Source organism: Paenibacillus sp. sg306046, assembly GCF_059821225.1.
Map to the genome: position 1 here is coordinate 1 of NZ_JCAMRT010000014.1, position 115,343 is coordinate 115,343.

Annotated in this window: 105 protein-coding genes, 1 other RNA gene, 1 pseudogene and 1 riboswitch (1 of these 108 running past the window's edge); of the genes and pseudogenes, 35 read left to right on the forward strand and 72 right to left on the reverse strand. The window is 56.9% G+C overall.

Annotated features, from left to right (window positions below):
* Positions 1-305 precede the first annotated feature (305 nt).
* The 16 genes from AC6ROY_RS15245 to rpoE all read right to left on the reverse strand — a co-directional run bounded on the left by AC6ROY_RS15245 (position 306) and on the right by rpoE (position 14,584).
* Positions 306-575 carry a pro-sigmaK processing inhibitor BofA family protein gene (locus tag AC6ROY_RS15245; protein WP_500101430.1) on the reverse strand — a complete coding sequence of 90 codons (270 nt, stop codon included), beginning with the start codon at positions 573-575 and terminating at the stop codon, positions 306-308.
* On the reverse strand, positions 572-850 hold the full coding sequence (locus tag AC6ROY_RS15250; RefSeq protein ID WP_500101431.1) for a DUF2508 family protein: 279 nt from the start codon (positions 848-850) through the stop codon (positions 572-574). The genes AC6ROY_RS15245 and AC6ROY_RS15250 overlap by 4 nt, the downstream gene beginning before the upstream one ends.
* Positions 851-992: 142 nt before the next feature.
* Positions 993-1,589 carry a recombination mediator RecR gene (gene recR, locus AC6ROY_RS15255; RefSeq protein WP_500101432.1) on the reverse strand — a complete coding sequence of 199 codons (597 nt, stop codon included), beginning with the start codon at positions 1,587-1,589 and terminating at the stop codon, positions 993-995.
* Positions 1,590-1,712: 123 nt separating this feature from the next.
* Entirely contained in the window at positions 1,713-2,024 is a 312-nt protein-coding gene (locus AC6ROY_RS15260) for a YbaB/EbfC family nucleoid-associated protein (RefSeq protein ID WP_500101433.1), read from the reverse strand.
* Positions 2,025-2,079: 55 nt separating this feature from the next.
* Positions 2,080-3,861: a DNA polymerase III subunit gamma/tau gene (gene dnaX / locus AC6ROY_RS15265; protein WP_500101434.1), complete on the reverse strand. Its 1,782-nt coding sequence runs from the start codon at positions 3,859-3,861 to the stop codon at positions 2,080-2,082.
* An 85-nt stretch (positions 3,862-3,946) separates the two neighbouring features.
* Complete coding sequence (locus AC6ROY_RS15270) at positions 3,947-5,008, reverse strand: ATP-binding protein (RefSeq protein WP_500101435.1); 1,062 nt, start codon at positions 5,006-5,008, stop codon at positions 3,947-3,949.
* A gap of 199 nt (positions 5,009-5,207) precedes the next feature.
* Positions 5,208-5,471, reverse strand: an RNA gene (ffs, locus tag AC6ROY_RS15275) — signal recognition particle sRNA large type.
* Positions 5,472-5,564: 93 nt separating this feature from the next.
* Complete coding sequence (locus AC6ROY_RS15280; protein WP_500101436.1) at positions 5,565-5,957, reverse strand: hypothetical protein; 393 nt, start codon at positions 5,955-5,957, stop codon at positions 5,565-5,567.
* Between the two features lie 89 nt (positions 5,958-6,046).
* On the reverse strand, positions 6,047-6,244 hold the full coding sequence (gene rpmE / locus AC6ROY_RS15285; RefSeq protein WP_341417940.1) for a 50S ribosomal protein L31: 198 nt from the start codon (positions 6,242-6,244) through the stop codon (positions 6,047-6,049).
* Between the two features lie 154 nt (positions 6,245-6,398).
* Entirely contained in the window at positions 6,399-7,673 is a 1,275-nt protein-coding gene (locus AC6ROY_RS15290; RefSeq protein WP_500101437.1) for a radical SAM family protein, read from the reverse strand.
* 13 nt (positions 7,674-7,686) lie between these two features.
* The gene (gene rho, locus AC6ROY_RS15295; RefSeq protein ID WP_500101563.1) at positions 7,687-8,991 is read right to left on the reverse strand and encodes a transcription termination factor Rho; all 1,305 of its coding nucleotides are present in this window, start codon (positions 8,989-8,991) and stop codon (positions 7,687-7,689) included.
* Between the two features lie 111 nt (positions 8,992-9,102).
* Positions 9,103-10,356, reverse strand: coding sequence for a UDP-N-acetylglucosamine 1-carboxyvinyltransferase (gene murA, locus AC6ROY_RS15300; protein WP_500101438.1), 1,254 nt, complete (start codon positions 10,354-10,356; stop codon positions 9,103-9,105).
* A gap of 205 nt (positions 10,357-10,561) precedes the next feature.
* Complete coding sequence (gene fba / locus AC6ROY_RS15305) at positions 10,562-11,416, reverse strand: class II fructose-1,6-bisphosphate aldolase (RefSeq protein ID WP_500101439.1); 855 nt, start codon at positions 11,414-11,416, stop codon at positions 10,562-10,564.
* Between the two features lie 166 nt (positions 11,417-11,582).
* Positions 11,583-11,975, reverse strand: coding sequence for a response regulator (locus AC6ROY_RS15310; protein WP_500101440.1), 393 nt, complete (start codon positions 11,973-11,975; stop codon positions 11,583-11,585).
* Positions 11,976-12,197: 222 nt separating this feature from the next.
* Entirely contained in the window at positions 12,198-13,799 is a 1,602-nt protein-coding gene (gene pyrG, locus AC6ROY_RS15315) for a CTP synthase (protein ID WP_500101441.1), read from the reverse strand.
* A gap of 203 nt (positions 13,800-14,002) precedes the next feature.
* Positions 14,003-14,584, reverse strand: a complete 582-nt coding sequence (gene rpoE, locus AC6ROY_RS15320) for a DNA-directed RNA polymerase subunit delta (RefSeq protein WP_500101442.1) — start codon at positions 14,582-14,584, stop codon at positions 14,003-14,005.
* A gap of 452 nt (positions 14,585-15,036) precedes the next feature.
* On the opposite strand from rpoE, the gene AC6ROY_RS15325 reads away from it, so the two are divergent.
* On the forward strand, positions 15,037-16,215 hold the full coding sequence (locus AC6ROY_RS15325; protein WP_500101443.1) for a S8 family peptidase: 1,179 nt from the start codon (positions 15,037-15,039) through the stop codon (positions 16,213-16,215).
* A gap of 42 nt (positions 16,216-16,257) precedes the next feature.
* Here the strand turns inward: AC6ROY_RS15325 and AC6ROY_RS15330 are convergent, their stop codons facing one another.
* Complete coding sequence (locus tag AC6ROY_RS15330) at positions 16,258-16,728, reverse strand: YwiB family protein (RefSeq protein WP_500101444.1); 471 nt, start codon at positions 16,726-16,728, stop codon at positions 16,258-16,260.
* 155 nt (positions 16,729-16,883) lie between these two features.
* On the opposite strand from AC6ROY_RS15330, the gene AC6ROY_RS15335 reads away from it, so the two are divergent.
* Positions 16,884-17,783: a metallophosphoesterase gene (locus tag AC6ROY_RS15335; RefSeq protein ID WP_500101445.1), complete on the forward strand. Its 900-nt coding sequence runs from the start codon at positions 16,884-16,886 to the stop codon at positions 17,781-17,783.
* Here the strand turns inward: AC6ROY_RS15335 and AC6ROY_RS15340 are convergent.
* A complete protein-coding gene (locus AC6ROY_RS15340; protein ID WP_500101564.1) occupies positions 17,764-18,018 on the reverse strand; it encodes a DUF2238 domain-containing protein in 255 nt (84 codons plus the stop codon). The genes AC6ROY_RS15335 and AC6ROY_RS15340 overlap by 20 nt on opposite strands.
* A 37-nt stretch (positions 18,019-18,055) precedes the next feature.
* Positions 18,056-18,883: a polyamine aminopropyltransferase gene (gene speE / locus AC6ROY_RS15345; protein ID WP_500101446.1), complete on the reverse strand. Its 828-nt coding sequence runs from the start codon at positions 18,881-18,883 to the stop codon at positions 18,056-18,058.
* A 230-nt stretch (positions 18,884-19,113) separates the two neighbouring features.
* Here speE and AC6ROY_RS15350 point away from each other — a divergent pair, with 230 nt between their 5' ends.
* Positions 19,114-21,174: a transglycosylase domain-containing protein gene (locus tag AC6ROY_RS15350; protein ID WP_500101447.1), complete on the forward strand. Its 2,061-nt coding sequence runs from the start codon at positions 19,114-19,116 to the stop codon at positions 21,172-21,174.
* A gap of 350 nt (positions 21,175-21,524) precedes the next feature.
* On the opposite strand, the gene AC6ROY_RS15355 is transcribed toward AC6ROY_RS15350, so the two are convergent.
* Entirely contained in the window at positions 21,525-22,058 is a 534-nt protein-coding gene (locus AC6ROY_RS15355; RefSeq protein ID WP_500101448.1) for a YwhD family protein, read from the reverse strand.
* A gap of 170 nt (positions 22,059-22,228) precedes the next feature.
* Here AC6ROY_RS15355 and AC6ROY_RS15360 point away from each other — a divergent pair, with 170 nt between their 5' ends.
* Both AC6ROY_RS15360 and AC6ROY_RS15365 read left to right on the forward strand, forming a co-directional pair.
* Positions 22,229-24,451: a M1 family metallopeptidase gene (locus AC6ROY_RS15360; RefSeq protein ID WP_500101449.1), complete on the forward strand. Its 2,223-nt coding sequence runs from the start codon at positions 22,229-22,231 to the stop codon at positions 24,449-24,451.
* Positions 24,452-24,461: 10 nt separating this feature from the next.
* Entirely contained in the window at positions 24,462-25,271 is an 810-nt protein-coding gene (locus tag AC6ROY_RS15365; protein ID WP_500101450.1) for a hypothetical protein, read from the forward strand.
* Positions 25,272-25,426: 155 nt separating this feature from the next.
* On the opposite strand, the gene AC6ROY_RS15370 is transcribed toward AC6ROY_RS15365, so the two are convergent.
* The 3 genes from AC6ROY_RS15370 to AC6ROY_RS15380 are packed head-to-tail and all read right to left on the reverse strand — an operon-like array spanning position 25,427 to position 27,480.
* A complete protein-coding gene (locus tag AC6ROY_RS15370) occupies positions 25,427-26,152 on the reverse strand; it encodes a YceI family protein (RefSeq protein ID WP_500101451.1) in 726 nt (241 codons plus the stop codon).
* 56 nt (positions 26,153-26,208) lie between these two features.
* On the reverse strand, positions 26,209-27,060 hold the full coding sequence (locus AC6ROY_RS15375) for a M56 family metallopeptidase (protein WP_500101452.1): 852 nt from the start codon (positions 27,058-27,060) through the stop codon (positions 26,209-26,211).
* A 3-nt stretch (positions 27,061-27,063) separates the two neighbouring features.
* The gene (locus AC6ROY_RS15380; protein ID WP_500101453.1) at positions 27,064-27,480 is read right to left on the reverse strand and encodes a BlaI/MecI/CopY family transcriptional regulator; all 417 of its coding nucleotides are present in this window, start codon (positions 27,478-27,480) and stop codon (positions 27,064-27,066) included.
* 313 nt (positions 27,481-27,793) lie between these two features.
* A riboswitch (cyclic di-AMP (ydaO/yuaA leader) is annotated at positions 27,794-27,929 on the forward strand.
* Between the two features lie 3 nt (positions 27,930-27,932).
* Here AC6ROY_RS15380 and AC6ROY_RS15385 point away from each other — a divergent pair.
* Both AC6ROY_RS15385 and AC6ROY_RS15390 read left to right on the forward strand, forming a co-directional pair.
* Positions 27,933-28,406, forward strand: a complete 474-nt coding sequence (locus AC6ROY_RS15385) for a C40 family peptidase (RefSeq protein WP_500101454.1) — start codon at positions 27,933-27,935, stop codon at positions 28,404-28,406.
* Positions 28,407-28,563: 157 nt separating this feature from the next.
* Positions 28,564-29,940 (forward strand): cryptochrome/photolyase family protein, encoded by a 1,377-nt coding sequence (locus tag AC6ROY_RS15390; protein ID WP_500101455.1) that lies wholly within the window; start codon positions 28,564-28,566, stop codon positions 29,938-29,940.
* Positions 29,941-30,047: 107 nt separating this feature from the next.
* On the opposite strand, the gene AC6ROY_RS15395 is transcribed toward AC6ROY_RS15390, so the two are convergent.
* Together AC6ROY_RS15395 and AC6ROY_RS15400 are read right to left on the reverse strand one after the other, a co-directional pair.
* Entirely contained in the window at positions 30,048-31,589 is a 1,542-nt protein-coding gene (locus AC6ROY_RS15395; protein ID WP_500101456.1) for a diguanylate cyclase domain-containing protein, read from the reverse strand.
* Between the two features lie 248 nt (positions 31,590-31,837).
* Positions 31,838-32,197 carry a response regulator gene (locus AC6ROY_RS15400; protein ID WP_500101457.1) on the reverse strand — a complete coding sequence of 120 codons (360 nt, stop codon included), beginning with the start codon at positions 32,195-32,197 and terminating at the stop codon, positions 31,838-31,840.
* A gap of 220 nt (positions 32,198-32,417) precedes the next feature.
* On the opposite strand from AC6ROY_RS15400, the gene AC6ROY_RS15405 reads away from it, so the two are divergent.
* Entirely contained in the window at positions 32,418-33,140 is a 723-nt protein-coding gene (locus tag AC6ROY_RS15405) for a response regulator transcription factor (protein ID WP_500101458.1), read from the forward strand.
* Positions 33,141-33,202: 62 nt separating this feature from the next.
* Positions 33,203-33,913, forward strand: a complete 711-nt coding sequence (locus AC6ROY_RS15410) for a response regulator transcription factor (RefSeq protein WP_500101459.1) — start codon at positions 33,203-33,205, stop codon at positions 33,911-33,913.
* 204 nt (positions 33,914-34,117) lie between these two features.
* Here the strand turns inward: AC6ROY_RS15410 and AC6ROY_RS15415 are convergent, their stop codons facing one another.
* From AC6ROY_RS15415 to AC6ROY_RS15455, 9 genes are all read right to left on the reverse strand, one after another.
* Entirely contained in the window at positions 34,118-35,920 is a 1,803-nt protein-coding gene (locus AC6ROY_RS15415; RefSeq protein ID WP_500101460.1) for a SpoIIE family protein phosphatase, read from the reverse strand.
* 5 nt (positions 35,921-35,925) lie between these two features.
* On the reverse strand, positions 35,926-36,324 hold the full coding sequence (locus tag AC6ROY_RS15420) for a DUF1987 domain-containing protein (RefSeq protein ID WP_500101461.1): 399 nt from the start codon (positions 36,322-36,324) through the stop codon (positions 35,926-35,928).
* A gap of 1 nt (position 36,325) precedes the next feature.
* Positions 36,326-36,871: a SiaB family protein kinase gene (locus tag AC6ROY_RS15425; RefSeq protein WP_500101462.1), complete on the reverse strand. Its 546-nt coding sequence runs from the start codon at positions 36,869-36,871 to the stop codon at positions 36,326-36,328.
* Positions 36,868-37,899 (reverse strand): sensor histidine kinase, encoded by a 1,032-nt coding sequence (locus AC6ROY_RS15430; protein ID WP_500101463.1) that lies wholly within the window; start codon positions 37,897-37,899, stop codon positions 36,868-36,870. The genes AC6ROY_RS15425 and AC6ROY_RS15430 overlap by 4 nt, the downstream gene beginning before the upstream one ends.
* Before the next feature lie 151 nt (positions 37,900-38,050).
* Positions 38,051-38,638 (reverse strand): glycerol-3-phosphate acyltransferase, encoded by a 588-nt coding sequence (locus AC6ROY_RS15435; RefSeq protein ID WP_500101464.1) that lies wholly within the window; start codon positions 38,636-38,638, stop codon positions 38,051-38,053.
* Positions 38,639-38,974: 336 nt separating this feature from the next.
* A complete protein-coding gene (locus AC6ROY_RS15440; RefSeq protein ID WP_500101465.1) occupies positions 38,975-40,114 on the reverse strand; it encodes a response regulator in 1,140 nt (379 codons plus the stop codon).
* Positions 40,089-43,148: a hybrid sensor histidine kinase/response regulator gene (locus AC6ROY_RS15445; protein WP_500101466.1), complete on the reverse strand. Its 3,060-nt coding sequence runs from the start codon at positions 43,146-43,148 to the stop codon at positions 40,089-40,091. The genes AC6ROY_RS15440 and AC6ROY_RS15445 overlap by 26 nt, the downstream gene beginning before the upstream one ends.
* Before the next feature lie 323 nt (positions 43,149-43,471).
* Positions 43,472-43,972 (reverse strand): DUF4183 domain-containing protein, encoded by a 501-nt coding sequence (locus tag AC6ROY_RS15450; protein ID WP_500101467.1) that lies wholly within the window; start codon positions 43,970-43,972, stop codon positions 43,472-43,474.
* 17 nt (positions 43,973-43,989) lie between these two features.
* Entirely contained in the window at positions 43,990-44,373 is a 384-nt protein-coding gene (locus AC6ROY_RS15455; protein WP_500101468.1) for a hypothetical protein, read from the reverse strand.
* Positions 44,374-44,654: 281 nt separating this feature from the next.
* On the opposite strand from AC6ROY_RS15455, the gene AC6ROY_RS15460 reads away from it, so the two are divergent.
* The 3 genes from AC6ROY_RS15460 (at position 44,655) to AC6ROY_RS15470 (ending at position 46,967) form a co-directional block, all read left to right on the forward strand.
* Entirely contained in the window at positions 44,655-45,068 is a 414-nt protein-coding gene (locus AC6ROY_RS15460) for a DUF4183 domain-containing protein (protein WP_500101469.1), read from the forward strand.
* Positions 45,069-45,217: 149 nt separating this feature from the next.
* Positions 45,218-46,186, forward strand: coding sequence for a 3'-5' exonuclease (locus tag AC6ROY_RS15465; RefSeq protein WP_500101470.1), 969 nt, complete (start codon positions 45,218-45,220; stop codon positions 46,184-46,186).
* Between the two features lie 13 nt (positions 46,187-46,199).
* Positions 46,200-46,967 (forward strand): exodeoxyribonuclease III, encoded by a 768-nt coding sequence (locus tag AC6ROY_RS15470; protein ID WP_500101565.1) that lies wholly within the window; start codon positions 46,200-46,202, stop codon positions 46,965-46,967.
* 167 nt (positions 46,968-47,134) lie between these two features.
* Here the strand turns inward: AC6ROY_RS15470 and AC6ROY_RS15475 are convergent, their stop codons facing one another.
* From AC6ROY_RS15475 to AC6ROY_RS15490, 4 genes are all read right to left on the reverse strand, one after another.
* Positions 47,135-48,673, reverse strand: coding sequence for an extracellular solute-binding protein (locus AC6ROY_RS15475; RefSeq protein WP_500101471.1), 1,539 nt, complete (start codon positions 48,671-48,673; stop codon positions 47,135-47,137).
* Positions 48,674-48,713: 40 nt separating this feature from the next.
* Entirely contained in the window at positions 48,714-49,586 is an 873-nt protein-coding gene (locus AC6ROY_RS15480; RefSeq protein ID WP_500101472.1) for a carbohydrate ABC transporter permease, read from the reverse strand.
* Positions 49,587-49,622: 36 nt separating this feature from the next.
* Complete coding sequence (locus AC6ROY_RS15485) at positions 49,623-50,579, reverse strand: ABC transporter permease (RefSeq protein ID WP_500101473.1); 957 nt, start codon at positions 50,577-50,579, stop codon at positions 49,623-49,625.
* A 348-nt stretch (positions 50,580-50,927) separates the two neighbouring features.
* Positions 50,928-53,285 carry a helix-turn-helix domain-containing protein gene (locus AC6ROY_RS15490; protein WP_500101474.1) on the reverse strand — a complete coding sequence of 786 codons (2,358 nt, stop codon included), beginning with the start codon at positions 53,283-53,285 and terminating at the stop codon, positions 50,928-50,930.
* A gap of 152 nt (positions 53,286-53,437) precedes the next feature.
* Here AC6ROY_RS15490 and AC6ROY_RS15495 point away from each other — a divergent pair, with 152 nt between their 5' ends.
* A complete protein-coding gene (locus AC6ROY_RS15495) occupies positions 53,438-54,157 on the forward strand; it encodes a YebC/PmpR family DNA-binding transcriptional regulator (RefSeq protein ID WP_500101475.1) in 720 nt (239 codons plus the stop codon).
* Between the two features lie 275 nt (positions 54,158-54,432).
* On the opposite strand, the gene AC6ROY_RS15500 is transcribed toward AC6ROY_RS15495, so the two are convergent.
* Positions 54,433-55,191 carry an MBL fold metallo-hydrolase gene (locus tag AC6ROY_RS15500; protein ID WP_500101476.1) on the reverse strand — a complete coding sequence of 253 codons (759 nt, stop codon included), beginning with the start codon at positions 55,189-55,191 and terminating at the stop codon, positions 54,433-54,435.
* A gap of 120 nt (positions 55,192-55,311) precedes the next feature.
* Between AC6ROY_RS15500 and AC6ROY_RS15505 the strand changes: the two genes are divergently transcribed.
* A complete protein-coding gene (locus AC6ROY_RS15505) occupies positions 55,312-55,725 on the forward strand; it encodes an Lrp/AsnC family transcriptional regulator (protein ID WP_500101477.1) in 414 nt (137 codons plus the stop codon).
* 90 nt (positions 55,726-55,815) lie between these two features.
* Here the strand turns inward: AC6ROY_RS15505 and AC6ROY_RS15510 are convergent, their stop codons facing one another.
* Together AC6ROY_RS15510 and AC6ROY_RS15515 are read right to left on the reverse strand one after the other, a co-directional pair.
* The gene (locus tag AC6ROY_RS15510) at positions 55,816-56,391 is read right to left on the reverse strand and encodes a Crp/Fnr family transcriptional regulator (RefSeq protein WP_500101478.1); all 576 of its coding nucleotides are present in this window, start codon (positions 56,389-56,391) and stop codon (positions 55,816-55,818) included.
* Positions 56,392-56,535: 144 nt separating this feature from the next.
* Complete coding sequence (locus tag AC6ROY_RS15515) at positions 56,536-57,051, reverse strand: GNAT family N-acetyltransferase (RefSeq protein WP_500101479.1); 516 nt, start codon at positions 57,049-57,051, stop codon at positions 56,536-56,538.
* Positions 57,052-57,359: 308 nt separating this feature from the next.
* On the opposite strand from AC6ROY_RS15515, the gene AC6ROY_RS15520 reads away from it, so the two are divergent.
* Both AC6ROY_RS15520 and AC6ROY_RS15525 read left to right on the forward strand, forming a co-directional pair.
* Complete coding sequence (locus AC6ROY_RS15520; protein WP_500101480.1) at positions 57,360-58,514, forward strand: GNAT family N-acetyltransferase; 1,155 nt, start codon at positions 57,360-57,362, stop codon at positions 58,512-58,514.
* A 244-nt stretch (positions 58,515-58,758) separates the two neighbouring features.
* A complete protein-coding gene (locus tag AC6ROY_RS15525; RefSeq protein ID WP_500101566.1) occupies positions 58,759-58,899 on the forward strand; it encodes a hypothetical protein in 141 nt (46 codons plus the stop codon).
* Positions 58,900-58,918: 19 nt separating this feature from the next.
* On the opposite strand, the gene AC6ROY_RS15530 is transcribed toward AC6ROY_RS15525, so the two are convergent.
* Positions 58,919-59,818, reverse strand: a complete 900-nt coding sequence (locus AC6ROY_RS15530; RefSeq protein ID WP_500101481.1) for an AraC family transcriptional regulator — start codon at positions 59,816-59,818, stop codon at positions 58,919-58,921.
* A 134-nt stretch (positions 59,819-59,952) separates the two neighbouring features.
* Here AC6ROY_RS15530 and AC6ROY_RS15535 point away from each other — a divergent pair, with 134 nt between their 5' ends.
* Positions 59,953-60,315 carry a hypothetical protein gene (locus AC6ROY_RS15535; protein ID WP_500101482.1) on the forward strand — a complete coding sequence of 121 codons (363 nt, stop codon included), beginning with the start codon at positions 59,953-59,955 and terminating at the stop codon, positions 60,313-60,315.
* A 126-nt stretch (positions 60,316-60,441) separates the two neighbouring features.
* On the opposite strand, the gene AC6ROY_RS15540 is transcribed toward AC6ROY_RS15535, so the two are convergent.
* From AC6ROY_RS15540 to AC6ROY_RS15565, 6 genes and pseudogenes are all read right to left on the reverse strand, one after another.
* Entirely contained in the window at positions 60,442-62,502 is a 2,061-nt protein-coding gene (locus tag AC6ROY_RS15540) for a methyl-accepting chemotaxis protein (RefSeq protein WP_500101483.1), read from the reverse strand.
* A gap of 186 nt (positions 62,503-62,688) precedes the next feature.
* On the reverse strand, positions 62,689-63,159 hold the full coding sequence (locus tag AC6ROY_RS15545) for a methionine ABC transporter permease (protein WP_500101484.1): 471 nt from the start codon (positions 63,157-63,159) through the stop codon (positions 62,689-62,691).
* 50 nt (positions 63,160-63,209) lie between these two features.
* Positions 63,210-63,896, reverse strand: a pseudogene (locus tag AC6ROY_RS15550) (methionine ABC transporter ATP-binding protein); the annotation flags it as partial.
* Positions 63,897-64,280: 384 nt separating this feature from the next.
* Complete coding sequence (locus tag AC6ROY_RS15555) at positions 64,281-64,574, reverse strand: DUF2325 domain-containing protein (RefSeq protein WP_500101485.1); 294 nt, start codon at positions 64,572-64,574, stop codon at positions 64,281-64,283.
* A gap of 175 nt (positions 64,575-64,749) precedes the next feature.
* Entirely contained in the window at positions 64,750-65,469 is a 720-nt protein-coding gene (locus tag AC6ROY_RS15560) for an SDR family NAD(P)-dependent oxidoreductase (protein ID WP_500101486.1), read from the reverse strand.
* Positions 65,470-66,034: 565 nt separating this feature from the next.
* Complete coding sequence (locus AC6ROY_RS15565; protein WP_500101487.1) at positions 66,035-66,541, reverse strand: MerR family transcriptional regulator; 507 nt, start codon at positions 66,539-66,541, stop codon at positions 66,035-66,037.
* 181 nt (positions 66,542-66,722) lie between these two features.
* Between AC6ROY_RS15565 and AC6ROY_RS15570 the strand changes: the two genes are divergently transcribed.
* On the forward strand, positions 66,723-67,580 hold the full coding sequence (locus AC6ROY_RS15570) for an SDR family NAD(P)-dependent oxidoreductase (protein ID WP_500101488.1): 858 nt from the start codon (positions 66,723-66,725) through the stop codon (positions 67,578-67,580).
* Between the two features lie 208 nt (positions 67,581-67,788).
* Here the strand turns inward: AC6ROY_RS15570 and AC6ROY_RS15575 are convergent, their stop codons facing one another.
* Positions 67,789-68,631, reverse strand: coding sequence for a sulfurtransferase (locus AC6ROY_RS15575; RefSeq protein ID WP_500101489.1), 843 nt, complete (start codon positions 68,629-68,631; stop codon positions 67,789-67,791).
* 103 nt (positions 68,632-68,734) lie between these two features.
* Here AC6ROY_RS15575 and AC6ROY_RS15580 point away from each other — a divergent pair, with 103 nt between their 5' ends.
* Both AC6ROY_RS15580 and AC6ROY_RS15585 read left to right on the forward strand, forming a co-directional pair.
* Positions 68,735-69,268 carry a GNAT family N-acetyltransferase gene (locus tag AC6ROY_RS15580; protein ID WP_500101490.1) on the forward strand — a complete coding sequence of 178 codons (534 nt, stop codon included), beginning with the start codon at positions 68,735-68,737 and terminating at the stop codon, positions 69,266-69,268.
* Between the two features lie 23 nt (positions 69,269-69,291).
* Positions 69,292-69,888 carry a nucleotidyltransferase family protein gene (locus tag AC6ROY_RS15585; protein ID WP_500101491.1) on the forward strand — a complete coding sequence of 199 codons (597 nt, stop codon included), beginning with the start codon at positions 69,292-69,294 and terminating at the stop codon, positions 69,886-69,888.
* Positions 69,889-70,175: 287 nt separating this feature from the next.
* Here AC6ROY_RS15585 and AC6ROY_RS15590 read toward each other — a convergent pair whose 3' ends face one another.
* Both AC6ROY_RS15590 and AC6ROY_RS15595 read right to left on the reverse strand, forming a co-directional pair.
* Complete coding sequence (locus AC6ROY_RS15590) at positions 70,176-71,417, reverse strand: molybdopterin-dependent oxidoreductase (RefSeq protein WP_500101492.1); 1,242 nt, start codon at positions 71,415-71,417, stop codon at positions 70,176-70,178.
* A gap of 45 nt (positions 71,418-71,462) precedes the next feature.
* On the reverse strand, positions 71,463-71,756 hold the full coding sequence (locus AC6ROY_RS15595; protein ID WP_500101493.1) for a hypothetical protein: 294 nt from the start codon (positions 71,754-71,756) through the stop codon (positions 71,463-71,465).
* A gap of 181 nt (positions 71,757-71,937) precedes the next feature.
* Here AC6ROY_RS15595 and AC6ROY_RS15600 point away from each other — a divergent pair, with 181 nt between their 5' ends.
* Complete coding sequence (locus tag AC6ROY_RS15600) at positions 71,938-73,539, forward strand: SWIM zinc finger family protein (protein ID WP_500101494.1); 1,602 nt, start codon at positions 71,938-71,940, stop codon at positions 73,537-73,539.
* Positions 73,527-76,646, forward strand: a complete 3,120-nt coding sequence (locus tag AC6ROY_RS15605; RefSeq protein WP_500101495.1) for a DEAD/DEAH box helicase — start codon at positions 73,527-73,529, stop codon at positions 76,644-76,646. Before AC6ROY_RS15600 ends, AC6ROY_RS15605 begins: the two co-directional genes overlap by 13 nt.
* Positions 76,647-76,804: 158 nt before the next feature.
* Here the strand turns inward: AC6ROY_RS15605 and AC6ROY_RS15610 are convergent, their stop codons facing one another.
* Positions 76,805-78,004 (reverse strand): EAL domain-containing protein, encoded by a 1,200-nt coding sequence (locus AC6ROY_RS15610; protein WP_500101496.1) that lies wholly within the window; start codon positions 78,002-78,004, stop codon positions 76,805-76,807.
* A 193-nt stretch (positions 78,005-78,197) separates the two neighbouring features.
* Here AC6ROY_RS15610 and AC6ROY_RS15615 point away from each other — a divergent pair, with 193 nt between their 5' ends.
* Positions 78,198-81,143 carry an ATP-binding protein gene (locus AC6ROY_RS15615; RefSeq protein WP_500101497.1) on the forward strand — a complete coding sequence of 982 codons (2,946 nt, stop codon included), beginning with the start codon at positions 78,198-78,200 and terminating at the stop codon, positions 81,141-81,143.
* A gap of 131 nt (positions 81,144-81,274) precedes the next feature.
* Here the strand turns inward: AC6ROY_RS15615 and AC6ROY_RS15620 are convergent, their stop codons facing one another.
* The 5 genes from AC6ROY_RS15620 to AC6ROY_RS15640 form a co-directional block, all read right to left on the reverse strand.
* Positions 81,275-83,509: a methyl-accepting chemotaxis protein gene (locus tag AC6ROY_RS15620; protein ID WP_500101567.1), complete on the reverse strand. Its 2,235-nt coding sequence runs from the start codon at positions 83,507-83,509 to the stop codon at positions 81,275-81,277.
* Positions 83,509-83,673, reverse strand: a complete 165-nt coding sequence (locus AC6ROY_RS15625) for a hypothetical protein (protein WP_500101498.1) — start codon at positions 83,671-83,673, stop codon at positions 83,509-83,511. Before AC6ROY_RS15625 ends, AC6ROY_RS15620 begins: the two co-directional genes overlap by 1 nt.
* A 212-nt stretch (positions 83,674-83,885) precedes the next feature.
* On the reverse strand, positions 83,886-85,472 hold the full coding sequence (locus AC6ROY_RS15630; RefSeq protein WP_500101499.1) for a UDP-glucose--hexose-1-phosphate uridylyltransferase: 1,587 nt from the start codon (positions 85,470-85,472) through the stop codon (positions 83,886-83,888).
* A 170-nt stretch (positions 85,473-85,642) separates the two neighbouring features.
* Positions 85,643-86,635 carry a UDP-glucose 4-epimerase GalE gene (galE, locus tag AC6ROY_RS15635; protein WP_500101500.1) on the reverse strand — a complete coding sequence of 331 codons (993 nt, stop codon included), beginning with the start codon at positions 86,633-86,635 and terminating at the stop codon, positions 85,643-85,645.
* A gap of 75 nt (positions 86,636-86,710) precedes the next feature.
* Positions 86,711-87,880 carry a galactokinase gene (locus AC6ROY_RS15640; RefSeq protein ID WP_500101501.1) on the reverse strand — a complete coding sequence of 390 codons (1,170 nt, stop codon included), beginning with the start codon at positions 87,878-87,880 and terminating at the stop codon, positions 86,711-86,713.
* Between the two features lie 178 nt (positions 87,881-88,058).
* Here AC6ROY_RS15640 and AC6ROY_RS15645 point away from each other — a divergent pair, with 178 nt between their 5' ends.
* Positions 88,059-88,955: an AraC family transcriptional regulator gene (locus tag AC6ROY_RS15645; protein WP_500101502.1), complete on the forward strand. Its 897-nt coding sequence runs from the start codon at positions 88,059-88,061 to the stop codon at positions 88,953-88,955.
* A gap of 5 nt (positions 88,956-88,960) precedes the next feature.
* Here the strand turns inward: AC6ROY_RS15645 and AC6ROY_RS15650 are convergent, their stop codons facing one another.
* The gene (locus AC6ROY_RS15650) at positions 88,961-91,003 is read right to left on the reverse strand and encodes a sensor histidine kinase (protein ID WP_500101503.1); all 2,043 of its coding nucleotides are present in this window, start codon (positions 91,001-91,003) and stop codon (positions 88,961-88,963) included.
* A gap of 134 nt (positions 91,004-91,137) precedes the next feature.
* On the opposite strand from AC6ROY_RS15650, the gene AC6ROY_RS15655 reads away from it, so the two are divergent.
* Positions 91,138-91,830, forward strand: a complete 693-nt coding sequence (locus tag AC6ROY_RS15655) for a response regulator (RefSeq protein WP_500101504.1) — start codon at positions 91,138-91,140, stop codon at positions 91,828-91,830.
* Between the two features lie 120 nt (positions 91,831-91,950).
* On the opposite strand, the gene rluF is transcribed toward AC6ROY_RS15655, so the two are convergent.
* Positions 91,951-92,655 carry a 23S rRNA pseudouridine(2604) synthase RluF gene (gene rluF, locus AC6ROY_RS15660; protein WP_500101505.1) on the reverse strand — a complete coding sequence of 235 codons (705 nt, stop codon included), beginning with the start codon at positions 92,653-92,655 and terminating at the stop codon, positions 91,951-91,953.
* A 64-nt stretch (positions 92,656-92,719) separates the two neighbouring features.
* On the opposite strand from rluF, the gene AC6ROY_RS15665 reads away from it, so the two are divergent.
* The 4 genes from AC6ROY_RS15665 to AC6ROY_RS15680 all read left to right on the forward strand — a co-directional run bounded on the left by AC6ROY_RS15665 (position 92,720) and on the right by AC6ROY_RS15680 (position 96,818).
* A complete protein-coding gene (locus AC6ROY_RS15665; protein ID WP_500101506.1) occupies positions 92,720-93,091 on the forward strand; it encodes a hypothetical protein in 372 nt (123 codons plus the stop codon).
* A gap of 201 nt (positions 93,092-93,292) precedes the next feature.
* The gene (locus tag AC6ROY_RS15670; RefSeq protein ID WP_500101507.1) at positions 93,293-93,751 is read left to right on the forward strand and encodes a hypothetical protein; all 459 of its coding nucleotides are present in this window, start codon (positions 93,293-93,295) and stop codon (positions 93,749-93,751) included.
* 375 nt (positions 93,752-94,126) lie between these two features.
* Entirely contained in the window at positions 94,127-96,394 is a 2,268-nt protein-coding gene (locus tag AC6ROY_RS15675) for a transglycosylase domain-containing protein (protein WP_500101508.1), read from the forward strand.
* Between the two features lie 253 nt (positions 96,395-96,647).
* Positions 96,648-96,818 (forward strand): hypothetical protein, encoded by a 171-nt coding sequence (locus tag AC6ROY_RS15680; RefSeq protein ID WP_500101509.1) that lies wholly within the window; start codon positions 96,648-96,650, stop codon positions 96,816-96,818.
* Between the two features lie 325 nt (positions 96,819-97,143).
* Here AC6ROY_RS15680 and AC6ROY_RS15685 read toward each other — a convergent pair whose 3' ends face one another.
* Positions 97,144-97,677, reverse strand: a complete 534-nt coding sequence (locus tag AC6ROY_RS15685; protein WP_500101510.1) for a hypothetical protein — start codon at positions 97,675-97,677, stop codon at positions 97,144-97,146.
* Positions 97,678-97,914: 237 nt separating this feature from the next.
* Between AC6ROY_RS15685 and AC6ROY_RS15690 the strand changes: the two genes are divergently transcribed.
* Positions 97,915-98,064, forward strand: coding sequence for a hypothetical protein (locus AC6ROY_RS15690; RefSeq protein WP_500101511.1), 150 nt, complete (start codon positions 97,915-97,917; stop codon positions 98,062-98,064).
* A gap of 189 nt (positions 98,065-98,253) precedes the next feature.
* On the opposite strand, the gene AC6ROY_RS15695 is transcribed toward AC6ROY_RS15690, so the two are convergent.
* The 4 genes from AC6ROY_RS15695 to AC6ROY_RS15710 all read right to left on the reverse strand — a co-directional run bounded on the left by AC6ROY_RS15695 (position 98,254) and on the right by AC6ROY_RS15710 (position 101,984).
* Complete coding sequence (locus AC6ROY_RS15695) at positions 98,254-98,841, reverse strand: DNA-deoxyinosine glycosylase (RefSeq protein ID WP_500101568.1); 588 nt, start codon at positions 98,839-98,841, stop codon at positions 98,254-98,256.
* Positions 98,842-99,024: 183 nt separating this feature from the next.
* Complete coding sequence (locus AC6ROY_RS15700) at positions 99,025-100,230, reverse strand: class I SAM-dependent methyltransferase (RefSeq protein WP_500101512.1); 1,206 nt, start codon at positions 100,228-100,230, stop codon at positions 99,025-99,027.
* 120 nt (positions 100,231-100,350) lie between these two features.
* A complete protein-coding gene (locus AC6ROY_RS15705) occupies positions 100,351-101,127 on the reverse strand; it encodes a sporulation protein (protein WP_500101513.1) in 777 nt (258 codons plus the stop codon).
* Positions 101,128-101,294: 167 nt separating this feature from the next.
* Complete coding sequence (locus AC6ROY_RS15710; protein WP_500101514.1) at positions 101,295-101,984, reverse strand: serine/threonine protein kinase; 690 nt, start codon at positions 101,982-101,984, stop codon at positions 101,295-101,297.
* A 235-nt stretch (positions 101,985-102,219) separates the two neighbouring features.
* Here AC6ROY_RS15710 and AC6ROY_RS15715 point away from each other — a divergent pair, with 235 nt between their 5' ends.
* A complete protein-coding gene (locus AC6ROY_RS15715; RefSeq protein ID WP_500101515.1) occupies positions 102,220-102,435 on the forward strand; it encodes a hypothetical protein in 216 nt (71 codons plus the stop codon).
* A 148-nt stretch (positions 102,436-102,583) separates the two neighbouring features.
* On the opposite strand, the gene AC6ROY_RS15720 is transcribed toward AC6ROY_RS15715, so the two are convergent.
* Positions 102,584-103,783, reverse strand: coding sequence for a cation diffusion facilitator family transporter (locus AC6ROY_RS15720; protein WP_500101516.1), 1,200 nt, complete (start codon positions 103,781-103,783; stop codon positions 102,584-102,586).
* 261 nt (positions 103,784-104,044) lie between these two features.
* Positions 104,045-104,890 carry a DUF72 domain-containing protein gene (locus tag AC6ROY_RS15725; protein ID WP_500101517.1) on the reverse strand — a complete coding sequence of 282 codons (846 nt, stop codon included), beginning with the start codon at positions 104,888-104,890 and terminating at the stop codon, positions 104,045-104,047.
* Between the two features lie 162 nt (positions 104,891-105,052).
* Between AC6ROY_RS15725 and AC6ROY_RS15730 the strand changes: the two genes are divergently transcribed.
* The gene (locus AC6ROY_RS15730) at positions 105,053-105,949 is read left to right on the forward strand and encodes an EcsC family protein (protein ID WP_500101518.1); all 897 of its coding nucleotides are present in this window, start codon (positions 105,053-105,055) and stop codon (positions 105,947-105,949) included.
* Positions 105,950-105,960: 11 nt separating this feature from the next.
* Here the strand turns inward: AC6ROY_RS15730 and AC6ROY_RS15735 are convergent, their stop codons facing one another.
* Entirely contained in the window at positions 105,961-107,712 is a 1,752-nt protein-coding gene (locus tag AC6ROY_RS15735) for a methyl-accepting chemotaxis protein (RefSeq protein ID WP_500101519.1), read from the reverse strand.
* Positions 107,713-107,937: 225 nt separating this feature from the next.
* Here AC6ROY_RS15735 and AC6ROY_RS15740 point away from each other — a divergent pair, with 225 nt between their 5' ends.
* Positions 107,938-109,611, forward strand: coding sequence for a glutamine--tRNA ligase/YqeY domain fusion protein (locus AC6ROY_RS15740; protein ID WP_500101520.1), 1,674 nt, complete (start codon positions 107,938-107,940; stop codon positions 109,609-109,611).
* 101 nt (positions 109,612-109,712) lie between these two features.
* Here AC6ROY_RS15740 and AC6ROY_RS15745 read toward each other — a convergent pair whose 3' ends face one another.
* Together AC6ROY_RS15745 and AC6ROY_RS15750 are read right to left on the reverse strand one after the other, a co-directional pair.
* On the reverse strand, positions 109,713-109,985 hold the full coding sequence (locus tag AC6ROY_RS15745) for a hypothetical protein (protein ID WP_500101521.1): 273 nt from the start codon (positions 109,983-109,985) through the stop codon (positions 109,713-109,715).
* A gap of 207 nt (positions 109,986-110,192) precedes the next feature.
* Entirely contained in the window at positions 110,193-110,327 is a 135-nt protein-coding gene (locus tag AC6ROY_RS15750) for a hypothetical protein (protein ID WP_500101522.1), read from the reverse strand.
* A 225-nt stretch (positions 110,328-110,552) separates the two neighbouring features.
* Here AC6ROY_RS15750 and AC6ROY_RS15755 point away from each other — a divergent pair, with 225 nt between their 5' ends.
* Positions 110,553-111,044 carry a DinB family protein gene (locus tag AC6ROY_RS15755; RefSeq protein WP_500101523.1) on the forward strand — a complete coding sequence of 164 codons (492 nt, stop codon included), beginning with the start codon at positions 110,553-110,555 and terminating at the stop codon, positions 111,042-111,044.
* 176 nt (positions 111,045-111,220) lie between these two features.
* Here the strand turns inward: AC6ROY_RS15755 and AC6ROY_RS15760 are convergent, their stop codons facing one another.
* On the reverse strand, positions 111,221-112,588 hold the full coding sequence (locus AC6ROY_RS15760) for an MFS transporter (protein WP_500101524.1): 1,368 nt from the start codon (positions 112,586-112,588) through the stop codon (positions 111,221-111,223).
* Between the two features lie 145 nt (positions 112,589-112,733).
* Entirely contained in the window at positions 112,734-113,927 is a 1,194-nt protein-coding gene (rsgA, locus tag AC6ROY_RS15765; protein WP_500101525.1) for a ribosome small subunit-dependent GTPase A, read from the reverse strand.
* 115 nt (positions 113,928-114,042) lie between these two features.
* On the opposite strand from rsgA, the gene cysC reads away from it, so the two are divergent.
* Complete coding sequence (gene cysC / locus AC6ROY_RS15770; protein ID WP_500101526.1) at positions 114,043-114,762, forward strand: adenylyl-sulfate kinase; 720 nt, start codon at positions 114,043-114,045, stop codon at positions 114,760-114,762.
* Between the two features lie 208 nt (positions 114,763-114,970).
* On the opposite strand, the gene AC6ROY_RS15775 is transcribed toward cysC, so the two are convergent.
* A protein-coding gene (locus AC6ROY_RS15775; RefSeq protein ID WP_500101527.1) for an SRPBCC family protein crosses the window boundary here: on the reverse strand, positions 114,971-115,343 show its 3' portion. The gene runs 113 nt beyond the window's last position; the window shows 373 of its 486 coding nt (coding positions 114-486); its start codon lies off the right edge, out of view; its stop codon occupies positions 114,971-114,973.

Here is a 115,343-nt window from a genome sequence, read left to right on the forward strand (position 1 = left end):
TTAGGCACGCCGCCAGCGTTCGTCCTGAGCCAGGATCAAACTCTCCATTAAGGTTGTCTTTCCGATCCGCTAGAATCGAAATGACAACAAAGGGTGTTCGACTTGCTCATACGTCATGCTAGCGAGAATTTTCATTCTCTATTTAACACTCACTCGTTGTTCAGTTTTCAAAGGGCAATCCACAACAAGACACAACTTTTGTTAATCTGTTTTCTTGTCGTTTGTTGTCGTTTTGTTTAGCAGCGACCTTTTAAATATAGCACATTCACCTATAATTGTGCAAGTACTTTTTTTTAAAAAATCATTTATCCAATCACCCATAGCTTGATGGCCGCAATTGCAGCCAACCCCGGCATGCCGAGCAGACTTACTGTGCCGATGGTTGCTCCGTTTAACGGGAGCTGAAATTGGGTATAAGGACTGAACAGATTAATAACATACAACATTATGCAAGAAAAAACAACCTGCAGCAGCAACATTCCGAACCAACGGAAGGCGGCGCGGTTGCGCAGCGTCAAAAAAACGAGCAAGCCGGCAGATGCGCAAAGCACTCCCCACAGCAGATATGTCTTCATAGCCTCTCCTCCTGCGCGCGGCTGGCGCTAACCTCAAGCAGAGATATCTGATTGCCTTTGGCCAGCTTCAACAGCATCTCGAAACGTTTCTCAGCGGCCTCCAGCGCGTAAACGGCATAATCGACCTGATCCTTGCCAATCGCCTGCTCAAACCGGTTTTGGGCTACCTCCCATTCCATATGTGCTCTTATAATTTCCTGCACTAGCAGCACCCGTTCTGCAAAAGCCGCCTCCACCTGCTTGTCCATCCGTGTTTTCCACCATCTCCACTTCATACGCTTCAACCCCTCCGCGATCATGTACCCTCTAGTACATCCTATCCGGCGAGACACGCGCTTAGAACTAAAAAAGCCCGGCTCCGGCAGGGTTACATCTCCCTGACCGGAACCGGACAAAACTTACTTGCTCAGCGCAGCTCTACAGCTCACGGCGCCCTTCGAGCGCCTTCGTCAGCGTTACTTCATCCGCGTACTCCAAATCTCCGCCAACCGGGAGACCATGCGCGATCCGGGTCACCTTGAGTCCGAAAGGACGGACGAGGCGCGATAAATACATGGCCGTCGCTTCCCCCTCAATATTCGGGTTGGTCGCAAGAATCAGCTCCTGCACACGCTCGTCGCTGAGCCGCTTCAGCAAATCGGCAATTCGGATTTCATCGGGGCCGATCCCCTCCATCGGTGAAATAGCGCCATGAAGCACATGATAATAACCGTTGAATTCCTTCGTCCGCTCCATCGCAACCAAATCCTTAGGCTCCTGGACGACGCAAATCGTCGCCATATCCCGCGATTTATCCTGACAGATGCGGCAAGGATCGGTATCCGTAATATTACAGCAGATCGAGCAGTAGTGAAGATTACGTTTGACGTTGACCAGCGCTTTGGCAAAATCAATCACATCGTCTTCCTTCATACGCAACACGTGGAAGGCAAGTCTGCCCGCTGTCTTCGGACCTATGCCCGGCAGACGCGAGAACGAATCAATCAAACGGGCTAGCGGTTCGGGATAAAACAAAAGCGTTGCTCCTCACACATTGAAGTTCTGCATCGAAGTTCTTCGAAGCGGCCAATGCTCGGACAGCCGGACAGACACCAGCCGCCCTGAGCAATCGGACACCTGCAACCGGCAGCGTAACCCCTAGAACAAGCCCGGAATATTCATACCGCCGGTCAGCTTCGACATTTCTTTGCCAGCCATTTCTTCGGCTTTGGTCATTGCGTCGTTAATCGCTGTAAGCACGAGATCCTGCAGCATTTCCACATCATCCGGGTCAACCGCTTCCGGCTTGATGGTCACGCTTGTTACTTTTTTCTGGCCGTTCACGATCACGCTGACAACGCCGCCGCCCGCCGTTCCTTCAACGGATTTCGTTGCCAAATCTTCTTGCGCCTTCAACATTTGCTCCTGCATCTTCTTCACTTGCTTCATCATCTGGTTCATGTTATTCATTGAAATCGCTCCCTTATGCTTTATGAAATCATTCATTTTGTATGTCAGGGCCTGCCTAGTCTTCCTTAATCTTCACGAGATCCTCGCCAAATAGCTGGATCGCTTCGTTAATCCACGCTTCCTTGATTTGGCCGTCTCCCGGCGCGTCCTCGGGAACGAGCTGCAGTTCCTCCTTGGGCGCAGCTTCCTGCTGGCTCTCTGCAGCGGCCTGCCAGTCCTTGAGCATCACGGTAATAAGCCGGTACGGGTGACCAAGCACCTCCTGCAGCGCCTGCTCGATCAACTGCTTGTTAGCAGGCTTCTCGCTTGTTTCCCGGTGCATCGCGCTTTTGAAAGCCACCAGCAAGTTCGAATCGGCGCGGGCCACCGGCTCGCCATCTACCAGCCAGGCGTGGACCGTTATTTTCAGTTCCTTGACACGTCCCAGCACCTGGCTCCAGCGTTGCGCCGCTTCGCGAAATTCGGCGCTTTCCCGCCCAGCCAAATACTGCTCGGCTTTCTCCAGCGTCTTCCGCGAGGACGCCGCCGTCTGCGCCGGCGAGCTGCGGGTCGCTGCCGCCGACCCGCCAGCAGAGGAGCCGCCACCAGCTGCGACGCCTTGCTTCGCGAGCGCGGCAAGCTGCCCCTCCAGACGCTCGATGCGCGTCAGCAGTCCCGCAACGACGGCATCCTGCCGTCCGCCTGATGCAGGCGCAGCAGCCGCGTCAGCCGCGGGCGCAGATACAGTCGCCGGTCCGCCCCGGCCGGGCGCCCCACCGCCGCTGCACAGCTTCATGACCGCTACCTCCAGCAGCGTCTGCGGCTGCACGGAGTATTTCATCTCCGTCTGGTAGTAATTTAACGTATCAATCATCGAAATCAGCTGCTCAGGAGCAAAGCGCTCAGCAACGGCGGCAAACCGGCGCACATCAAGAATCCGCTCTGTCAGCGCCTCAGAGTTCGGCACCATACGGACCATCAACAGGTCACGGAAATAAAAGATCAGGTTTTCCATGCACTTGTCAGCGCTTTTGCCCTCCTGCATAAAGGCCTCAATCAACAGCAGCGCAGCGCCGATGTCGCGGTCCTGTATCAGCTGCGCCAGCTGCTCGAACTGGTCGGACGCCATCCCCCCGGTAATGGAAAGCACATGGTCATACGTAATCCGCTCGCCGGAAAAAGCAATGATCTGATCCAGCAGGCTGAGCGCATCCCGCATTCCGCCATCCGATAGCCGCGCAATAAAGGCGACCGCATCCTCGTCAATGACGATGCCTTCCTGCCCGCAGACACGGCGCAGACGGTCGGACTGCTCCTCCAGTCCAACCCTGCGGAAGTCGAAGCGCTGACAGCGGGAAATGATCGTCGCCGGCAGCCGATGCGGCTCCGTCGTCGCCAAAATAAACATCACATGCGCAGGCGGCTCCTCCAGCGTCTTCAGCAGCGCGTTAAACGCCTCCGTCGTGAGCATATGCACCTCGTCAATGATATACACCTTCTGGCGCACTTCCGTCGGCGCATACTTGACCTTGTCGCGGATATCGCGAATTTCCTCGACACCCCGGTTGGAGGCGGCATCAATTTCCACCACATCCATCACCGAGCCGTCGGTAATCCGGCGGCAAGCCTCACATGTATTACACGGCTCTACGCCAGGGCCGGTCTGGCAGTTTACCGCTTTGGCGAGAATTTTGGCCGCACTCGTCTTGCCGGTTCCCCGCGGACCGCTGAATAAATAAGCGTGACTGAACCGCCCTTCGCGCAGCGAGTTTTGCAAGGTCTGGACAATATGCTTCTGGCCGACCATGTCCTGGAACGATTGCGGCCTCCACGTGCGATATAAAGCAATATGTGCCATGTTGCCCTCTCCAATGATCGTTATCCTTTTCATTATACTACACCTGAAAAGCGGTTTGAAGCGAGCATTGATTTCGAACCGCCGTTCAGGGGAATGGGATACTGATCGTGAAGGTCGTGCCATAGCCCTTGGACGCTACGCGTATATGTCCGCCGATATCGTGGATAATACGCTGACACACCGATAATCCCAGCCCGGTCCCCTCGGCTTTGGTTGTGAAGAACGGATCGAAAATTTTGTCGATCACATACAGTGGGATGCCGGGGCCGGTATCGTGAATTTCAATATTTACCCGCCGCTCCTCGCGATCCAGCTTTTCCGTAATACTCAAATATCCCCCTTCGCTCATAGCCTCAATGCCATTTTTGCATATATTCAAAAATACCTGCTTGAGGTATTCACGGTCGGCCACAACCGCCGGCAAGTTAAACATCGCTTCATACTGCACGGTTACTTTATGTAATATCGCTTCGTTGTTAATAATCGGCAGCAGGTCGCGGAGCACCATCGACACGTCAACCTGCTCGTATGTTGTATGCTTCGGCTTGCTGAGCAGCAGAAATTCATTGACCAGCTCGTTGATCCGGTTGATCTCATTGAGCATGACCTCCGTATAGCTGCTTTCGCGCACCATTCCCTGATCCTCGAACGTCTTGCGGAACATTTGCAGAAAGCCCTTAATTGATGTGAGCGGGTTGCGGATTTCGTGCGCCGTTCCGGCCGCGATCTGTCCGATCATCGCCAGCCGGTCGCTGCGCTGCACCTGCTCCTCCAGCGAGCGTAAATTCGTCACATCCTTGAAAATAACACATGCGCCCATCACCTGACCGCGCTCATCCCGCAGTACATTCGAATCCAGCAGCAGCTCGTAGCGCTCCTGGTCCCGCGTCCAGGACAGCGCCTGATTGCGCACGACCCGTCCGTCCAAAATACGCGGATCGACGATCCGGTGATCCTCCGGCAAGTCGGGAAATAACTGATCCATAGGCAAATAAAGCACTTCTTCCCGTTTAAATCCGAGAATTCGGCATGCCGTATCGCTGATATCGACCAAGTTAAGTCCGGCATCCACCAGAATAACCCCCAGGTTGACGTCCTTCAGAAACATGTCAGCGAAACGTTGAAGCAAGCTGAGTTCCCTCCGCATCACCAGCCACCCCCTCTATTTATACAACCGACTGCATGATCTATCTCCCGAGGTTCGGGTAAACTTAACTTATACAATTCTCTTCTTTCCTTTATTTTCCTCCAATTCCACACAAAAAAAACACTAAACGCACACCGTCAGGCGACATTTAGTGTTTCTATTATCTTCAACTCATCATTGAAACGTATAAATTAGGAAACCGTGCACCAACCTCGATAGAACGATCCAAGTGGAATTTTTATCATCAGCTCAAGTAAGGCTCCCCTTCGGCACATGGAACATCACGCTTATGGCTGCTTCCTTCCGGACCTGACCAGATTCACGAGCATCCATTGCGAAGGACCCAACTCTCAACACCAACTTTAAAACCCAACCCTTACATCGCAATACCTCATGAAGGCGTTCAACCCCGCTACAGCGGATTGCGGGTTACAGGGCACCGCTACCTCCCCGTCTAGCACGGCAAGGATAAGTATAGTCGAATCAGAACCAAATAGCAACCTTACACACCGAGGAAAAAGGAACCTGTCCGCCCGGCGGGCCGCCGCAGCTGATTTTAGGGGAGAACTACGCTCACCTGCGTCGTATACCGCGGAGCTTCAACCGCCATCAACCGCTGCGCCTCGGCCGCCAGCTTGGCCAAGTCTGCCTCCGTCGTCCCGGCCGGCGCAATCAGACGAATGCTGGCGGCCGTCCCGTTCAGCCGGATCGCTTCGACCTTCAACTCAGGCAGGTGGCGGTTCAGCGCCTCTCGCATTACTGTGATATCCGCCTCGTACGTACGATACGAGCCGCCAAGCGGATTATTCGGGTTCGTATCGACGATGCCCAGGGCCGAGCCGCCGGAATGCGCCTTGAGCTTGCTTTCCTGCTTGGACTGGCACGCCGTCAGCACGGGTAGCATCACCAGCACAAGTCCGAGCCAGCCGATCAAAAGTCGTGGCAGCATATAAAAAACACCTCCTGCAGTCGCTAAGATTTGTAATCTTAGGATGACCACAGCAGGTGTGTTTATGCCCGGAAGCAAATGGCAGCCAATTAGATGCCGTATTTCTTTTTGAACTTGTCGACGCGACCGCCGGCATCCAAAAACTTTTGCTTGCCTGTAAAGAAAGGATGGCAGGCGGAGCAAATCTCAACGCGGAGATTTTGTTTAAGGGAGCCCGTCTCAAACGTGTTACCGCATGCGCAAGTAACAGTTGTTTGATGATATGTCGGATGAATCGCTGCTTTCATTGACCTTTCACCTCTTTTGCCCTGAAACACCATGTGAATCAGAGTTGTAATCATACAAAGGGCATTATAACATGCGGCCTGCCCATGTCGCAAGTGTTTATTGATCGTCGCCAACCTGCAAAGATAAGGAAGATGCGCAGACAGACACTGAACCTTACCGGGTCAAGTGCCCTGCCCGCTTGTCCGTCAGCTCGCTCGGGATATGCGTGTACGAGCCAAGCACGACGCCCGGCAGCTCCTCGCGAAAAATTTCCAGCATCTGCTTCATCCCATAGCGCTCGCCGCGGGCGGGCGGAATGAGCTGCAGATAGCTTTCCGGATCAATGTTCAGGTTGCGCAGCTGGATCAGCTTCAGGTCCGTCCGACGGACAAATTCAATCATCGCTTCCATCTCTTCCTCCCGGTCGGTCACCCCAGGGAAAATGAGGTAGTTGATGGACGTCACCACGCCCTTATCCGCCGCGTAACGCAGCGATTTCTCGACATGCTTCAGCGTATAGCCGCGCGGCTTGTAGTAGGCATTGTAGTGCTCGTCCAGCGCGCTGATCGTGCTGACACGCATCAGATTTAGTCCCGCATCCACAATTGCCCGGATATGATCGGTCAGCCCGGCATTTGTATTGATGTTGATAAAGCCCATATCGGTCCGGCTGCGCACCTCGCGGATCGCTTCGATAATAATTTTCGCCTGGGTGGACGGCTCGCCCTCGCAGCCCTGGCCAAAGCTGATGATGCTTTGCGGCGTCTGCAAATGCTCCAGCATCACCTGAACGACCTCTTCCACGGTGGGCTTAAAGTTCATCCGGGTTTGCGGCGCCGGGAAGCCGCTATCGTCCGGCTGCTCGGAAATACATCCGAAGCAGCCCGCGTTACAGGAGAAGGAAACAGGAACGGCCCCTTCCCACCGGTTGAGAAACGTATTGGAGGCGGTCAAGCATTCATAACCTAATGCACAGTTGGACAGATGCTGATACAGCCGGTTTTCGGGGTATTGCGCCAGCAGCCCCTGGACCTTGACCTCCAGCTCATCCGGGTCGCAATTGCGCGGATTCCACCGTTCCGGGTCGTCGCACGCTTCCGCCGCTACATAGAAGCCGCCATCCTTCCAGACGACGGCCGAGTAGCCGAACAAGGGCAGCACCTTCGTTTTATCAGCCTTGGCATAACCCGGCAGCAGCAGCCGCGTAAAGCCTTGCGGAAGCAGCGCGCCGACGGCGTTTACTTCGCCGGGCACCACTTCCATCGCTCCTGTAGCCTCATTCAGCCCAATCGGGCGCGTGTCCGGCAAGCTGACCAGCGTAGCTCCCTCGGGAAGCGGAATAAGCTCTTCCTCCAGCAGCTCCGTGACCAGCTCGCCATTGCGGCCCAGCGCTATATAATCCGGATGATCATACACATGACCATCCGGTCCCGCATATACGAGATTCATCGTGATGTCCCTCCTAGGAGACGGAGTGCTTCACGCGCCGGGAGGCGCCTCCGCTGCCACCGGAGTTCGGACCGCTGCCGGTCTCCAGTGTATCCAGAAATTCTTGGTTTGTTTTGGTGTCGGCGAACTTTTTCAGGAAGGATTCGGTGTATTCGTGCGAATCGTTCATATTTTTGCGAATGGCCCACACTTTTTCCAGCTCTTCCTTCGTAAGCAAAATTTCCTCGCGTCTCGTGCCGGATCGACGAATGTCGATCGCCGGGAATACACGGCGCTCCGCCAGCTTGCGGTCCAGATGCAGCTCCAAGTTGCCTGTTCCCTTGAACTCCTCGTAGATGACATCGTCCATCCGCGAGCCTGTTTCAATCAACGCCGTCGCCAAAATCGTCAGGCTGCCGCCTTCCTCAATATTCCGGGCAGCTCCGAAAAACCGCTTGGGACGATGAAACGCCCCCGGGTCGATCCCCCCGGACAACGTCCGGCCTGTCGGCGGCACCACCAGATTGTAGGCACGAGCCAGACGGGTGATGCTGTCAAGCAGGATGACGACATCCTTCTTATGCTCGACCATCCGGGTCGCCCGCTCCAGCACCAGCTCAGCCACCTTGATGTGATTTTCCGGCAGCTCGTCAAAGGTTGAAGCGATGACTTCTCCCTTCACTGACCGCTGCATGTCGGTTACTTCCTCAGGCCGTTCGTCAATCAGCAGGACAAATAACTCCACATCCGGATGATTGGTCGAGATGCTGTTGGCGATTTCCTTCAGGAGAAGCGTTTTACCAGCCTTGGGCGGAGCTACGATCAAGCCGCGCTGTCCGAAGCCGACCGGTGCAAGCAAATCCATCAAGCGGGTAGAAACCTTGTTAGGGGCTGTTTCCAGAACCAGTTTTTTCTGCGGGTAAAGCGGAGTAAGAGCCGGAAAGTGAAGACGCTCTGCGGCCGTCTCCGGATTTTCTCCATTCACGGCATCAACGTGCAGCAGGCCGAAATATCGCTCGTTTTCCTTAGGGGGCCGGCACTTGCCGGATACAAGGTCGCCCGACCGCAGGTCGAACCTGCGAATCTGCGAGGCGGAGATGTAGATGTCCTCCGAGCTCGGCAAGTAGTTGATCGGCCGCAGGAAGCCAAAGCCTTCCGACAGCACGTCCAGCACGCCTTGCATAAACATAAGTCCGCCCTTTTCCGCTTGCGCGCGGAGTATGGCAAAAATCAATTCCTTCTTCTTCATCTGACCGTAATACGGAATCTGATGCGTTTTGGCGAGCTTATATAGCTCCGTAAGCTTCAACGCCTCTAATTGGGCGAGCTGCATATCCATCATCTACCAACCACCAAACTATTAAAATTTCTATTCTCGGAAATTAGTTCTAGCCTTGCCCACAATGAGTCCGATCTATACCCGGCAACCCGGTTTCCCGCCGCTTCGGGCCTAGTCCTGCTGACGCCATACCTCAGCGCCCAGGTTCAGCAGATTGGTGACGAGATGATCGTAGCCCCGGTCGATATATTCTACGCCTGTAATTTCCGTTGTGCCGCTCGCAACCGTCAGTCCGGCAAGGACCAGCGACGCGCCGGCGCGCAGATCGGTCGCCTTGACCTTCGCTGCGGACAGCGGTCCGCCTTCAATAATCGCTGAGCGGCCTTCAACCTTAATTTTTGCGCCCATGCGCACCAGCTCCGGAATGTGCTTGAACCGGTTGGAGTACACATAATCGCTCAAAATGCTTACGCCGCGCGTCTGCGTCAGCAGGCTGCTCATCGGCGATTGCAGATCGGTCGCAAAGCCCGGATATACCAATGCCTTGACGTCCACGCTTTCATAGTCCGGCTGGCCGACAACACGAATCGACTCATCCATTTCATAAATATGAACTCCCATTTCCTGAAGCTTCGCGGTCAGCGCCTCCAGATGCTTTGGAATAACATTATCAACAATCACGTCCCCGCGAGTCGCGGCGGCCGCAATCATGTAAGTGCCTGCCTGAATACGGTCAGGGATAATCGAATGCCGGCAGCCGTGCATCCCGTCTACGCCTTCGATCCGGATCGTTTCGGTGCCTGCGCCCTTGATGCGTGCGCCCATGGCATTTAACAGCGTTGCTACATCTATGATTTCAGGCTCTTTTGCCGCATTTTCAATAATTGTAACGCCTTTGGCCCGTGAAGCCGCCAGCATAATATTAATGGTTGCGCCTACGCTGACCACGTCCAAATAAATTTTGGCGCCGCGCAGCTGCTTCGCGCGAATATGCAGCGCTCCATTTTCATTGGATACTTGAGCGCCCAGCGCTTCAAACCCCTTGATATGCTGATCAATCGGCCGCGGCTCGAAATTACAGCCTCCCGGCAAGCCAATAACGGCTTCGCCGAATCGGCCAAGCAGCGCTCCCATCAAATAATAGGAGGCGCGGAGCTTCTTCACATTGCCGTTAGGCATAGACTTGGATACAAGCGCGCTAGGATCTATGATCATCTGATCGTTGTCCCACTGTACGGTTGCGCCGAGCTCTTCCAGCAGCTCGGTATAAATCGCCACATCACTCAGAACAGGCAGGTTGTCGAGCGTCACGGTTGATTCCGATAATATGGCAGCCGGAATCAGCGCAATCGCGCTATTTTTGGCTCCGCTGATTTGCACAGTTCCCCGCAGCGGGCGCCCGCCGGCGATCATCAATTTCTCCATTCGATGTCGTTCCTCCTACTTCACCACTTGAAAAAAACACAACAAAAGCTTCCAGAATCAAAGCTTCCCATGCAAATGATAACATTCGAACAAAAACAGGATTATGAGGGCGTATAAGCGTGCAGTTCAGTGAGTTGTACCTAAAAACGACGCGTTGAAAAAAAGGGGGAAATGCACCTGGGCGGTGCATCCCCTTCATGAGCTATTAAGCTTGGTTAGAGCTGCCGAACAGCTTGATTTTGGAAGCTACAACTTCAACCATGGCTTTGCGGGCAGGAGTGAGGTATTTGCGAGGATCGTAAACTTTAGCATCTTTATTCAGCACTTCACGGATCGCTTCCGTGCAAGCCACTTGATTTTCGGTGTTCACATTGATTTTGCCTACGCCAGCCGCAATCGCTTGCTTGATCATCTCGTCCGGAACGCCGGAGCCGCCGTGCAATACGACAGGAACCGGAATCGCAGAAGCAACCTTCTCGATGATGTCAAAGTGAATGTTTGGCTCGCCTGCATACATGCCGTGCGCTGTGCCAACCGCGATAGCGAGACAGTCTACGCCTGTTTCCTCGTAGAAACGGATCGCTTCTTCCGGCTTGGCCAGGTTTGCATCGGACTCATCTACGCTGATATCGTCTTCCACGCCGCCAATCGTGCCCAGCTCGCCTTCTACGGAAACGCCCATTGCGTGAGCGGCTTTCACCACTTCTTTCGTCAGACGGATGTTTTCTTCAAAGGAATAGTGAGAGCCGTCAAACATGACAGAGCTGAAGCCTGCGCGAATACATTTCATCGCAACTTCGAAGCTGCTGCCGTGGTCAAGGTGCAAAGCGATCGGCAAGCCGGACTTTTTCGCCGCCGCCTCAGCGATGGCAACCGTATATTCGATCCCCATGTACTTCAATGCGCCTTCGGATACACCGAAGATAAATGGGGAGTTCAGCTCTTGAGCAGCCTCGGTAATGGCTTGCGCGAATTCGAGGTTGTTCATGTTGAATTGGCCAACCGCATACTTGCCTGCTTTGGCTTTCGGTAAAAATTCGTTCATAGAAACTAATGGCATGGTAGTTCTCTCCTCCTTGTGTTTGTGACCGTGCCGAGAGGGCGGAAAATACCGTCCCCCCTGTCATACTGCGCTATTATATCATAGATGCGGACAAACGTTAAACAAGAAATGGTACACCGCCGAAGTTTGGAAATAGGTGGAATGACGAAAAAAGGACCCCTGTTCAGGAGCCCATCGCGTACGAGTTATTTGTCGGGAAGCGAAGCTGGAAATTAACGGCCTGTCTCAGCTCATCAATATCAAACGGTTTGGTGAAGTGCATGATCGCGCCAAGATCCGTCGCTTCCTTGATCATATCCAGCTCCCCGTAAGCTGTCATCATGATCACTTTGATGGAGGCATCAATGCTTTTGATGTGCTTGAGAATGTCGAGTCCGTCCATACCGGGAATTTTCATATCCAGCAGTACGAGATCGGGTGACGAGTTTCTAACAATTTCCAAGGCGAGCTTTCCGTTCGAGGCTTGATACGTTTCATACCCTTCGCTTCCAAACACTTCCATCAACAAAATGCGGATACCGTTCTGGTCATCGACGATGAGGAGCTTTTTCTTCATGGTATACCTCCCATTTCCGTTACCTGGGTTCGTGATTCCGTCCCCGATTTGACGCTACTGATCTGTATTCGATGTACAGCCGGGCGATTCCTGCCGCCGCTGTAAAAAAGTTGAAAACTTTTACAAATCAAGCAGAGTTTTGAGAGAGGGGAGAGCCAGCCTCCTGCTGCCGCAAAAAATACGGGTCCGGCCGATGAAGAGGCCAGACCCGTCATGCTATATTTAGTGCGCTTGCTGGTACGCCGCCTGCACGAAGTGCTTGAACAGCGGCTGCGGACGATTCGGACGGGAGGTAAACTCCGGATGAAACTGCACAGCCAGGAACCATGGGTGCTCAGGACATTCGATGATCTCCACGAGGCGCCCGTCCGGACTTGTTCCGGAGATGATCAGGCCTGCCGCTTCGATGGCATCGCGGTACTGGTTGTTGAACTCGTACCGGTGACGGTGACGCTCGTACACCAGCTCATCGTCGTAGCAGCGCATCGCCAGCGACTCTTCCTTCAGCTTGCACGGATACAAGCCCAGACGCATCGTACCGCCCAGATTTTCGATATCCTTCTGCTCAGGCAGCAGGTCGATCACCGGATATGGCGTCGCCGGATTCAGCTCCGAGCTGTTCGCCCCTTCCAGCTTCAGCACGGAGCGGGCATATTCGACCACTGCGACCTGCATCCCGAGGCAAATGCCGAAAAACGGCACGTTATTTTCGCGCGCATAACGGATCGCCGACACTTTGCCTTCGATTCCCCGGTCTCCGAAGCCGCCCGGCACGAGCACGCCATGCACGCCGGCCAGCAGCTCGCCCACGTTATGATCGAATACTTCCTCCGCATTGATCCAGCGGATTTTCACTTCCGTATCGCAGGCGATGCCTGCATGTCCGAGCGACTCGACGATGCTGAGATAAGCGTCGTGCAGCGCAACGTATTTGCCGACAATGGCGATTTCCGTCGTCGTCTTGAGCGACTTGACCCGGTTGACCATCTGCTGCCACTCGGTCATATCCGGCGCATTGGTCGCCAGCTTCAGGTGGTTGACCACGATGTCGTCGAGCCCTTGCTCGCGCAGCATCAGCGGCACTTCGTACAAGGTTTCGGCGTCGATACATTCGATAACCGCGCCCGGATCGACATCACAGAATTGCGCCAGCTTGCGCTTCATGTCTTCGGCGAGCGCATGCTCTGTCCGGCAGACGATCACATGCGGCTGAATCCCGATGCTGCGCAGCTCCTTCACGCTATGCTGAGTCGGCTTCGTTTTCACTTCGCCCGCCGCTTTCAGATACGGAATCAGCGTGACATGGATATACATGACGTTATCGCGGCCGATATCGCTTTTGATCTGACGGATCGCCTCAAGAAACGGCAAGCTTTCGATATCGCCCACCGTGCCGCCGATTTCCGTAATGACCACATCCGATTGCGCCTCGCGGCCCGCGCGGAATACACGTTCCTTGATCTCGTTCGTAATGTGCGGGATAACCTGCACAGTACCGCCCAGGTATTCGCCGCGGCGTTCCTTCGCAATAACGGACGAGTAGATTTTGCCTGTCGTCACGTTGCTATTCTTGGACAAATTGATATCAATAAACCGCTCATAGTGACCAAGGTCCAGATCGGTCTCGGCGCCGTCATCGGTGACAAATACTTCGCCATGCTGGTAAGGACTCATCGTTCCCGGGTCTACGTTGATATACGGATCGAACTTCTGGATCGTTACCTTAAGTCCGCGGTTTTTCAGCAGTCTGCCCAGTGAAGCGGCTGTAATTCCTTTACCCAGCGAGGAAACAACGCCCCCGGTGACGAAAATATACTTTGTCATTATGTACTACCTCCCCAGTTTATCATGCCGCACGTCGTTGGTTGTTTAGTCTGTCCAATTTGTCGCTAAAAAAGAAAAAAGCGCCCCGCATTGGCGGGGCACTTTTCCGCAAAAGACCTATTCGGTCCAGTCGTCCATCTAAAGCCCAGAAAATAGTTTACTCTGAACGATGCGCACTGTCAAGGACAACTGTTAAATATCAACTATTTGCCATCCTCGTCGTCTTCATCCTCATCCGTTTCCTCATCGGACTCATCGTCTGAGCCTTCTTCCTCGTCCAGCGATTCCTCGTCCAGCTCCTCGGATTCGATCTCCTCGTCCTCGAAGAACTCGGTTTCTTCTTCATCGGCTTCCTCTTCGGCTTCCTCGAACTCATCCCGCGGCGTGTCGAACGAATCATAGTCCTCTTCCTCCGTGAAGGTATCTTCCTCCTCGGCGAACAGATCCTCATCATCCAGATCGTCGTCCTCGTCGTTGATGATGCGCGGACGCTTGCCGCTGCCGACCGTATCTTCCGATTTCTCGATCGGGTACCAGCGCTTCAGCCCCCACAGGTTGGTGCCAACGCAGGCAAAACGCCCGTCAATGTTAATCTCCGTATATAGTTGAGCAATAACCTGCATGACTTCGTCATCGGATAATCCCTTGATTTTGGCGATCTCCGCCATAAGGTCCCGGTAATAAAACGGCGTGTTGGCCGCCTTCAGGAGCTCGAACGCCAGATCCACCATCGGCATTTCCTTGGCTTTCTCCGCGCTGACTTTGAGCTGATACTGTGCACTCATGACATGGCACATCCCTTCCGACATGTTCAATGGGGTACTGATTCCGGCGCGGCATCCGCCTTCCTACTACAGTATCCACTAGTACCACTAAGTAAACCTTATTTTATGTAAAAATGCAACTGCTTCCGCGCAGGCTACAGCTTGTCCACCCCCCGTCGAAACGAGGGATCTCGCCTTGAACCGTCCGCCCGAAACAGGCGAATCCGTCCTGCGGCGGGATCTCCACGTCCCGACTGTATCCGCAGTATTCGAATGCGATGCCGCGATCGCATCCGCATGCTGCCCCTTCGTAAAGCGGAGTAGAAAGCGCCTCCCATGTATCGTATGTACGCCGCCTCCGTTTGACACGGCCAGACACCTAATTATTTGCAATAAGGCGAACTGCTCATACGGATATCCGGCCTCCCACATACGATACAGGAAGCATTACGGTAGAGGGGGAGCGATTGACATTGAATCCATCGGCTTTCGGCAGCTGGCTTCATCACGCGATGAACGCAGAAGCGGAGGGCAGCGGGCAGCGTTACATTATCCGGTTCCGATCGGCCGGGGATTACGCAGCCGTGGCCCGTTATTTGCGCAGCCGATCCGCGGCATCGTTGCGGCTGCGCCATATTCGTACGCTGCCCCTGATCCGGGCCATCTCCTGCCCGCTGCTCTCGGCCGAGCCTCTGGCCAAGATGGCCGCCGTAAAATCCGTCGAGACCGATGTCCGCATCCGGCTGACGGGCTGGACCCCCAACATCACGCCATCGGAGCTGCACAGCCGCCGATCCTTCCCGGTGTCCAAAATTCCATGGGGCATCCGCCATATACGCGCTCCGCAGATTTGGCCCAAATCCAAGGGAGAACGCATCCACATCGGCGTTGTGGACACAGGCGCCGACTATAGCCATCCTGATCTGCGGCACTGCCTGTCGCGCGGCGTCAACCTGTTGAATCGCCAGCTGTATCCGATTGATGATAACGGACACGGTACGCATATCGCCGGCACAATCGCCGCCTTCACCAGACAAAAGGGCATCGTCGGCGTCGCGCCCCATGCGCTGATTCATCCGGTTAAAGCGTTCGATCACCAGGGCGGCGCTTTCGTCTCGGATATTATCAAAGCGATCGACTGGTGTGTGCTGAGCGGCATGGACATCATTAACATGAGCTTCGGCATGCAGTCGCACAGCAAAGCGCTGGAGGCGGCCGTGCTGAACGCGCATCGCTCCGGTCTTGTCGTTGTCGCCTCCTCCGGCAATGAAGGCAAACGCGCCGAAATCGACTACCCGGCCCGCTTCCCCCAGTCCATCGCCGTAGGGGCCACGACCCGCAAAGGACGAATCGCTCCGTTCAGCAACGACGGCAAGCATATTGACATTTACGCGCCAGGCGAAAAAATTGTGTCGACCTGGCTCGACGGGAAATATCAGGAGCTGAGCGGCACCTCCATGGCCACCTCGCATGTCACCGGCGTCATTGCGCTGATGCTGTCGATTCGTCCAGGCTTGAAGCCCGGCCGGATCAAAACGCTGCTGCGCAAGCATGCCCGTTATATCGTGCGACCCGGCAAGCAAACGATCATTAAAGAGCTGCACGCCGCCCGAGCCGTCAACAGCCTGACGCGGGGGACCTGGAATCAATAGGAATAGGTCCCTTGCGTCCCGCTGCGGCTGCCGGTTGTCACCCTACTTGCCCTCAGGCTTGCCTGCGACCTCCAGCCGCACTTCAACCCGGCCGGCGGCCTCGCCCATCGCCGTCAGCTCATAACGCCAGACCGCCTCCAGCGGCGTCAGCTGTCCGTGCGGCGGCTGTACGAGGCTGACCGATTCCGTCAGCGTTTCCAGCTCCAGCCGTCCCTGCGGCGTATTCAGGTAGCCGACATGACGATGCCCCGGCACAAAAGCTTGCTCGAAGCTCGCATCTCCGTGCCGGACGATCCGGACCTCCTGCGGACGCAGACGAACGGTTGTCGTCGTCCGTCCGAGCTGGGCCTCCTCAGGCTCCTCGTAGCGTACATACAGCCAGCTGCCTTTGGCAATGAGCATCCCGTCCAGCTCGCGCTCGATCCGTTGACCGTCCGCGTTGCTGGTCAGCCGAATCCGCACCTCGGCCCTGGCGCTGCCGTCACCCGTCGGCGCTGCCGCTTGATTATCCATACCGCCACCTCCTCTCCGCTGTTCTTCTTGCCCCTCATTCGAGCGTTCCTTCCTCGCTTCCTCTTCCCGTACAAATTGCCGGAAACCTATCCGCCGCCTGCTGCGTCTAACCTCATAAGTATGAAAATGCGCAGAAAGCGGAGGACTAGCTACTCATGAATCATTCATCACCCGGCCATCCCCCAAAAACAAATCCGGCGAAGACAACTCGCCGCTCTTTTCTGAAAAAAGCGGCGCTCACCCTGCTCGGCGTTATCAGCCTCCCGCCCGCCGCTATCGCTTACGCCCGGTACGCCGAGCCGAAGTGGCTGGATATCGAGCGCATCACTTTACATACGCCAAGGCTTCCTCAAGCGATGAACGGCTTGAAGGTCGTCCAGTTCAGTGACACGCATCTCGGCTTTCACTTCGAGGCGGATGATCTCGCCAGTCTCGCGGAGACGATCAACCGGCTGGAGCCTGATCTCATCTGTTTCACCGGCGATCTGGTGGATTATTCGGTCGGCTCGCAAGGCGAGGCTTACGCCGAGGCGCTCGGACGCATGCAAGCCAAGCTGGGCAAATATGCCGTGCTTGGCAACCATGATTACTACCTCAAGGGCGGTGACGTCACCGTAGCGAAAACACTTGCCGCCGGCGGCTTCCGCGTATTGCGCAACCAGTCCTCGCGGCTTAAATGGAATGGCGGCAGCATATGGGTTGCCGGGGTCGAGGATATGTGGAACGGCAAGCCTGATATCGCCAAATGTCTGAACGCGGTAAATCACGACGACTACGTACTGCTGCTGTCCCACAGCCCGGATTATGCCGATACGGCCGTCGATTTCCCGGTCGATGTCCAGTTGTCCGGCCACAGCCACGGCGGCCAGGTGCGCATTCCCTTTTACGGCCATGCCGTCGTCCCCCGCTACGGAAAAAAATACGTCATCGGCCACTATCCCATCGGCGAGCGCAATTTTCAATTGTACGTCAACCGGGGCATCGGCGTCTCGCAGCTGCCGGTCCGCTTCAACTGCCGCCCGGAGCTGACCTGCTTCACGCTGACGAAGGCTTGAAGCCGCGGCCAAGCGCAAGCAGCGACAAGGCGATCAGGCTGCCGAGCAGCTCCAGCTCCATATCATGATGCGTATCCCAGACATCCCCCTGTGAGCCAAGAAACAGCGCAACCCGCTGCGCAACCCACATCTCGATCAGCTCACAGAAAGCGCCTGTCAGCTGCGCTCGCCCTTTGCCGGGTACTGTCGACGCCGCTTCCCCGCTAGAACGAAAAACCGGCCGTCCCCTGAGCAGGCAACCGGCCGGTTTTCAATACGGACGCAGGTCCGGCTTACTTCGTCAAATCCTCCACAAACTTGGGCAGCACAAAAGCAGCTTTGTGCAGACGAGGCGAGTAATATTGGGTGTCGATCTCCGGAATCGCCGTCTCGTCAACCGCAAGCGGATCATATTTCTTGCTGCCCAGCGTGAACGTCCACAGACCGCTCGGATAAGTCGGGATGTTCGCCGCATAGACACGGACAATCGGGAAAATTTCCTTCACGTCGCGGTTCACGGTCTGAATCAGCTCGGCTTTAAACCAAGGGTTGTCCGTTTGTGCGACAAAAATGCCGTCTTCCTTGAGCGCGTCATAGATCCCTTTGTAGAAGCCTTGGGTAAACAAGTTAACAGCCGGACCGACAGGCTCGGTCGAGTCGACCATGATGACATCATACGTATTTTTATGATCGTGAATATGCATGTAACCGTCGTTGACGATCACCTCAACACGAGGATTATCCAACTCGCCCGCAATCGTCGGGAGAAACTTCTTGGAATATTCGATAACCTTGCCGTCGATATCGACCAGAACCGCTTTTTCCACCTCAGGGTGCTTCAGCACCTCGCGTACAACGCCGCCGTCACCGCCGCCCACGATCAGCACCTGCTTCGGATTCGGATGGGTAACCAGCGCCGGATGAGCGACCATCTCATGGTACACAAACTCGTCCTTCACCGTCGTCATCACCATGCCGTCCAGCACAAGCATCGTGCCCCATTCGATCGTTTCGATCATGGCAAGGTCCTGGAAATCCGTTTGTTCCTTCACATGGGTTTCCGTAATTTTCGCCGTAATGCCGAAGTTATCTGTCTGTTTCTCTGTGTACCACAATTCCATATGTGTTAGCCACCTTTCCTTGGTTGCAAACCACCGCCAGACATGTCAAGTTGTATTATAGTAGATATCCCCGAAAATGCAACCGGACGCGGGGATGAAAGCAGTCCTTCAAAAAAAATTAACGTAATTCGACGCGTCGGGTGAATACGAACTTCTACCCTTTTCCATAATGGGAATAGAACCAACCATTCGGACTGATACGCTAAGTGACACGCTAAGGAGGGAAACGTATGGCCGCTTCCGATAAACAGCAACGGAATAACGCGCGCGGCACCGGCAAAAAAAGCCGCTTGCGCGCCTTGCTGTCGTACGCCTTCACCTGCCTGATGCTGGGCGCGGCCTGCGGCATCGTCGGGCTGCTGTTTATGCGCTCGCAGGCGCTGCCTGTGTCTAAAATGGTCGCCGCCTCGGAGCTCTATGACGTGCATGGCCAGCTGATCGAGGCGTACGGCGGCGGGAAAAGCACGCAGACGGTCCCGCTGAAGGAGATGTCCGACAAGCTCGTCCAAGCGACGCTGGCGATTGAGGACCGCAGCTTTTATACCCATTACGGCTTCGATCCCAAAGGCATCGCAAGAGCCGCGTGGGTCAATCTCCAGCATATGTCCAAGGTGCAGGGCGCAGGCACGATTACGCAGCAGCTCGCCCGCAATTTATATTTGAGCCATGAGCGCACCTGGTCGCGTAAGGCGAAAGAAACGTACTATGCGATCCAGATGGAGCTGCAGATGAGCAAGGATCAGATTTTGGAGCAATATTTAAATCAAATTTATTACGGCCATTCCACCTACGGGATTCAAGCCGCCGCCCAGCTGTTTTTCGGCAAAAACGCAAGCGAGCTGACACTCGCCGAAAGCGCGCTGCTGGCCGGCGTGCCCAAGGGGCCGCGCTATTACTCTCCTTATTATGATCTGGGCAACGCGCTGGAGCGCCAGAAAATCGTGCTGGGCACGATGGTTGAAGCCGGCTTCATCAGCCAGGAGCAGGCCGATCAGGCGGCGCGGGAGAAGCTGACGATTATGCCGCTGGAGGCCAAAAAAGCAGCCGTCACCGCGCCCTACTTCCGCGATTACATCCGCAGCCGGGCAACCGAGCTGCTCGGCATCGAGGAAAATGAATATGAAGAGATGGGCTTGCGCATCTATACGACGCTTGATCTGAATGCCCAGAAGATCGCCGAGGAAACGATCAAGAAGGAGCTTGAGGCGTATCCGGAGCTGCAGACCGCGCTGATCGCCATTGACCCGCGCAGCGGCTATGTGAAGGCGATGGTCGGCGGCCGCAGCTACGCGGCCAATCAATACAACCGGGTGTTCGCCACGACGCGCCAGCCCGGCTCCTCCTTCAAGCCGCTTGTGTACTTGACGGCGCTGCGGGACAAGCAGTACACGGCGGTTACCCGCTTCACCAGCGAGCCGACGTCCTTCACTTATGACAACGGCCGGAAAACGTACACGCCGAACAACTATGACGGCAAATATTTCGGACCCATTGATCTGCGCACGGCGATCTCCAAGTCAGACAATATGTTCGCCGTCCATACGATTGTGGAAACAGGTCCGGAGCGCGTGATCGAAACCGCCCGCAGTATGGGCATAACAAGCCCGATGGAGCCGCTCCCTTCGCTTGCGCTCGGCACCTTCCCGGTCAGCCCGTTCGAGATGGCCGCGGCATACGGCATTCTCGCGAACCAGGGAGTCCGCGTGGAGCCGATCGCGATTGTGCGGATCGAGGACCGCCGCGGCCGTCTGTTATATGAAGCGGCGCCTGTGCAAACGCCGGTCGTCGAGCCGACCTATGCGTATGTGATGACCCATCTGATGGAAAGTGTATTTGATCTCGGCGGAACAGGCAGCCGCGTATCCGGCGTGCTCAAGCGCCCGGTAGCGGGCAAAACGGGGACGACCGACACCGACGCCTGGATGGTCGGCTATACGCCGGAGCTGGCGACGGCAGTCTGGGTCGGCTATGATAAAAACCGGAAGATCGGCGCAGTGGAATCGCATCTGGCCGCCCCGATTTTCGCTGCATTTACGGAAAAAACATTGGAGTCGGTGCCGCCCAAAATGTTTCCGATTCCGGAGGGCGTGACCCATCTGTATATTGATCCGGCGACCGGCAAAATTGCGAACGACAGCTGCCCCAAATCGCGGCTGGAAGCGTTCGTCCAAGGCACGGAGCCGCAAGAAACCTGCACCTCGGAGCCGGTGAAGGACGAGCTTCCTCAGCCGGATCAGACGAAACCGGGCAGCTCGTGGTGGAATGATCTCAAGCGCTGGTGGTCGAGCTGACCGCCGTGGGGCAAGACCTCCGAAGCTGCGCGGCCGGCGCGGAATGCGCGGCGGGAATGCGCAGCGGCCAAGCTGGCGCAGGAAAGCCGCGAGCCGGCGCTTGGGGTCAGCGGTTGGCCGTTGGCGGTTGGTCGACACAGCTGGAACAAGGAGGCGGGCGACCGCCGCCTTGTAAATGACGCCCATGCCGGGCGGACACACAAAGAGGCAGACCCGGGGGTCTGCCTCTTTGCTGTCCTAGTATATGATGCATATACTAGCCATTAGTATACATCGTTACGACAAATGGCACAAGACCGTCACATAATGGACAAACTTATAACAAAAGCTTCGGATCGAAGCACTTCCATTTAGGATAAAGCTTCCTTCAGCGCCTCGTCCGAGCGTTCCCACATGTCGCGGTCATTCTCCACCAGAAACCGCTTGAGCTGCTCCTTCTCCTTGGCGCCCAGGTTGTCAAGCAAAATGCGGCGCTTGAGCGCGTAGTCCATCCGATTAACGTGGTCGGCTAATATTTTCCATCCTCTGCGAGCTTCCGGGTCGACGGTCATCTCACAAGACGTGACACCTGCGTAATATTTGCCGTCCTCGCGGAAGTCCACAGCCACCCAGACGATCCAGCAGGTACGGCCATTCGGCACCTCATCCTTGTTTAAGACAAACTTGATCCCCTTCTCCACCTTGCTCTTCGCATGCAGCGCCCCCACATCCAGATACGCCTCATCGCCGTCGATGATGACGCTGGACAGCTGGCTCAGATCAATCGCCCCTTGGCCGAAGCCGCGATGCTTCGTTTCCTTACTGTTCACAATATTCAAGGACGGCAGCTTTTTCTTCTCCCCCGCCTCGGCGGCTGGCTGGCCGTTCTGACCGTTTGCTTCCATCAAATAAGCTCCTTTCCTATGTCCGGCTGTGGCTTCACGCCCGTAGCCTTACGTTAACCTGTAATGCCCTTATTATCCATGAAACCGGCCGCCTTGACAATTTTTTGTTCATGATCCCCTCCCTGTCCACATATACATGCTGTAGATGCTTGTCAACGGGGTGAATATGGATGAGAAAACGACTCGGCAATCGACTCGCGATATGGGGCTGCCTGACAGCCCTTGCCTGCAGCACCGCCCTGATCCCGGCTTGGCTCGGTGCAGAGCCGCCGGGAGCGATCCCCGAGGAAGGCTGGCAGCTGCCCTTCCTGGCCGCCGGAGCGGAACTCGCTTCCCGGCAAGCTGACGGCACGGAGCTGCCGATTCCCAAGCCGGTACGCAGCGCAGGCGGACACGCTGTCGTCGCAGCCCCGGCCTGGCCGGACTCCAGAGGACCGGCCGACGGCTCCTCCACAGGCCTGTTTCTGCCGCAGACGGCCTCCGGCGAAGCGCGTCCGGCCAGCGCCAGAGCCAAAGCCACGGAGCCGGCGGCTCCTCCGCCCGCTCCGCCGAGCCTGCCCGCCAAGCCCAGTGAAAAGCCTGCGCCTCGGCCGCTGTCCAATCGGATCGTGGAATACCATCTGAACGCCGAATACGACGCAGAGGGCAAGCTGATCAAAGGCACCTCCTCAATCTCGTGGAAAAATCCGGGCCATGCAGCGGTTGAGGAGCTGTATTTCCACCTGTACCCGAATGCCTTCGAATCGAAGTCCTCCACGTTCATGCAGGAGTCCGGCGGCAAGCTGCGCGGTGATGCCAGCCATGACCGTAATTACGGCAGCATGCAGCTAACCTCGATCCAGCTGCTGGACGGACATGAATCCGAGCTGGTCGGCCAGCTTGAATTCGTTCAGCCGGATGACGGCAACAAGCATGACCGCACACTCGTTCGGCTGCCGCTTCCTCGGGCCGTCGCGCCGGGCGAGGAGGTGACGCTGCAAATGACCTACACGGTGCAGCTTCCGCAAGTATTTGCCCGTATGGGCTATGCGGGGAATTTCGTTATGGCCGGGCAGTGGTTTCCCAAAATTGCCGTCTACGAGCCCCCGGGCACCCGCGGCAATGCAAATGGCGGCTGGAATTTGCACCAGTACCATGGCAACTCGGAGTTTTACGCCGACTTCGGCATCTTCGATGTCAGGCTGAAGGTTCCTTCCGCTTATACGGTTGCCGCTACCGGCTTTCCGACCAAGCCTGTCGCAGATGACGGACAAACGAAAACGTATACGTTTTACGCCGATGACGTGCATGATTTCGCTTGGGCCGCGTCCCCGGACTTCATTTATGCCGAGGAGCCGTATGCGACCAAGCAGCTGCCAGGCGTGCGGATCAAGCTGTATCTGGACCCTAAGCATGAGCATCTGAAGGCCCGGTATATGACGGCGGCCAAGAAGGCGCTTGCCCGGTATTCGGAATGGTACGGAAGCTATCCGTACTCCACCTTGTCCATCGTCGTTCCGCCTGCGGACGGCAACGGCGCGGGCGGCATGGAATATCAGACGCTTGTCACTGCCTGGGGCGCGACGGAGGACAACCCGAGTCTGGAGCTGGAGCGAGTCGTTGTGCATGAGATCGGACACCAGTTTTTTTACGGCATGGTCGCCAGCAATGAGTTCGAGGAAGCCTGGCTGGACGAAGGATTCACCTCCTACGCCGAGGATCGGCTGATGGAGAAGGAATACGGCGTGCGCTCCAATCGGCTGATTGAAGCGAGTTATATGACGAATCCGGCTTCCCTGAAGCTCAACGCCTGGCAATACGGCGGTCACGATCAGTATGCGGAAAATGTGTACACCCGCGCCAAGCTTGTGCTCAAATCGCTGGAAGCCCAGGTCGGCAGCGAGACGATGCACAAAATTATGCGCGCCTATTTCCAGCGCTGGAAATTCAAGCATCCCGGCACAGCTGATTTTCAGAAGGTGGTCGAGGAAGTCACGGGGGCGAGCTGGCAGGAATTTTTCGATCAATATGTAACCGGCGGCTTGATGACCGACTTCGAGCTGGCCGGCATTCAGATCAGGGAGGTTGAGGAAAACGGGCAGCGGCTGTATGACAATCACGTCAAGCTGCGCAGACTCGGCGGCACGGTGCAAACCGTCCCGGTCCGCTTCCACTTTGCCGATGGCACACAGCTGGACAAAACGTGGAATGGCACGGAAAGCGAGGTTCTCCTGACCCTGCGGCACACCGCTCCGCTTGACTGGGCCGCCATCGACCCGCAGTATACATTAGTGCTGGAAAATAAACGGATCAACAGCTTTATGAAAACGAAGGTGGACACCCGGCTGTCTGTCCGCTTGAATCTAGGCGTCGTCAAAACTCTGGAGACCTTGTTCGGCTGGGTCGTATGGTGAGGTGATCATCGTGTGGAATCGAATCAAGCTGGGCTGGAGCCTCGCCTGCGGGCAGCCCTTCGCTGTATTTACACTGTTCGCCTACCACTTGCTGTGGGGAGTAGCGCTTTACAAGCTGGTGCAGTCGGTGCTGCTCCCGCTGCTGCACCGCTACCCGAGCGAGCTGTCGCAGGAAGCTGTTCAGCTTTTCTGGATCGAAGGCCAGTTCCAGCTGATGAAAACGGATGTATTGCAGCCGCTGCTCTGGTGGGGCGCGGCGCTATTCGCTCTGCGCGCCCTGCTTCACCCCCTGCTGAATGCCGGCGTCTATTATTCTCTCCATCATACGCAGATGAATGCCGGCTACCGGTTTGTCGAGGGCATCCGCCGCCTTACGCTGCCCTTTCTCGGCTATTATATGATGCAGCTCGTGCTGACGCTCGCGCCGCTCATCTGGCTGGCTCCCCGTTTATGGGCGCAGCTGTCCAAGCAGCCGTCCTATGCAGAGCTGGGCCAGGCGCTGCTTCCGGCGCTCGCAGCGTATGCGCTGTATGCGTTTGGCGTCCAGCTGTTTTTCATGCATTTGCAGATTGGACGCACAAGCGGACGGTCCTTGCTGTTCAGCGCCTTGTTTGCGCTTCGCCACCTGCCCGCAATTGCGGCTGCGGCCTCGTTCATCCTGATCGTGACCGCGGTCGCTACCGCCGCTGTAACGGCAGCCGCTTTTCTGTGGGCCGGCTTCCTCGCGCTGGCGGGCATTCAGGCGTACAGATTGGCCCAAATGTTGTTCAAGCTGTGGTTGATCGGCACGCAATATGCGCTATGGACCGAGAAGGCGTAGCATGCTGAACTGAACTTGATGAAAGAAGCAGTATGCCACCGGCAACAAAAAGACGCCCGATCCCGCTTGCAAGCCGGGAAAGGGCGTCTTCTCTATTTTAACGGGGTTAACTTTAAGGCGCCGGTTAACCCCGGAATTGGTTATGACAAGCAGCCTTAAGCTTTCTCCATGACGAGGCGCAGCTGGACCTCCAGTTCATTTTGCGTAGCGAGCGTGACGGTGTGCGGATTTTTCAAGCCGAAATCGTCAAAGGTAACCTTGGTGCTGCCCTGCAGCTTCAGCTGCCCCTGGTCATACATTGCCTCGCTTGTAAACACAACGTCTTTTGTTTTGTCCTTCACCTTCAAGGTGCCTTTCAGCTCTACCGGCACCTTCGTGCCTTCTTTCCACTCCTTAGGCAATTCTCCGAACGAAGCTACAGTAAAGCTGGCTTCCGGGTATTTTTCCGTATCCAGGAAATCCGACGCGCGGACATGATTGTCACGCTGTCCGTTGCCGGAGCTGAGCTTGGCCACTTCGATTTTCCCTTCGGCCTTGGATTGGGCCGGCGAGTTCGTGTCGAGCTGCCAGGAGCCTTGCACCGGCGTCACGACAAAGTTAACCGTTTCCTTCGAGGTCGTAACCGAGAAGTATACTTCAGAGGTCGGAATTACCTTCCAATTGCCGTTAATGGCGTTTGCCTGAAGCGTCGGGGTCGACGCTGCTCCGGCTCCCGCCGCTCCTGTCGTACCTGTTGATCCTGTCGATGCTGCCGCCGGTGCGGAAGACATGACATCTTTGACCTCGATGTGGTTGCCTGCGTAGTAATCATAGGCCCAGTAACCGCCTCCCGCCAAAAGTACTACAGCTGCTGCCGCAATTGCCAATTTTTTTGTATTCATCCTGAACTCCTCCTCGAATTCGCACTACACAGTGTAGTGTCAATTTATAAAAAAAATTAAAGCAGCGATAGAAAAAATACGCCCGATTTTATCAGCACGACCGGCAATGAAATCATCATCAGCTTCACGGGCCATGTCTGTGAGGCGGATGCCTCCGGGTCTACAATATTATTGATTCTGTAATGAATGGAAGTATCGGCAAACGACACGTACGCAAATTGTACGTCAAGCGGCCGTTTCTTTTTTTTCAGCAGCTTGAGCAACGCGCTTCCGATATTGGCTGCTGTGCCAGTAGCTGTCATCGCCTCATGATCGGCCACGAGCTCGCGAGCGATTTTATACTGGCTGCTGCACCAGTTCAAAATCGGGATATACCACATGACCTGACTGACTATGTGAAGGGAGAATGTCTTCAACGGATCGCGATGACGGCGGTGAGAACGTTCGTGGTAATACACGGCTTCCAGCTCGTCCGAATCCAGCAGCTCCAGCAGACCGGTTGAAAACACAATTCGCGGCTTCAGCAATCCCAGCGTGAGCGCAATCGGCTCCGCAGCGGAAATCACGACCAGCGAATGGCTGTCCTCCGGAAAGCGTGCCCGAAGCTCGGCCGTTAGCGGCCCGTGCTGCCGCTCCTCGATCCACTGCAGCGCGCGGCGGAAAGCTTGAGCCTGGTTGCCGACCAGCCAGAGACTGACAAGCAGCGTGTACAGCACCATAGCGCTCAGGATCGGTCTGATCGAATCGAAGCCCATTGCGCTGAGAAGCTGGCTGCACAGTATGAAGATGTTAAACTCGAGCGACCAGCCCAACGCCTTGTGAGCCGCGTACAGCCCCATCTGCGTCCATACCAGCAGTGCAACGAGCATCGGTATTGCAAACAGAATTTTGGAGCGGTTTTTCCACATGACCTATCGTTCCTTTTTCAGCGCTTTTACTTTCTGCTCCAGCTTCTCGATCATCGCAGGGTCCGCTTCTTCCAGCGCATCCAGCATATGATTGACGACAAGCGGGCCAAAGTCCTCCAGCAGCCCATGTGTAATTTCTTTCGACTGCTTCTCCAGAAAGTGCTCCTTCGAATCGAGCGGCTCGTATACCGACGAACGACCCTCCGGCTTCTTGCTCAGCAGTCCCTTGTCAACCAGCCGGTTCATAACCGTCATGACGGTATTGAAGCTCAGCGGTTCGTCCAGGCGTCCAAGCCGTTGCTGCACTTCCTTGATCGACAATCCCGGCTGTGCCCACAAAATGTCCAGCACCTTAGCCTCGAGCGGACCGAAAAACCGGTTGAGACCTTTCTCGTAGAACTTGAAGTTTTGAATTCTCATGGCTCCCGCACCTCACACTACAAATTGTAGTTTGTGTGCGGAGGAAAGTCAAATCCTACTATTTCCTACCGGTTATTCCTACCGGCAAGCTGTATCGCTCCCCGGTCCCGCGCCTGTTTCGATGAATTTGGACAAAACCTGCCAGCGCCCCTTATTCCAATTTTTTCAAATTAGGAACCAGCAATCCGCTCCGCGGCGACATCCAGCTTTACCCGCCAAGGTTTCACTTTAATCGAGATAAATGTGACAATTTCGTGACAAAGAAGGAGTTCGTCGCTTAAACTCGAATACTTGTACTTCAGCACAGCCAAACAAGAAAATATTGCCGAATTTCTGTCTTAGAAAACGGGGGAACCATTTCTGGGTGAATTGATCTCGCATAAGAGTGATCATAGGGAACCTTCAACCGAACCCTTCAGCTAACCTCGTAGGCACCGGAAGGGGAAAATTCTTTGAAGAAGCTGGTCGGTTTTGTTTGCTCTACCGTTTTATTTTTCAGTATCTCGCTAGGCAGCGCAGCTGCTGAAACCCCACTAAGCGCAGCGGTTAACGAAGGCTTGGGCACCCCGTACAAAGCGGCGGGCACTACGCTGAACGGCTTCGACTGCTCCGGCTACACGGCGTGGGTGTTTGACAAGCTCGGCCTTGATCTGCCGCACTCCTCCAAGGCGCAAGCCCAGGAAGGCTCCAAGGTTGAGAAAAGCGACCTGCGCGCAGGCGATCTCGTATTTTTCAACACCGACGGCAAAGGAATTTCCCATGTTGGCGTATATGTAGGGGATGGAAAGTTTTACCATTCCGCCAGTGATGACGGCGTTGTCATTACGAAGCTCTCCGACAAATATTACGCCAAGCGTTATGTCACTGCACGGCGCGTCCTCACAGAGGACATGTTTAATCAAGTGATGTCTGACACACAGAAGTAACCTGCTGCTCGTTCAACTTTTAAGCCATTGAAAAACCTCGGCCTGCTCCGCTGATTTCGTTCGTTTTCCGAATGGGATTCGCCGGTCCGCAGCCGGGGTTTTTCTTTGTACAGCCTGCGATGCGGGCGCCATACAGCCAGGGAAAGGACTCGCTGCCATGATCTTATTCATCCACCGCAAGGATCTCCGCATCCATGACCTGCCCGCGCTGGACGCCATCCGCGCTTCCCGCCTGCCGAGCTTGCATCTGCTTATTCTCGACCCGTTTCTGCTCCGCAACGGTCGGGAGGCCGAGCATAGCGGTCGGAACTTTCTCGCCCATGCCGGACGCCTGCAGCGCCTCTACGCCGAGCACGGCGCACAGCTTCATCTGCTTTACGGCGAGCCGCAGGCGGTGCTCAGCCGTGTGCTGGCGGCACATCCGATCCGCGAGGTTGTCCTCCACGGCGACTACACCCCGTACGCCCGGGCCCGCGACCGTCTACTGCGGCAAGCTGCCGAGCTGCACGGTGTTCCGGTAACGGCCTATGACGAAGCTTCGCTCGCCGATCTGCGCGACTTCGTACAATGGACGGGGCGCGAGGAGCCCTACAAGGTGTTCACCCCGTTTTATCGGCGCTGGAGTACCTATGTGAGCGAACGCTTCCGGCCCTCCTCCCCGCACACGATCCGGGAGCTGCGCACCGCCGCACTCGCCGAAGACGTTGCAGCCGACTTCCGGCTGCCTCCTGAGCTGGAGCCTTTGATCAACGCAGGCGATCCTTGGCTGGCCGGCGGGCAGCTCGAACCGCAGCAGGCGCTGGAGCCGTTCCTGGAAGAAAAGCTGGCCGGCTACGCGGACGGGCGGGACCGGTTTGCGCGTGCAGACACAAGCCGGATCAGCCGCCATCTGAACGTCGGCTCGCTATCCATCCGCGACGTATACGAACAGCTGCTGCAAGCTCCGCTGGGCATAGAGCCTTGGCTGCGGCAGCTTGCCTGGCGCGACTTTTACCTGTACCAGTCGCGGCTGGACCCGGACTTCTTCCGTTATGAGCAGGTGTTCGACCTGTCGCCGCTCAGCGAGACGCATCTTCAAGCCTGGGCGGAGGCGCGCACCGGCATTCCGATTATTGATGCGGCGATGACCGAGCTGAACGAAACAGGCTGGATGCCCAATCGGCTCCGCATGATTACCGCGATGTTTCTGACGAAAAACCTGGGCTGTCCGTTCCCGCTGGGCGAACGGTATTTTCGCCGCAAGCTCAGCGATTACGACCATGTACTGAACCGGGGCGGCTGGCTGTGGTGCGCCTCGCTGGGCTTCGATGCAGCTCCGTATTTCCGGGTGATGAACCCGGTCACGCAATCGCAAACGCATGACCCGTCCGGCGCGTACATTCGCCGCTGGCTGCCCCGGCTGGCCGGGCTGACTGACGCCGACATTCATCGGCCGCTTCCGGAAGCGATCGTCGATCTGAAGCGGTCGCGCGCGCAGGCCATTGACACCTACAAGCATATTCTCGGGTCCCGCTCCGCTCCGAAGCCGGAGTAAGACCTTGCAAGCCTGAGCGGGCGGTCTGCAAGCAAGCCGATTCATTCCGTCATCGGAGGCGTTATCGGATGCGTTATCGGAGCAGCGCAAAAAGACGGCCGGAGGGATTATCCCGCCGCCGTCGTCCGCAGCGTCTCGTTGTAGACGCTGGCCGTGTTTTTCCCGCTGCGCTTCGCCTCGTACAACGCCAGATCCGCACACTTGTACAGCCCTTCCGCATCAAGAGCCTGATCCGGCGCAAGCGCTATGCCGATGGAAGCGGTCGTGTAGAAATCCTGATCCGTCCCCTTCATCCGAATCGGACGCTCCAGCTCGCGGAGAATTTGCCGGGCGACGGATAAAGCCGCCAATTCATCGGCGGCGGCATGCAGCACGACCGCAAACTCGTCGCCGCCAAGGCGAGCCTTCACATCCGCCGTCTGCTGCACGACCGAGCGGATGCGGCTGCCAACCTCCCACAGAAAGCGGTCGCCCGCATCATGTCCGAACGTATCGTTGATATGCTTGAAATGATCCAGATCAATCAGCAGCAGCGCCAGCCTGGAGCCTTTTCGCTGGCACTTGCGGATGCCGAGCTGGAGCGCATTTTCGAACATCGGACGGTTGGACAAGCCCGTCAGCACATCATGGGAAGCCAAATACAGCGGCTTCGCCACCAGCCTTGAAATAAAATAGGAAATCGCCAGCGATACGCAAATGGTCGCCAGAAATTGCAGCAGGAAAATTTCATTGTTATGCTCCAGGATTTCCCGAAGCTCCGTCTCATCGTAGACAATCTCAATCACTCGCTGATCCGTAAACTTGACCTGATCGCCCCCCGTACGCACCTGATAGGGCACATACCGGTAATGCAGCGGAACTCCGTCCTGCTCCCTCCGCACTTGCTGAATCTGCCGTTCAGCCAGCGACCGCTCGAAATAAATGAGGTTGTCGGCCGCCACCCGCTGCGATTTGCCGTCCGCGCCTATTTTGCCGAACGACTTGCCCGTCGTTGTGTACACCGTCACCCGGCTGACGAATGGATAAGCTTCCTCCAACTGATCACTGATTTTCAGAAAATCAAACTGTTGCAACACAGGATGCTGCTCCACGTACACGCCGAGCTCCAGCAAATACTTGTGATCGGGCGTCGGCATATAGCTGTATTTGCGCAGCTTGCCTGTGTTGGTTTCCTGGTCAATGCCTTCAGCCACGAACCTGCTGCCGTTCAGTCTGTCGCGGAGCAAGGAAGCAAATACGCCCAGCGAGCCATCCTGCTTGCGGAAGCTTAATCCGATATCCGGAGGAAAGCTGCTGTACACGACGGTCTGGGTTTGATCCAGCACATACACGTCCATCCCCTGAAAGGTTTGCTTGAGGGCCGCATAGTCCCACTTGCTCACATCGGGCTGCTCCGCGTATTGATTCAGCAGCAGCTCCGAGTACGCCTGCATCTGGTTGTCCAGGCTTTGTCCCAGCAGCGCAAACGCCTTGTCCGCGTCGGTGATCGCAGTGACGATCATATCTTCAACCAATTGCGTTTTCCCCATATAGCTTTCGGTCAGATGATCCTGCCAGCGCTCCCGGTTAACAAGCGATATCGTAAGCGTCAGCAGTATGCTGAACACCCCCATCAAAATCATCAGCTTCAATCTAAAGCCGGCCTGCATGGTGCTCCTCCTCTAAGCTGCCCTAGCCTCCAGACTCCCGCCGGGAGCCTGCGACGCTGCCACATGCGGCAAAATTAATGCAATGAATTAGGACCGTAGACCCATCCTGATACGTTTATCGGCCGGAAGGCTTCGTTTATTTAGGCGCTGCCGCTGCTAACCAGCAACCCCTGCGCCGGCAGGCAACACTTCCGGATAAAAAAAGAAGGCCTCTCCGCTTGCCGTCTGACAAGTGAATGGGACCTTTCTTAACCAAGCAATCGCTTCAGCGTGCTGACCACACGTTCCTTCTGGACCGGCTTGACCAGAAAATCTTTGGCCCCCAGCCGAATTGCCTCAATCACCATGTTCTGCTGTCCCATGGCCGAGCACATCAACACCTTGGCATCGCGGTCCTGTCTCATGATATTACGCAGCGCCTCTACCCCATCCATCTCCGGCATCGTAATGTCCAGGGTGACGAAGTCCGGCTTGAGCTGCGAATATTTCTGCAAGGCGACCAATCCGTTCTCCGCCTCGCCTACGATTTCATGTCCGAGATCCCGCAGCATCCCGCCAATAATCGCCCGCATAAACGCGGCATCATCTACAACTAGTACTTTAGCCATATCCAGCCCCCTCCCCTCTCTGCCCGAATAGGCTGCATAGACAATCGCAAACTTCCAGAACTATGATATACTTAAAAGTATAACGTACTTGTATCAAGAACGGTTTCAAATTGAGATCAATTACTTTAAAGGATGCTTGAACTTCATCCTGATTTCGCCTCCCGATTCCCGCTCCGGGTCTCTCAAGAGGCCTGCACGCCAGGGAAAGGAGTTAATCGCCGTGAAGCACCATAAAATCCTCATTGTCGAGGAGGACCCGGCAGCCCGAACTATTTTGCTCACTTATTTGACGGAAAGCGGCTTCGAGGTTCACCCCTTGTCCGGTGCCGATGATGCTCACGAGCAATTCGACCTAGTCGAGCCTGATCTGGTTCTATTGAGTATAGTCCCGCCGCTGAGCGACGGGCTGGCATTATGCGAGCAGCTCCGGACGTATTCCAACGTCCCGATCGTGCTGCTGAGCGAACAGCAGGAGTCGGCGGAAATTATACGCGGGTTGGAGCTCGGGGCGGACGATTATATCGTCAAGCCCTTCGACCCCAACGTCGTCGTCGCGCGGGTGCAGGCAAATTTGCGCCGGTCGGGGGTGTTCCGCAGAGACCGCAAGTGGGAGCTGCCGACGCCGGCTTCATCCAGAGAGGAAGTGCTTAGCTGGGATGGGCTGGAGATCGACATTCTCCGTTTTCATGTACTGCTGCGCGGGTCGCCCGTCGCATTGGTCACCAAGGAGTTTCAGCTGCTTGTGTATTTGGCTCGGCATGCCGGCACCGTATTTACGCTGGAGGAGCTGTATACCGCTGTGTGGGGCATGGAGAGCCATGGCAACACCCGGACGGTTATCGTCCATCTCAGCAATCTGCGCAAGAAGCTTGAACCTTCCGCGGGCCGTCCCGTTTATATTCACAACATTCGCGGCGTAGGCTACAAGTTTGACCCCAGCTAGCTGATGCCGCCGGACCCGCCTTCGCTCTGCCGGATTCACACTATCAGATGAAGGAGTTCTTCATGGTCAAGGAAAAAATATTGATTGTCGAAGATACGGATGACATCCGGGATCTGCTCAAGCTTTACCTCGAGCCGCAAGGCTTCACCGTGATCGAGGCCAGCAACGCTACCGATGGACTGGCATGCTTCGAACGGGAGGCTCCCGATCTCGCACTGCTCGATATCGTGCTGCCCGACCTGGACGGCTACGAGCTGTGCAAGCGAATTCGCAGCATGTCGAAAGTGCCGATTGTGTTTATCAGCTGCAACACCTCCTCGGGCGACATCGTGCGGGGGCTGGAGCTGGGCGGCGACGACTACATCGAGAAGCCGTTCGATCCGGCGGTCGTCGTTGCGCGCATTCAGGCGAACCTGCGTCGGGTGCCGCTCGGGCGTCCCCGGCCGGAGGCACGCAGCACGGCACCCGCTTCCGAGATGATTCAGATCAGCAGTCTGGAAATTGATCCCCCGAACCTGCGGGTTCGTTCAGGGGAAGCCGTCTCGCTGCTGACGGCCAAGGAGATGCAGCTGCTCGTCTATTTGGCGGCTCACCCGAATCAGGTATTTGCGCCCGAGCAGCTGTACCGCGACGTATGGGGCAGCGACAGCGCCGGCGATACCCGCACGATTTTCGTGCACATCAGCAGCATCCGCAAAAAAATCGAGCCGGACCCGGCCCATCCGACGTATCTGATGAACATTCGCGGCTCCGGCTACATGTTTAAGGGCTGACGGCGGCGGGCCTGCCACCTTGCCGCCTCGGATCGACTGCGGCGGCAGCGCGCCCGCTGGGCATGAGCCGCTCGCTTTAACACATCGAAGAAGCCTTCGAACGCCGTGCACACTGCACGCTTCGAAGGCTTTGGTCATTCAGGCAGCACTGCCTGCCGGCCATAACCGGCCTGCCCTGCTTCTCTTCCGCCACTCCTCCCGGAGTCAGGAGGCCTGGAATGCCAGCAGCGTAATATCGTCGCGCTGCGCTTCCTCGCCCCGGTATTGCTCCAGCTCCTCCCAGAATACCCCGGCCTGCTCACGCAGCGGGATATGCCGGTGCCGCTCCAGCAGCTCTGCAAACCGGCGCTTGCCGAAAGCATGCCCCTTTTCCCCGCCGCTCTGATCGAAGAAGCCGTCCGTCGCCATATAGCAGACCGTGCCTGGCAGCAGGCGCAGCTCATGCGACTCGAACGGAAACTCCATCGGCGTGCGCCGGTAACCGATGCTTTTCCGGCCGCCCTCCAGCAGACGGAACTGCTCCGCATCCCGGATATACAGCGAGCACTTGGCGCCGGCAAACCGCAAAATCGACTGGTCCTCGCTCACATAACAAAGCCCGATATCAAGCCCGTCATCCGTCGGCCCGGCAGACTCCGTCTGCTGCAGCGTCTGCTTGACCAGACGGTTCAGCTTACCCAGCACACGCGCAGGCTCGTCGGCATATCCTTCCTCAGCGACCCGGTCCAGCAGCGTAATCGCCAGCATCGTCATCAGCGCGCCGGGCACTCCGTGGCCGGTACAATCCCCGATCGCGATCAGCGTACCGCCCTGCAGCGGCTTCGCCCAGTGGAAATCACCGCCGACTCCGTCTCGCGGCTTGTAAAGCAGCACATGCTCTCGTGCAGCCTGATTCCACTCCTGCGGACGAAACAGCAGCGATTCCTGAATACGCTTGGCGTAATCAATGCTGTCGGTCAGCTTTTCATTGCGGTCGGCCAGCTCCTGCGTCCGCTCCTGCACCTTGCGCTCCAGCTGCTGGTTCATCAGCAATGCCCGTTCATATGGATTGGCGAGCCGGTGGGACACATAATAAAACAGAAATAAAATAAGTACAAAGGAAATGAGCGATACCGCCAGCGTATTCAGCTTGATGCGGCTGAGAAAGGCCACCGTCTCCTGACGTTCAATCTGGAACAGCAGCTGCATGGAGCTATCGACCAGCGGATAGCTGATCAGATCGGTCAGTTGTCCGTTCGCTCCCTTGAATTCCAGCGTCTGCATGACCGGCTTACTCTGGCTCAGCAGCTGCCTGACCCGGCTTTCCTCCAGAAAATCATGGATTTGACGGCCGTAATCAGCCTCATTGGCGGCGAGTACGATTTGCCCGTTCGGATTGATCAGCCAGAGCTGACTGGTGGAGCCGTATTTAAACGAGCGGAATTCCTCGGCCAGATCGGATAAGCTTTGTCCGACGCCGACGACAGCCAGCGGTCGGTCTCCTTGCTTCACCAGCGCGTTCGTGAAGACGAACGCCTCCTGCCGCTCCTTGTTGTAATCCAGCTGCACCTGAATGTCCTGGCCGGAGGCGACAAAGTCGTAAAACCAGCGGTCGGCCGGATCACTGCGGCTGATCGTGCCGAGCAGCTTGCCGTTTTCCCCCCAATATTGGCGGGTTTCATGGCTAACGATGAAGGAATTGCTGTAGCCGAACCGTTGCACCAGGGTCGTCAGCCGCTGCAGGGAATGCTCCCTCCGCTCGCCCGCCGGCTCTCCCTCAAGCAGCCATTGCCGGATTTCCGGGTCAGCGGCCAGCACGTAAGAGGTTTCCTTGGAGCGTTCGATGCGGGCATCTACCTTGGCTGCCATCGCCTGAGCGATGACGGGCAGATCCTTCTCCTTCAGCTTCTTCACAACACCCGTTTCTGTAAACACGTAGACGATTACGCCGATCAGCAGCATCGAGAAAATAATGACCAGGCTGGCGAAGCCGATAATACGCAGCGTCCCTTTATCATAATACTTCATCGGCTTTACGCCTCTTCCTGCAGCACGATGTCAAACGGCAAACTCAAATCTTCCTGAAACTCCTCGGCGCATTCCTGCTCGCTTTCGTTGTCCGGACTGCAGTACCAGACCAGTCTGACATCGCAGCCGCGTTCATACGCAGCATCCAGCTTTTCCAGCAGCATCATGAAGCACTTCGTGCTGCTTGTATTCATATAAGGCAGTCTCATTTCCACCTGTACGGATTCCTCGGTTCCGATATCCGTCAAATAGGTATCCACCCACTGCAGCAGCGGGTCAAAAAACTTGAACGCATTTTCCGGATAAGATTCCCCGCTGATGTGCAGCCGATGGGCTTTCGGGTCAAACCGGACCAAAGGCGTGCTTTTCGTCGCCTCGACAAACAATTCGCTTAGTGCCACCATCTCAAATCACCGCCTTTAATGTAAAAAACGACAACTCCTGGTCAATCGGCATGATGACATAGTCGAGCGGCTTGCAAGCCTTTCTCGCCATCTCAATTAGCCCGATGCCGGCTCCCTGCTCGTCAGGATCGGAAATTTCGCGCAGCTTCTCCTTGTACATCCTCTTGAGCGCAGGCTTGTCCAGCCCGATCAGCAGATCGAGCGCAGCCGACAGCTCAGCCGCATCCTGATTTTCCAGCAAATTGCCGCAGTAGATGAAATGTCCGTCGTCCGAGTGGCCGATGGTGACAATGCTGGAAGAAGCGATGCGCTCAGCCAGCGGGCTGCCCTCCTTGCTGACGCAATAATTTTTAATATTTTGCGTCTGCTCGATGAAAATTGAGAAAATATCGCGTACCTCGCTGCTTGGCCGCTCCGCCTGCTCCACATATTTTTTTACAGCATCGCCGTATTCTTCAATCAATCCCTGCGTCAGCTTCCCGGAGAAGCTGATCAGAATCCGGTTGGCCTGCAAGTAGCGCTGCACTTCAAACAATGGATTCGTCATGATAATCCTCCTAAAATCGTCGAACGTGACGTACCATCGTACGTGTCGAGCAATTCAGCGGGAATCAGGAAAAAGAAGGTCGTCCCATCCCCCGGTGTGCTGGTCACGCCAATTTCGCCGCCATGCTTCTGGATAATTTCCTTAGTGATCGCAAGGCCCAGACCAGTGCCTTCAACTCCGCGTGCCTTGGCTTGCTTGCTGCGGAAAAACCGTTCGAAAACATGGACAACCTCGTCCTCGTGAATCCCCATGCCTGTATCCGATAGCCTGACAAACCAATGTCCGAGCTTGGCTCCTTCGTACTTGGGCTGAAATTCACTCGTTAGCCGGATTACACCGTCCGGGCCCGTAAACTTGATGGCATTTTGAATGAGATTTTCAAACACCTGATCCAGCCGCACCGGGTCCGCCCAGACGATCATCCCCGCCTCTGCCGATTCGGTTTCCTTCCGATCCGGGACAACCTCCAGCCTGATGCCGGCCCGTTCGCATTCCGGTTCATATTTTTGTTTCACCGACGCAATGAAGGCTTCAATATGAATTTGCTGATGGTCGAAATGATTGCGGTTGGCCTGAAACGAGGACAGCAGAAATAAATCCTTGATCAGATGGTTGACCGTAAGCACCCGGTTGTAGATCAGACGCAAATATTTCTCCTCGGGCTGGATGACCCCGTCGAGCAGCGCCTTCACATAACCCTGCACCGCCACCATCGGCGTTCCCAGCTCGTGGGAGATGTCGGCAACCAGTTGCTGGCGCAGCTTCTCCAGGTGATGAAGATTGTCATTGGCCGTATGGATTTCCTGCTCCTGCTCCTTCAACGTTTTACCCTGAATATCACTGATCCGGGACAGCTTGATCGTCGTTTTGAGCAGCTTCTCGTATTGCGCTGCCAGCTCCTGATGAAGCGGGTACAGCTCTTCTCGGGACAGAGAGCGGTCCACCGCTGTCCGCTTGGCCGCTTCGGCGAGCCGCAGCTCGTCCGCAAACAACCGTCTATAATTGGAATCCCGATCTTGATGGGACAATAAAGCTCACCCCGACTCTCGATTTATGCCGCCGTCCCTCTATTATATCGAAATTTACAACATTTTAATTGAATAAAAAGGAGAAATCTCCGGCGGTCAGATTAAATTTTCTTAATATTTCATTCGTACAGCACAAAAGCGGCCTCCTTGCTCAGCTCCTCAGCCGGGCCCATAGCTGTTTCACAGTGACGCGATGCGCGTAGAGGATCGCCAGCGTCGTTGCCAGCGCCAGCAGCGGCAAGGGCGCGCCCTGCTCTGGATACATATACCCCGCCAGCACAGGGAAAAGCACTGCTCCGAGCAAGCCCGCGGACGTCCAGCTCCGCCAGACGAGCAGCACCGCCGCCGCCACCGCCAGCATGACCAGCCAGATTCGCCAATCAAACAGCAGCGTCCCGCCGCAAAATACGGACATGCCTTTGCCTCCCCGAAAAGACAGCAGCGCGGGAAATAAATGACCGAGCACAACCGCCAGCAGCGCGGCCGTTGCAAAACCCGGTCCGTCATCAAGCGACTTGGCACAGCCGACCACGAGCGCTCCCTTAGCCGCATCGCCCAGAAAGGTCCACAGAAACGCAGCACGTCCGTAGACCCGTCCTGCATGATACGCGCCCGGATTACCGCTGCCCGTCAAACGCAAATCATCCCCGTCCTTCAGCATCCCGATCCAATATCCGGCGAGCAAACCGCCCAAGCCGTAGCTAAGCAGCATAAATGCGCCCGCTGCCCATATCGTCAATGTTCGTCTCCCCTTCCCGGCGCGTCATAGCCGCCCTTCCTTCGCTTGGCTATGACGCCTGCGCCAGCTTACAGACGTATCGTGGCTCTAGTATACGGACATTTATCCATCGACGGGAGTACTAACTTCAACTAGTACCCGGCCCTGCCGGGTACTCGCCGGACAGAAAAAACCTGGCGTCAGGGCCAGGTTTTCCTCCGTGTCTATTGCGCTTGTATGTATAATGCTTATTCCCCTTTATGATCCGACACGCGGCCTCCTATTGTTTGATCCGTTGTGCGAAGTTATCTTCCACATCCCGCTGTCTGCGCTTGCTGTCACGGTGCCATACCCGCCTTACAGCTGCTTGCTGTAACGCTTGATCAGCGTCTGCAGCAGCGGCGCAATTTCCAGTCCCAGCTCGTCGCTCACCTGACGCTGCAGCTGCTCGATCACCCGCAGCACCGCCCGTCCATTTCCGGACGCATCCAGATGGAGCAGCAAACGGTAGTAGTGCATATGCGCATAAGGCTCAATCTGAATCAGCTTGCGCAGCAGCGCTTCGCGCTGAGGCCCCTGCAGCTGCATAAGCAGCTGCTCCAGCACCTGCACATAAGCCGTGCGCAGCTCGTCACGGCGCTCCTGGGCCCAGCGATAGTGATCCGTCTCCATATAATCTCCGCGATACAGCACCAGCATCTCCTCCGGATCGGCCGTACGGGCCTGACCCAGCTCCGCTTCCAGCCGCTCCACGTCACTTGTGATGCCGTCCACACGCATCATATACCGTTCGTCGGCGAAAATGACCATCTCGTGCCCGTCGGCCGATTTCAACGTATGGCGCAAATGGTACATCGTGGTATGAAACAACGCCTGCGCACGGTCTGCCGCAAGCTCCGGCCAAAGCGCATCCAGAATATGATGGCGGTACACCGGCTTGCCACGATGATGCCATAGAAAAGCAAACAGCTCCTTCGTCTTGCGTGTGCGCCAGGTCAGCAGCTCCTCACCCGCGTACAGCTCCAGACTTCCCAGCACGCGAAGCTTCAGCGTGCGCTGATCTGCCGCCGGCTTCGCTGCCTGGTCCGGCGGCGCAGGCTGCGCCGGGTCGGAAGGAGCGTGGACAGCCGACCCCATCGAAAAGGCACGGTAGCGGCGCAGCAGCTTCATCAGCCGTTCCTTCGATACCGGCTTCAACAAGTACCCGCGCGCATTCAGATCAAAGGCGTGCAGCGCATATTCCTTGTACGCTGTCACGAAAATAATATCAGCGGCTTCATGTCGCTGCTGCAGCTGCTCTGCCGCTACCAGCCCGTTTAGCCCCGGCATCTCGATGTCGAGAAAAATGAGATCGGGCTGAAGCACGGTCACTTGCTCCAGCGCCTCCGCTGCTCGCTGGAATTTGCCTAGCACAGCTACACCGCCGATTTCATTCAACAAAATTTCCAGCACGTCAAGTGCAATCGCCTCATCATCTATCAATATCGCTTTGATCATTCTTATCCTCCGGCAGTGTAAACTTGAAGCGGGCTCCCTCGCCCGGTCGGCTCTGGATATCCAGCCTTTGCGCATACAGCATCTGCAGTCGGCGGTTCACATTTCCCACGCCAATTCCGCCATGCTGCGGATTAAGCAGCTTGCTCATCGTGACGGCATCCATCCCGACCCCGTCGTCGTCTACCACAATGTTCACCACGCCAGCCTGATCGCGAAACACCCGGATGTCCACGGTCCCGCCTTCAGGCTTCGGACCGACCCCGTGCCGAACCGCATTTTCGACCAAGGGCTGCAGCATCAGCGGAGGGATCATGAAGTTCAGCTCCGTCTCCAGCCGGTAGCGAATGTTCAATCGACTGCCGAATCGCAGCTGCTCAATCGCCAGGTACGCCTGCACCAGCTCCAGCTCGCTTTCGAATGGCACCCGGCTGCCCTGAAATACAAACGTAAACTTGGCCCGCAAATAAGTCGTCAGATGGTGGATCGTTTCCCGCAGCTTGTCCACGTCTTTATAGCTGAGTCCGACCAGCGCATTCATGCTGTTGTACAGGAAATGCGGTGTAATCTGCGCCTGCAGGAAATCCATTTCCCGGCGCACCGCCTGCTCCGACGACTGCCGCATCGCCAGCAGCGACCTTACCCGCGCCTTCAGCTCCGCCAGCTCAAACGGCTTCTGCACAATATCGTTGGCCCCCGCTTCAAACGAGGCCAGCATATCGCGATGCTGACCGGATGCGGTCAGCATCAGCACCGGCAGCTCAGCCAGGTGATGCAGCTTGCGAATTTCCCGGCACACCTCAAGCCCCGATATGCCCGGCATCATCAAATCCAGCAGCACCAGATCAGGCTTCGGCGACCTGTGCAGCAGCTCCAGCGCCTCGCTGCCGCTCTGCACAGCCTGATACGCGTAGCCAAGCGATGAAACGGCATCCACACAAATCTTGAGGTTCGACCGCTCATCGTCCACGATCAGAATCGTCCCTCCGGCTACCGGCTCAGCGGGCGAAGACACCGGAAAGCTCACCGGCTCCTCCCCGTACACAGAACCGTTCGGCAGCTCAACCGTACCCGCATGTCCGCCAAGTCCGGCCAGCGGCAGGGTAAATGTAAACGCCGACCCGGCTCCCGGCTCGGAAACGACTTCCAGACGCCCCCCTTGCAGCTCAACCAGCTGCCGGGTAATGCTCAAGCCGAGTCCGATCCCGGGCCGGTCGCCGACGTCGGCTGCCGACGTCTCGAACGGCTGGAACAGCTTGTCCATTTGCTCCGCTGAAATTCCCCTGCCCGTATCCGCCACGGTCACAGCCACCTCCCCGTTCTGCGCCTGCGCGAAAATGCTTACAGCGCCCGCGTCGGTGAACTTGAGCCCGTTCTCCAGCAGATTGTACAGCACCTGACGCAGCCGGTTTTCATCCGCCAGCACCAGCGGCAGGCCGGGCGGAAGCTCGTCCAGCAGCTTCACCTGCTTGCTTCGCGGGATAATCGCCAGCATCTCGAACACCAGACGTGTCGTCACCCGCACATCCACCGGCGTCCGTTGAATACGCAGCCGTCCCGCTTTAATCTGGGACATGTCCAGAATATCGTGAACAAGCCCTGACAATCGGCGTCCGACCAAATTAAGCAGCTGCACATTATCCCGATGCTGCGGACTGAGCGCTGTCTCCGTGTCATCCAGCAGCAGCTGCGACAGGTTGATGATGCCATGCAGCGGCGTGCGCAGCTCATGCGACGTTTTCGCCAAAAACTCATCCTTATGACGGTCCTGCGCCAGCAGCTGCATGGACAGCTGCTCGTTGCGTGCGAAAGCAAGCTGCAGCCGATGCGAGGATAGAAACGCCAAGGAAAATACAAGCAGCACCGGCGTCACAATGATGAAATACGGGTGATCCAGCCCCATCTCATACCGGTATTGCGTGGAAGCCCACATGACCATCAAAAACAGGATGCTCAGCACCAGAATCGCCGACACGTGCAAGCTTTTGCTGCGAAAGACGGCATAAAAAATGATGACAAAGGTCACGGTCTGCAAAAACAGATTCAGCGGCATCGTGTACACCAGATAGTCGTTCGGAATCAGCACGGAAAACAAACAATAGACATAAGTAAACCGGCGCAGCAGCCGGAACATCCGGTTATCCGGCTCGTCCAGAAACCTGTACACATACAGGCTGAACGACAGAAACGCCATGTACGAAGTAACGAACAGCAGCTTCTGCAGCAGCTCGAAGGGCATATTCGGGACAAGCACCGCTGCCAGAATTTCATTGTCGATACTGAAAAACAGACCTGTCATGGCGCAAAACAAGCTCAGATACATCAAATGCCGCTCCTTGCGCCACTGTCTGAACATCCCGGCAAAATAAAGCGCAAAAACCAGCATAGTCGTCAGCAGCGCCATATCGGTCAGCCGCGCATGATCGCGATGCGCCCTGACCTGCTCCGTCGGACCAAATTCCGGCGCCTGCTTCAGCCCTCCCTGGAACAAAGCCGGGCTCCCCACCTGGATGACAATTTCCACACGGTCCGAGTCGAGACGCTGCGTCCCGAAGAACGGCAAATTGCTCGGCACAAATCGCTTCATGTCCAGTGAAGGAACGCCGTTGCCGCCCACATCGTAGTCGTTCATAAACCAGCGGCTCGACATCCGGGTTTTTTTGGCCCGCACGCTGTACAGGCCCGGTTCATCGACTTGCACGGTAAGCCGGTATGTCCCGACCCCGTAGCCAGGGCGGCCATCGGTCATGACCTGATTCGTCCAGCTCCCGGGTACTTCGATCAGCTGCTTGATAGCAGGCAGCGACGGATCATTGCGGAAGTCGTCCGGCGTCAGCAGCCGGTCCGGATAAAACTCCCACTGGCCGCGGAGCGGAAGGACGCCTTGCTCCGCATAGTTCCAGCCCCGGGCGTCAAGCAGCCCTTCCCTGGCAGGAAACAGCCCGTCCTGCGCGTGAAGCCATTGAAAAATAAGCACACCGGTAGACGATATCAAGACGGTAAGCATGACAGTAAGTATCGTGAGGGGTTTCGTCATCGTCCTGTCCTCTGCACAAAATTTTATGTTAGCATAGATAACACACTATCCATCTATTGTAGCAGGTTATGCCGAATCACTCACTCCCAAATTGCAACAATAACCCGACATGCTTCGCCTGCGAGTCCGAAAGCTGGCGGACGCAGCGATGGGGCGGGGCAGCTAGGCGCTGCCGCCCCCGGTTCAAGCGTCCGCCTCCAGCGCGTCGGTGGGGCTGCGGCTTGCGAGGCTGGCTGACTCTTCATCCTGCTGCGATCCGGCAGCGCCGTTTTCGCTCGCCGCTGCCTTGTCGTCCCCATACCCTTAGTGGGCTGAGGCTCGACTCACCCCTGCGGCAGTACGCTAAACTGCACGGTTTCCACAATAACCGGTGTTCCAACCATCAGCTGCTCATCGCCGAGATACAGCTCCAGCTCCGCCTGCGTCAAGCCGTACAGACGACCTTCCTGCAGCAAGCCGTTGATAAACAGGTGGGCATAGCTATTCGGCTCGCCCACGCCTGCGAATTCGGTCGCCTGCTCCCCTTTGTCATTGGTGAACACTGTTGCCGCAAGCACAACCACCTCGTCCAGTTGCTCCTCAGCCAAATAAAAATAACGCCGCACGGACGGGATGACGAGAAATTCGGCAGCCGGGCCCGGCGGACCCTGGGTGCCCTTCGCTCCTTTTGGCCCACGCAGGCCGCGCAGGCCCCTCGCCCCTCGAGCGCCTCTCGGTCCGCGCGGACCGGCCGGACCGCGAATGACTCGCGGCCTGAACCGGCAGCGCGGCCGCTTTATTTTCGGCGCGCACTTGCGGCAGTCTTCAGCTGCTCTGACCGTCACGACGACCCGCGTCCTCGTCAGGCAGCCGCAGCCGCAGCCGACTGGCCGCTTGTCGCTGCCGGAGCTGCGCCGGACGGCGCTTGCAGACGTGCCGCCGCAGCTTGATGCGGCACGGCACAAATCCAGCTGTCCGCTGCGCCTGCAACAGCGACCGCCAGCGCCAGATTTGCCCCGCGTCGCACGATGACCGCAGCATTCATCACGGCCCGGTTGCTTTCGACTACCGCTTCCACCGGACACTCTCCACACCGCCCTGCTCCCGGCTCGCCACGGCTTCGCTCGGCCGCTACCTTGTCCGAGCACGCTTCGCACCTCCTCACGACCCTCGCCGCGCTCAGCCCGCCTTGGCCTCGCTCGCCTTCCGCAGTCGGCCGTTCCCTGTCCGGCCTGAGACCGCACACGGCTTCGCTTTCCTTCAGCTGGCTTCCGCGCACTGATACGCGGTCGGCACGAGGCCATTCTTTCCCGACCTCCTCGACGACTCATCCTGCTCACCTCCTTTCTGATGCTTCTAAGCACACCATATGCAGTGTATGTCCTGACGCATTGGACATTTCCGACAAAATCTGCATAATTGGACTGGATTGCCGTTTCCATATGGAGCCTAAGCGCATCTACTACAATATGATCCTGCTCACCAGGGTCATCACTATAACGGCCAACTAGAAAGGAGGAATTCATAATGCCCGTTATTAAACCCGTCTTTACAGCAACCGCTTCGGCTCCCGTCGCCAGCGGAGGCGTCATTACAACCAACGTCGCTCCTGTAGCTTCCCGGTTTTTCGCTTCCATTACGTCCGGTATGATTGGTGCGGACGATACGACGATCCCAGCCGCCAGCTTCGTTAATGACAGCAATGGCCCAGTAACCGAACTGCCGACCGTAACCTCCAACGACTACTACAATGTGTACATCAACGGCATGCTGCAGCAAGCAGGACTCTCCGAACTGTCCACCGCCAGCCTTGTGCTGGACGCCACCAACATCGGAGTAGGCGTGCCTGTGATGCTTGAGGTATCCAGCTTCTCCGACGCGTCCTCCGTCCAGACAACACCGCCTTCCATCTCGGCGCCGACCATCACTATCATTACCTGATCGCCGACGGGCTTGCCCGCAACGCGGCGGCAGTCAGGGGCTGTATCTCCTTGATGGGGATACAGCTTTTTTTCGTCGAAATTTGTAGACGGTTAATCTTATTTGATAGAATGGAGGATAAGGGCTACAAGATCGGGAGGTCGTCGATAGTGGATTACATTGTATTGGACATTGAATTTAACGGGCGAAAATTCGCCAGCGAGCTGCCGATGGAGGTTATCGAGATCGGAGCGGTTCGGCTGTCGCCTTCTCTGGAAGCGATCGACGAGTTCACAGCACTCATTAAGCCGGTTTATTTCGCCAAGCTGAACAGCTTTATCAAGAAAAAGACAGGCATTCCCCAGGAAGATATTGATCAAGCCTCCGGCTTCGTACCGGTCATCAAGCAGTTTACTGCCTGGCTGAAACGCAGCGAATCTTGCCTGATCCTGACTTGGGGCGGGGAGGACATGAAGCGGATCGTGCAGGATACGCGGATGCACAAGCTGGATGACAGCTATTGGATGAGCACGCCGTATTTCGATTTGCTCAAAGGGTACACCCGCTACAAAAACGTCACCAATGACGTTAGCGTCGAAGCCGCGCTGGCGGATCTGAACATCGTTGCGGAAGGCTCCGCTCACCGCGCGCTTGATGACGCCCGTATGACCTCGGAGGTGTTCCGCCGTATTTTCCCGGCGCTTGATCTGGGACGGGCGCAGCTGTACAAGGACTCGTTCTCGAATGCGAAGGAGCGGCGGCTGGTGAAAAACGCAATTCGCGCCATGGTCGCCCAGAAGGTCGCGCCGGAATGGGAGCGAGTGGTCGAGCATTACCTGACCGGCAAGGTGCCGCTGACCGATCCGCGAAAGGTGCTGGAGCTGCAAGCGTATTTCGAAGCAGAACGTCTCGCCAAGCCGGCAACGCCCAAAAAACCGGCGGCTGCGCCGGCCCAGACGGACGTGGGACACGCTCCTGCCGCACACGTGCAGACGGCCTCAACCGATCCGGCGACCAGCCAAGGCTCGCACACGCCGGCGGAAGTCGCCGAAGACGCTGCCCCGCACACAAGCGCGAGCGACGCCGCAAGCCTCGCCTCACCGGTTCCGGCCAGCCCGCTGACCGGACCGGAAGCGTAAGGGGCCGCCGATGATCAAGCTGATATCGTGGAATGTCAACGGCCTGCGGGCTTGTGTGAACAAAGGCTTTTACGACTATTTCGCCGCAGTGGACGCCGATATTTTCTGCATTCAGGAAACGAAGCTGCAGGAAGGCCAGATCGTCCTTGAGCTGGACGGAGCCTACCGCCAATATTGGAATTATGCCGAGAAAAAGGGCTACTCCGGCACGGCCGTATTTTCGCGGCTCCAGCCCCTATCTGTCCGGTATGGGTTGGAGGAGGACCATGAGCCGGAAGGCCGGGTCATTACGCTGGAGTTCGACTCCTTCTACCTCGTGAATGTGTATACGCCGAATGCGCGACGCGATCTGTCCCGGCTGGATTACCGGCTGGAGTGGGAGGAGCGCTTCCTCCGCTACCTGCTCGCGCTGGACAGCAGCAAGCCCGTCATTGTATGCGGCGATCTGAATGTCGCCCACCAGGAGCTTGACCTGAAAAACGCCAAGTCCAACCGCGGCAATTCCGGCTTCACGGACGAGGAACGCGGCAAAATGACGGCGCTGCTGGAGGCAGGCTTCGTGGACACGTTCCGGCATTTTTATCCTGATCGCGAGGACATTTATACGTGGTGGTCCTACATGCCCAAGGTGCGTGAACGGAATATCGGCTGGCGCATCGACTACTTTCTCGCCTCAGCCCGGCTGCGCGATACGCTGATTGACGCGCAGATCGACTGCCATATTACCGGCAGCGACCATTGTCCCGTGCTGCTGACGCTGCATCCCCCGGCTGCGGACTAGCTGGCTGCCGCCAACGTCGGCACTGGATAAATTCGGTACGTCACCGCCATCAGGCCGACAGGATTGGCCCACGTCCCGACAACCGGCAGGACTAACCAAGAAAAGAAAGCTCCAACCCGTGCGAAACGCCGGGTTGGAGCTTTCTTTGCCTGGAATGAATCCTTTATTTATTTCTTTTGCTTCAAATAAGCAGCCTTGTACTCTTCCTTGATTTTGTCGCCGCCCGCTTTTTTCCACTTGTTCAGTTCCTCTTGGTAGCCGGCTTCGTCCAGCTTGTTCATGATGAACTTCGTTTGCGCGTCCATCAGCATCTGATCCAGCTCTTGCCCCCGCTCGGAGAACGTCGCGGACTTCAGGTTCACAGCCGGGTTGGAAACGATGTATTTGATGCCTTCCGACTCCATTTTTGTTCCCTTTTCGCCAATTGGCACATCCTTCAGCGGTTTGACGTTGTAGCCTTCCAGAATCGTCAGGTTATCGCGGTAAGGCTTCACTTCACGCTGGAATACATTGAAGCCGTCCGGCGCGATAAACTCGGTGCGATCGTCCGTTGTATTCTTGAAGTGCGTGTTTTCGATACCGCGCAGCAGCAGCGTGGACATTTCAGGGTCCATCAGCTTGTCGAGGAAGCCCATAATTTGCTTGACCTCCGCCTCGGTTTTAACCGACGACTTCGGAATGACGAAGAAGCCGTTATTGCCGTTCTCCGAGGAAATGCGAATGCCTTGCGGCCCTTCAAAGCTCGCTACATCCACCACCGCGGACGGGTTCGTTTTGTTCAGCCGATCCTGCTGGCTTTTGCCGTTCGTCGCAACGGCGAAACGCATCGCCATGCGGTTTGTATCGAACATTTTCTCCGCTTCACTGTAATCCAGCACAGCGAAATCCTGGTTAATCAGATTTTCCGCATACAGCTTGCGATACAGCTTGAGTACGTCGGTAAATTCCTTCGTATCATGCTCAGGCGTAAAGTTGCCGTCCTTGTCGACGCTCCACTTGTTGATCCCGCCCATCATAACGGCGAAGCGGGTCAGCACCGAAGCGGCGCCCTGATTGTACGTTTTGTACAGCATCGTACCGTACGTGTCGTTTTTGCCGTTGCCATCCGGATCATTGAGCGTGAGCGCTTTCAAGACGTTGTAATATTCATCCAGCGTTTTCGGATACGGCAGCTGCAGCTTGTCGAACCAGTCTTTGCGGTATACCATCGCGCCGCGTCCCATGTTGCGATACAGCGGCAAGCCGTATAATTTGCCTTCTACCGCAATGTTTTGATAAAACTGCTGGTTCTGCGCGTTCAAGTTTTTGAAATCCTTCAAATAGGGTCCGATTTCCCAGAACAGTTGGGATTCGATCGCGTTTGTTACAGTCGGCTCCTGCGTAACCCGGAGCAGCTTGGGCATTTGATTGGAAGCAAGCATGACGTTAATTTTGTCTTTGTAAGCCGAAGACGGAATCCATTGAATGTCCAGCTTCGTGTTCGTATACTTCTCAAGCGCCTGCTCGACTGCATTGCCTTTCGCCGGAATGTCGCCGACCTGGGCAATCGCGATGCTGAGCGCGAGCGGCTCCTTGCTTTCCGGAGCTGGCGTTGCCGTCCCCGTTGTTCCGGGAGTAGGCGCTGCCGTGTTGCTGCAAGCGACCGATGTGAGCATTGTACCTACCAGAGCTGTGCCTACCCAAACCTTTGTTTTGTTGCGAACCATAATAACCCCTCCTGATATATGGTATATCTAAAGGCAGCTTTCACCCTTTAACCGAGCCGAGCATAACACCCTTGGCGAAATGCTTTTGCAAAAACGGATATACGATAATGATCGGCAAAGTTGCGAATACGATAACAGCCATTTTGATCGTAAGCGGCTGGATATCCAGCTCATCAATACTGGTGTCGCCGACGCGGCTGTTTGCACTGATGACGATTTCACGCAGCAGCACCTGCACCGGCCATTTTTCATTGTTGTTGATATACATGATGGCGTGGAAAAACTTGTTCCAGTGATCGACTGCATAAAACAGACCGAAGGTGGCGATTGCCGGCAGCGACAGCGGAATAATGATGCGGATCAAAATACCCAGATCGTTGCAGCCGTCGATTTTGGCAGAGTCCTCGATGCCATCCGGCATTTGCTGAAAGAAATTTTTCAGGATAATCAGGTTGAACGCGCTGATCGCAACCGGAACCATCAGAGACCAGAGGGAGTCAATCATGTTCAGCGACTGGACGACGTAATAAGTCGGGATCAAGCCGCCGTTGAACAGCATCGTGAACAATACGGCGAGCAGCATCAGCCGGCGTCCTTTCAGATGCGGGCGGGACAGCGGGTAAGCCAGCAGCGAGGTAAGCACCAGATTGATGAACGTACCCAGCACCGTTATATAAACGGAGACGCCCAAGCTGCGAATCAGCGTGTTGGTCGAGAAAATATACTGATAGGCGGCCAGTGAAAACTCTTTGGGGAACAAGATAAAGCCGCCTTGAGCCACGATATGCGGCGCGGTGAAGGACACCGCCAAAATATAGATAAACGGAACGATACTGACCAGTCCGATGATGCCCAGCAAGGTGTAGTTGGTCCAGTCAAAAATGCGGCTGCCCAAGGTTTGATCATGCTTCATGATGGTTGCTCCTTTCTGCCTTCCGACCCGCCGGGTCTAATATACGCCTTCCTCACCAAAACGTTTGGCCAGCCAGTTCGCGCTGAGCACCAGAATCAGACCGACTACGGACTTGAACATGCCGACCGCCGCGCTGTAGCTGAATTGGCCCTGCGTCAAGCCTTTCACATACACATACGTATCGAACACTTCCCCGACCTCGCGGTTCGTTGGCGTAAGCATCAGGTAAATATGCTCAAAGCCTGAATCCAGGAAGCTGCCGAGGCGCAAAATAAGCAAAATAATGATCGTGCTGCGAATCGCAGGCAGCGTTACGTGCCAGAGCTGCCGCCACCGGCCGGCTCCATCCATACGCGCCGCTTCATACAGCTGCAGGTCTACTCCGGCTAACGCCGCGAGAAAGATAATGGTCCCCCAGCCTACTTCCTTCCAAATCGACTGGCTGACAATCATCGTCCGGAACCAGTCGGCTTCCATCAGAAACGCAATTTTTACGCCGAAGACCGCAAACAGCAGCTCATTGATCGCGCCGCCTTCCGTGGTGAACAGGATGTAGAAAATCCCGACGACAACTACCCAGGATACAAAGTGAGGGATGTACACCAGCGTCTGCACAAACCGCTTGAATCTCTCTCGTCTCACTTCATTTAACATCAATGCGAGTATGATGGGCAGCGGGAAGAAAAACACCAGGTTATATACAGCCAGCAGCAGTGTATTGCGGAACAGCATCCAGAACTGCTCTTCGCCGAAAAACCGTTCGAAATGCTTGAGCCCAACCCACGGGCTATTGAGAAACCCAAGATGCGGCTTGAAATCCTGAAAAGCCATGATGAGGCCGTACATGGGTACATACTTGAATACAAGAAAGTAAAGTAAGCCGGGCAGCGCCATCAGATAAAGCCAGCGGTCTTTCAACAGGTCACTGATCACCGGCAGCCTGGCGGACAGCTTGCGGGGTGTCGTCAGCTCCTTCTGGGCTCGGGAATTCATAGGGTGCGCCTCCTTGTCTGCGTTCAGTTCATTTAGGTTAGCTTGTCACTGGGTCAGCTTGTTGCTCCAGGTCATCCCTGTTCATTCAAGCCCGGCATGTTCGGGCCGTCTGCATGCTCTTATTATGTGTCCGCAGCCGGGAACATGCTATACACCGCAGCTAACTTCCTAGCCCGAAAACCCGGCTAAGCCCGCCGCTGTAAGGGTTTTCAAGCAATCGACTAGCAGGCTATGCACCGCAGCAAACCTCCTGTTACCCGCAGACAACCAGACCGTTTACCGCAAAAAACCTCTGCCTGCTGGAGCTGTAACACGCTCTGCTGGCAAAGGCTTCTGGCTTAATCGGAGTTAGGTATTGCGCTGGTTATGCTCACGGTATTGTCCCGGCGTCATGCCGACGCTTTTACGGAAAATGCGAATGAAGGCGGTCGTGTTGGAATAATTCAGCTTCTCCGCAATGTCCGCTACCTTCAAACTTGTCGTCTCCAGCCATTCCTTGGCCAGCGACATCCGGTAGTCAGTCAAGTATTCACTGAAGGTCATTCCGGTTTCTTTCTTGAATACACGCCCAAGATACACCGGATGAAAATTCAACTCGGCGGCGATCCCCTCCAGCGTCACCTCCTGATCGTAACGCTTCTGGATCGCTTGAATAATGGTATGCGCCAACCCGACATAGGCTGATTCGGCCTGCTTGTTCAGAAACTGGCTGACAGGCAAGATGACGCTGCGCTTAAACCAGTCGCCGATGTCGTCCAAGGTGTTCAGCTCCATCAGGCGCGCATACGTCACTTTATCGTCCAGCACCTGATGCACATCCCCGCCCTGCTCCTGGATCGCCTGGTATAGCCGGGCCAGCAGCTGCAGCATCAGCACCGGGTAATCATTCGTACTGAGCCGGCTTTCCCGCAGCACGGACACATACCGGTCCATCCACTGGTTCGCCTTCTCGTGATCGCCGAGCTTGAGGGATTGGATCAGCTGATCCTCCGTCCATTTAATTTGCGTGTAGACGCCCGCGGCCATATGGCCGTTTCCTGTACCCGCTTCATCGGCACATATAATCAGCCCGCTGCCCAAGTGGATGCGGTCCTTCAGCGCCTCCAGACATTGATGGTACGCGTGTACGGCGTCCGACGCATGGGTGAACGGACGGCTAATGCCGAGACTGACGGTAACCTGCAGAAATTCCTGCACCTTGGCCTTGATCTGCTCGGCAAGGCTGTAGACGTATGCCCGCAGCTCCGCCTCATCCTCCAGCTCGCTTGCGATCAGCGTAAGCTGCGACTGGTGCAGCAGCACCGGGCTGAAGCGCTGCGCGGCCGGAATCAGCTCTCCGACCATATTATGAATCGCAAACAGCAGCAGCTCGCGGTCATGCTCGCGGTAACGCGTTTCCTGAAGCGCATCAATTTGCAGCGTCAGCACGACCAGCTGCTTCCAGACCTTCGGAAAGCCGTAGAAGCGGCTGCGGTGCGCGAAGTCCTGCTCAGACAGCTGCCCTGCAAATAACTTCAGCATCAGAAATTCCTGCAGCTGCGGAAATTGGTCCTGCAGCTGCCGCAGCTGCTGACCCGCGCTGAACAGCACATGGAAGCGCTGCTCCAGCGATGTAAATTCATCCAGCGTCCCCGGCTCCCCGGTGGACACCGCCCTTGTCATATCGGCGAGCCTGCGAATCGGCGAATACATACGGCGGCTGATCGCCCACGCCAGCAGCCCGACCACAACAAATACAACGCTGCTCGCGACCAGCGTACCGATTGCAATTTTACCGGTCTGACGGTTGATCTCGCGCAAAGAAATCGCATACACATAAATCCAGCCGTTGTACGGAGACTGGCGGTAGGAGAACAGCATGTCCTGCCCGTCTGCTTTGCCGTGGAGGCTTCCGGACACAACAGCCGTTTCCTGAATGTGGTTTTTGATTCGCTGGTTCATCTCTCGAAACGGTGCGGCCGCTTCCGCATTGGGCGCCAGAAAGTCCACTCCGTCCTGATCCAGGACGTACAGCTGCCCAGGCTGCCCGTTTCCTTTATCCAGCAGCAGGTCCCGCAGCCCCGGCTTGAGCAAGCCGAGCAAGAGGAAGCCCCGCGGCTGCTGGGTAAACGGCAAGATCGGCAGCTTCAGCACCAGCCGGATGCTTTCAACCGTCGCTGCTGTTCCCGGGCTTCCCGCTGTCCCTGCAGCCCCTTCTGCGGACTCAGGCGTATAGCTCGTATCCCAGAATAAATTGCTTGGCTGACGCGCGTACTGAGGCAGCTTCTCCTGGATGAACTCGGGCAGCTCGCTCCGCTTGCCGAACGTGGCAAAGCTAAGCGCCCAATCATGCTCCTCGTCCGTCAAGTACGCCTCGCTGATGCCCAAAAGCGCTTGCATACTGTTAATGCCCGAATAAAGCCCTTGCAGTCGATTGTATTCATCCACGCCGAGCGGTCCGCTCAACGCGGAAACGACGGTCGGCGACGTCACATACTGGATTGCGCTCTGCTCGGTCTTTTTTTTGAGCTGCTCCATATGAAGCTCGGCCTGCACCAGCAGCTGCATGCTGCTGTCCTTTGTTTTCTGCTCCACATCACTTGCCGCTATATAATACGAATACCCGCCCAAGGCAAGTACCGGAATCGCGCCGATCAACAAGCTGAACGCCAGCAGCAGCTTCAGGTATCTGGGAATATGTCCTCTCTTTTTCAATCCTGTAGGCATGTCCGCATGCAACTCCTTGAGGAATGTCTCTTTAAGTATACACGTTAAGATACGCCAGCACACGTTTATTATGGGGAACACACAGACTGTCCATCCGGCCGTAAAATCGGTTATACTAGAGAAGAGAATATGACAAGGAAAGCAGGTTCGAGATGGGGCGCAAATGGAATAATATCAAAGAAAAGAAGGCATCCAAGGATGCCAACACAAGCCGGATTTATGCCAAATTCGGTCTGGAAATTTATGTGGCGGCGAGAAAAGGCGAGCCTGACCCCGAATCGAACCGGGCGCTGCGGGTCGTGCTGGAGCGCGCCAAAACGTATAACGTGCCGAAGGCGATCATCGACCGCGCGATTGACAAAGCGAAGGGCAGCTCCGATGAAATTTACGAAGAGCTGCGGTACGAGGGCTTCGGTCCAAACGGCTCGATGATTATCGTAGACGCGCTGACCAATAACGTGAACCGCACAGCATCCGCCGTACGCGCCGCGTTCAGCAAAAACAGCGGCAACATGGGCGTAAACGGCTCGGTTGCCTATATGTTTGACGCAACGGCTGTCATTGGCGTCGCCGGCAAATCGCTGGACGAGGTGATGGAGATTTTGCTGGAGGCGGACGTCGATGTTCGGGATATCGAAGAAGAGGAGGACAACATTCTCGTGTATGCCGAGCCGGATCAATTCCATGCGGTGCAGGAAGCGCTGCAGCAGGCAGGCATAACGGAATTTACGGTCGCCGAGCTGACGATGCTCGCTCAAAACTACGTGACGCTGCCGGAAGAGTCGCTTGCTCCGTTCGAGAAAATTATTGACACGCTGGAGGATCTGGAGGATGTTCAGCAGGTGTACCACAACGTGGAGTTTGAGGACTAAGCGACTGCCGCTCCGCTAGTAATCTTCCACCAGAAACGCGGCGGTGGATCGACCGATTATCCACGCTCACGGCTGGACAGGAGGACGGCCCGCCGACTCTGGCCTGATAAGCCGGGAATGCTTGCTCGACAAGCTTCCCGGCTATTGGCGCGCCGTCAGGCATATCCCGGCAGCCGCAGCCGGACGGCAACCGTATCGGTTTCCATCCTAATTTTCACAATGGACACTGTCAGAAGCTGACGTGGCGAGACTGCGCGTGGTTGTCGCGTATTTGCCTAGAAGGTCAAGGTCTCCCCGTCCGCCGGCACGATCACACGCTGCTCCAGTCCCTCGTCTGCGAGGTATTGCCGCAGCTCCTGTCTGGACAATAAGCAATGGTTAACCGCCTCCATATGCGACACAAGCACCGTCGCCCGCGGGGCGGCCAGCTGCGTCTGCCGGATATTCTCCTTGCCCATCAGAATCGGATCGCCCTGCAGAAACTGCGCGGCTCCGCCATTGACCACGATAACGTCAGGACGGTTCGCCTCGATGGCGTGCTGCACCTCCTCACACCAGATCGTGTCTCCCGCCACATACAGAGTCGGCTCCCGGTCATGCCGGAGCACGAAGCCGGATACCTTGCCCATCAACTGACCGATTTCTCCCGTTCCATGCTGTCCGTACGTACGGGTAATCCGAAGCTCCCCCAACTCCGCTGACGGCGTAAAGCAGCTCACATCCGTGAAGCCATGTGCGCGGATTGCCTGTGCATCCTGCTCCGTCTGGGCCAAAATCGGCGTGTTCCTGGGCAGCAAGCCAACCGCCGCAGCGTCAAAATGATCCAGATGCAGATGTGTCACGATAACCGCGTCTACAGGCAGCAGCTGCTCAGCGGGGAAAGGCAAGCTGACGAGCGGATTGCTCCGCTCCGCATTCGGCGTATTGGGAAAAGCCGGGTACTCGCCCTGTTCGGCCAGAAACGGATCAACTAACAGCTTACGGCCCCCATAGCTAATCAGCAGGGTCGCATTACGGATTTGGGTGATGTTCATCGATCTGAGCCTCGCTTTCAAGTTTCTTACAAATAGGTTACTATCGAGGAGGCGGCTTGCACATAGCCGGGATCACGAATATGGACTGAAATACTTGATTTATGAAAGAGGTTGGTTGCGTTGCTGGACCATACGGACAAGCGGATTATCGAGGAGCTGGACAAAAACGGGCGAATTTCCATGAAGGAGCTGGGCAAGCTCATTCATATGAGCGGCCAGGCAACGGCCAACCGGGTAAGCCGGCTGGAGGAGGAAGGCGTCATTGAAGGCTATACGATTCGGCTGAATGAGCAGAAGCTCGGACGCCCGGTTCACGCCTTTATTCAAATTTTTATGCGGGGGCTGTATCATCAGCCTTATTTGGCCTTTATCGAGCAGCAGGCAGCTATTATCCATCACTACAAAGTGAGCGGCGAATGCTGTTATATGGCCGAGGGCCGGTTCGCCTCCAACGCCGAGCTTGATGACTTTCTAACCGAACTAAATGAGCACGCCAACTACAAGCTGTCGATCGTGATTCGCCAAAACCGTTGATGAGCGCGGCCCACCCTCGTCGAGCCTGATCGCGGGGGCGGGCGTTGTTCAGACAGACGGATTTGGCAGCAGGACACAATGCGATGCGGCCTACTCTGCCCTTGTTTTGATACGGCTCAGGGAGACTGGGCTAATCCCCAGAAACGCCGCAATCTGGTATTGTGGAATCCGGTCCTCAAGACCGGGATACTTTTGCAAAAACAGTCGGTATCGCTCCTTCGCGGACAGTTGAGTCAGCTCTCGTTCCTTCTCGGACTTGCTGATGAACAGCTGCTCGGCCAGCCGCCGACCGAATCTTTCCCAGCATAGATGGCGATCGTAGAGCAGCTGCACTGTTTTTTTGGAAAACATGGCACAACGGCTGTCCTCCAGCGCTTGAATCGACATGGAGCACGGCGCATCGGTTAAAAAGGAGCGGTAGTCGGTGAAAAACTGCCCTTCCGCAATAAAGCTTTTGATATACTCGGCTCCATGCTCATCCTCATAAAAAATCCGAAACAGTCCCCGATCACAGTAATACACCTGCTCGCACGCTTCGCCGCTGCGCAACAGATGCTGGCCTCTGCCGACCTGCTTCCAGCCAAGCTGCCGCTCGAAAAAAAGCCACTCCTCCTCCGGAATCGCCGTGTACCGCTGAAGCGCTGCCAGCAAGGCCTCGTTGCCCATCCGATCCCCCTCCCGCCAAAGTGTCCATTCGTCATTAACCTGGGTTAATGAGCATCCGGCTGCTTTCCATCTATACTGACTCTAACATAACCTGAGACCAACCAGGCTGCTGGCATTCCGTTCAAGCGACGGCCTAACCTGCTTCTAATTTGCAGAGAGCGTCTTATAATACAGATTCGTCGCATGCAGCTGTCCGTTGGCTGACTGGGCATAGCCGGGAATTTGTCCGGCGAGCGTGTAGCCCAGGGATACATACAGCCGGTTGGACGGATCGCCTTCTCGCGTATCCAGCACGAGCAAGGACCGCCCCTCTCCGGCGGCGCAAGCCTCCGCCTGCTGCATCAGCGCACGCCCCAATCCCTTGCGCCGCGCGTCGGGATGAGCCATCAGCTTGGCGACTTCCGCCCGGTGCCGACCGTTAGCCTTCGCGCACAGCTGCACCTGCACCGTGCCGACGATCCGCTCATCAAGCTTGGCAACCCATAACCGCACGTCACGGTCTACCACCTGCCTCCAATAAGCATCGGCTTCCGCCTGCGCCAACGGAGGTAAAAAACCAATCGAAGCCCCATCCTCAACAACCGCAATCAGCAGCGCTGACAAATGCTCAAGCTGTTCCTCTACCGACGATACCTGCTCCATTGTCCACTTTTCAGCCAAATGTCCCACTCCATTTCTCCGACGTCCTGGTCGCATGTCTGACCCACACATAATATACATAATTTCCCTTTCATTCAGCATAACACATTAAATCTGCAGCTCGCTACCCTGCGGAACAGACCTGCGGGCCAATCGCTTTTAGTCTGGAATTTTCGGACTGCAGCGCACGCGGTGACATTTACTATACGGAAACTCACCCTTGCCGCACGCAAGCAAGCTTCTCCATAATGAAATCAATACCCTACGGAGGAGTGACGCTGCTTGACAACCAATGCCCCCGGCGCCAAGCAACAACGATGATCTATTACATGAACCCCCTTCATGGCACAGAGCTGACCCGCAATCACTTTGCTGAAGCAGCAGGACGATTTGACGAATTAAGCCATCACCTCTCGATCCGGGGCGTTCTGTCCGGGGTTATTTCCGGTCGGGTATTCCTGTCGAGCGACAGTCTAAGCGCCGTCTTAACAAGTCCTCAAGGCATTTTTCTCGGGGGCACGCCAGCTAACAGCGCCTTTTTCACAGAAGTCAATCTGCTGCTGGGCAAGGAGTTGCTGCCGAACCTCGCGTCCCGGGGACAGCTGGATTACGTGCTGTTTTATCCGGCGCACACAGATCAGGACCGCTGGGAGCACACCCTTACACTAGCGATGCAGGATTTATTGCCGCTGACCAGCGGACGGATGACATTTACGCATGATCTGAGCCAGGTTGCCGACAGCCTCGACGCCCCGCTGGTTCCGGTGGACAGCCGCTTGCTGCAGCGCCATGATGTGGCTGGACTGGATGACGTGCGCGAGGAAATTCTCAACGGCTGGCCGTCCCTGGAGACGTACGAGCAAAACGGCTTCGGCTGCGCGGCGATTCAGGATACCGGCGACGGGCCGGCGGTGATCAGCTGGTGCTTAACGGATTGGGTCGTCGGGAAGGAATGTGAGCTTGGCATTGAAACGGCTGAGGAGTACCGAGGAAAGGGCTGGGGACGCCGGACAGCGGCAGGCGCGCTTGTGCTCGCCAAGCAGCGCGGAATGACCCGGGTCGGGTGGCATTGCTGGTCCAGCAATGTCGCTTCACAGCAAACAGCTCGATCCGCGGGCTTCCGGCTGCTGGCGGATGACCCGGTCCGATTTGGCTGGAACCATCCGTTGAACAATTTGCTGATTAACGGAAATCACTATATGCGCGGCGATGCCAAATATGGCGTGGAGCGGGACGAAGCCCGCGCCGCCTGGAGCTATGCCCTGGCGCTTGACCAGGGCTGGGACTGGCGCGGCGACACGGCGCTGTACTGGAACGCGGCCTGTCTGTTCTATCGAATCGGCGAGCGGCAGCGCGCCGTCCACTATTACCGGCAGGCGCTCGCCAAGGGCTGGATCGACATTCACCAGCCCCATGTTCCCTGGTATGCGTACCGGGAAGCGGATAGCGAGCAGCTCGGCCAGCTGCTGGCGGCGGCCCAGTAGCTGCGCGGGCTGCCGGACAGGCCGCGCCTATGTAGTGTATCAGCAACCTTAGAACGGATTCATCCAAATTATGTTAGGAATTTTGGATGGTTTTTGTGTTATTCTTAAACCTGCTGCTTTAAACAAGGAGATATTTTCATGTAAAAAGACTCCGACACTCCTTATGGGAGAATCGAAGTCTTTTTAACCGATTTGGTCAAGCTACCTGCGCCCTGCGCGCACGGATCATCGAAAATATGCTGACCTGGCCGATTATTTAACCGTTGAACGCAGTGCAATGTCCAGAGAACTGCAGCGAATGGCGCAGGACGGATTAATTCACTTTTCGAAAAACCAGTTTGAGCTGCTGGACGCCGGCCAACAGCTCATGTATACACTGAATTAGGCCGCTGCCCGTCCGGGCGTCAGGCTTTCGGCTTCACCGGAATGTAGATGTCCATCTCCAGCAATTCGTTACGGTCGCGCCAGCAGCGCTCGTCATAATATTCAAACTCGGCTGCTGCCGCATGCTCATAGCCGGAGCTCGGGAACCATTCGCTGAATATTGCATTCCAGGTGCTCTGGATGGATTCGGTGAACTGGTCCGGATGAGCCTTGGGCGTTGTAAATACAGCATACGTTTGCTGCGGATAATGACGTGAAACCGTGCCCTCCGGCTGTTCCGCGCCCTCGCGTGCTTCCACGCCGATAATATAGCTGAATTCACCCAATTCCACATCGAAGTCATCGCAAATGCCATACTCCGCATTCGACACGGCCTGTCCGTACAGGCGCTCGCCCATCTTCTCCTGCATGTAGCGCTGCCAGAAAGCCGGAATGTCCCGATTGTTCTGGCCATCGGTGTTGCGGGTCCGGATCGAGTAGCCGATCACCTCAAAGGCCGGCTTGGTTACGATACGATGTTCCATTTGAATTCCTCCTAAATAGGGATTAAACCTGCGTTGCAGCACATTCGCCTTGGCGTAGGCCGGGGGACACAAGCCCCGCTTCCGGTAGTCGCCAGGAGTCATGCCGTACATCTTGCGAAAGGTGCGGATGAAGGTTTCCGGCGTGCCAAAGCCGCAAGCCAGCGCGATATCCAGCAGCCTTTCATTGGTCGTCGCCACGCGGAACGCCGCCTGCACAAGCCTGCGTTTGCGAACGTATTCCATAACGGACAAGCCGACCAACGATTGGAAAACGCGATGAAAATGAAAGGTCGAGAAATGCGACAGCCGCGCCAAATCAGCCACCCGCAGCTCCTCACCCAAGCTGACCTCAATCTCATCCACCACCCGTTGAATCACACTTTCATAAGTCGGCATCCGGCTTACCTCCTTCCTGCTCCAGTGTAACCCGCCATGGATCATTGCTCTTGATGTTTTCTGCTTTTTGTTAGACTTTTCCTTTATTTGCAACGTAGAATAAAGAAAACGTGAACCGGATGAGAGGCGTGAGGATGAAGATAAATCTCCTGTTTTTGATCATCGGTCTGCTGGTGTCGGGACTGTCCAAGTGGCTGCAATTTAAAACGCAGCATGCGTTTTGGGGAAATGTGCTTGTTTTTATCGCAGCGGCCTGTCTCGTGCTTGCTGCGTTAATGTCCGTGCCCGAGTTGAAAGCCGGACTTGCCGCCCCGCATGTGAGAGCGGTTACGGTTTGGTTAATAGTGTTGGTCTGTCTGGCGGCGGCAGCCTTTCAATTGACGACCCTGCTGGTGTTCGGCAGCAAGCAGCTGTGGGGACTGTGGTTGGCCGTGCCGTTTATTGCGTTCGCAGCGGCTGCTGTCAAGCTTTGGCTCCAGCTAAAAAGCATGAAATAAGGACCCCCTTGAGCAGGGAGTCCCTCTTACAACCCTTTGGAAAACATGCGGTTGCGGAGCTTCGGTTTCAGCGCAGATCTGTTGCGGTCCGTTCTGCGACGCCTCTGACAGGGGGCAGCGCCCGGGCTACGCGACCCGGAACTGCCCTAACTCATCCTGCAGCTTTTGGGACAATTCGCTCAGCTGCTCGGACAATGCCGCAACCTGCTCGATGCTGTCCAGCTGCTCCTGGGTACTGGCGCTGACCTCTTCGGTGGATGCCGAGTTTTCTTCCGTTGTGGAAGAAATGACCTCAAGCGCCTGGACAATTTCATCCTTGTGCCGGTGGACATTGGAGGTCGTTTGGTTGATCTGAAGCATCCTTAACTTTAAATCCTCCAGGTCCTTGTTAATGCTTAAAAATACTTGCCTGGTGCTCTCTACCGATCTGGCGTTTTCTTCCGCAATTTTCAAGCCGTGAACGGTGTGCTCGACCGATACCGTTGTTTTCTCCTCGATGTTACGCACCTTCTTATAAATCTCCTGCGTCGCGACAGCGGTCTGCTCAGCCAGCTTGCGAACCTCCCCGGCCACGACGGCGAACCCCCGCCCTTGCTCTCCTGCGCGTGCAGCTTCAATGGACGCATTCAGCGCCAGAAGGTTCGTTTGGTTGGCAATGCCATTGACCGTGTCGACGATACCTGAAATCTCATGACGGCTTAAATCGATATCATGAATAATCGACGACATCGCCTGCGTGGAATGATGGTTTTCTTCCGCCCATTTGGACAGCTGGTCCAGTACGCCAAGCCCCAGCTCGCTTTGCTCGACCGATGCTTGCACCTTCGTTTCGATCACTTTGACGTCGTTGGCAATTTCATCAATTTGGCCGGACAAGGACCCGGTTTTGTTCAAAATATTGTCCGATTCAATCGACTGGTAATTCGTCGCGTTGGCAATCTCGTTAATCGCCTTCGCCGTATCGTTCATCGTAAGTGCTGTCTTGGACGAAATGGACTGCAGATCATGGGAGGACTGATTCAAGACATGGGCCGTGCTGCCCACCATCTGGATCATGCCCTGGATTTTCTGCACCATCTTGTACATGCCTTGCGAAATTTGACTGATCTCGTTGCTGCCCTGTACATCAAACTGGACTGTCAAATCTCCGTCCTCCACCTGCTTGATTTTCGCCAGCAGCTTCGGTATGGATCGGAGCAGGTAACGAAGCGTGATGTAGCAAATCAGCACCAGCAAAATCGCGGCGACGGCAAACCCGCCAATCGTCACCGTGGTGAAAGCGGCCAGCTCCTCAAGCACCTCTCGCTCGGCAATCGTCAACCCGACAGACCAGCCGGTATCTTTACTGGTGGCATAACCGATATAACGGCGCTCCCCGTTATCCTCGATCAGTTGTACCCCCGATTCCCCGGCCACCATCTTCTTGCCGATTGCGCCAAGCTCGCCGCCGCTTTCGTTGATTTTTTCCTTCAATACTTTCTTTTCGTCCGGGTGATACAGCAGCTCGCCTGTTTTCAAGGCCAGAATCGAGTAACCGGTGCTTCCTAGCGAATAGCTTTTCATGATAGCGGGAATATCCTTGAAGGCAATATCCGCCACCGCAAAGCCGAGCAGCTGGCCGCTGTCATTTTTAATCGGATAAAAAATTCCCATCAACAGGTTTCCTGACACGAGGTCCACATAAGGGTCCGAGAAATAAATCCCGTTGGCCTCCACAGCCGGCTTATAGTACGGACGGGTTTTGATATCGAAGTCAGGCTTGGAGGCAACGCCGTCATTCTGAAACCAGAAGCCGTTTCCGGTTGCGCCTGCGATCCAGGCGTCCGCGAAGGAAGGCTCCGCTTTGACGATGGCGTCCAGCGTTGCTTTTGTTTCGGCTGCGTAGGGGGAAGTCGCGGCCACCGCAGCGGATGGAGTCGTTTCGATATATTGCCGAAACAGCTTGTTGGTTGACATCTGCTTGACCAGCGATCCCTTCTCCTTAAACAACGCATCAAATTGATTCACGAGCGCCTGTGTCTTCGTTTGCAGCATGGCCTCTTGCTGCTTGATCAGCAAGCTTCGGGTGTTCGCAAACATATACGTTCCCAGAATAAAAAAGACCGCGACAATGATCACGAGCAGCACCAGGGCCAACGTGTTTGCGATACCGGATCCAAACGCCCGTTTTTTTAAGACTTTCGACATGTTGCTTCCCTCTCACTCGATGTTTATTGAGCCAAAGCTCCTAATGGATATGTCGGTATTTGAGAGATAAATGAATAGGCTTTTACTAAAAAAACATAAATTTACTTTCTCAATCGCTTCGATATCCGATTTCCCAAGGACTGCAGATCTGAACGATCATCACAAGCAAAAGCACCGAGGTGTACATCACGATACGCCAACCAGTCCAATCGTACCAATGGCAAGTCCCAGAACCAGCGCAGGTGGCGCCTCCCGTAAGATGACGCGGCATATAATTTGCCGTTTCGAAGCGCCCATCGCCTGATACGCCTCAATGACGCCGGGGTCGACCTCCAGCAACGCCGTTTCCATTAAACGGGAGAGATAAGGCGCGGTGTAAAAAACAAGCGGGACAATCGCCCCCTTCACGCCGATGGTCGTGCCGACGGGCCATTTCGTTATGGCCGCCATAATAATGATGAACGGTATGGAGCGAATCACATTAATGGTAGCATTCAGGGGATGATAGACAGCTGCATTGGCATAAAGATGCCCCGGTCGCAGCACCACCAGCAGCAATCCGATCACGGTTGAAAAAACAAGCGAATATCCGACCATGACAGCTGTTTCATTAATAGACTTCACATAGAGGTCCGCATCTTCGATTAATTTATTCAACAATTTTTCTTACCTCAATCCTTAAGCCCTGCTCCTTCAGAAAACGCGTAAAACAGATCAATAACCGGACCTTGCTCGACAATGCTGCCATTCTCCATCACGGCAACCTGATCGCAGATTTTTTTGATCACATGCATTTCATGCGTGATAAGAACAATCGTAATTTCGTATTTACGGTTAATGTCCAGCAGCAAGTCCAGGATCTCGTCTGTCGTTTGAGGGTCCAATGCCGAAGTAGCCTCATCGCACAGCAAAATCTCCGGATCGTTCGCCAACGCCCGGGCAAGGGCAACATGCTGCTTTTGTCCGCCGGAAAGCTGACGCGGGTAGGATTGTTCCTTGTCCCGAAGTCCGACCAAATCAAGCAGCTCTCTTACCTTGGCTTCGATCTCCTTCTTTGGCCTCTTGACCAGCTGGAGCGGGGCGGCTACATTTTGATACACGGTTGCTGAAGAAAGCAGATTAAAGTGCAGAAAGATCATCCCGATCTTTCTGCGCATCATCCTTAAACCATGCTCGTTTAATTGCGACATCTCCACACCGTTGATCCGAATGCTGCCTGAGGTGGGCTTTTCCAAATAATTGATGCAGCGCAAAAGCGAGCTTTTGCCAGCCCCGCTGTAGCCGATCACCCCGAATATTTCACCTTTGCGGATATGAATATTGGCTTGCTTTACCGCTTCAACCCGTCCTCCTTTTTGTTCAAACGTTTTACTGACGTCTCTTATTTCAATCAAGATGGCCTCTCCCTTCATACAGCGATAAAGCAAAAGGTCCCTTCCGAGTGGAAAGAGGACCTTTGTTTTTCCATCTGGCGTATCACTTACCAGGATGGTACGATGTAGCTTTTCCAGATTGTCCTTCGCCGCTACCTCTTTCACCTTTTTCCAGATTTCTTCCTCCACGCCTGCGGAAATGCCCACCTTCAGCTTTGCTTTCTCGCTGACCGGACTGGTTGAAGGCGACGGAGCCGGGGTAGCACTGGCCAAAGTTTTTGGATCTGCGGGCTTGGCGCAGCCGGTTGCCACCATGATCAAAATCATGAAAAAACGGACAGTACATGCAGCCTCTTCATCTCTCTCTCCACTCCTATACTTAATTGTTTATAGGTCAAGCCCTATTCAACTTAATTGCAACGCCTTTTCGAGCGCTCCCGTCGCGCCAAAGCCATCGTGGTAATCAATCTTCTTCCCCTTCTTTTTCGCAAGCTCCCTCACGGCCCACATCGAGGTATGCTTGATCGCGCCTTTTAAAACAATAATAATATCTGCATGATTAATGATTTGGAGGAAGTAGCTTTCCACGGGGCCTCCACCCGTTTTGCCGCTGTGATGCTCGATAATGAACCCTCGCTTCTCGCCTAATTTCTTGAAGGTGTTTGTTTGACTACCGCCGATAATCGCCACTGTCTTCATGCTCGCTCCTCCATTCGATGACCATCTTTAGTGATCCCTTCCACAATCTGTTATCCTTATCCTAACTCATTATCCATAAATGTCAATATGTTTACTCGGAATTATTTTGCCGTGCACCGTCCCCCCCACCACTGCCGGATGGGACTGCACTTCTTGCTCATTTCCGCTATTTCGTTTAGGTATTGACATCTGTAAGTGCGGGAATATTGATTTCTTTCACACACGCGGCTTTGGAAAGACTGACAATGCATTTCACCAAGGCAACCAGATCATGAAGCGGAATCCGCGTCCCCTTATAGGCTTCAAGCGCTTTGTCGGCTCCCTCTTCATAAGGAATTTCAGCGGCCAGCTCACCGGGATTGATGCAGGTGACGGCGATACCGTCATGTCTGACATGCTCTCTAAGCGCCTCTGTAATGCCGCGAATCGCAAATTTGGAGGCGACGAAGGCGACTTGGGTGCTATTCGCGTTGCTCAAACCGGCCGTCGAACCAATAAAAATTAGTTTTCCGGCTGCAGACCGGCGGAGATGAGGCAGCAGCGCCTGTATGCAAACAATGGCCGACGTAATATTCACTTGAATCAGATGACTGAGATCGGCAGGCTCATCCTTATCAAACGTGTAATGATCCTCGAACCCTTCTTTTTCCCAAAGCCCCACATTGTAAATGACCACGTCCAGCACAGCATCTCCCAGCCGCTCGGCGATCTGGCTGGCCGCATGAAGCTCCGACAGGTCCGCTTGAATCCAGGTTCGCTGCACCCCGTCATCCAGATTCAAGCTCTCAGGCTTGCTCCGGGAAACGACCCATACGCGATCTCCGGGCTGAGGCACTCCTCTGACAAATGCATCTCCCAATCCTTTACTGGCGCCAAACACCATATAGTTTTTCACGGTTAACTCCCCCTTGTTTCAGATCAAGTACATACAAAGGTAATATACCATCAGGCGTGTTGATTAACCAGTTTTTAGGTGGCTAGTTTTCTTGTATCGGTCCAGCAGGAAGAAAATGGAGCTCTCCATTCGGGAGAAAGCTGATCGAGAAGATATAAACGTACGAAAGAAACGATCAATAGCGATTTGCATGTGATGATGGATGACTTGGTGCTGTTATGCAACCACAACTTGCTGCTTTGTCCACGCCGGCACGGTAGCTTTCCCACTGCCCTGCAGCAGCATTTGTTAAAAACTGTAGCAGGGTGTATGTCGTGAATTTCTTCCCTTTGTCGTGATAGCCGATCGCTGCCACAACCGCCTTTACTTCTTATTCGCTAAGCAACATTTGCGTAAAGTTCGTAAATGGGGTAATCTTTTTCATGAGAGGTCTCCTTTTCGAATCGTGGTGTGGTAACTACCGATTCTACTAAAGGCGAGGCCTCTTTTCAAATTCTATTTCCCTGTTACTGGATAACCAACACGCCTGGAAATATGGTTCTCCTTCAGGCTTAATATTTACATGTTATCTAACGGAAGCCGATGACTTTCCTGCTTTGGCCGATGCGGAGAAATAACTAATCTCGACGGGTGAGGCAGGCTTTAGTTTCGATTTCCCCATTATTTTCTTGGAATCGCCGTCCTGGCTTTCATCCGAGCAGTCCTGGCGGTATTTTCCCTCCTTCAGCTTCATGTCGATAAAATCGACGACCTGTTGCAGCGAGGCGATTTGGCTGACGATATTTTCTCGGTGATTCCTTAAGCGTTCCACTAGTTCGGGATATTCCGCAGGATCGGCGTCGGCGGAGACCGCCAAAAACGGCCGCATTTCCTCCAGTGGCATCCCCGTTTTTTTCATGCAGGTTATCAGCCGAATCGTATTGATGTCCTCTTGCCGGTAAATGCGATGTCCGTTGTCCTTCCGGTCCGCTCGAGGAAGCAGCGCGATCTTTTCGTAATAACGGATTGTATCCTCGGAAATTCCGATTGTATCGGCGGTTTGCTTTATCGTAAAAGTTTGCTCTGCCTTCATCCTGTCCCCCCCCCCCCAGAAATTGCCTTCCTTGTTCATCATACATCTTGGAGCTGGCTCCAAGTCAAGTCTCTTAGCCTTGGGATCAAACTTTGTTATCGCACCTTGACTTGGAGTCGACTCCAAGTTATAGAATGTGCTCTATCGAGGAAAATATCCCGACATAAGGAGGAGACGTAGAATGAACAGGAACAATCGCAAAAATATTGCACTGATTACAGGTGCAAGCGCCGGGATCGGGTTGGAATTAACCCGGAAATTGCTGTCGGATAACTGGCAGGTGGTTGCTTTGAACCGTTCCGATTTTCCGGAAGATGATACGGAAATCCAAAAAGCTGTCATGAACGGATGGCTTCGGATTTATAAAACAGCAGATCTCACCGATTATGCCAGCTTAAGAAGGACTTTGGAAGAAATCAAAGACAAGGAGCAGTGGATCGATATTTTGTTCAACAACGCCGGTGCGTCTTTTTCTGAACTAAGCTATTCGAAGCAAGGGCGCGAGAAGCATTATGAGTTGCTAACGGTTGTTCCGTATATCATTCTTGCGGAATTAAAAGAACTCATAAAAAACGGCACCTTAAAAACGGTGATCAACACCTCATCTTCGGCACTAAACTATGTGAAAGAATTTAATATCGAAATCCTGGAACGCCCCCAAGCCTTCCGCAAACTGTTGGGTCCTTATGCCACTTCAAAGCTGGCGCTTTCGCTGTGGACTCAGGCTATCGCATCGCAGCTTGCCAAGGAAGGCATTAAGATCCGCAGCGTTGACCCGGGCGGCAATAATACGCTAAGAAAAGGAAAGAAATCCGGACTGCCTCTCGTGGTTAATTTACTAATGAAGCTGTTTTTCTCTCCGCCTACCCACGGCGCGAACCAGTTGTATGAGGGGGCCTTCGGGGAACACCGTAATGAGACCGGTATGTTCTTGCTGAAAGGTCAGGCTGCGAAATTAAAGTTTAATGGTCAATCCATGAACGTTTTGGAAAGGATTAATGCAATTTACCAACACGAATTTCTTGGTGAGCGTTCCTAAGGTCTGACGACACGCTGCACGGCTAGACAAATTCATAGCCGACCACGCTCGCCAGTGCGCGTGGTCGGCTCCGGGGTTCTTGCAACTGCTTTCTTCAGCTTCTTGTTTGCAAGCTGTTGACAGAAAAGCCCAAAGAGGGCTGCAGCAGGTCACTTGCTCATAACCTGTCACACCCCCCAAACCCTTGTCCGACGCGGCCTCTCGGCGTTTATTCTTCCCCCACCGCTACCGCATTCTCCCCATAACTAATCCAGTCGCTCCAGCTCCCCGCATACAGCTTCACATTGGCGACTCCCGCCTGACGCAGCGCCAGCACGTTCGGGCAAGCGGTCACGCCGGACCCGCAATAGACGACAACCTCCTCGGCTGCCTTCAGGTCGGCAAAACGTTCCGTTTGCTCCTCTACCGGCTTCCACAAGCCGTCCGCGTTCAGCCCGTCCTTCCAGAAGCGGTTGATCGCACCCGGAATATGGCCTGCGACCGGATCAATCGCTTCCTCCAGCCCCGCGTACCGGCGCGGCTCCCGCGAATCGACAATAACCGTGCCGGGACGGCCCAGGCGCTGCTTCACGTCATCCATCGACAGCACCAGCTCCGGACGCACACGCGGACGGAAGGTGGCGGCATGCTCCAGCGGCGGTTCATCGGTCGTCGGGTACCCGGCTTGCTGCCATTTGGTGTAGCCGCCGTCCAGAATCGCGACGCGATCATGGCCCAAATACGTCAGCAGCCACCACAAGCGGGACGCCATCGCTCCGCCCTGATCATCATAAGCGACGACAAACGCATCCGCATCCACCCCGATGCTGCCGAGCTTGGCGGCAAGCGCGTCCAGATCAGGCAGCGGATGGCGGCCGCCGTGGTGGCTTTTCCCAGCGGACAAGTCCTGCTCCAGGTCCAGATAAAACGCTCCTGGAATATGGTCGGCTTCGTACGCGTCACGCCCTGATGAAGGATTTCCCAAAGCAAACCGGCAATCCACGATGACAATATGATCATCGGTTCCATGTTCAAATAGCCACTGTTGGCTAACCACCTGCGACTGCGTCAAAGCGAACACTTCCTTTACAAGGATAAGTTACGGTATAGTTAACAGTATACAACGGACAGCGGCGGGACGAAAGAAATCCTTACGCCAGAAGGAGCCGCAGCGTATGACCCATTCACCTGAACCCCTTATTCAGCCGACGGCTGACGGCCGCTCAAGTACCGGCTTCTATATCGCGCCGCTGCAGTTCAGCCATTGCCGCGAAATTTGCGAGTGGCGGTATGAACCGCCCTACCAGCTTTATGAATGGCGGCCCTGGGAGCTGATGGCTTCCTTGCAGGAGGAGTTCGCCGATCCGCGGCTGCGCGACGAGCAATACCGCGCTGTGCTGGACGCGCAGGGAGCTTTGCAGGGCTTCGCCCAATTTTTCCCGATGGTCGGTGTAACCCGGCTTGGCCTTGGACGGCGGCCGGACGCATGCGGGCAAGGAAGCGGCGCGCCGTTTGTGCTGGCCATCGCTACAGAAGCGCGCAGGCTGCAGCCGGGCCACGAAATTGACCTGGAGGTGCTGACGTGGAACGAGCGTGCGATCCGCGCCTATGAGAAGGCGGGTTTTGCCATCACCGACACCTATGAGCGAATGAGCCCTGCCGGCCTGGCCGAGTTTCACTGCATGGTATGGTCGCCGCCGGAAAAATGAACTAAAAGGAGTACGATGCTTCTATGCTAGCCGAACATGCGGCAGCTCTTCGCTTGATCGCCAGCCGCCTGAACCGCGAGCAGATCGAATGGGCGCTGGGCGGCTCAGCCATGCTGAGCGTCTACGGTCTGACGGCGCGCGCCAACGACCTGGACCTGCTCGTTGCCGCCAAGGACGCACCGCGCGCTCACGAGACGTTGAAGCAGCTCGGTCATTCCATCGTGATGGCGCCCAAGGAGCCGTTTTGCACGGTCCACTTTACCCACTACACGATTGCCGGGACGGAGGTCGACCTGCTGGGCTTATTCAGCATCCGGCATGAGCAAGGCACATACCGGCTTGATTGGCGTCGGGAGCAGCGCGACCGGATCATACGCTTGGCAGCGGATACGGCCACCGCCGAACGGACAGCCGCCGAAAAGGTTGACATTCCGCTCGCTTCGCTGGAGGACTGGCACGTGCTGTACAGTCTGATTCCAGACCGCATCACCCGTGCGGAAACCATTGAACAGCACTGGCGCCAGACCGGCGGCCCCGAGCCGGAGCGGCTGCGCCAAGCGCTCGAACGGGAGCTGCCGCACAGCTTGCGCGAGCGCCTCGAACGGCTGCTGAACGCTTAGTCCGCTGGCTCCAAATGAACAACTGCTGAACGCGTAGCCGGCCGGCTCCAGACGACGGCCCCGCCCCCGCAGGACAAGCCGCAGCTGCCCGTTTCGGGCGGAATGCGACGCTTCGTGCGGTCCATCCGCGCCGTCCTGTTATCTCCCGGCGCTCCGTTCGCCTCAGCGCGCTATTCGCTCCGGTGCTCTACTCACTCCAGCGTCGGTTCGGCAGGCTCCCGCTTGTCCGCCTGCGTTTACCGGCAGCCCCTGATTTTGCCCCGCAGTTGAACCTCACACAACGAACCTCACACCCAAGCGTCATTTAAATAGCCGCGTTTCTCCCAGTAGCCGACATGCTCCCCTTCGATCAGCTCAATACGGTTGAGCCACTTGACCGACTTGTAGGCGTACATTTTGGGCACGACCAGCCGGACCGGTCCGCCCAGATCGCTAGGAATCGGCTTGCCGTCATGCATGACCGCTACCATCACATCGTCCATATCCGCCTGCTCAAGCGTCAGCGTATCGGTGTAGACTCCGTCGCCGGAATAAAATTTGACCGTCTTCGCCTTCGCCTGAACCCCGGCAGCCCGGAGCAGCTCGCGGAGCGGGATACCCTCCCACGTATTGTTGTACACCGACCAGCCGGTCACGCAATGAAAATCGCTCACCTGCACCGTCCGCTTCAGCTCGACAAACTGCGCCCAGTCCCAGTTGGACGGCTTCTCCACCAGTCCGTCAATGCGGAAGGACCAGCTGGCATTATCGAACTTCGGAATCGGCGTCACCGTGTACACACGAAATTGTCCATTCGCCCCGCCGCCGACGGGCGGCAAGGAAGCGGGCAGCGGCTGCGGCGCAGGCAGCAGCTGGTTCGCATCGCGGGCGATCAGCTCATCCAGCGTCTGCGTGCCGCTCAGGTTGGCCCCGAGCGCGCCGCTAAGCCATTTCAGAAACGATGGTCCTAGCGTAATCCCCAGCCCCGCGCCAATGCCCCACTTGATCAGCGATCTGCGCGACAGCACGCCCTGCGGCTCGGCCGCCGGGTGAAGCATCGGCTCCTCCCGCCCTGTTTTCACCGTCTGCCGATGCGGCTCCTTGAGCCACTTGGCCCGGGTTATCGAGTGGTAGATCAGATACGGCAGCCCGACCCAGGTCAGCGCATCATGCACCACCAGCGCCACGTTCGACACACCCGGCCCTACGGCCCGGAACTGCCAGAGCAGCACGCCGGAGACGAACCAGCCGACGAGCAGCGTCAGCACGACGAGGACATTCCACTTTTGCCACGGCTTGCCGCGCAAGCTTTTCCAGTGCTTCGCCGCCAGTAGCAAATAATAAAGGACAGGCAGCAGAGAGACAATGCCGACGACAATATGCGCCGTTTTCAGCCAAACCCTGCCCTCGCCCAGCACGCCCCGCCAATAGCCGCCAACCAGCAGCAGCCCGGTTAACGCCAGGATGACGACAAGCCAGCCGTTCCAGGCGTGCAGCAAACCCAGCTTTTTCCCATAGCCCTTGCGCAAACGTTCCATGATGGTTGGCATGCGGTTGTACCTCCTCTTGTTTGGCGGCTGCCTGCTGCTCCCGATTTAGACGAGATGAATGACCCTTGTAAATGAATCGCCCCAATCGAGCCGGATCAGATGACGCTTGGGATCATGCGTGACCTGACAATCGCCGACGTGCATCGTCGCCTCCGTCCCCAGTCCGTAGAACAGATCGTCGGCCAGCGTCTGCATGCAGGCGGTACGCTCCTCAGGAGGCAGCTCGGCCCAATCGTTCGCCTCCATCTCCAGAAACTCATGGCAGCCGTCCACCGATTGAAGCGCTTCCGTAAAATCGCCGATAATGTCCTTATATTCCCGTCCAAATTTAATCCCCATGCCCGTTCACCCTTTCTTCGTCACAGCTGTATTGCACTTATTGTACCTGCAAAGCCGCCGCTCCCGCAACCGGACCGCGGCCCGAATCAGGCCCTCCCTGTAAACGGAACGACCCGGCCGCGCATTCGCATGCAAAATCTGGTACACTATAAGGATAGACAAAACGAGCGGAGGGCAACGGATGCTCAAGCTGCAGATCCCGAAAAATCGAATAACGATGCTGGCGCGGTATTTGCGCGACCATTTTGCGGCGGAGCAAGTGGAAGAGGGCTGGGAATGTCTCCACAAGCGGAGTGTCGAAAGCATCGAGCTGCAGCAGGGCCTGGAGGTTCACGCACTTGTACGGGAAACCAAGGCGTACGAGGTCATATTGGATTTGGAGGCGCCGGTACGCAGCCAGTGCAGCTGCCAGGATGGGGATTACTGCAAGCATAAGGCAGCGCTTGTGTTTGCGCTGTACACACCGTACGGCCGGCCGGAGCTGCTGCTGCAGCAGTTGAAGCAAGCCTTTCTCGTTCGCAGCCGGCAGCAGCAGTCCCGGCAGTCGAGCCGTACAGCTGAGAAGCGGCAGCAGGAGCGGCTGGAGCCGCCTGTGCCTGAGCAACCGCCCGGACAATGGCGGCGCTTCTTCGATCAGCAATTTTACGGCTTCGGCTTGAACCAGCAGCAGTCGATCGAGCTGTTTTACAACAGCGCCAGAGAGTCGCTGACCCCGTATGCCGCAGGCTGGCCGCCGCCGCTGCGGGATTTATATGCGCTTCATCTGCTGCTGTTTATCATGCGGAAAATCGAGCAGTTTGCGGCGGATACGAAAAGCTCTTACTTGTCCTATTATATCGAAACCGGCTGCAAGACGGTCGCGCGGCAATGCCAGGAGGAGCTGCAGGAGCGGCTGCCCCGCATGGATCTGATCGGCATGGCGGGCGCTTATCCGGCCTACTGGAAGGAGACGCTTGCGCTGATTGCCGAGGCGGCGCTCACCGGCAAGGAATCTCCGTTGCCGTGGTCAACCGTCTACCGGAGCATCTGGTGGCGCATGGCGGCCGAAACCGCCTGGGTGCGCAGTGAACGGCAGCGAATCCGCAAGCGGCTGGCCGCCTCGGAGCTGAACGCCAGGCAGGAGGACGCGCTGCGGCTGGCGGAAGCCCACTTCGCGCTGATGGAGGAAGGCGACGAAGCGGCGCGCCGGCAGCTGGATCAGTTGAACCGCAAGGAGCCGCGCGACTTTTTTCTGTATCTGCACGACAGCTACCAGCAGGAGCAGTGGGCGCGGATGCTCGGCTGGCTGCGCTGGCTGCTGCCGTTGATGCAGCGGGCCCAGCCGGACGATTTGCGGCAATTTTGCCAGTATTGGATGGAGGCTGTTCAGCGGCAGCCCGATGATTCCGAATGGATCGAGGTCATGGCGGCGCTGCTGCCCCGCACGTACCCGTTTTATACGGCTTATTTGATGCGATCCGGCCGCTATCAGGCCTGGGTTGACCTGCAGCTGGCCAGCCGCGTCTCACCGCTGAACCTGTATGCGCCCGACCTAAACGCTGTCGAGCATCACGATGCGTCGCTGACCTTGCCGCTGTACCACCAGGCGGTCGAGCGCTGTATCGCCGAGAAAAACCGGACGGCCTACCAAAGCGCGATGAAGCTGTTGAAAAAACTACATCTGATTTATACCAAACTTCAGCGCCAGGTCGTCTGGGACGACTACCTGTACCGGCTGGCCGGCAAGCATGCCCGGCTGCGGGCGCTGCAGGAGGAGCTTCGGAGGGAAAAATGGATTCCATAAGCGATACGACCTCGATTCGCGTTCATCTGCGCTGGACGCAGCAGCACAGCTTCTTCATCTGGGGCACACGCTACAACCAGGGCATCTGCGACGCCTACGATTTGCGCGACTGGCTGTTCGCCTGGCATGCGGCTTCTTTCTACGGCTCGTTTATCGAGGTAACCGAAGCGGACGGGATCGAAGGCTTGCTGCTGCCTGCGCTGGAGGCGCTGGACTACTTGGCGGCGCCGCCGACGGTGCAGCACCAGAAGCTGGAGTTTACGCTGGAGCTGGCTGAGCTGATCCGGCTGGCCGCTCCCGTCCGCGACGCGCTTGGCGCAGGGCGCTTTATGCCCGACTTTGCCAAATGGAAAAACGGCGAGCTGGGCTGGAAGCTGGAGCTGCCCGCGATGGCGGCTACCTGGGCTTCGGCGCCGCTGGCCCGGCAATGGCTGGAGCAGCTGATCCCGCTGTGGATTGAGGCCGACGGCGTGATGCGTGCGCATCTCGCAAGGCTGGAGCGCTCATTTCCTCTGCTGCGGCGCGGCCAGACATCCCCGGATGTGTGGATGGATGAAGAGGACTGGCTCGTTTCCATCGGCTGGCAGTCGGACGGAACGCCGTTCCGCACCTGTCTCAAGCTGGAGGAGCCTGCCGCCGACGGCCAGGATTGGCCGCTGCGGATCGTCCTCCAGGACCGCAAGGCCAAGGAAACGGCCATTGAGCTGCCAGCCGGCGTCATCCGCGCATGGGCTGAATTGGAGCTTGAGGACGAGTTCGTCGAAGCGCAAGCTGACCGTCCCGCCGACCTGCCCGACGGCGGCGGCCGGGACAATACCAACGGCGACGACGCGGCCCTGCTGCCTGCCGACTGGCGGCCGCACCGGGTCCGCGCCGTGCGCGACGCGGCCAAATGGACGCGCATCGCCCCGTGGCTCGCGGCAGATGCAGGCGGCCTGCGCGGCGGGCTGTCCTCCGACGACGCGTGGCTGCTGCTGACGCAGGGCAGCCTGCAGCTGATGGAGTCGGGGTATTCCGTTTTCCTCCCCGCCTGGTGGGAGCGCATCCGCAAGTGGCGGCCGCGGCTGAAGGCCAAGATCAAGTCGTCGGTCGGCTCCGGACCGCAATCGGTGCTCGGCTTGAACCAGCTGATGCGGTTCGACTGGAAAATCGCGCTCGGCGACCTGGAGCTGACGGAAGAGGAATTTCGCGAGCTGCTGGCGCAAAACCGCAAGCTGATCCAGATTCGCGGCCAATGGGTGCAGCTGGACCCGGGTCACCTGGAGCAATTGCAGCAGGTGATGAAAAATGTGCAAAAAAAGCAGGGGCTGACGCTGCGCGACGTCCTGGAGCTGCATCTGCTCGGCTCCTCCGAGGGCGAGGAAGAGAAGGAGTTTCATCGTCCGCTTAATCTGGAGGTCGAGCTGAACGAGCAGCTGGAGGAGCTGGTCCAGCTGCTGAACCATGCCCAGCGGCCGCCGCTGCTCGCACCGCCCGCTTCGTTCCGCGGCACGCTGCGCCCCTACCAGCTTGAGGGCATCTCATGGCTGCTGTTTCTGCGGCAATGCGGCCTTGGCGGCTGTCTGGCCGACGATATGGGCCTCGGCAAAACGATTCAGATGATCACCTATTTGCTCCATCTGCGCGAACAGCAGCAAGCTGGGCCAAGCGCAGACGCGCTGCAGCACCCATGGCCTGCCGCCGCAGAAGGCAGCCCCGCAGGCAGCCCGCACCCGCAGCACCCGCAGCCCGAAGCTCGCGGCGCGGACGGCTTCCTCGCCGGCCTGCAGCGCAGGACACAGGCGGACGCGCAGCCTGCCGGCCCGTCGCTGCTCATCTGTCCGACGTCTGTGCTCGGCAACTGGCAGAAGGAGCTGCAGCGGTTTGCGCCCGACCTGCGCATCCATCTGCACTATGGCCCAAGCCGGGCCAAGGGCGATGCCTTCATGGCGGCCGTCGGCGCGTGCGATATCGTGCTGACGACCTATACGCTTTCCCACCTCGACGAAGCCGAGCTTGGCTTCATCGAGTGGGAATGCATCTGTCTGGATGAGGCGCAAAACATCAAAAACGCCTACACGAAGCAAGCGTCCTCCATCCGGACGCTGCAGGCGCGCCACCGCATCGCGTTGACCGGTACGCCGATTGAAAACCGGCTGACGGAGCTGTGGTCGATTTTTGACTTTCTGAATCCCGGTTACCTCGGAACGCTGCGTGACTTCACCCAGCGGTACGTCCATGTGATCGAACGGACTCAGGATGCCGAGCTGATCGCCAAGGTGCAGCGGCTGATCCGTCCGTTTCTGCTCCGCCGCGTGAAAAAAGATCCGTCAATCCAGCTCGATCTGCCGGATAAATATGAATACAAATCGTATATTTCGCTCACGGCGGAGCAAGCAACCTTGTATGAGCATTACATCCGGGATATGTTCGAGCGGCTCGACAAGCTGTCGACAATGGAGCGGCGCGGCCTTATTCTCGCCTCGCTGACCAAGCTCAAGCAGCTGTGCAATCATCCGGGGCTGGCTGGGGGCGCCGGCAGCGCGACAAGCGCGCGCCTGAACTGGCGCGGCCGGTCGAACAAGGTGGAGCGGCTGCTGGAGATGGTGCAGGAGCTGCGGCAGGAAGGCGACAAATGCCTGATTTTCACCCAATTTGTCGAAACCGGCCACCTGCTGCAGCAGGCGCTGACCGAGGAATTCGGCGGAAAAATCCCGTTCCTGCACGGCGGCTCCGCCAAGGTGGAACGGGATCGGATGATCGACGCGTTTCAGAACAGCTCCGGACAGGCTGCGAGCGAATCCGGCATTTTCCTGCTGTCGCTCAAGGCAGGCGGCACCGGACTGAATTTGACCGCGGCGAACCATGTGTTTCATTTTGACCGCTGGTGGAACCCCGCCGTGGAAAATCAGGCGACAGACCGGGCGTTCCGCATCGGGCAAACCCGTCACGTCCAGGTCCACAAATTCGTGACCCTCGGCACGCTGGAGGAGCGCATAGATGAAATGATCGAGCGCAAGCTTGGCTTGAGCCAGCAAATCGTCGGAACCGGGGAGCAGTGGATTACCGAGCTGTCCACCGATGATTTGCGGGACTTGTTCACTTTGCGCAGCGAGTGGGTCGATTAGGGCGTGTCTCAAAAATCGCTGAAGTGCATCTTTTACCGCCTTTTCGCCCCCTGCCGCGTCACTTTACCTTGACGTGCCCCGGCACGCCTGCGGAAAACTTCCTTGCTTGGAACGAAAATTCGGCAAAGTCTGCTGCCTTCAGCGTTTTCAGACACGCCCTAGCCGATCTCCAGATCGAAAAACACATAATGCGCCTCGCCAAGCGGTTCCGAGTACGTCTGCATCGAACGGGACGTGCCGAGGTCGCTGTAGGGCTGCGACAAGCATCCCTGCCTTCCGTGCTTCATCTGCAGAACGGTAGGGATGAAGTACGGGCGCCAGATCCAGTTCGAGCCCTCGTACGCCGCATCCCGGCTCCAGCTTCCGTCGGCGGCGCGGGTGAAATTCGAGGACACCTGGAACCCCTCCTCCCGGCAAATATACATCCGCACGACATTGCCTCCCACATGGCCCGCCAGCTTGTTCAGCAGCGCGTCGGCTTCCGCCGAGGAACCGATCCCCGTCTGCTCGGACAACAGCTCCCGCAACCCGTTCGCAGCTGCGTACAGTCCCTGCTGGCGCTCCAGCTCGCTGCGAGTGTACAGCGCAATGTTGTCCTGAAGCAGCTGCGCGTACGCATCCTGAGGCTGGAAGGAAGCCTCGGCCGGTGAGAACAGAAACCCTTGCACATAGCGCGCGCCTACCTTCAACGCATAGGTCAGGTCCGACTGCGTTTCCACGCCCTCTACCAGCATGGAAGCCCCCATCTGCGCAGCCAAAATCGAGAAGGAATTCAACAGCGCATTATATCCCTCATGCACGACGCCCTTTTTCATCAGCTTGAGATCAATTTTTAAAATATTCGGCTTTAACGAAGCAATACGATCGTAATTGCTGTGTCCGCTGCCAATGTCGTCGATGGCGATCGAGCAGCCCGCTTCCCGGTACAGCTCGATCATGGCGGAGAGCTCCTCCAGATTGCCGGCAAACGGCTCCTCCGTAATCTCAACAACGATCCGCGCAGGGTCCAGCCCGTGGCGCTGCGCCATCTCCAGCGTCGGCAGCTCGCTGACCCGCCGCGCTTTGCGGTAAATCCAGGACGGCTTCAGGTTCAGAAACAACCGCTCCTCACCCGCCAATGCAGCCATAGCCGCAATCGCCCGCTCGCGAATCGTCCGGTCTACCTGCAGCAGCTGCGCGTCGGTCAATCCGCTCTGGTGGAAAAACGGTCCCAGACTTCGTACAGCTCCGTCCACAACATGGCGGCCGAGTGACTCATACCCCATAATGCGCTGCGTTTGCAGAGACAGAATCGGTTGAAAGAACGGGAACGTCTCTGCCGCCGGAGGAATCCATACCGGAGACTCCGAATTAGACATCGATTGTTCCTCCTAACTCGTTATGAAAATCAGTTCGCAGGCATGGAAGAATACATGACATGTCTAGGCCTATTGTATGATACCTGCGTAAAGAGCGCAATTGCAACTTCATGAAAACAAACGCAAGGGATTTTGACGGTTGCTGTCGAAGTAAGTGTGTCGAATGCTTGAATTTACATAAAGGTGGTTAATGATGAAACTGTCCCGCTCCCGTATGTCGATCGTCTATCCGATCATCCTGGTCGCACTGCTTGGGCTGATCAGCGCGTCCAGCTTTATCGCGTCCTCGAATACCGAAACCAAAATCAACAGCCTCGTTGACGCCATTATTCCTGTCAATGATCTGGCAGACAATCTGCTCATCGACCTGATCAATATGGAGACGGGTCTGCGCGGCTACGAGCTGTCCGGCGACATCGCCTTCCTTGAGCCGTATAATCTCGGCAAAACGAAGCTGCAGCTCGATCTGGAGCGCATGAGCGAATTCGAAAAGCTATACCCGCGGCTGCGCAGCGTGATGAACCAACGAGGGCGGCCCTACATTCAAAATATTCAGAGCTACTATGATAGCCAGCTCCAGCTGGTCAACAGCGGACAACGGGATGAGGCGCTGCGCCGTATCCAGAATGGCAAGTCGTATATGGACAGCTTCCGGCAAACGCAGACGGAGCTGAAGTCCGAGATCGACAACATCGCCACCGAGGCGCGTCAATCGGCCCGTATGGCCGAACGTATGGCCCGGCTCATTATCGCGGTCGGCGGCATCCTGGCCCTTGGCGTCAGCTTGTTTTCGATGGTTGTGTTTATCAGAGCCCACCGCGCGGAAACCGCTCTGCGCAAAAGCGAGGAAACGTACCGCTACATGGCGGAAAGCCTGGAAACCCAAAATGAGGAAATTATCGCCCAGCAGGAGGAGCAGGAGGCCACGCTGGAAAAGCTGTCCGAACGGGAACGCGAGCTGGAGGCGATCAGCGGGTATCAGGAAAAGCTGAGCGGCTCGGCGCATCTGGACGCTTTCCTGAATCACTCGATTCCCGCCCTGCTGGAAACACTGAAGCTGGATGCGGCCATGCTCGTGCTGAACCGCTCGACCCGGGACGCCGAGCAGGAGCTGCCGGGCAGCGACCAAGCCGGGACCGGGCAAGCTCCGGCTCCAAAATACGACGAAGCGCTGTTTGAGCCCGTGTTTTCCATCGGCTATCCGTCCACGCTGCCAGCCGTTCGCCTGAGCGAGCTGTACGGCACCGCGCGCCGGGTGCTGGAGGAGAAGCGGATGCTGGAATCGGTCCGGCAGCTCTCCGCCGCCGAGCGCGGGTTCCACCAGGGAGTCGAGCGAGCTGTCGATTACTACTTCCCGCTGTTTAACGACCAGCAGGAAAGCATCGGCTTCCTGCTGCTTACCGGCTACCATATTACTTCGTTCGAGCAGCGCATGCGCACCGCGCAAGGATTGATCCGTCAGTTCGGACTCGCGTTTATGGTGCAGCAGGCGAATGAAGCGCGCAACCTGCAGGCGGATCGCCTGCAGCAGCTGAACGAACAACTGCTGCACGAAAAGAAATTCATTGTCGAGCAGCGCGACGTCATCAATAATATTTTGCAATCGACCAACGAAGGCATGCTGATGTGCGACCGCAACGGCATCATCCAGTTCGTCAACCAGCGGATGCTGGAGCTGACAGGCTTTGATTCGCCGGTCGGGGAGCCGGTGCTCACGTTGGGCAAACGGATGCTGTCCGGCTCGTCCTCCAGCGCTCATGCGATTATGGCCTTCGAGGAGCTGCTTAGCGGGCGGCTTCCCAAATTTTCCGAACGCTTTACGATCGAAAGCGGCAGCGAGCAGCGCCGATTCGTAGAGCTGTACGCCACCCAGGTCGGGGCAGAATTGATCGGCACCGAGCCGGGCTTCCTGTTTGTCATCCGCGACCGGACCGAGGAAGAAAAGATCGACGAGCTGAAAAACGAATTTATAAGCATCGTCTCACACGAGCTGCGCACACCGCTGGCCAGCGTACTCGGCTTTATTGAAATTTTGCTGCACCGCCAGCTGACACCGGAGAAGCAGCAGCGATATTTGCAAACCGTGTATAAAGAAGCGAACCGGTTGTCCACGCTGATCAACGACTTCCTTGATCTGCAGCGCATGGAGGCCGGCAAGCAGGAATATCGGCTGCTGCCGCTGGAGCTGGGCGGACTGGTCCGCGAAGTAATTGAGCAATGGAACAGCAAGCAAGGCCACAAGATTCACCTGCAGGCTCCCGAACAAGAGCTGTGGGTCATGGCTGACGCAGACCGGATCATGCAGGTCGGACATAATTTGCTAAGCAACGCAATCAAATATTCGCCGCAAGCGGATCGTGTCGATGTGATCCTGGAGGTCAAGGGAGACTCCGTCTACTGCCGCGTGCAGGACTACGGTCTCGGCATTCCGGACGATGCGCGGGACATGCTGTTCTCCAAATTTTACCGCGTAGACAACTCCGACCGCCGTCAGATTGGCGGAACCGGATTGGGCTTGTCCATCGTCAGGGAAATTGTCGAAGCGCACCAGGGGACGATTTCGTTCGAGTCGGTCATGGGCGAGGGCAGCATCTTTACGGTCCACTTGCCGCTGTACAAAGGGGCAAACGCCAACCACGGCATTCTGCTGCTGGAGGATGACGATAATCTGGCCAAGCTGATCCAGGTCGGCCTTCAAAAGCTGCAGCTGCCTATGGTTCATCTGCGGTCTGCCGAGGAAGGCTTGCTTGCGCTGGACAGCAGTGTCCAGGCTCCTCCGCGCCTGTGTATCGTAGACATCGGGCTTGAGGGCGCCAAAACAGGCTGGGACTTCATCGCCGAGCTGTACCGTCATCCGAAGCTGCACAGGACGCCGGTCATCGTGTCAACGGCGATGGAGCCGCCGCATGATTACCGGGAGAAGGAAGGAGAGACGTATTTGCGGAAGCCGTTCTCGATGGAGAAGCTGCTGCAGGTTGCCGAGCAATTCGTGCAGCAGAGCGAGATTCGCACAGCTTACGTATTCCCGACCGAAGACGAGGGACTCATCCGCTCCAATTTGGCCCGGCAGGGCATCGAAATTGATTCCTTGCGCCACCAGGCCGGTCATATCCAGATCGAGCCCAAGCCGCAGTCCTGATGCTGCGCGCCTCCGGCCTCAGCTCCGCATAACCGACGCAAGCCGGCTGTCTGGCTCGTCCTCTAAGCTCAAACAGGCGACCGTTCCGTTCCGGTCGCCTGTTTCCTTTGCCTGCGGTGGCTGTTATCGCGTTACCGCACACGAGCCTCATTCAGCTGGAACTGGTTCATCAGCTGTTCCAGAAACGCCGTAATCGACTCCACCCGCTTGCTCGTCAGCTTCACCTGACCGGTGTCCGCCATCAGCTCCTGCACCTTGCCCTCGACCTCGCGGGAAATGACCCGGTTGTCCTTGCTGATCTCGGCAATGCGCTCCATCAGCCGGACAACCTCGTCGATCACCTGCGTTTTCAGCGAATCATTGCCTGACGCATTGTTCAGCAGCTCGGAAGCCGCCGCAACGAGCAAGCCGCCCTCCTCCACGACACGCGTGCCTTCTTCCATAGAGACGACGGCTTTTCCCGCGTGCGCATAAATTTCCTGCACCGTGCCGTTGATTTCCTCGGTCGACTGCCGGGTCAGATCGGCCAGCTTGCGAATTTCAGCGGCGACGACGGCAAAGCCCTTGCCATGCTCCCCAACGCGCGCCGCCTCGATGGACGCGTTCAGCGCCAGCAGATTCGTCCGCGCCGATATTTCCTCGATAACCTGCAGCACCTGCTTGATTTGCTGCGTCGTTTCCATAAACGTCGAGATCGTCCGGTTGGTTTCCTCGACCTTGGCTGAAATATTGGACATCGTACAGCCGATCCGCTCAACCTCGTGCCGGGCGACGGCAATTTGGCCGGAAGCATGCCCTTCGATTTCGCGGAGCGTCTGCTTCATCTCTTCTACTGCAACCTTCGCCTGGTCGATATCCTTCAGCTGCTTCCGCAAGCTGCCGATCATATCATGAATTTTCATATTCATCCGCTCGGTCGAGCCGGCTGTCGTGTCCGTCGATTCATTCAGCAGCCGCTGGCTGGACAGCACATCCGCAGCCGCCCGTTTTACCTGCAGCATAATCCCTTCCAACGAATCAATCATGTTATTGACCCACTTGGCCAGCTCCCGCGATTCGTCACTGCGGAATTGCTCGGGCCGCAGCCGCTGGGTCAGATCGCCCTTGCCTTCGGCATTCATGCGGATAAAACGCGCGAGCTGCTGCAAATGATCCACCAGCGGAGCACTCCCGTGACGATGCAGCAGCGAAGCCGCCATCAGCCCGATCATCAGCTGCAGCAGTCCGGCAGCGATACCGATCAACCAATAGGGCAGCCCTCCGCGGGCAAGGAAGCCAATCAGCAGCGCTGCGCTGACCATTCCCCCGACGACGAGCGGCAGCTGCAGCCGCAGGAGCCGCCAGTTCATCCCGCGAATCCGGTACACCTCCTCCAGATCGCCCTCGCACATCATCCCCCACTCGTCGGGACAATGAGCCAGCCGGAACGTCACTCCCTTGCCGATAACCGGAATATGGCGGTAATCGGAGTAGCCGGGGAAGGCGACAAACAAATGGCTGCCGCTCGCAATTGTATTCGCCACACCCGGATGCAGCTCGCCCGTTGCCGGATCGGTAAATCTCAGCTCCAGCTCGGTATGCTCCTTGACCGTCACCATGCCCCAATCCGTCGTCACGCCATCCTTCAAATTTTCGCCATGCGTAAAGGTGCGATCCTCGAACCGGCTGCGCGATAACGCCGTTCCCGGCGCAATATGGGTCTGCAAGCCCGCCGATGCCATAAACAGGTAGTTGTCCCCGGAATCCGGGTACACATGCCCCGATTCGCGCTGGATCAAATCGCCGATTACATCATTCGGCACTCGCCCGCAAAGCGCCCCGCGCCAGCGGCCCTCAACAACAATCGGCACAATAAACAGCAGCGTCATCTCATCATGAAAGCTGGAGGTGCTGGGTCCGATTTTGACGGTCAGCGGATCGGCGTATGGACCATACAAGCAACGGCGGCCGGCAGGTACGCCGCGCGCGTAAGTCAGCCCGGCTGCGAGGACGCTTTGCCCGCCGTATACGGTCGCTACATGCGGCTCATATGTCGAAAATACAACCTCCTGCCGCTCGTTTAGAACGAACAGCTCCGAGAAATCCGGCGCACGCTGACGGGTCGAGGCGCAATCGCCTTCCCATTGGAGGGGCGCAGGCTTCAGTCCGGCGTCCGTCCCGCTCGCGACGGCAGGTACAGCCGACAGCAGCCGTTCCAGCAAGCGATCCAGCTGTCCCCAATACTCGTCGGCCCAGCTCATCAGCAGCTCCTGACGGGTTGCCGCGATTCCTTCGAAAATCTCCTCGACATCCCGCTTCATCTCGCGGTTCAACCGATACGACCACCAGAGCGGCAAGCCCTTACGCAACCCTAGCCAATCCATCATCATTTACCACCCCATCCTAACGGTTTTCTCTTTATATTTTTTAATATGTTATGTATTATAACATATTTTTCATAATTTTCATTACATATTATGTAATTATGCCTAGTTCCTTTTGGTTTTTTTTCCATATGCCCATGACCCTCGGCCTCCGCCTGCTGATCCATCAAGAAGCGCCTGCTTATCCTATCGCTCAGCTTCGCTGAAAGCAATCGCAGCCTTTTTTATAATCGCGACAAAAACGCCTCCATCGCCCATAAACAGCATGGGTATGGAAGCGTCTTGTTTTTTTAGAGTCCTATTCAGCTTTAACGCAGCCTGCGCACGCCGCCGTCTCACTTGCCCGACAGCGCCCGACAGCCTCGCCTGCAGCGGCGCGCTATTCAAATCCAAGCGACCCGATAAACCGGCGGAATGCATCACGTCCGGCTTCGTCGCGCTTGAACACACCGGCGTCTGTCAGCACACGCTCGAACTTGCGGCCGACCGCATCCTGCAGCGCCAGCTCCGCCTGCTCGCGCGAGAGGGAAGCGCCATGCGCCGCCAGCAGCTCCTGCAGCCAGGCAGCGTGCTTACGCAGCGGATGATCTGCATCGTCCTGCACCGCAGCCAGGGCAGCTTCACCCGTCAGCAGACCGACCGCCAGCTCCAGCTCAGCCTTCAGCCGTCCCGGCAGCACCGCGAGCCCCATAACCTCAATCAGGCCGATATTTTCCTTCTTGATATGATGCAGCTCCTGGTGCGGGTGGAAAATACCGTCAGGATGTTCTTCGCTCGTCCGGTTATTGCGCAGCACCAGGTCCAGCTCGTATTCGCCGAGCGCGTTGTTGCGGGCAATCGGAGTCACCGTATTATGCGGCACCCGCACGCCATCCTGCTCGCTGAACGCCAGCACCTCGCTCGCCGGGTCGCTATACTCGCGCCAGCGATCCAGAATAAGCGACGCCAGCTCCAATACCTGCACGCGGTCATGGCCGGAGAGACGAAGCACCGACATCGGCCATTTGACGATCCCCAGCTTCACCCCGCTGTAAGCCGGATTTGTAAACCGCGCCTCTGTCGGGGCCTCCTCCATCGGAAACCGGTGACGGCCGCCCTGGAAGTGGTCGTGGCTCAGGATCGAACCGCCGACAATCGGCAAATCGGCGTTGGAGCCGATAAAGTAATGCGGAAACACATCCACAAAGTCCAGCAGCCGCTCGAACGTATGCCGCGACATTTGCATCGGACGGTGCTCCCGGTCGAAAATGATGCTGTGCTCGTTATAGTACACATAAGGCGAATACTGGAAGCACCACGGATCGCCGGTCAGCTCCAGCGGGATCACGCGCAAATTTTGACGCGCCGGGTGGTCGAGGCGGCCTGCATAGCCGACATTGTCCACACACAGCAGACATTTAGGATAATGACTCGCCTTGACATGCTTGAGCATGGCGATTTCCTTCGGGTCCTTCTCCGGCTTGGACAAGTTCACCGTAATTTCCAATTGCCCGTATTCGGTAGCTGTCTGCCAATACAGGTTGTTGTTGATCCGGTCCATGCGGATGTAGTTCGAGTCTATATTCAGCCGATAAAAATCATCCGTCGCATGCTCGATGCCATCCCGCTTGGCCGTTGCCCAGAAACGGTGTACAACCTCGGACGGCCGCGGCATCAGCAGCCCCATGATCCGCCCGTCCAGCAGGTCGCGGTGCGTCGTTGTATTGTCCGCAAGCAGCCCCGATGCAGCCGCATAATCCAGCAGCGGCGTCAGCAGCTCGGCGATGCTGTCGGCCTTCTCTTCCGTCAGCTCGCCCGTATACGGCTCCTCCAGCCGCAGCAGATCAAGCAGCGCATTGCGCGCGGCCACCACGTCCAGCGGCTCCAGCAGCTTGCGCTGCACGCCGAACTGCAGCAGCCGCTCCACATCAGCAGCGGCTTGGCGGCCAGCGGCTTCCTGCGCGATAAGATCGTCTGTCGTGCTCATCTGTTCCACTCCCGATCCCGGAGCATGTCCCGTAAGGCCAGGCTGCATACAGAAGCACCTGCCGACGGAGCCATGCCCCTTATCTTATATAATTCGCCACATGCGGCCCAGCTTATGCTTCACAGCGCTGTAAGTGGCGGTCAGGTCAATGCTTCGACACCTGTCAGGATCTAAGCCTTGTCGTTGTAGCCGTTCGGGCGGGCCTGGTGCCACGCCCACGCCGAGGCAATGATACGCTCCAGCGAATCGCGCTGCGGCGACCAGCCCAGCTCCGTGCGTGCGCGGTCCGACGAAGCGACCAGCGAAGCCGGATCGCCGGCCCGGCGGGTTTCCATCACGGCCGGAATCGGATGTCCGGTCACCCGGCGGGCGATGTCGATCACTTCCTTGACGGAGAAGCCTTTACCGTTGCCAAGGTTATAAACCGCGCTGTCGCTGCCTTCGCGCAGCTTCTTAACCGCGAGAATATGGGCGTCTGCCAGATCGGTCACATGAATGTAGTCGCGAATGCACGTGCCGTCCGGTGTCGCGTAGTCGTCGCCGAACACAGAGATATGCGGACGTTGACCCAGCGCAACCTGGAGAATAATCGGAATCAGATGCGTTTCCGGCTGATGATCCTCGCCGATTTGGCCGCCTTCATGCGCGCCGGCCGCGTTGAAGTAACGCAGCGATACATATTTGATCCCGTGCGCAACATCAAACCATTTCATCATGTGCTCCATCGCCAGCTTTGTTTCGCCGTAAGCGTTCGTCGGCAGCGTGCGATCCGTCTCGACAATCGGTACCTGCTCCGGTTCCCCGTAGGTAGCCGCCGTCGAGGAGAACACGATGCGCTTCACGCCATGCTCGTTCATAACCTCCAGCAGGCAAAGCGTGCCGTACACATTGTTATGATAATACTTGCCGGGGTCCTTCATGCTTTCGCCAACCAGAGAATTGGCTGCGAAATGAATAACCGCGTCAATTTCATTTTCCTCAAATACGGCGCTGAGAAACGCTTTATCGCGCAAATCGCCGACGTACAGCTTGCCGCCCAACACCGCCTCGCGATGCCCCTGCTGCAAGCTGTCAACTACGACAACCTCTTCGCCCCGCTCCAGCAGCTCCGCCACTGTATGCGACCCGATATATCCGGCTCCGCCCGTTACCAATACCGCCATCGTTTTCGCTCCTCCCGAATGCGGGATAGCCGGCTGACGCCAGCCTCCCAGTAAAGTCCAAGCCGTACGCCTGAGCTACAGCTCCTTAACGCCGTCGCCGATATCGCAGACGTAGAAGCTCGCTTCCAGTCCTGTCTTCTCCTGATACACCCGTCCGACCTCCTCGATAAAACGCGCGACCGTATCCTCGTGGACAAGCGACACGGTGCAGCCGCCGAAGCCTGCGCCCGTCATCCGCGCGCCCAGCACGCCCGGAATGTTCCAGGCCGCTTCAACCATCGAGTCCAGCTCAAAGCCGGTCACCTCGTACAAATCCCGCAGCGAGCGGTGCGAGCCGTTCATCAATTGACCAAACGCCTCCAGATCGCCGCGCTCCAGCACTTCGATCGACTTCAGCACGCGGTCGATTTCCTCCACGACGTGGCGGGCCCGCTTCCGCACGACCTCATCCTCGATCAGCGACTCCGCTTCGTTGTACTGGTCCAGCGTCAGCTGGCCCAGCAGCGTCAGCTCCGGATATTTGGCACGCAGTGCGGCTACCGCCTGCTCACACTGGGAGCGGCGCTCGTTGTAGGCCGAATCCACCAGCCCGCGCTGTTTGTTCGTATTGCCGATGACCAGCTTATACGCTCCGCTCTGGAACGGCACATGCCGGTATTCAAGCGTATCGCACATCAGCAGCACGGCGTGATCCTTTTTGCCCATTGCGACGGCGAATTGGTCCATAATTCCGCATTGGACGCCGATAAATTCATTTTCCGCCTTCTGGGAGAGCAGCGCGACCTTGATCTTGTCCACCGGCTGTCCCTCCAGCGTAAGCAGCGCGAACGCCGTCACCACTTCAATGGAAGCGGACGAGGAAAGCCCTGCGCCGTTCGGAATCGCTCCGCTGTACAGCAAATCGTAGCCCCCGATTGTAACGCCCGCCTGCTGCAGCTCGAAGATCACGCCCTTCGGATAGTTCATCCAGGCGTGCGCCGGATCATTCGTCAGGTTTTGAATGGAAATATGTTGGTGCAGCTCAAAGTTCGTGGAGGCGAATCCAACCTGCTGATCGTTGCGTTTGCGCGCCAGCAGCGTCGTGCCGAAGGTCAGTGCCGCCGGGAACACATACCCGCCGTTGTAATCCGTATGCTCGCCGATCAGATTAACGCGGCCAGGCGCATGAAATACATGAACCGGATGCTCACTGTCCGTGCCGTACAAAGCCGTAAACCGTTCCTGCAAAGCTTGAATCGTTGCCATAATTAATTTCACCTCTTCTGAGAGAATAAAGGATGATTCCGTTGCTTTCAGTATAGCCGCCAGAGGCTGGCGAGCACTATGGAACGATGTCAGTTCGATATGGAAAAATGTCAGATTCGCATGCTATACTGATACCTGCATGATGCATGCCTGCATCGACGAAAGGAGCCGTCCGCCCATGTCCGCGTCTCGCCCGTCTTTGCCCAAGGAAAGCTATTATGTCGTGTCCAACCCTGCGGTTTCGCCGACACCCGGAGACGAGCCGGGCGTCGCCGTCCTGTTCGCAGGCAACAGCCAAACAAAGCCCGGACATAAGCCCGGACCCAAAATTGTTGACTACTATTTGCTTCATTATATTTTATCCGGGCGAGGCACGTACACATGCGCCGACCGGATGTATGAGCTTGGCGCGGGCGATACGTTTCTGATTGAGCCTGATACGCTTGTACAGTACACCGCCGATGTCGAAGATCCGTGGCATTACCGCTGGATCGCCTTCAGCGGCGGCGGCGCTGCCGCCCTGCTCGGCCAGGTCGGGCTGAACAGCCGGACCCCGGTCGTCAGCAGCCCCCGCAACCGGCGCGTCCCCGCGTTGTTCCGGCAAGTGCAGGAAACGTTCCGGACGAGAGCGGCCGGCGCCTCCCTAAAGGCGGCGGGCTGCCTGCACCTGCTGCTGGCCGAATACGCCGAAGCGCTGCAGCCGGCCGAGCCGCGGCTGCCGGCCGCGGACACCGGCGGGGCGCGGATCGTGCAGCAGGCGCTGCATTATTTGTCCACGCAATACGCCGAACCGATTACGATCGGGCTGATGGCGGAAGCGCTCGGCTACAACCGCGCCTATTTGTCGACCTTGTTCAAGTCGCATACCGGCGTCAGCCCAATCACCTTTCTGCTGCATCTTCGGCTCGACAAAGCCCGCCACCTGCTGCGCGAGCGCCCCGAGCTGACTGTCGAGCAGATTGCGTCCTCCGTCGGCTTTCAGGACCCGCTGCATTTTTCCAAGCAATTCAAGCGGCAGTACCAAAGCTCGCCTACCGACTACCGCCATTCCTTGTTAGCAGGCGGCTCCGGGTAACCGTATTATTCGGACAGCGGCAGCATAAAAGCGATACATGCCCCTTGCCCGAAGCGGCTGTTCGCCCAAATGCGCCCGCCGTGGAAATCAACGATTTCCTTGGCAATCGCCAGACCAAGACCGCTGCCTCCGCCTGATGTGTTGCGCGACTTGTCTTTCTTGTAGAAGCGGTCGAAAATATACGGCAAATCCTCCGGGGCAATGCCCGTCCCGTTATCCTGCACCTGGATGACCAGCGAATGCTCGTCCACGTTAAACTGGAGCAGGATGAGTCCGCCTTGCGGCGTATGCTTGACTGCATTGTAAATCAAATTGGTCAGCACCTGATCAATCCGGTTAATATCGACACGCACCTTGGCAGGCTTCCGGCCTACCGGACGTTGTCCATAAGCGATCGTCTCAAAGCGTAAACCGGCGCCCGTCAGCTCCGGCTCATACCGCTCATCGAAATAACGAATCAGCTCCTCCGTGCTGACGGTCTGGATGTCAAATTCGATCTGGCGCGCCTCCAGCTTGGACAGCTGAAACAAATCCTGGATCAGCCGGCTCAACCCGAGTATGCGATTATGAATCAGCTTCAAATATTTTTGCTGTTGGTCCGGCATCACCACCCCGTCCATCAGCGCCTCTACATATCCTTGAATCAGCGTCATGGGCGTGCCCAGATCATGCGAAATATTGCTGAGCAGATGGCGCCGCGACGTTTCCATCCGGGCCAGGTCTTCATTAACCAGCTCCAGACTGCGGTTGATCCGTTCCAGCTCGGCCGTCCGGTCGTGAATTTTCTGCTCCAGTCCGGCGTTGAGCTCCCGCAGCTGCCGCGACAGCAGCTCAACCGACGAAATGGCTCTGGCCGCTCTGGCGCTTAAAATAAACGAAATGCACAACGCACCCAGCAACAGCACGAGCGCCGTCAGCTGGTCCACATAGCTGAACGTCTGGCGCAGCACCGCATCGCCGAACAATGCCATCATACAGACGACTGCGCCAGCCATAACAAATACAGCGCCCTCGCGGCCGTGGCGCAAGGCAAGCCCAAGCGCAAGCAGCATAAACATCGCCAGCCCAAAGGACACCCATTGAAACAGGATGCCTGTCACGGCTGCCCACAGCGGCGGCAGTACCAGCACGCTCAGCATACTGATCAGGCTCAGCCCGATAATCAGACGGGCCAGCAAGGCAGGCACCTCGCGGGCATATAAAAGCTTGACAAACAACGTGATGGCGATGACACCCAGAAATAAACAAACCTGCTCGACCCGCAGCAAGCCGACGCCGGACAACCCGAAGAGCCCTTGCGGCAGCAGCCCTTCGCTGAGCAGCAGCGTACGCAGTCCAAGCAGCAGACAAAACAGCCCGAACAAGCTGGCCTCCATCTCCTTGCGCCGCAGCAAAAACTGGATGATATAATGCCCGCCCAGCACCAGCAGTCCGCCGACAGCAATCATGTCCAGCATCAGACCGATCCGTATTCCGTTCTCCAGCTTCTCTGCCCGGCCAAGCGAAGGACTGCTCCATAATCCGCCGGTCCAGTGGTGAAAGCCCGACGACTGGATGACGATCTCCAGCTTGCCGTCGACCGGCTTGAAATGCAGCAGCGGCGGCGTATAGTTCGCTGCCGAGAACGAAGAGCTCTGCGTGCGCGGGCCTCCCTCCGCCAGCAGCTCGCCGTTCAGCCATACTTTGTAAGGAGGCTGCAGCCGGGGCAGCTGGACTGCGAAGGTGTGCGGTGAAGCCGACATGGCAACCTCCAGCCGGTAGGTCGCGAACGCTTCTCCCGTTAGTGCGGCAAGCGCCCGGCCGTGACTGTTCCAATGCGCCGGAAGCTCCAGCTGCTCCGGAAGGCCGGCCTCCCGCCCCTGTTCGCGAAGCTGGTCAGGCGTCAGCAAGCGCTGTCTGTAAAGCTCCCATTCACCATCAAGCTTCAGCACAGCTTCCTGCTCCCAGTTTACCTGCTGCAAATTCAGCTTGCCGCGCGCTGCCGCATGACCCGATTCTTTAGGCTGAAATAACCAGAACCCTGCGCCAAAAAGTGACAAACTTAACAAAACTATAGCCACGACGACCCAAAACCATTTATAATAGGAATAGTTTCTGGAAATGGATACCACTTTCTTTCTTGAAAAAATGTTTCATTGATGGGCATTTTATCCGTGTTAGGCTAGCTTGGAGGAGAACTCACATGTCTGGAGAAAAAATTCTGATCGTGGATGATGAGCCAGAAATTGTCGAACTCATAACCTTATACCTACGAAAAGAGGGATTTCATGTCATCACCTGCTCCACCGGAGCAGAAGCCGTTCAATCGGTGCGCACGTATCGGCCGGATCTGGTCATTCTCGATATTTTGCTGCCCGGGATGGACGGAATCGAGGTTTGCCGGCAAATCCGTAAATATTACACGACGCCAATTCTGTTCCTGAGCTGCAAAAGCGAGGACATGGACATTATTCTGGGCTTCAGCATCGGGGGCGACGACTACATGACCAAGCCGTTCAGCCCCGGTCAGCTCGTAGCGCGGGTGAAGGCGCATCTACGCCGCAGCGTGCTGCTGGAGCAGCACAAGGAAGAAGCGCAGATTTTGTCCTTCCCCGGGCTGGAGGTCGATCTGCTGAGCCGCACCGTCAAGGTGGACGGGCAGGCCATCCCGCTGTCCTCCAAGGAATTCGATCTGCTGCTGCATCTCGCCCGCACACCGGGAAAGGTGCTGTCGCTGGAGCAGCTGTACAAGCTCACCTGGGGGGTGGACAGCAACGGCGATACCCGCACTCTGCTTGTCCACATCAGCAATCTGCGAAAAAAAGTCGAGCCGAATCCGACCGATCCGCGTTACATTTTGACCGTTCGCGGCGTCGGCTACAAGTTCAACGGCTGAGCCAGAGCTAGTCTCCAGTTGACTGTCGAGCTCTCTGTCGTCGCAGCTGAAGCCATGACTGCCGGTTCGACTCCCGCTGAGCTGAGAGGTCTGTCTTGCTGCTCTGCGGGGCTCAGGCCGTCACCGGGTCGGCTCGTGTCCGACCAGCCGCAGCAGCTCCGTCAGCTCCGCTCCGGTCAGCTCGCGCCATTTCCCGACCGGCAGGCCGGCAAGCTGCACGTTCATGATCCGCACGCGCTTGAGGCGGCGCACCTCATAGCCGAAGGCGCTGCACATCCGTCGAATCTGGCGGTTCAGTCCCTGCGTTAAAATAATACGGAAGGTCCGGTCGTCCACCCTGCTGATGCGGCAAGGCTTCGTCATCGTACCGAGAATACGGACGCCGCCAGCCATACCCTGCAAAAATCCCGCGGTAATCGGCCGGTCCACCGTCACGATATATTCTTTCTCATGCTCGTTCTCCGAGCGCAGCACCTTGTTGACGATATCCCCGTCATTGGTCATCAGGATCAGACCCTCGGAGTCTTTATCCAGTCGGCCGATCGGGAAGATCCGTTCCGCATGGCCGACAAAGTCGACGATATTCCCGCGCACATGGCGCTCCGTTGTGCTGGTGATGCCGACAGGCTTGTTTAACGCCAAATAAACCGCCTTCGTTTTCGTGTCAATCGGCTTGCCGTCCACATGGACGATATCGCCCTCGGCAACCTGGCTGCCCAGTCCAGCCTTCTCGCCGTTGATCGTGACACGGCCAGCCTCCACCAGCTTGTCCACTTCCCTGCGGGAGCACAAGCCGGTTTCGCTAATGTATTTATTGATTCGCATCGCTAGTCTCGCTTTCCATGGATGTCATTCACCTTATCATATCACGTTTCAGGGGGATTATCGCATGAGCTTTCCAGCCAAAACGGTCTATTTCTTCAGCTTCTACATGTTCGCCCTCAGCCTCACGCTGCTGCTGGCTCCGAGCCTGCTGTCCACGCTGCTCGGCTACGAGCAGGAGGACTACATCTGGATTCGGCTGATCGGCATGTTTATGCTTTATCTGGGCTTCGACTATTTTCAATCCGCCCGCGAGGGCATGCGCGGTTTCTTTTATTTGACCGTGTTTACACGGGCCTCTCTCCCGTTTTTCATGACCGTATTTGTGACGCTTGACATGCTGAAGCCTATTTTCATCGCGCTCAGCATGGTGGACTTCAGCGGAGCTATGCTGACCTTGTACGCGCTCCGTCGTACGACCGCCAAAGTCAACTCCTAAGACAAACTACCCATTTTAACCCATTATATCATCAATCATCCAGTACGGGAATGGGCAGAACTTGGCGAAGGTTGTCTGTTTCACTCGCCGCTCCACCGGTTAAATAGGGGTACTCGGTGAGTCCTGCCAGTCCGGAAAGCCGCCTGAATACGGATTGGCGGGCCTGGGCGCCGAAGTTTATTCTCGAAGGAGTGTTTGCGCATGTCTCGTAAAAAAACGCTGCCGTCGATCACCCAACCTTTCGCCCATGTACACAACACCTTGTCTACACTCGGCTTTACCGAAGCCTTCGCCCCTGCCGGGGTCGTCTACGAGCTGTCGTTCCGAGATCCCTCCTCATCGAAGGAATACCCTTTTCGGCTATACGCCCAAACCCAGGACAACGGACTGACACGCATCGACCTTAATGAAGCCGCCTTTGCCGGCAGCCATGAGGTGCCTGCCGCAATTGCGGGAGCCGCCACCGAAATATTAATTGACCTCGCCGACTATCTGGAAACCGTCCCTTCGCGGACCCGGTTCCTGTCCGTCGATGCCGCGCAGAACGGCCGCATGGCCAGCAACGAGGAGGAAGTGAAGCGGCTTGGCCGGTCCATGTCCCGGATGCCGACCAATGCGCAGGTGAGGGAAAGCGGACTGTTCCCTGACCCGCTGCAGTAAGAAAACCTCTATCGAGGCCATTCAGGATGATCGACCGCGTTTCAGAGGTAGGTTTTCTTGCGATTATAGAATCGTTCAGCTCTGCTGAAAACTTATAAATTCTATAATCTTAAAAATAGCTTCGGATCGAAGCACTTTCGATGAAGATAAATCCGTGCGACCCGCTGCGGACATGATGCACCGTATTTCAGTAAACAAGGCTCCCTCCGGTTCATGATGCCGGTCGGGGCCTTTTTTACGGTTCTGCCTGTACTACCGAGCCAAATGAAGTCCGGCTTACGAAATTAGTAAAGAAATGTGGACGAACGTGCAGAAACAGCTGCGCCACAGAACATGATTCCGGTCATGATCCGACATAGAAGGGGGCTACACCTGATGAAATTCCCCCCGCCATCGTTCAAGCGGGATAACAGCCAGCAGCCTCCGTCTCCGGCGCGCGCCATGCGGTCGGCCTGGGGAGGCTCGCCGTCGGCAGATGCTGCGAGCTCCGGCCCGCGTACCGCTGGGAAGCCGGCTGACGGAAAACGTTCCGGGCGTCTGCGGTTCGCGCTCTGGTCGAGCGTTTGCGCTGCGCTGCTGCTCCTGACCTTGATGGGATTAGTCGCTGGCTGGGTAAGCGGACTGGATATCAGTAAGCTGGAGCGGCCGTTGCCCGAGCCAAGCTTCCTTCTTGATACGCAGGACCAGCCCGTCTCCCAGCTCTCCTCCTCCAAAGTGGAGCCAGTGCCGCTGGCGCAAATTGCGCCAACGCTCCAACGGGCGATTGTTGCCGTCGAAGACCGGCGCTTCTACGAGCACCGGGGTTACGATCTAAGGTCTATGGGAAGGGCGCTGCTGCGCGACCTGAAGGCCGGCTCCATGGAGGAAGGCGGCAGCACCATCACTCAACAGCTGGCGAAAAATTTGTTTCTGTCCTCGGACAAAACACTGCTGCGCAAGCTCAAGGAGCTTGGTTATGCAGTCAAAATTCATGTCGCCTACAGCAAGGAGGAGATCCTGGAGCTGTACCTGAACAGCATTTATTTCGGTGAAGGCCGCTGGGGGGTAGAGGGAGCGGCTCGACACTATTTCGGTAAATCCGCCGGGCAGCTCACCTTGCCGGAAGCGGCGCTGCTGGCCGGATTGCCTAAAGCTCCGACCCGTTATTCCCCGGTGCGCAATCCGGAGGCGGCATTGGAGCGGCGCAACCTTGTGTTGTCCTTGATGAAGGAGCAGGAGCTGATCACCCCTGCCGAATATGACCAGGCCTCGGCCGCGCCGATCAAGCTGCACACCGACAACGATGAGTCGTTGAAGGGCAAATTTCCGGCATTCGTGGATGTCGTTATCGATGAGGCGGAATGGCTTTACGGGTTCACCGAGCAGCAAATATTGACCATGGGGCTGCGCATTCATACGACGCTTGATCTGCGGATTCAACAGGCGGCGGATGATGTATTCGCCCAGGAAGGGCTTTTTCCGGCCAGCCCGGACGGGCAGCTCGTGCAAGGCGCAGCCGTCATCCTCGACCATACGGAAGGCTCGATCCGCGCTGTCGTCGGCGGGCGCGGCGAGCAGCCCTATCGCGGCTTCAACCGCGCAACGGAGCTGAAGCGGCAGCCTGGCTCAACCTTCAAGCCGCTTGCCGTGTACGGACCGGCGCTGGAGCAGGGCTATACCCTGCAGTCTCCGCTTTATGACGGCGAGCTGGACATTGCAGGCTATCGGCCCCGCGACTGGGACGGCCGGACGCGCGGCGAAGTTTCGCTGCAGGAAGCCGTTGTACGCTCCTGGAACATTCCCGCCGTCTGGCTGCTGCACGAAATGGGCATTGAGCGAGGGCTGGATTACGTGCGCCGGGCGGGGATCACATTGGGCGAGCCGGACCGTCACCTGAGTCTCGCGCTGGGCGGGCTGAGCGAAGGCGTTTCACCGCTGGAGATGGCTCAGGCTTACAGCGCATTCGCCAATCTAGGAATCCGTCGGGAAGCTCATGCCATCGAACAAATTACAACGAAGGACGGGCAACTGCTTGTTCAAGCCCATCCGCAGCAGACGGCGGTTACGTCGCCTGTGCATGCGTACACCATGACAACGCTGCTGCAGGAGGTTGTCGCCGCCGGTACCGGCACGGCTGCCAATCTGGCCGGACGCCCCGTTGCCGGTAAAACCGGTACGACCCAGCTTCCGGCGACCGAGGAATTTAAGGCCATCGGCGCAAACGGCGCGAAGGATGCCTGGTTTGTCGGCTACACCCCGGAGCTGACTGCTGCCATCTGGGTCGGCTATGACAAGACAGACCGTCAGCATTACTTGACTACCTCCGGCGGCGCCACACCGGCCGCACTGTTTCGCGAAATGCTGACACGGGCGCTGCAGGGCACGGAAATCAAGCCGTTTACCGTTCCGCCTGACGTGCTGCGAGCCCGGGAAGAGGCGCTTCGCCTGGAGCAGGAGCGGCAGCGGGCCGATGAGCAGAAGGAGAAACAGGAGAAAGCCCGAAAGGCGCAAGAGGAGAAAGAGAAGGAAAAGGAGAAAAAAGCGCAGGAAAGAGCGAACGAAAAAGAAGAAAAAGAGCGCGCGAAGGAGCGCGACAACGACAAAAAACGGTCCGACTTCGAGGACAACCGTAAGCCGCCCAAACGGCCGGACAAGGATGATTGACATCGTTGCAGCGGGCCATGCTCGACGAAGCAAGCGGAATTTTCGCTGCACGCTTCGCCTGCATGGGCAGGCAGAATCAACGAGGAGGCGGCTTCGATGATATACCGTCTGGTCGTGAACGGAAGGACGGCCAGCTGCTCCTGGCAGCCGACGGCTCGCTCGTCTTTGCGCTTGCCGCATGCGGATATGCAACGTTCTGTCCGGGGAAAGCTAACCGAAGGGTTGCCCATTCCCCAAGGAGGCTGAACAAACGATGAAAATTGAAACAGACGGCTATCAAGTCGCTGCGTTGTCCGCAGCCGATGATGCATTGTCGATTATCCGCGAAGCCGAAGCCCGGCTGACGGAGCTGACAGGCGACTCCATCACACTGATCGCGTATACGCCGACGCCTGACGCCCGGGCAGCCGCTATAGACGGATAAGCCGAACGATTCTCAGCCTGTCGACGAAGCGGCGGCGCCCTTGAAAGACAGGCCGTCAACGAGAGACGACCTGAGAAAAAAAGCCCGGCCAGCCTGTAAAAAAGGCGGCCGGGCTTTTTGATTTGACAGCGGAGAGTCGGAGCTGCTCCGCCGCTGGCGACGTGCGGCGACATACGCGATCCCGCCGCTCGCTTGAATTTTACAATCCGTTGTCCAGGCTCTCCGTGCTCAGTATGACAGCTTCTGCTTCCATATACACAGTCTGGTTCCCACGCCTCCACCCATGCCTGGTGAATGCCGCATGGCGCAGCTCGCACTGTCGAGCTTACACCCGTTCCCACCGGCTGGCGTGCCGGGTCAACAGCGATGGCAAGACGGAATCCGCCTGCCCGTCTGCGATCAGCAGCCGCACCTTCGTCAGCCACTGCTCGAACCCTTCATATCCGGCCAGCTTGCGCGCCGTCTGCTCCGTCACATAAATAAAATAAGGCGGCTTATATTTCTCCTCCATAAACCGAAAGGCTGTGTCCGCAGGCGTGTATTTCTTCCTCTTCCCCTCCAGCCGTTCAATCGTCCAGTCGATCAGCGGCGCTGCGTCGTCAATCAGCTCCTCCAGCGCCTGCACCCGGCGGTAATAAGGCTCGGCCTCCCTTTTTTCCATCCGGCGCAGCGTTTCTTCATGCAGCGGGTAAAACACCAGCTTGGCAAAATGCCGGTCCTCTGCCAGCTGGAGCAGCTGCTCCAGCCGCGGCAAGGTAAATGCGCTAAAGCTGTCATATACCCAGATTGTGCCGCGTTCCCGGTCCTGCTCCTTAGGCGGCTCGTATCCGTAAGGGACGCGTAATTGTTGCTTTGGCATGCCAATTCCCCCTCGTAGCTCTCAGGTTTATGCGGGTGAACCACTCGTTTTCGGCAAGTCGCTGTGCAAGAATATCCCAGCTTATCCTGTGTTTCATTTTAGTATACCATGATCAACGCTTGCCATTCCTCGCACCATGAGTAGGAACGGGCATATTTTCTGCACTTCCGGCGCATCGTAAGACGGCGGAACTTGATCCGCGAGGGCATACATTTCATCAGAACGAGGAGTGTTAGCATGAGCGAAAATAAAAAGCATCAAGGCAACTACGAGGGTACGGCGTCCATGTCTGCGGAAAATCAGGATATGGAATTTGTCAACGACACGGTCGAGCAAGTGAAAACGACGAAAAACTTAAACGGCGCCACGCAAAAGGAACGTAAATAACGGAAGCAGAAGGAACTTAAGCAAAGGAAGCAGAAGGAGCGTTTCTAACGCACGCAAAAAGAAGCAAGCAGCTGCCGCACGTACCTTGGCACCGTTCTCCAATCCGGCCTTCGGCAGACACACGGCAGCCCCGTGAAGCCGCCCCTCACAATGACGCAATGTTGCGGGGGCGGCTTCTGTCGCCTTTCATCAAGCCGGTCCGCTGTCATTGGCGGTATGCTGATCACCGCTGCCTCGCTCCAGTGACTTCCAGACGCGGCGCAGCTTGGCCCAGCCCTCCAGCTTTGCTTCGAAGCTCATCGCCCGCGCCGGGCTGGAGGAAGGCAGCGTAGCATACTGCCGCATGTCCGGCGCGGACAATTCGGGCCGGACATGCTTGCGGTACAGCTCGGCGGCTGCGCTGCCATTGAAGAACACATACTCAATCTTCGGCCAATGCTCGAACAAAGTCTCGAAAGCGTTGGCTTCAGGCCGCCGGATCGCCGAATCAAGGCTTCCTTCCCGCTCGCACGCACGCAGTACGTCCCACAACGCTATCCCGCGCGAAGCAGCGAAATGCAGCCGCTGCTCGTAGTCAGCTGCAGGCTCTCCTCCATCCAGCAGCGCATACAACAGGCGCCAGAACATATTGCGCGGATGTCCGTAATACTGCGCAGCCTGCAACGATGCCTCCCCCGGCATAGAGCCCAGAATAAGCAAGCGGCAATTGTCTCCGATTAAGGGACCGAAACCGACCTTTAGCTTGCTTTGCCGTTCCTGTTGAGATTCCGGCTCCATTAGAGAGCTTCGTCGCTCTGCCTCGTGCCTGTTCAAGCTCAACGCCCCCTCCGCTCACTGCCATTTAACTTCAATAGTACCATGCTCTTGCTATACAGAGCGCCGCTCCGACCCTCCCGCTGACAATGGCCAACAAGTTGATGCTGCGTTATCGGCGATAACCGTTCAGCTCCTAGCTCCTGGTTAACCGGGCTCCTTCTGTCCTTGCAGCGTCAGCAGATCGCCCAGCGCATGCTCCAGGTACGGATCGGCGTGAATAAAGTCGCGGAATCTCGCATATTCCGCCTCCAGCTTGTCCCGCTCTGCCGCAGCCGGCGCTTTCCCGGCTTTGACCGCGCGGATCAGCAAATTTTTCGGCGTATGCTCCAGATCAATAAACTCCAGCAGCTGCGTCTTGTAGCCCGCCAGCTCCAGCAGCCGCGCCCGCAGCGCATCCGTTGCCAGCGCCGCAAACCGCTCCTTCAGGATGCCGTGCTGCAGCAGCGGCGTCAGGGTCTCGCTGCGCACTTGCCTGAACAGCTCATGCTGGCAGCATGGCACGGACAAAATGACGGAAGCGTTCCACCGCACCGCCTTATCCAGCGCCGCATCCGTCGCCGTATCACAGGCGTGCAGCGTGACGACGAGATCGACGCGCTCCAGCTCATCATATTGGGCAATATCCCCGACCAGAAAACGAAGCCGGTCATAGCCGAGCCGCTCCGCCAAGCCGTTGCAGAAGGCGATGACATCCTCCTTCAGATCAAGCCCGACCAGCTGCAAATCGACGCCCTTCATCACATGCAAATAATGATATAACGCAAACGTCAGGTACGATTTGCCGCAGCCAAAATCGACAATATGCACCCTTCGCCCAGCTGGCAAATGAGGAAGCACATCGGCGATCATCTCCAGAAACCGGTTGATCTGCCGGAACTTGTCGTACCGCTTCGCCAGCACCTTGCCTTCGGCGTTCATAATACCTAGCTCGATGAGAAATGGCACCGGCACGCCATCCTCCAGCTCGTAATTTTTTTTACGGTTGTGGGCGAGGGGCCGGGCCGCGTCGGCCTGCTTGGTCGGCGGCTTGCGCAAAATGCCCAGCTTGCCCTTCTTGCTGATCAACACCTGGTAATCGGCTTCGCCCGCTTGCAGCAGCCCCTGGCGGAACGAGCCGCTGAGCCAATCGGCCAACCGGCGGCCAGCTTCGGCTTGGGGCACATTTTCATGCTGCACCTTGGCTCCTGTATAAGCGCTGAATTGATAAAACGCTTCGCCGCGCAGCGCCACCGGCTTCACCGTCACCTTGCCCGGTTCGCTGGCTCCTCCGCTTCGGGGCTGACTGATCGTAGCCTGAATCAGCTCCTGCTCCTGGACCAGCCGTTCAATTAAATCGTACAACTCCTGCATGCTTCCAACCCCATTCCTTTAGGTAGGCTCCTTGGCCCTGTCTCTTCCACACCTTGTCTGAAAAGGGACGGCCGGCGCGTATCATACAAAAAACCGCCCGCAGCAGCGGGCGGGTCGAGCTTATTTGCTGTAACGCGAGATCAGTTCCTTCAACTGGCCGGACACCGTGTTCGCTCCCCGTTGCAGTTCACTGGCCGGAATCGTGAACCGTACCTTGCTTTCATCCAGCCCCATCTGCTCGGCAAACATCCCCCGCAGCCCTCTCGCCTTGCGGTCGATCTCCAGAAACAGCTCCAGGTCGCCGCCGCGCGGGAAAAACAGCACCTCCAGCTCATCCAGATAACCTCTGAAGTTCGTCGTTGGCACAAATTCAAACTCCTGGACAAACGGCAGATGGCCGCCGAGCTTAGGTGAATAATCATTGGTTACTTCGCGGAGGCGGAAGCCAAGCTTATCCAGCGCATCCAGCACCGTCTGCATGGCCTCGTTGGGATGAACCTGGATCAGGTCGCGATCCGTCGGGTCAATGGCGGAGCTGATATCCAGCCCTGTTTCAACCCAAACCGGAGCTTGACGCAGCGTAACCGGCATTTGCTCCGGCAGCTGGAAGCTGAACGAAATTTCCCGCACCTCGCCCGGCCCGATCACAAACGCCTCAGACAGCTGGTATTTGGCGACAACCGCGTCCTGCTTGACCTTGCTGTCGTTTTGCTCCTTGATGTAGCTCGTTTTCACATACAAATAAATGCGGTCAATCTGCTGCTCCAGATCGCCGCCCTGAATCCGTACCTGTCCGCTTAATTGCCCGCCAACCGTCACTTCGGTCTCATCAAGCTGCGTATCTACCTTTGCCGAGCCGATGCCTACACTTGCCAGCATTTTTTTGAAAAATGACATGGTCCCGCCTCCTGTTTAGTTGTACCGTTGTACGGCCGCCCTGCCTGCCGATCCTCGCAGCCGACTTACCGCATGTTACGCATAACACCCGGTTGCGGTTTCACTGTGGAAACGCATCTGACAGCCCGGCAATCTGGCTCGTCTGCCTTCTGCATCCTGCAGGAGCGTTACGTCCGGCGGCGGCGCTTCCGCCAATACCGGTAGCCGCGGCGCACCGTATTCAGCAGTACATCAGGTATCGGAATCCGCCCCAGCCAAGGACGGTAAAACCGGCGGTAGGCGCGTTTGAGATCGTCCCACATCCAACACGGGTCCTGCTTCAGGAAGTCGGACACATCCACGACCTTGCCTCTCCCGTCCTGCAGCATCACATTTTTCCCGTGCACATCATGGGGATGCAGGCCTTTGCTCTGCGCATAAAGCAGCGCCTGGTCAATGTCCAGTATAACCCGTGCCGGAATCGGGATGCCCCGCCGCAAGCACTGATACAGCGTGACCCCGGTCAGCCGCCGCAGCACCAGATAGCTCGCCCCCGCATGCAGGCATTCGGAATATGCCGGATGCTGGCCCAGCCTCTTGTACACTTCCGCTTCGTCCTCAAGCCCCGGCCTGCCTGGCGCATACACTTTGACCACAAGATCAGGACGGTCAGGATGCACCAGCACAGCAGCATAATTGCCGACGCCCACCGTTTTCCAGGAGCTTGGGGTCCGATACACCTTGACAGGCTCATGATGCTGCTCGCTGGCGATCTCCAGACCCGGCAGCAGCTCCGCTTCGATCCGTTGAATGAACCCGTCCAGACTCGAAAGTTGTCTCTCCTTGTCAGCAGCTGTGCTTGTGCAACCACTCCCCATAAAACTTACCGTCTTCCTTCCCCGCGCGTCCTGTCCGGGTCCCCCCGTATGCCCATTCCAGCGCCTTCGCCCTATTCGCTTTGTCCCTCCAGTGTACCCGGTTTTGGCCGACTGGGGAAGAGGGAACAGGCAGGCGTGCATAAAAGTTTCATGCCTACGAGACATTCGAACAGACACCGGGTAGATGTGCATCATACAATAACCTAGATCGATGAGAAAAGGAGCGTGAAGTACAATGGCATATTGTCATAACTGTCCGCCGCTCAGCCCCATTATGACCGCCCCGACGCAAATGTATAACAACTTTTATTACCCGCAAGCACAGCCCATTATTCATCCCGTGGAGGTCATCAACCAGCATCACTGCGTGCCTGTGCCGCAGCATTACGTGACATACAGCGAGAAGGATGTCATGGTCAGCAGCGTGAAGAAGCGGAAAAAAAGAAAGTAAGGCTTGGCCCCACACGAAGGCCGGATCAGCAACACCGGCCTTCGTGCAGCAGTCCCTCATTGGCAGAGAATCGGCAGAAAAACTTCGAAGCGCAGTATACCCCGTTTACGCCTTCGGTCGAACGATATTTAGTCGCTGGACAAGCCGTTTATACTTTCAGCTCGCTGTGTCTGATTGAGGAGCCTTCAATTTGAATCGTCGCATGCCCGATGCCGAATTTTTCTTCTACCAGACGCAGCGCCTGCTGCAAAATCAGCTGATGGTCAGCCTCGTCATCAACCAGCAGATGGCAGGTCAAGGAATCCAGCCCTGAGGTAATCGTCCAAATATGCAAATCATGAACCTCCCGCACACCGGCAATTCCCCCTAGCTCCCGCTCCACCTCCGGCGCATGCACCGACGAAGGCGTTCCCTCCATCAAGATATGCACGGTATGCCGGATAACTCCCCACGCCCCGCGCAAAATAAGCAAGGCAACGACTACGCTGATGACCGGGTCGGCCCAATACCAGCCGAACACCCACATAACAACACCTGCGGCAATTGCTCCGACAGAGCCGAGCGCATCGCCGATCACATGCAAGTATGCGCTGCGCATATTAACATTGCCCTTTACATCCCCTTGACGCATCAACGCCCAGGCGCTCAGCAAGTTCGCCAGCAAGCCTACGGTTGCAATCAGCATCATCGAACCGCTCGCCACCTGAGGCGGATCAGAGAAACGCTCCACGGCCTCCCACACGATAACGCCTGCGATAATAAATAAAGTAGCTCCGTTTAATAACGCGGCCAAAATCTCAAAGCGGTAATACCCGAACGTCTTCGCTGGCGATGCTGCCTTGGCCGCAAACGTTATCGCGATCAGGCTCAATATAAGCGAGCTCGTATCGCTGAGCATATGTCCGGAATCCGATAGCAAGGCCAAGCTGCCCGTCCATAATCCCCCGAAAAACTCCAGCAGCATGATGCCTGCCGTAATGATCAGCGCCATCGTCAGTCCCTTCCGGTTGCCGTCCGCGCCATGATGATGGTGGTGATGTCCGCCGCCGTGATGGTGATGGTGGCCATGGCCTGACTTGCTTCCGTGATCATGTTTGTCGCGATGGCTATGGCTGTTGTGGTCATGCCCTTCGTGGTTGTGCTTATCGTGGCTTTGCCCCTTATGGCCGTGTCCTTCATGATCATGCTTATCGTGGCTTTGCCCTTCATGGCTTTGCCCTTCATGGCTGTGCTCGTCGTGACTATGCCCCTCGTGGTCATGTCCTTTATGGTCATGCCCCTCATGGTTGCACTTGTCGTGGTCATGCCTTTGGGCGGAGCTAGGATTGGGTTTGCGGTCGTTGCGCATACAAGGACCTCCTCTCGGTTTTTACACGTACGAATCAAACGTATTTTTATAAAAACAACACATGAGCATGTATTCATATGTTTATTTTAAAATGATCCGCAGCTGTTGTCAATACTTTCCCCGCCAGACCATCGCCTATTCATAAACCCGTCAGTCTGCTGCCAGCAGCGGTTCCCGCCAGTTGACCTGTTCTCCCGAGGAATGCCGCGCAGCTAAAGCGCCGGGGGCGCAATCAAGCCCCTCCGGCGCTAGCTCCGCTGGCTAAAACAAATCCAGCTGGCGCGGCGCAAGCGGCTCCGTCTTCATCCCGAGCAAACGCATCAGCTCAAGCCCGTTGGCCGCCGCATCGCCGCCGGAGTTATTGTTGAAGATCAGGCAAATTTCGCGGGTTTCCTGAGCCAGAAGCAGCAGCCGTTCCTTCCATTCCAGCAGCTCCGCTTCGTTGTACCGGTACAAGTACCGTACCTCCCGCCAGTTCGGACCGCCCCCCTGATTCCAGTTGGCGGCATTTCGTCCGTGCATGCGCACGACCGTAAGCGCCGGATGCGTCGCCCGCAGCACAATCGGTATAGAGCCGACGCCAGCCTGCGGCTCGTCGCAGATGCTGTGCATCCAGCCCTCGCGGGTCATAAATGCCAGCGTTTTCTCACGCATGCCTTCCGTAAACCAGCTTTGGTGGCGAAACTCCAGCGCAACCGGCGTATCGCCCATCAGTCGCTTCGCCTCCCGCAGCAGGTCCACATGGACGCGATTGCAATCAAACCACGGCGGGTATTGGAATAAGACGCACTTCAGCTTGCCCGCCTCCAAAACAGGCTCGATCGAGGTCCGAAACGCCTGGAACATCGCCTCCGTATCTGCAAAGGGCACCGGCTTCCGGGCATGACCGGTCATCCCTTGGTAAGCCTTCACGACAAACGCAAAGTCCGGGGGCGTCTCCGCCATCCACCGGATAAAATTTTCCTGGGATTGCACAGCGTAAAACGAGCTGTCCACCTCCACCGTCGGAAAATAGCGGCTGTACAGCTTCAATTTATGCTTGCCTGCCGAGCCTGGGCCATACAGCTCATCATGATCGCCCCAGCCGGAAAGCCCGATGCGAATCATCGTTGACTCACCTTCCACTCTGCATCTTGCCAACGCAAGCCGCAGGTACGTGACTGTACGCCGGCAACCGGATTTGCATCCCGATGCCTGTTTATTCGTATACTTCTCATATTCGCTACACTTTATATAACCGACTTATATAATCAAAGGAGCCGTGATCCGATGTCCGCTGACCCGAATCTCCCCATCTCCTCGCCTGTCGCATACCCGGTTCCCGAAACGGAAGACGCGCTGCGGCGCATGCTGCAGCAGATCCAGGCTTGGGAAACTGGCCAGAAGGACCTCTGGTTTTGGGAAAAAATTGGCCGCCTGCCATTCCAACTGCTGGATCGTCTCACTCCGCAATCGATTCAAAAAAAGCTCGCCGAAGCGATGGACGAGGTCGGCAGCTACGTGCAGACAGGCGGGCAATATTTAGTGTCGGAGCAAGGCGTGCTCACCCGGCTTCGCCAGGAAATGGCGACAGCAGCCACCGGCTCAAACGAAACGCGACCGAACGCCAAGCCGCTGGAGGCGCTCACTCTTAGCGCGGTTCACAAGCTGCCGCTCTCCGTCATGGACGCCGCGTCCCGGCAGCTTGCTCAAAGCCGCATCACGATGGCAACAGCGCAAGGGGCGACGACCGGCTTTGGCGGGTTGCTGACGCTTGCTATTGATATTCCGGCCATTCTGGGGCTGTCGCTCAAGACGATTCAGGAAATCGCCATGACCTACGGCTACGATCCTAATCAGAAGGCCGAACGGGTATTTATTATTAAATGCCTGCAATTTGCTTCCGCCGATATCGTCGGCAAAAAAGCTGTGCTGGAGGAGCTGGCCGACTTCGGCAACGACCGGCGCCAGCGCGAGACGCTGTCGCAGCTGCAGGGCTGGCGGGAGGTTGTCGCCGCCTATCGCGACAATTTCGGCTGGAAGAAGCTGTTCCAGCTCGTACCGATCGCCGGGATGCTGTTCGGCGCTGTGCTGAATCGCGGCGCCTTGCAGGACGTCGCCGAAGCGGCGACGATGCTGTACCGCAAGCGGCGCGTGCTGGAACGGCTGCGGCTGCTCGCGGACTGATCCGCTTCACATCAAGCGCCGTCGTGCTTGCTTCCAGCCTTGCTGACGGTGAAGCGATGGATCAGCTGCTCCATCTGACTGGACATGCCCTCCAGCTCTACGCTCAGGTCAGCAAGCTGACGCGTCGCGTCCAGCTGCTTGTCTGCCGCCGCTGCGATGCCTTGCCCATGCTCCGAGCTTTGGCGGGACAGACGTTCGATCTCATCTGCCGAGGTTGTGACCTGCTCCGCCCCGTTCGCAATTTCCTCGGAGACGGCGGACAGCTCCTGCACCTGACTGCTGACACGCTCGACCTCCTGCAAAATACGCCCGAACGCCGTCCCGGCGCTGCGCATCACACGCAGCCCGGCGTCGACCTCGCCGGTCTGGTGCCGGACACCGGCAACCACCTTGCCGGTATCCGCAACCATCGCTTCGATCAGCTCGCCGATGCGCAGCGCAGACTCCTCGGACTGCACCGCCAGCTTGCGCACCTGATCGGCAACGACATGGAAGCCGAGACCATGCTCGCCCGCCCTGGCCGCCTCGATGGCGGCATTCAGCGCAAGCAGATTGGTCTGCGAAGCAATGGCGCGGATCAGATCCACAATTTCGCTTACCTCGTCCGTGCGCTGCTGCAGCCGCTCTGCGTCCTGCGCCGTCTCGCGGGCCGACGCCTGTACGGCTGTCATTTGAGCGGAAGCGTCGTTAATAAACGCGTCTCCGACCTTGGCCGCATCGGTCGCTTCCTGCGAAGCCTCAGCCACGATCGTCAGCGAGTCCGCGATCCGCCGGACGCCTTCGCCCACTTCGCCGACAGCCTTCGCCGTCTCGCCGGTATATTGCGCCTGCATGCGGGCATCGGCTGCGGATTGGGCCAGATGACCGGCAATCCGTTCGCTGGAGACGCTGGTCGCATCTGCGCTCTCGGCGAGCAGTACGGTTGCCCGGCGAACCTCCACGACATTATGCTGCACACCCTGGATCATCTCTTGCAGCACATGGACCATCCGCTGGAACGTACCCGCCATTCGGCCGACCTCATCGCGTCCTTTGACCTGCACGGTCACCGTCAGATCGCCGGCCTGCACCCGCTCCATCTCGCGAGTCAGCCGCAGCACAGGGGCTACAATCATCCGCGATACCGCAAAGATGGCGACCAGCGATGCGAGCAAAATAACCGACGACAGCAGCAGCACCTTCCTCTGATTGGCGCCCAGCAGCTCGTAAACCGACGTTGCATCCAGGTCAGCGCCCAATACGCCCAGCAGCTGGCCGTCCGGCGTCACAATCGGGATATAGGCGGTCACAACCGCGCCGTACGGCTCATCTCGGGTCAGCTCGCCCACATACGTCTTGCGCTCCTGAAACGCCTTGATCAGTGATTCGTCCGGGTCCGGCTCCGCCTTGCCCAGCGGAGAAAAGTCATCTCCCTTGGCATCCAGCGGCATGCCGTCGACGACGTAGTAATATTCGGTGGCGTCGCCGTTTTTACGCTCAGCCATCGTGTACAAATATTTGAGGCGATTCGCTTCGCGCATACCATTGAATTTCAAGCGCAGCTCCCGATAATAAGCGCTTTCCTGCTGCTCGTCGAGCAGCTTGCGGTACGATGCAAGGTCAATTTGTTTGACCGCGTATTCGGACACCCCGCGTGCCTGCTCGCCCAGCGACTGGGTAATCAGATGCAGGGAGGAGCTGTAAATCTGATAGCTGAGCAGCGCTCCGGCCGCCACGATGATGGTGGAAAAAATCAGCATAATACGGAGATGAAGACTTTTCAAACAACGTTCGCCCCTTTACACATTCATCCGCTTACATAAGCTCTACTACCAGTTTACTGTATTTGGTACTTTTATACTATAAATTTGTCGGATCGTTGCACCAGCGGTTGTACGATGCCGTTTTTCGTAGATTCGTGCAGAAAAACCATTATATTTACAGGCGAATTTGTGTATTATAGGGAGTAATAGATTCAGGCATCCCCTAGAGAAAGGTTGGAACCACACGTGGAAACTACGAAACCGGCGCCGGCCTCCTCCGGCAACTATATCAAGCAAATCGTCATCGACGATCTGAAATCGGGCAAGGTAAACGAAATCGTCACCCGGTTCCCGCCGGAGCCAAACGGCTACCTGCATATCGGCCATGCCAAGTCGATCTGTCTGAACTTTGAGCTGGCCGACGAATTTGGCGGACGCACCCATCTGCGCTTCGACGACACGAACCCGGTCAAGGAAGATACCGAATACGTCAAGTCGATTCAGGAGGATGTGAAATGGCTCGGCTTTGAGTGGGAGAAGCTGTTTTTTGCCTCCGACTTCTTCGAGGAAATGTACCAGCGGGCGCTTGTGCTGATCCGCAAGGGCAAAGCCTACGTCTGCGACCTGACGGCCGAGCAAATCCGCGAGACGCGCGGCACGCTGACCGCCCCTGGCCAAGACAGCCCGTACCGCGAACGGAGCGTGGAGGAAAATCTCGACCTGTTCGAGCGGATGCGCCAAGGCGAGTTTCCGAACGGACAGAAGGTGCTGCGCGCCAAAATCAACATGGCTTCGCCCAACATCAACCTGCGCGATCCTGTGCTGTACCGGATTGCCCACGCGCATCATCACAACACGGGCGATGCCTGGTGCATTTACCCGATGTATGACTACGCCCATCCGCTGGAGGATGCGATTGAAGGCATTACCCATTCGATCTGTACGATGGAATTCGCCGACCATCGGGCGCTGTACGACTGGGTCATTCAGGAATGCGAGATGCCGTGCGTACCGCAGCAGTATGAATTTGGCCGCCTGAACGTCACCAATACCGTCATGAGCAAACGCAAGCTCAAGCAGCTGGTCGATGAGCAGGTCGTAGACGGCTGGGACGATCCGCGGATGCCGACGATTTCCGGCTTGCGCCGCAAGGGGTATACGCCGGAGGCGATCCGGGATTTTTGCCGCGAGGTTGGCATTGTGAAAACAAACAACAGCACGGTCGATGAAAAGCTGCTGGAGCATTTTATCCGCGAGGATCTCAAGCTCAAGGCGCCGCGTACGATGGCCGTCATTCAGCCGCTGAAGGTCGTCATCACGAATTACCCGGAGGGTCAAGTCGAGCAGCTTGAGGCCGAGATCAATCCGGAAAATGAAGCGATGGGCAGCCGCCACATTCCGTTTTCCCGGGAGCTGTACATTGAGCGCGATGATTTCATGGAGGAGCCGGTCAAAGGGTACCACCGCTTGTTCCCCGGCAACGAGGTGCGGCTCAAGCACGCCTACTTCATCAAATGCGAGCAGGTCGTGAAGGATGAGAGCGGCGAAGTTGTTGAGCTGCACTGCACGTATGATCCGGAGACCAAAAGCGGCAGCGGCTTCACCGGCCGCAAGGTGAAGGGCACGATCCACTGGGTGGAGGCAGCTCAAGCGAAGCCGGCCGAATTTCGGTTATATGAGCCGCTGATCCTGGACGAAGCCGCGAGCGGCAGCGACGACTTCCTCAGCAACCTGAACCCGAACTCGCTGCAGAAGCTCCAAGGCTTCGTGGAGGACAATATGAACGGGGCTCAGGCGCAGGATAAATTCCAGTTTTTCCGCCACGGGTATTTTAATGTCGATTCTAAAGATTCGAACGCCGACCGGCTGGTGTTTAACCGGATTGTATCGCTGAAAAGCTCCTTTGATCCGAAAAAGTAAGAAAAGTTTCAATCGAAGCAACTCGATGATGCTACATTCCGCATGCCAAACAGGCCCTTCCTCCCGGAACGGGCCTGTTTGCTGCGGCTGTCAGCCGCTGCCTATCTGGAGCGCCGCAGGCGGCGAATCACGCTGACGACCGCAAGAATCAGCGTCGCGGCCCATGTAAACAGAAGCGCTAGTCCCAGCCCGATGTTCGCATCTTGATACGCATGACGAATATCGTCCACCGTCAAATAAACTAACGGAGCTGCAAGCACAACCAGCAGCAGGAGCAGCCCGGCGGCGCCTTTTCCTTTGAGGTCAGGCAGCGTCCGCCATAGCTCGAAGTGAACGGCCGTAAGCGCCAGCAGCGTAATGATCATTTTGACCATCGTCTGGCACACCTCCCTCTAGGTATACCATACCCGACACGAGTCCGCGGCAATCCGCAATCGGGATCGCTGCTGCAAAAAACGGCGGCGCCTGCAGAAAAAGCAGGCGCCGCCGCTGCAAGGGCGCGCATGGTGTATGAGGTCTTGCCTTTCAGCTGTCGATCCGTCTGGTGCAGGGTGCTCAAGCCATGGGCAGTGGGCCGATGATTAGTCGTTTTTTTCGATCCGGTTAATCACAAGCGCCGAATTTTGCTCGGACATGAAATCGAAAAACTTTTCCTCGGTTTCAAAAAGAAAGGTTTGATCTTCTGTGACAACCGTATAAATCGCCTCTTCGTTCAACGTTGCCCACCTCCTTTTGATATACCCTATGAGAGCAGAAGCCAGAACATGCAGACCCTTACTTTTATTATTTAACCGCTTTCACAAATCGTGAAACAGGCTGCTTGCGATTTTCTGCAACGAATTTGGTATACTACGGATGGACCTGTCTGCCGGCGCTTCGCCGACTTCGACCAAGGCATCCGGCAGCCGCTCGCCATTTGAAATTCGAGGAGTGGATCGTGCATGTTTATTCAAACTATCGCCGCATTCGAGGAAGAATTCAAGCTGGAAAGCGCTTCGACGCTCAAGGTGTTCCGCGCCCTGTCCGACGCCTCGCTCGCTCAGGAGGTCGCCCCCGGCTACCGCACGCTCGGCCAGCTCGCCTGGCATATCGTTACCACCTACCAGGAGATGCTGCCGCGCACCGGACTGCGCTTCACGTCGCCGGACGAGCATGCCGCCGTGCCGACGACTGCCGCAGCAATCATCGAGGGCTATGAGCAAGCAGTGCGGGCGGCGGCGGAAGCGATCCGTACCCAATGGACAGACAGCAATCTTGCCGCAGTATCCGACATGTACGGGGAAAGCTGGCCGAACGGCGTGACGCTGCACATTTTGATCAACCATGAGGTGCATCACCGGGCGCAAATGACCATTTTGATGCGGCAGGCGGGACTGAAGGTACCCGGCGTATACGGGCCGTCCAAGGATGAGTGGCCGGGAGCCGCGCAATAACACGTTGAGGCTCGTTTGCGTTTCCGGGCGCATCTGTTCCTCCACGCCGCGCATGCCTCTGCTGGATACCGGCAGTTGCACTAGCTTGTACTCTCCACACCAGCCGTATGCTACGGAAGGATCATGTCCGGCTCGCTGCACTAGAGCATCGCTTCCATCTCGCCGATTTCGCCGCGCTATGCCTGTCTGTCGTAACGTCCGGCTGCCGCTGCGCCGCGCATACGGCCCCGTAGACTGAGCCAGCCGACCAGCGCAAGCGACAAGATCCCGTACGTCAGCACCATCCACTGCAGCCCGATCGTATCCAGCAGCAGCCCTGTGCTAAGCAGCACGACCTGAAACATAACGCGGTCCAGCATGCTGCGGAACGAGAAAAACCGGCCATGATATGACTTAGGAATCTCATGCTGGAACAACGTCGCCGCCGCCGGGAAAAACCCGCCGACCGCTATGCCGAATACAGCGAAGGCGGCCAGCGACAGCGCCGGCAGCTCGGCGAAAAACAGCAGCAGCTGCGCAAGCGCGACAAACGAAGCAAACAGAAACAGACGGCCCAGCAGCGTCCCTCCGTGGGCGAAGCGTTTGATCAGAAAGCCTGTCACAATAATGCTGGTCCCTTCGACGGCGTACAGCCAGCTCTTGATGCCCGTGCTGTGCTGCAGCTCGCTGATATTGATCACCATCAGATTGAAGCCGCCGATAAATAAAGTCGGAACGATCATCAGCAGCAGCACCGTGACGACCGCCGGATGGGAGCGCAGCAAGGGCACAATCGCCTTGAAGCCGCGCTCCGGCATGCCGGGGGCCGGATCGGCTTGTCCGGCAGCTGCCGCCGACGCTTGCGTCGCCAACTCCGCAGCCGTCCCGATCGCGGAGCTGGCCGCCTGTTTGTGGTCATCGGCCGCATCGGCTTCGTCCGACGCGCTTGAATCAGCGCCGCCTGCAGCATCCCCGGACGGCTTCTCGCGCTCCTTCCCGAACGGCTGCTCCTGCAGCCGGAGCAGGAAGGTCGAAGCGAACAGCAGCGCATAAGCGATAATCGACAGCGTATAAAGCCCGTACAAGGACATGACCGCCAGCAGCAAACCGGCAAGCGTCGTCCCCAAAATCCGGGCCATCGTGCCTGCGTTCATATGAACGCCATTCAGCGTCAGCAGCTCGCGCTCCGGCACGATCAACGGAATGACCGACTGCAGCGCCGGGAAATAAAAGGCCGCCGAAGCCTGTAGCGACACAAAAAACACGATCATCCACAGCACCGATTCCTGCTGCAGCGCAATAAACATAAAGCCGACGCTTAATGTCCGTCCGGCGCTGGCGTACAGCAGCACCTTTTTCTTCGAAACGGTGTCGATCACCCGGCCCGCCAGCGGCCCGAAAGCCACCCCGGCGATCAACCCCGCGAATAAAATCAACGATTTGACGAAATCGGACGGTACATGCTGCTGCATAAATTCCAGATTCGCAATAATCGACATCCACAGCCCCAGACCGGCAACAAACTCCCCGGTGAGCACAATCCATACATTCCGGTTTTTCCACATTTTTGTTATACCTCGGCTTTCCTGATTCCGCTCCTGATGCCAGCCTCCTAAGGTTACCACAACGCGGCAGCAGCAAAAAGCCCTTTATCCAAAAGGCCATTCGGATAAGGACTTTCTGTCGCAAAACAAATCTCGTCTTGTCGCGTCAATGCGGACGTTTGGGCTGCTTTTTTAACCCGCTGTGAATTTTCTTCCAGCGTTCCTTCTCGGCTCTCGCCAGCGAGCTGTCGGTTTTACGCGCCTCGAAGGCCAGCTCCTTCTGGAGCTTGAGGTAGCTGTCGTAGCGGGCCGAAGCCAGCGTTCCGTTCGCCAGCGCGGCTTGAACGGCGCAGCCTGGCTCGCTGCCATGTGCGCAGTCGCCGAAGCGGCAGGCTCCCGCCAATTCCTCCACATCGCCGAACGCGGTGCCCAGACCGCTGTCGGCGTCCCACAGCTGCAGCTCCCGCATGCCGGGCGTATCGAGCAGCAGCGCCCCCTCGGGCAGCCGGATCAGCTCGCGGTGCGTCGTCGTATGCCTCCCCCGGTCATCCCCCTCGCGGATGCCTCCGGTGCGCAGCACCTCGCTGCCGTACAGCCGATTGACGAGCGTAGACTTGCCCGCCCCCGAGGAGCCGAGCAGCGCAACCGTGCGCCCCGGCTGCAAATACGCCTCCAGCGGGCCCAGACCCGCGCCAAGCAGCGAGCTGATCGCGTGGACCGGCACGCCGAGCGCGATGCCTTCAACCTCAGCGATCCGCGCCTCTACGCGCTCGCATAGATCAGCTTTGCTCAGTATAACGACCGGAGCCGCTCCGCTCTCATACGCAAGCGTCAAATACCGCTCCAGCCGCCTCACATTATAGTCCTGATTAAGCGCATGCACGAGGAACACCGTATCCACGTTAGCCGCTACAATTTGCTCCTCGACAGCTGACCCGGCGGCCCGCCGGGAAAATTTGCTGCGGCGCGGCAGCACCGCATGAATCGTCGCGCGTCCGTCGGACAGCCGCGGCTGCAGCGCCACCCAATCGCCAACCGCCGGATAATCGGCGCGGCCGACCGCCTGGTGCGCCAGCTTGCCGGATACCTCGGCGAGCAGCTCGCCGCTGGGCGCAACGACACGGTACAGCCGCTTATGCTCCAGCGTCACTCTGCCCGGTTCATAGCCATTTGCTCGATAAGGGACAAACTCCGCCCCCAGCGTATCGTCCCAGCCCCATTGCTCCGGCGTCCATTCAGGTGTCCATTCGATCGAAATAGGTAAAACCTCCACGTCATAACTACGGGTTGCCCCGTTGTCTTTCCATTGTAGAAGAAGCTCCGCTGCCCCGCTATGGAGAAGACGGTTATAACGAAACATTCGCGCGGTCGGATTTCCTGTAGAGACCATGGTACAATGAAGGGAACGGATGACGACGATAAAAGGATATAACCAGACATGGTTTAACTCTTTCGGAAAGCGAGGAATTTAGCTTATGAGCAACGACAACCGTCCGGACCTGCTCCCCGGAGTCCAGCCAAACCAACAGCAGCTTGCGCCGAACCAGGCTGCTGGCCGGGAAGCTGCACCGCCTACAGCCATACCGCGCATAGCAAAGCAGGCCGCTTGCTTGCCTAACGATACGATCAGCACTGCTCCGCTTCACCCAAACGCGACCCAACGCGGCGTAACGCTCTGGTTAACCGGCCTGTCCGGGGCCGGCAAAACGACCATCGCGCAGGAAGTGCATCGCTTGCTGCTGGAACGCGACGTCCGGACCGAATACCTTGACGGCGACCTGCTCCGGCAAACATTGTGCCACGATCTCGGCTTTTCCCCGGAGGACAGGCATACCCATATCCGGCGAGCCGTCTACGTTGCCAAGCTGCTGACCAGGCAGCAGGTCATTTGCCTCGCTGCGCTGATTTCGCCGTACCGGTCGATGCGGGACTACGCGCGGCAGGAAATCGGGGACGTGCTGGAGGTTTGGGTCACGGCTCCGCTTGACGTGCTGATCGCCCGTGATCCGAAGGGGCTTTATCGGAAAGCTTTGCGCGGCGACATCCCCGATTTTACCGGCATTCAGGCTCCTTACGAAGAGCCGCTTGCGCCGGACCTTGTCCTGCATACGGATCACTCGGACTGCGCAGCCTGTGCCGCTGCCGTGATCGGCCTGCTGGAGGCGCGCGGCTACCTGCCTAAGGCGCGGCGCTAGTCACGGAGCTTCCCCGACGGCGTCGCCCAGACTAGCACTAGCGCCCTGAGCCACACACTGACTCACGCCCTGACTCACGTTCCTGAGCCACGCAATGACTCACACCCTGACACACCACACTGACATCACTTCAGATGTCGGCGAAGGACCTCCGGCTCCCCGGACTGACTACCGCTTGTCCTCCCGGCGGATGCCCTCGTCGCCAACATCAGCGAAGGCCGTAACGCGCGGCCCGTTCTTCGTCCCACGCCTCGGCAATCCGGCGGATCACCTCATTGCGCTGCCCGAGCAGCCGCGTCATATAACGCTCCAGAAACAGCCGGTCGGCCAGCCGGCCGAGTGCGCCGAGCGGGGACGTGTAGTCGAACGTGTCCGTCAGCAGCGTCCCCGTCCCCTGCGGCTCAAATGCATGCTCATGATAAAAGCGGCGAAAGGCGCCGCTGACCTGCTCGTCCACGAACCGGCGGGGCCGGTCCAGCTCGGTAATCCGGGCGGTGAGCCGCTGCCGGACCCCGAAATGAACCGCCTCCCAGGTGACGGTCTCCCCGCATTCGATCAGACCGCTTGTCCTCCCGCCGATC

Bases quoted from the DNA above. Each gene is read 5' to 3' on its own strand.
- AC6ROY_RS15245 (WP_500101430.1), bottom strand. From the start codon at position 575: ATGAAGACATATCTGCTGTGGGGAGTGCTTTGCGCATCTGCCGGCTTG.
- AC6ROY_RS15250 (WP_500101431.1), bottom strand. From the start codon at position 850: ATGAAGTGGAGATGGTGGAAAACACGGATGGACAAGCAGGTGGAGGCG.
- AC6ROY_RS15260 (WP_500101433.1), bottom strand. From the start codon at position 2,024: ATGAATAACATGAACCAGATGATGAAGCAAGTGAAGAAGATGCAGGAG.
- dnaX (WP_500101434.1), bottom strand. From the start codon at position 3,861: ATGGCACATATTGCTTTATATCGCACGTGGAGGCCGCAATCGTTCCAG.
- AC6ROY_RS15270 (WP_500101435.1), bottom strand. From the start codon at position 5,008: ATGCGGAGGGAACTCAGCTTGCTTCAACGTTTCGCTGACATGTTTCTG.
- AC6ROY_RS15280 (WP_500101436.1), bottom strand. From the start codon at position 5,957: ATGCTGCCACGACTTTTGATCGGCTGGCTCGGACTTGTGCTGGTGATG.
- rpmE (WP_341417940.1), bottom strand. From the start codon at position 6,244: ATGAAAGCAGCGATTCATCCGACATATCATCAAACAACTGTTACTTGC.
- AC6ROY_RS15290 (WP_500101437.1), bottom strand. From the start codon at position 7,673: ATGAATCTCGTATATGCGGGACCGGATGGTCATGTGTATGATCATCCG.
- rho (WP_500101563.1), bottom strand. From the start codon at position 8,991: ATGGATATGCAGCTCGCCCAATTAGAGGCGTTGAAGCTTACGGAGCTA.
- murA (WP_500101438.1), bottom strand. From the start codon at position 10,356: ATGGAGAAATTGATGATCGCCGGCGGGCGCCCGCTGCGGGGAACTGTG.
- fba (WP_500101439.1), bottom strand. From the start codon at position 11,416: ATGCCATTAGTTTCTATGAACGAATTTTTACCGAAAGCCAAAGCAGGC.
- AC6ROY_RS15310 (WP_500101440.1), bottom strand. From the start codon at position 11,975: ATGAAGAAAAAGCTCCTCATCGTCGATGACCAGAACGGTATCCGCATT.
- pyrG (WP_500101441.1), bottom strand. From the start codon at position 13,799: ATGACAAAGTATATTTTCGTCACCGGGGGCGTTGTTTCCTCGCTGGGT.
- rpoE (WP_500101442.1), bottom strand. From the start codon at position 14,584: ATGAGTGCACAGTATCAGCTCAAAGTCAGCGCGGAGAAAGCCAAGGAA.
- AC6ROY_RS15330 (WP_500101444.1), bottom strand. From the start codon at position 16,728: ATGGATAATCAAGCGGCAGCGCCGACGGGTGACGGCAGCGCCAGGGCC.
- AC6ROY_RS15335 (WP_500101445.1), top strand. From the start codon at position 16,884: ATGAATCATTCATCACCCGGCCATCCCCCAAAAACAAATCCGGCGAAG.
- speE (WP_500101446.1), bottom strand. From the start codon at position 18,883: ATGGAATTGTGGTACACAGAGAAACAGACAGATAACTTCGGCATTACG.
- AC6ROY_RS15350 (WP_500101447.1), top strand. From the start codon at position 19,114: ATGGCCGCTTCCGATAAACAGCAACGGAATAACGCGCGCGGCACCGGC.
- AC6ROY_RS15355 (WP_500101448.1), bottom strand. From the start codon at position 22,058: ATGGAAGCAAACGGTCAGAACGGCCAGCCAGCCGCCGAGGCGGGGGAG.
- AC6ROY_RS15360 (WP_500101449.1), top strand. From the start codon at position 22,229: ATGAGAAAACGACTCGGCAATCGACTCGCGATATGGGGCTGCCTGACA.
- AC6ROY_RS15370 (WP_500101451.1), bottom strand. From the start codon at position 26,152: ATGAATACAAAAAAATTGGCAATTGCGGCAGCAGCTGTAGTACTTTTG.
- AC6ROY_RS15375 (WP_500101452.1), bottom strand. From the start codon at position 27,060: ATGTGGAAAAACCGCTCCAAAATTCTGTTTGCAATACCGATGCTCGTT.
- AC6ROY_RS15380 (WP_500101453.1), bottom strand. From the start codon at position 27,480: ATGAGAATTCAAAACTTCAAGTTCTACGAGAAAGGTCTCAACCGGTTT.
- AC6ROY_RS15390 (WP_500101455.1), top strand. From the start codon at position 28,564: ATGATCTTATTCATCCACCGCAAGGATCTCCGCATCCATGACCTGCCC.
- AC6ROY_RS15395 (WP_500101456.1), bottom strand. From the start codon at position 31,589: ATGCAGGCCGGCTTTAGATTGAAGCTGATGATTTTGATGGGGGTGTTC.
- AC6ROY_RS15400 (WP_500101457.1), bottom strand. From the start codon at position 32,197: ATGGCTAAAGTACTAGTTGTAGATGATGCCGCGTTTATGCGGGCGATT.
- AC6ROY_RS15410 (WP_500101459.1), top strand. From the start codon at position 33,203: ATGGTCAAGGAAAAAATATTGATTGTCGAAGATACGGATGACATCCGG.
- AC6ROY_RS15415 (WP_500101460.1), bottom strand. From the start codon at position 35,920: ATGAAGTATTATGATAAAGGGACGCTGCGTATTATCGGCTTCGCCAGC.
- AC6ROY_RS15420 (WP_500101461.1), bottom strand. From the start codon at position 36,324: ATGGTGGCACTAAGCGAATTGTTTGTCGAGGCGACGAAAAGCACGCCT.
- AC6ROY_RS15425 (WP_500101462.1), bottom strand. From the start codon at position 36,871: ATGACGAATCCATTGTTTGAAGTGCAGCGCTACTTGCAGGCCAACCGG.
- AC6ROY_RS15440 (WP_500101465.1), bottom strand. From the start codon at position 40,114: ATGATCAAAGCGATATTGATAGATGATGAGGCGATTGCACTTGACGTG.
- AC6ROY_RS15445 (WP_500101466.1), bottom strand. From the start codon at position 43,148: ATGACGAAACCCCTCACGATACTTACTGTCATGCTTACCGTCTTGATA.
- AC6ROY_RS15460 (WP_500101469.1), top strand. From the start codon at position 44,655: ATGCCCGTTATTAAACCCGTCTTTACAGCAACCGCTTCGGCTCCCGTC.
- AC6ROY_RS15475 (WP_500101471.1), bottom strand. From the start codon at position 48,673: ATGGTTCGCAACAAAACAAAGGTTTGGGTAGGCACAGCTCTGGTAGGT.
- AC6ROY_RS15480 (WP_500101472.1), bottom strand. From the start codon at position 49,586: ATGAAGCATGATCAAACCTTGGGCAGCCGCATTTTTGACTGGACCAAC.
- AC6ROY_RS15485 (WP_500101473.1), bottom strand. From the start codon at position 50,579: ATGAATTCCCGAGCCCAGAAGGAGCTGACGACACCCCGCAAGCTGTCC.
- AC6ROY_RS15490 (WP_500101474.1), bottom strand. From the start codon at position 53,285: ATGCCTACAGGATTGAAAAAGAGAGGACATATTCCCAGATACCTGAAG.
- AC6ROY_RS15495 (WP_500101475.1), top strand. From the start codon at position 53,438: ATGGGGCGCAAATGGAATAATATCAAAGAAAAGAAGGCATCCAAGGAT.
- AC6ROY_RS15500 (WP_500101476.1), bottom strand. From the start codon at position 55,191: ATGAACATCACCCAAATCCGTAATGCGACCCTGCTGATTAGCTATGGG.
- AC6ROY_RS15510 (WP_500101478.1), bottom strand. From the start codon at position 56,391: ATGGGCAACGAGGCCTTGCTGGCAGCGCTTCAGCGGTACACGGCGATT.
- AC6ROY_RS15520 (WP_500101480.1), top strand. From the start codon at position 57,360: ATGAACCCCCTTCATGGCACAGAGCTGACCCGCAATCACTTTGCTGAA.
- AC6ROY_RS15530 (WP_500101481.1), bottom strand. From the start codon at position 59,818: ATGCCGACTTATGAAAGTGTGATTCAACGGGTGGTGGATGAGATTGAG.
- AC6ROY_RS15535 (WP_500101482.1), top strand. From the start codon at position 59,953: ATGAAGATAAATCTCCTGTTTTTGATCATCGGTCTGCTGGTGTCGGGA.
- AC6ROY_RS15540 (WP_500101483.1), bottom strand. From the start codon at position 62,502: ATGTCGAAAGTCTTAAAAAAACGGGCGTTTGGATCCGGTATCGCAAAC.
- AC6ROY_RS15555 (WP_500101485.1), bottom strand. From the start codon at position 64,574: ATGAAGACAGTGGCGATTATCGGCGGTAGTCAAACAAACACCTTCAAG.
- AC6ROY_RS15565 (WP_500101487.1), bottom strand. From the start codon at position 66,541: ATGAAGGCAGAGCAAACTTTTACGATAAAGCAAACCGCCGATACAATC.
- AC6ROY_RS15570 (WP_500101488.1), top strand. From the start codon at position 66,723: ATGAACAGGAACAATCGCAAAAATATTGCACTGATTACAGGTGCAAGC.
- AC6ROY_RS15580 (WP_500101490.1), top strand. From the start codon at position 68,735: ATGACCCATTCACCTGAACCCCTTATTCAGCCGACGGCTGACGGCCGC.
- AC6ROY_RS15585 (WP_500101491.1), top strand. From the start codon at position 69,292: ATGCTAGCCGAACATGCGGCAGCTCTTCGCTTGATCGCCAGCCGCCTG.
- AC6ROY_RS15590 (WP_500101492.1), bottom strand. From the start codon at position 71,417: ATGCCAACCATCATGGAACGTTTGCGCAAGGGCTATGGGAAAAAGCTG.
- AC6ROY_RS15595 (WP_500101493.1), bottom strand. From the start codon at position 71,756: ATGGGGATTAAATTTGGACGGGAATATAAGGACATTATCGGCGATTTT.
- AC6ROY_RS15600 (WP_500101494.1), top strand. From the start codon at position 71,938: ATGCTCAAGCTGCAGATCCCGAAAAATCGAATAACGATGCTGGCGCGG.
- AC6ROY_RS15605 (WP_500101495.1), top strand. From the start codon at position 73,527: ATGGATTCCATAAGCGATACGACCTCGATTCGCGTTCATCTGCGCTGG.
- AC6ROY_RS15610 (WP_500101496.1), bottom strand. From the start codon at position 78,004: ATGTCTAATTCGGAGTCTCCGGTATGGATTCCTCCGGCGGCAGAGACG.
- AC6ROY_RS15615 (WP_500101497.1), top strand. From the start codon at position 78,198: ATGAAACTGTCCCGCTCCCGTATGTCGATCGTCTATCCGATCATCCTG.
- AC6ROY_RS15620 (WP_500101567.1), bottom strand. From the start codon at position 83,509: ATGATGGATTGGCTAGGGTTGCGTAAGGGCTTGCCGCTCTGGTGGTCG.
- AC6ROY_RS15625 (WP_500101498.1), bottom strand. From the start codon at position 83,673: ATGGATCAGCAGGCGGAGGCCGAGGGTCATGGGCATATGGAAAAAAAA.
- AC6ROY_RS15630 (WP_500101499.1), bottom strand. From the start codon at position 85,472: ATGAGCACGACAGACGATCTTATCGCGCAGGAAGCCGCTGGCCGCCAA.
- galE (WP_500101500.1), bottom strand. From the start codon at position 86,635: ATGGCGGTATTGGTAACGGGCGGAGCCGGATATATCGGGTCGCATACA.
- AC6ROY_RS15640 (WP_500101501.1), bottom strand. From the start codon at position 87,880: ATGGCAACGATTCAAGCTTTGCAGGAACGGTTTACGGCTTTGTACGGC.
- AC6ROY_RS15645 (WP_500101502.1), top strand. From the start codon at position 88,059: ATGTCCGCGTCTCGCCCGTCTTTGCCCAAGGAAAGCTATTATGTCGTG.
- AC6ROY_RS15655 (WP_500101504.1), top strand. From the start codon at position 91,138: ATGTCTGGAGAAAAAATTCTGATCGTGGATGATGAGCCAGAAATTGTC.
- rluF (WP_500101505.1), bottom strand. From the start codon at position 92,655: ATGCGAATCAATAAATACATTAGCGAAACCGGCTTGTGCTCCCGCAGG.
- AC6ROY_RS15665 (WP_500101506.1), top strand. From the start codon at position 92,720: ATGAGCTTTCCAGCCAAAACGGTCTATTTCTTCAGCTTCTACATGTTC.
- AC6ROY_RS15670 (WP_500101507.1), top strand. From the start codon at position 93,293: ATGTCTCGTAAAAAAACGCTGCCGTCGATCACCCAACCTTTCGCCCAT.
- AC6ROY_RS15675 (WP_500101508.1), top strand. From the start codon at position 94,127: ATGAAATTCCCCCCGCCATCGTTCAAGCGGGATAACAGCCAGCAGCCT.
- AC6ROY_RS15680 (WP_500101509.1), top strand. From the start codon at position 96,648: ATGAAAATTGAAACAGACGGCTATCAAGTCGCTGCGTTGTCCGCAGCC.
- AC6ROY_RS15685 (WP_500101510.1), bottom strand. From the start codon at position 97,677: ATGCCAAAGCAACAATTACGCGTCCCTTACGGATACGAGCCGCCTAAG.
- AC6ROY_RS15690 (WP_500101511.1), top strand. From the start codon at position 97,915: ATGAGCGAAAATAAAAAGCATCAAGGCAACTACGAGGGTACGGCGTCC.
- AC6ROY_RS15695 (WP_500101568.1), bottom strand. From the start codon at position 98,841: ATGGAGCCGGAATCTCAACAGGAACGGCAAAGCAAGCTAAAGGTCGGT.
- AC6ROY_RS15700 (WP_500101512.1), bottom strand. From the start codon at position 100,230: ATGCAGGAGTTGTACGATTTAATTGAACGGCTGGTCCAGGAGCAGGAG.
- AC6ROY_RS15705 (WP_500101513.1), bottom strand. From the start codon at position 101,127: ATGTCATTTTTCAAAAAAATGCTGGCAAGTGTAGGCATCGGCTCGGCA.
- AC6ROY_RS15710 (WP_500101514.1), bottom strand. From the start codon at position 101,984: ATGGGGAGTGGTTGCACAAGCACAGCTGCTGACAAGGAGAGACAACTT.
- AC6ROY_RS15715 (WP_500101515.1), top strand. From the start codon at position 102,220: ATGGCATATTGTCATAACTGTCCGCCGCTCAGCCCCATTATGACCGCC.
- AC6ROY_RS15720 (WP_500101516.1), bottom strand. From the start codon at position 103,783: ATGCGCAACGACCGCAAACCCAATCCTAGCTCCGCCCAAAGGCATGAC.
- AC6ROY_RS15725 (WP_500101517.1), bottom strand. From the start codon at position 104,890: ATGATTCGCATCGGGCTTTCCGGCTGGGGCGATCATGATGAGCTGTAT.
- AC6ROY_RS15730 (WP_500101518.1), top strand. From the start codon at position 105,053: ATGTCCGCTGACCCGAATCTCCCCATCTCCTCGCCTGTCGCATACCCG.
- AC6ROY_RS15745 (WP_500101521.1), bottom strand. From the start codon at position 109,985: ATGGTCAAAATGATCATTACGCTGCTGGCGCTTACGGCCGTTCACTTC.
- AC6ROY_RS15755 (WP_500101523.1), top strand. From the start codon at position 110,553: ATGTTTATTCAAACTATCGCCGCATTCGAGGAAGAATTCAAGCTGGAA.
- AC6ROY_RS15760 (WP_500101524.1), bottom strand. From the start codon at position 112,588: ATGTGGAAAAACCGGAATGTATGGATTGTGCTCACCGGGGAGTTTGTT.
- rsgA (WP_500101525.1), bottom strand. From the start codon at position 113,927: ATGTTTCGTTATAACCGTCTTCTCCATAGCGGGGCAGCGGAGCTTCTT.
- cysC (WP_500101526.1), top strand. From the start codon at position 114,043: ATGAGCAACGACAACCGTCCGGACCTGCTCCCCGGAGTCCAGCCAAAC.